General features: G+C 73.1%; 91 protein-coding genes and 2 pseudogenes (2 of these 93 running past the window's edge). 46 read left to right on the plus strand and 47 right to left on the minus strand.

Going from position 1 to position 115343, the window contains the following annotated elements; all coding sequences use genetic code 11:
- The 4 genes in view from Ade02nite_RS06865 to Ade02nite_RS06880 are tightly spaced (at most 37 nt apart) and all read right to left on the minus strand, a layout consistent with a single transcriptional unit that may run on beyond the window.
- Nucleotides 1-2743: the start of a type I polyketide synthase gene (locus Ade02nite_RS06865; RefSeq protein ID WP_203760672.1), read on the minus strand. The gene continues 2849 nt to the left of window position 1, outside the view; the window shows 2743 of its 5592 coding nt (coding positions 1-2743); the start codon lies at nt 2741-2743; its stop codon lies beyond the left edge, outside the window.
- A 24-nt stretch (nt 2744-2767) separates the two neighbouring features.
- Nucleotides 2768-3724, minus strand: a complete 957-nt coding sequence (locus Ade02nite_RS06870) for an enediyne biosynthesis protein UnbU (protein ID WP_203760673.1) — start codon at nt 3722-3724, stop codon at nt 2768-2770.
- A 37-nt stretch (nt 3725-3761) separates the two neighbouring features.
- On the minus strand, nt 3762-5654 hold the full coding sequence (locus Ade02nite_RS06875; protein WP_203760674.1) for a CRTAC1 family protein: 1893 nt from the start codon (nt 5652-5654) through the stop codon (nt 3762-3764).
- Nucleotides 5651-6622: a DUF1702 family protein gene (locus tag Ade02nite_RS06880; RefSeq protein WP_203760675.1), complete on the minus strand. Its 972-nt coding sequence runs from the start codon at nt 6620-6622 to the stop codon at nt 5651-5653. Before Ade02nite_RS06880 ends, Ade02nite_RS06875 begins: the two co-directional genes overlap by 4 nt.
- A 203-nt stretch (nt 6623-6825) precedes the next feature.
- On the opposite strand from Ade02nite_RS06880, the gene Ade02nite_RS06885 reads away from it, so the two are divergent.
- Nucleotides 6826-7542 (plus strand): MerR family transcriptional regulator, encoded by a 717-nt coding sequence (locus tag Ade02nite_RS06885; protein WP_203760676.1) that lies wholly within the window; start codon nt 6826-6828, stop codon nt 7540-7542.
- Here the strand turns inward: Ade02nite_RS06885 and Ade02nite_RS06890 are convergent.
- The 3 genes from Ade02nite_RS06890 to Ade02nite_RS06900 all read right to left on the minus strand — a co-directional run bounded on the left by Ade02nite_RS06890 (nt 7476) and on the right by Ade02nite_RS06900 (nt 10421).
- The gene (locus Ade02nite_RS06890) at nt 7476-8060 is read right to left on the minus strand and encodes a hypothetical protein (RefSeq protein WP_203760677.1); all 585 of its coding nucleotides are present in this window, start codon (nt 8058-8060) and stop codon (nt 7476-7478) included. The two genes, Ade02nite_RS06885 and Ade02nite_RS06890, sit on opposite strands and share 67 nt — an antisense overlap.
- A 136-nt stretch (nt 8061-8196) precedes the next feature.
- Nucleotides 8197-9723: an aminotransferase class I/II-fold pyridoxal phosphate-dependent enzyme gene (locus Ade02nite_RS06895; RefSeq protein WP_203760678.1), complete on the minus strand. Its 1527-nt coding sequence runs from the start codon at nt 9721-9723 to the stop codon at nt 8197-8199.
- Nucleotides 9720-10421, minus strand: coding sequence for a VOC family protein (locus tag Ade02nite_RS06900; RefSeq protein ID WP_203760679.1), 702 nt, complete (start codon nt 10419-10421; stop codon nt 9720-9722). The genes Ade02nite_RS06895 and Ade02nite_RS06900 overlap by 4 nt, the downstream gene beginning before the upstream one ends.
- A gap of 115 nt (nt 10422-10536) precedes the next feature.
- On the opposite strand from Ade02nite_RS06900, the gene Ade02nite_RS06905 reads away from it, so the two are divergent.
- The gene (locus Ade02nite_RS06905) at nt 10537-10899 is read left to right on the plus strand and encodes a VOC family protein (protein WP_203760680.1); all 363 of its coding nucleotides are present in this window, start codon (nt 10537-10539) and stop codon (nt 10897-10899) included.
- A 59-nt stretch (nt 10900-10958) separates the two neighbouring features.
- On the opposite strand, the gene Ade02nite_RS06910 is transcribed toward Ade02nite_RS06905, so the two are convergent.
- The 5 genes from Ade02nite_RS06910 to Ade02nite_RS06930 all read right to left on the minus strand — a co-directional run bounded on the left by Ade02nite_RS06910 (nt 10959) and on the right by Ade02nite_RS06930 (nt 15942).
- A complete protein-coding gene (locus Ade02nite_RS06910; RefSeq protein ID WP_203760681.1) occupies nt 10959-11408 on the minus strand; it encodes an ester cyclase in 450 nt (149 codons plus the stop codon).
- Nucleotides 11409-11458: 50 nt separating this feature from the next.
- On the minus strand, nt 11459-12421 hold the full coding sequence (locus Ade02nite_RS06915) for a TIGR03619 family F420-dependent LLM class oxidoreductase (protein WP_203760682.1): 963 nt from the start codon (nt 12419-12421) through the stop codon (nt 11459-11461).
- Nucleotides 12405-14003, minus strand: a complete 1599-nt coding sequence (locus Ade02nite_RS06920) for an aminotransferase class I/II-fold pyridoxal phosphate-dependent enzyme (RefSeq protein ID WP_203760683.1) — start codon at nt 14001-14003, stop codon at nt 12405-12407. The genes Ade02nite_RS06915 and Ade02nite_RS06920 overlap by 17 nt, the downstream gene beginning before the upstream one ends.
- 2 nt (nt 14004-14005) lie before the next feature.
- Nucleotides 14006-14863, minus strand: coding sequence for a VOC family protein (locus Ade02nite_RS06925; RefSeq protein ID WP_203760684.1), 858 nt, complete (start codon nt 14861-14863; stop codon nt 14006-14008).
- 62 nt (nt 14864-14925) lie between these two features.
- Complete coding sequence (locus Ade02nite_RS06930; RefSeq protein WP_203760685.1) at nt 14926-15942, minus strand: methyltransferase; 1017 nt, start codon at nt 15940-15942, stop codon at nt 14926-14928.
- Nucleotides 15943-16242: 300 nt separating this feature from the next.
- Here Ade02nite_RS06930 and Ade02nite_RS06935 point away from each other — a divergent pair, with 300 nt between their 5' ends.
- From Ade02nite_RS06935 to Ade02nite_RS06950, 4 genes are all read left to right on the plus strand, one after another.
- Entirely contained in the window at nt 16243-16434 is a 192-nt protein-coding gene (locus Ade02nite_RS06935) for a hypothetical protein (protein WP_203760792.1), read from the plus strand.
- Nucleotides 16431-17225: a hypothetical protein gene (locus Ade02nite_RS06940; RefSeq protein ID WP_203760686.1), complete on the plus strand. Its 795-nt coding sequence runs from the start codon at nt 16431-16433 to the stop codon at nt 17223-17225. Before Ade02nite_RS06935 ends, Ade02nite_RS06940 begins: the two co-directional genes overlap by 4 nt.
- A 94-nt stretch (nt 17226-17319) precedes the next feature.
- Entirely contained in the window at nt 17320-17508 is a 189-nt protein-coding gene (locus Ade02nite_RS49115; RefSeq protein WP_498370397.1) for a helix-turn-helix domain-containing protein, read from the plus strand.
- A gap of 23 nt (nt 17509-17531) precedes the next feature.
- The gene (locus Ade02nite_RS06950; RefSeq protein ID WP_203760687.1) at nt 17532-17714 is read left to right on the plus strand and encodes a hypothetical protein; all 183 of its coding nucleotides are present in this window, start codon (nt 17532-17534) and stop codon (nt 17712-17714) included.
- Nucleotides 17715-18550: 836 nt separating this feature from the next.
- Here Ade02nite_RS06950 and Ade02nite_RS06955 read toward each other — a convergent pair.
- Both Ade02nite_RS06955 and Ade02nite_RS06960 read right to left on the minus strand, forming a co-directional pair.
- Nucleotides 18551-19573, minus strand: a complete 1023-nt coding sequence (locus Ade02nite_RS06955) for a glycoside hydrolase family 11 protein (RefSeq protein WP_203760688.1) — start codon at nt 19571-19573, stop codon at nt 18551-18553.
- 333 nt (nt 19574-19906) lie between these two features.
- Entirely contained in the window at nt 19907-22414 is a 2508-nt protein-coding gene (locus Ade02nite_RS06960) for a X2-like carbohydrate binding domain-containing protein (RefSeq protein ID WP_239168588.1), read from the minus strand.
- A 115-nt stretch (nt 22415-22529) separates the two neighbouring features.
- On the opposite strand from Ade02nite_RS06960, the gene Ade02nite_RS06965 reads away from it, so the two are divergent.
- From Ade02nite_RS06965 to Ade02nite_RS07005, 9 genes are all read left to right on the plus strand, one after another.
- A complete protein-coding gene (locus Ade02nite_RS06965) occupies nt 22530-23489 on the plus strand; it encodes an ABC transporter permease (protein WP_203760689.1) in 960 nt (319 codons plus the stop codon).
- Nucleotides 23486-24430 carry a carbohydrate ABC transporter permease gene (locus tag Ade02nite_RS06970; RefSeq protein WP_203760690.1) on the plus strand — a complete coding sequence of 315 codons (945 nt, stop codon included), beginning with the start codon at nt 23486-23488 and terminating at the stop codon, nt 24428-24430. Before Ade02nite_RS06965 ends, Ade02nite_RS06970 begins: the two co-directional genes overlap by 4 nt.
- Nucleotides 24431-24442: 12 nt before the next feature.
- A complete protein-coding gene (locus Ade02nite_RS06975; protein WP_203760691.1) occupies nt 24443-26110 on the plus strand; it encodes a type 2 periplasmic-binding domain-containing protein in 1668 nt (555 codons plus the stop codon).
- Nucleotides 26111-26187: 77 nt separating this feature from the next.
- Nucleotides 26188-26562, plus strand: coding sequence for a YciI family protein (locus Ade02nite_RS06980; RefSeq protein ID WP_203760692.1), 375 nt, complete (start codon nt 26188-26190; stop codon nt 26560-26562).
- Nucleotides 26559-27803: an RNA polymerase sigma factor gene (locus Ade02nite_RS06985; RefSeq protein WP_203760693.1), complete on the plus strand. Its 1245-nt coding sequence runs from the start codon at nt 26559-26561 to the stop codon at nt 27801-27803. Before Ade02nite_RS06980 ends, Ade02nite_RS06985 begins: the two co-directional genes overlap by 4 nt.
- 112 nt (nt 27804-27915) lie before the next feature.
- Nucleotides 27916-28869, plus strand: coding sequence for an ABC transporter ATP-binding protein (locus Ade02nite_RS06990; RefSeq protein WP_203760694.1), 954 nt, complete (start codon nt 27916-27918; stop codon nt 28867-28869).
- The gene (locus Ade02nite_RS06995) at nt 28866-29618 is read left to right on the plus strand and encodes an ABC transporter permease (RefSeq protein ID WP_203760695.1); all 753 of its coding nucleotides are present in this window, start codon (nt 28866-28868) and stop codon (nt 29616-29618) included. The genes Ade02nite_RS06990 and Ade02nite_RS06995 overlap by 4 nt, the downstream gene beginning before the upstream one ends.
- Before the next feature lie 18 nt (nt 29619-29636).
- Nucleotides 29637-30929 (plus strand): sensor histidine kinase, encoded by a 1293-nt coding sequence (locus tag Ade02nite_RS07000; RefSeq protein WP_203760696.1) that lies wholly within the window; start codon nt 29637-29639, stop codon nt 30927-30929.
- A complete protein-coding gene (locus Ade02nite_RS07005) occupies nt 30926-31519 on the plus strand; it encodes a response regulator transcription factor (protein ID WP_203760697.1) in 594 nt (197 codons plus the stop codon). The genes Ade02nite_RS07000 and Ade02nite_RS07005 overlap by 4 nt, the downstream gene beginning before the upstream one ends.
- A 1070-nt stretch (nt 31520-32589) precedes the next feature.
- Here Ade02nite_RS07005 and Ade02nite_RS07010 read toward each other — a convergent pair.
- The 3 genes from Ade02nite_RS07010 to Ade02nite_RS07020 form a co-directional block, all read right to left on the minus strand.
- Nucleotides 32590-33864, minus strand: a complete 1275-nt coding sequence (locus Ade02nite_RS07010; RefSeq protein ID WP_203760698.1) for an HNH endonuclease signature motif containing protein — start codon at nt 33862-33864, stop codon at nt 32590-32592.
- A gap of 436 nt (nt 33865-34300) precedes the next feature.
- Nucleotides 34301-36610, minus strand: a complete 2310-nt coding sequence (locus Ade02nite_RS07015) for a glycoside hydrolase family 95 protein (protein WP_203760699.1) — start codon at nt 36608-36610, stop codon at nt 34301-34303.
- Nucleotides 36611-36621: 11 nt separating this feature from the next.
- Nucleotides 36622-37581: an acetylxylan esterase gene (locus Ade02nite_RS07020; protein WP_203760700.1), complete on the minus strand. Its 960-nt coding sequence runs from the start codon at nt 37579-37581 to the stop codon at nt 36622-36624.
- 96 nt (nt 37582-37677) lie between these two features.
- Here Ade02nite_RS07020 and Ade02nite_RS07025 point away from each other — a divergent pair, with 96 nt between their 5' ends.
- Nucleotides 37678-38832: an ROK family transcriptional regulator gene (locus Ade02nite_RS07025; RefSeq protein WP_203760701.1), complete on the plus strand. Its 1155-nt coding sequence runs from the start codon at nt 37678-37680 to the stop codon at nt 38830-38832.
- Nucleotides 38833-38859: 27 nt separating this feature from the next.
- Here the strand turns inward: Ade02nite_RS07025 and Ade02nite_RS07030 are convergent, their stop codons facing one another.
- Together Ade02nite_RS07030 and Ade02nite_RS07035 are read right to left on the minus strand one after the other, a co-directional pair.
- Nucleotides 38860-39366 (minus strand): cupin domain-containing protein, encoded by a 507-nt coding sequence (locus Ade02nite_RS07030; RefSeq protein WP_239168589.1) that lies wholly within the window; start codon nt 39364-39366, stop codon nt 38860-38862.
- 11 nt (nt 39367-39377) lie between these two features.
- On the minus strand, nt 39378-40313 hold the full coding sequence (locus Ade02nite_RS07035) for an NADP-dependent oxidoreductase (RefSeq protein ID WP_203760702.1): 936 nt from the start codon (nt 40311-40313) through the stop codon (nt 39378-39380).
- A gap of 201 nt (nt 40314-40514) precedes the next feature.
- Between Ade02nite_RS07035 and Ade02nite_RS07040 the strand changes: the two genes are divergently transcribed.
- From Ade02nite_RS07040 to Ade02nite_RS07080, 9 genes are all read left to right on the plus strand, one after another.
- Complete coding sequence (locus Ade02nite_RS07040; protein WP_239168598.1) at nt 40515-41513, plus strand: helix-turn-helix domain-containing protein; 999 nt, start codon at nt 40515-40517, stop codon at nt 41511-41513.
- A gap of 60 nt (nt 41514-41573) precedes the next feature.
- Nucleotides 41574-42833 (plus strand): RNA polymerase factor sigma-54, encoded by a 1260-nt coding sequence (locus Ade02nite_RS07045; RefSeq protein WP_203760704.1) that lies wholly within the window; start codon nt 41574-41576, stop codon nt 42831-42833.
- Between the two features lie 120 nt (nt 42834-42953).
- Nucleotides 42954-43628, plus strand: coding sequence for a hypothetical protein (locus Ade02nite_RS07050; protein WP_203760705.1), 675 nt, complete (start codon nt 42954-42956; stop codon nt 43626-43628).
- Between the two features lie 21 nt (nt 43629-43649).
- Nucleotides 43650-44456 carry a hypothetical protein gene (locus Ade02nite_RS07055; RefSeq protein WP_203760706.1) on the plus strand — a complete coding sequence of 269 codons (807 nt, stop codon included), beginning with the start codon at nt 43650-43652 and terminating at the stop codon, nt 44454-44456.
- Complete coding sequence (locus Ade02nite_RS07060) at nt 44449-45837, plus strand: hypothetical protein (RefSeq protein ID WP_203760707.1); 1389 nt, start codon at nt 44449-44451, stop codon at nt 45835-45837. Before Ade02nite_RS07055 ends, Ade02nite_RS07060 begins: the two co-directional genes overlap by 8 nt.
- A gap of 15 nt (nt 45838-45852) precedes the next feature.
- Nucleotides 45853-47481, plus strand: coding sequence for a hypothetical protein (locus tag Ade02nite_RS07065; RefSeq protein WP_203760708.1), 1629 nt, complete (start codon nt 45853-45855; stop codon nt 47479-47481).
- Nucleotides 47478-48545 (plus strand): PLP-dependent aminotransferase family protein, encoded by a 1068-nt coding sequence (locus Ade02nite_RS07070; RefSeq protein ID WP_203760709.1) that lies wholly within the window; start codon nt 47478-47480, stop codon nt 48543-48545. Before Ade02nite_RS07065 ends, Ade02nite_RS07070 begins: the two co-directional genes overlap by 4 nt.
- Complete coding sequence (locus tag Ade02nite_RS07075) at nt 48542-49351, plus strand: amidohydrolase family protein (RefSeq protein ID WP_203760710.1); 810 nt, start codon at nt 48542-48544, stop codon at nt 49349-49351. Before Ade02nite_RS07070 ends, Ade02nite_RS07075 begins: the two co-directional genes overlap by 4 nt.
- On the plus strand, nt 49348-50001 hold the full coding sequence (locus tag Ade02nite_RS07080; RefSeq protein ID WP_203760711.1) for a hypothetical protein: 654 nt from the start codon (nt 49348-49350) through the stop codon (nt 49999-50001). Before Ade02nite_RS07075 ends, Ade02nite_RS07080 begins: the two co-directional genes overlap by 4 nt.
- On the opposite strand, the gene Ade02nite_RS07085 is transcribed toward Ade02nite_RS07080, so the two are convergent.
- Complete coding sequence (locus Ade02nite_RS07085; protein ID WP_203760712.1) at nt 49949-51289, minus strand: sigma-54-dependent transcriptional regulator; 1341 nt, start codon at nt 51287-51289, stop codon at nt 49949-49951. The genes Ade02nite_RS07080 and Ade02nite_RS07085 overlap by 53 nt on opposite strands.
- A gap of 140 nt (nt 51290-51429) precedes the next feature.
- Here Ade02nite_RS07085 and Ade02nite_RS07090 point away from each other — a divergent pair, with 140 nt between their 5' ends.
- Complete coding sequence (locus Ade02nite_RS07090) at nt 51430-51765, plus strand: DUF1330 domain-containing protein (RefSeq protein ID WP_203760713.1); 336 nt, start codon at nt 51430-51432, stop codon at nt 51763-51765.
- 38 nt (nt 51766-51803) lie between these two features.
- On the opposite strand, the gene Ade02nite_RS07095 is transcribed toward Ade02nite_RS07090, so the two are convergent.
- The gene (locus Ade02nite_RS07095; protein ID WP_239168590.1) at nt 51804-53153 is read right to left on the minus strand and encodes an MFS transporter; all 1350 of its coding nucleotides are present in this window, start codon (nt 53151-53153) and stop codon (nt 51804-51806) included.
- Nucleotides 53154-53816: 663 nt separating this feature from the next.
- Between Ade02nite_RS07095 and Ade02nite_RS07100 the strand changes: the two genes are divergently transcribed.
- Nucleotides 53817-54482, plus strand: a complete 666-nt coding sequence (locus Ade02nite_RS07100; RefSeq protein ID WP_203760787.1) for a helix-turn-helix domain-containing protein — start codon at nt 53817-53819, stop codon at nt 54480-54482.
- Nucleotides 54483-54617: 135 nt separating this feature from the next.
- Here Ade02nite_RS07100 and Ade02nite_RS07105 read toward each other — a convergent pair whose 3' ends face one another.
- Nucleotides 54618-55013, minus strand: coding sequence for a VOC family protein (locus Ade02nite_RS07105; RefSeq protein WP_203760714.1), 396 nt, complete (start codon nt 55011-55013; stop codon nt 54618-54620).
- Nucleotides 55014-55115: 102 nt separating this feature from the next.
- Here Ade02nite_RS07105 and Ade02nite_RS07110 point away from each other — a divergent pair, with 102 nt between their 5' ends.
- The 8 genes from Ade02nite_RS07110 to Ade02nite_RS07145 all read left to right on the plus strand — a co-directional run bounded on the left by Ade02nite_RS07110 (nt 55116) and on the right by Ade02nite_RS07145 (nt 61707).
- On the plus strand, nt 55116-55397 hold the full coding sequence (locus tag Ade02nite_RS07110) for an SCO0607 family lipoprotein (RefSeq protein WP_203760715.1): 282 nt from the start codon (nt 55116-55118) through the stop codon (nt 55395-55397).
- 66 nt (nt 55398-55463) lie between these two features.
- Nucleotides 55464-56420, plus strand: a complete 957-nt coding sequence (locus Ade02nite_RS07115) for a hypothetical protein (protein WP_203760716.1) — start codon at nt 55464-55466, stop codon at nt 56418-56420.
- Between the two features lie 20 nt (nt 56421-56440).
- Complete coding sequence (locus Ade02nite_RS07120) at nt 56441-58054, plus strand: esterase/lipase family protein (protein ID WP_203760717.1); 1614 nt, start codon at nt 56441-56443, stop codon at nt 58052-58054.
- A gap of 131 nt (nt 58055-58185) precedes the next feature.
- Nucleotides 58186-59775, plus strand: a complete 1590-nt coding sequence (locus Ade02nite_RS07125; protein ID WP_203760718.1) for a Ycf46 family AAA ATPase — start codon at nt 58186-58188, stop codon at nt 59773-59775.
- Between the two features lie 2 nt (nt 59776-59777).
- Entirely contained in the window at nt 59778-60212 is a 435-nt protein-coding gene (locus Ade02nite_RS07130) for a hypothetical protein (protein ID WP_239168591.1), read from the plus strand.
- A complete protein-coding gene (locus Ade02nite_RS07135; protein WP_203760720.1) occupies nt 60209-60421 on the plus strand; it encodes a DUF2997 domain-containing protein in 213 nt (70 codons plus the stop codon). The genes Ade02nite_RS07130 and Ade02nite_RS07135 overlap by 4 nt, the downstream gene beginning before the upstream one ends.
- A complete protein-coding gene (locus tag Ade02nite_RS07140) occupies nt 60402-61100 on the plus strand; it encodes a ComEA family DNA-binding protein (protein WP_203760721.1) in 699 nt (232 codons plus the stop codon). The genes Ade02nite_RS07135 and Ade02nite_RS07140 overlap by 20 nt, the downstream gene beginning before the upstream one ends.
- On the plus strand, nt 61093-61707 hold the full coding sequence (locus tag Ade02nite_RS07145) for a 4Fe-4S cluster-binding domain-containing protein (RefSeq protein WP_203760722.1): 615 nt from the start codon (nt 61093-61095) through the stop codon (nt 61705-61707). Before Ade02nite_RS07140 ends, Ade02nite_RS07145 begins: the two co-directional genes overlap by 8 nt.
- Nucleotides 61708-61756: 49 nt before the next feature.
- Here the strand turns inward: Ade02nite_RS07145 and Ade02nite_RS07150 are convergent, their stop codons facing one another.
- Nucleotides 61757-63328 (minus strand): lysyl oxidase family protein, encoded by a 1572-nt coding sequence (locus Ade02nite_RS07150; protein ID WP_203760723.1) that lies wholly within the window; start codon nt 63326-63328, stop codon nt 61757-61759.
- Nucleotides 63329-63640: 312 nt separating this feature from the next.
- Nucleotides 63641-65437: a hypothetical protein gene (locus tag Ade02nite_RS07155; RefSeq protein ID WP_203760788.1), complete on the minus strand. Its 1797-nt coding sequence runs from the start codon at nt 65435-65437 to the stop codon at nt 63641-63643.
- A gap of 68 nt (nt 65438-65505) precedes the next feature.
- Between Ade02nite_RS07155 and Ade02nite_RS07160 the strand changes: the two genes are divergently transcribed.
- The gene (locus tag Ade02nite_RS07160) at nt 65506-66639 is read left to right on the plus strand and encodes a glutamate--cysteine ligase (RefSeq protein ID WP_203760724.1); all 1134 of its coding nucleotides are present in this window, start codon (nt 65506-65508) and stop codon (nt 66637-66639) included.
- A gap of 68 nt (nt 66640-66707) precedes the next feature.
- Here the strand turns inward: Ade02nite_RS07160 and Ade02nite_RS07165 are convergent, their stop codons facing one another.
- From Ade02nite_RS07165 to Ade02nite_RS07245, 17 genes are all read right to left on the minus strand, one after another.
- Nucleotides 66708-67622 (minus strand): S1C family serine protease, encoded by a 915-nt coding sequence (locus Ade02nite_RS07165; protein ID WP_203760725.1) that lies wholly within the window; start codon nt 67620-67622, stop codon nt 66708-66710.
- Nucleotides 67623-67767: 145 nt separating this feature from the next.
- The gene (locus tag Ade02nite_RS07170; RefSeq protein ID WP_203760726.1) at nt 67768-69510 is read right to left on the minus strand and encodes an ABC transporter ATP-binding protein; all 1743 of its coding nucleotides are present in this window, start codon (nt 69508-69510) and stop codon (nt 67768-67770) included.
- Nucleotides 69507-71192, minus strand: a complete 1686-nt coding sequence (locus tag Ade02nite_RS07175) for an ABC transporter transmembrane domain-containing protein (RefSeq protein WP_203760727.1) — start codon at nt 71190-71192, stop codon at nt 69507-69509. The genes Ade02nite_RS07170 and Ade02nite_RS07175 overlap by 4 nt, the downstream gene beginning before the upstream one ends.
- Before the next feature lie 118 nt (nt 71193-71310).
- The gene (locus Ade02nite_RS07180; protein WP_203760728.1) at nt 71311-71634 is read right to left on the minus strand and encodes a phospholipase; all 324 of its coding nucleotides are present in this window, start codon (nt 71632-71634) and stop codon (nt 71311-71313) included.
- Entirely contained in the window at nt 71631-73022 is a 1392-nt protein-coding gene (locus Ade02nite_RS07185) for a DUF4331 domain-containing protein (RefSeq protein WP_203760729.1), read from the minus strand. Before Ade02nite_RS07185 ends, Ade02nite_RS07180 begins: the two co-directional genes overlap by 4 nt.
- A 2-nt stretch (nt 73023-73024) precedes the next feature.
- Nucleotides 73025-73309, minus strand: coding sequence for a hypothetical protein (locus Ade02nite_RS07190; protein WP_203760730.1), 285 nt, complete (start codon nt 73307-73309; stop codon nt 73025-73027).
- Nucleotides 73310-73824: 515 nt separating this feature from the next.
- Complete coding sequence (locus tag Ade02nite_RS07195) at nt 73825-75348, minus strand: vWA domain-containing protein (protein WP_203760731.1); 1524 nt, start codon at nt 75346-75348, stop codon at nt 73825-73827.
- 22 nt (nt 75349-75370) lie between these two features.
- Complete coding sequence (locus tag Ade02nite_RS07200; protein WP_203760732.1) at nt 75371-77875, minus strand: hypothetical protein; 2505 nt, start codon at nt 77873-77875, stop codon at nt 75371-75373.
- 10 nt (nt 77876-77885) lie between these two features.
- Nucleotides 77886-79196: a hypothetical protein gene (locus Ade02nite_RS07205; protein WP_203760733.1), complete on the minus strand. Its 1311-nt coding sequence runs from the start codon at nt 79194-79196 to the stop codon at nt 77886-77888.
- 26 nt (nt 79197-79222) lie between these two features.
- The gene (locus tag Ade02nite_RS07210; protein WP_203760734.1) at nt 79223-80767 is read right to left on the minus strand and encodes a hypothetical protein; all 1545 of its coding nucleotides are present in this window, start codon (nt 80765-80767) and stop codon (nt 79223-79225) included.
- Complete coding sequence (locus Ade02nite_RS07215; protein WP_203760735.1) at nt 80764-82698, minus strand: AAA family ATPase; 1935 nt, start codon at nt 82696-82698, stop codon at nt 80764-80766. Before Ade02nite_RS07215 ends, Ade02nite_RS07210 begins: the two co-directional genes overlap by 4 nt.
- Nucleotides 82695-83948 (minus strand): hypothetical protein, encoded by a 1254-nt coding sequence (locus Ade02nite_RS07220; RefSeq protein ID WP_203760736.1) that lies wholly within the window; start codon nt 83946-83948, stop codon nt 82695-82697. The genes Ade02nite_RS07215 and Ade02nite_RS07220 overlap by 4 nt, the downstream gene beginning before the upstream one ends.
- Complete coding sequence (locus Ade02nite_RS07225; RefSeq protein ID WP_203760737.1) at nt 83945-84580, minus strand: 4Fe-4S single cluster domain-containing protein; 636 nt, start codon at nt 84578-84580, stop codon at nt 83945-83947. Before Ade02nite_RS07225 ends, Ade02nite_RS07220 begins: the two co-directional genes overlap by 4 nt.
- Nucleotides 84577-85599, minus strand: coding sequence for a protein kinase domain-containing protein (locus tag Ade02nite_RS07230; protein WP_203760738.1), 1023 nt, complete (start codon nt 85597-85599; stop codon nt 84577-84579). The genes Ade02nite_RS07225 and Ade02nite_RS07230 overlap by 4 nt, the downstream gene beginning before the upstream one ends.
- Nucleotides 85596-86366, minus strand: a complete 771-nt coding sequence (locus Ade02nite_RS07235) for a PP2C family serine/threonine-protein phosphatase (RefSeq protein ID WP_203760739.1) — start codon at nt 86364-86366, stop codon at nt 85596-85598. The genes Ade02nite_RS07230 and Ade02nite_RS07235 overlap by 4 nt, the downstream gene beginning before the upstream one ends.
- Complete coding sequence (locus Ade02nite_RS07240) at nt 86366-87121, minus strand: vWA domain-containing protein (RefSeq protein WP_203760740.1); 756 nt, start codon at nt 87119-87121, stop codon at nt 86366-86368. The genes Ade02nite_RS07235 and Ade02nite_RS07240 overlap by 1 nt, the downstream gene beginning before the upstream one ends.
- Nucleotides 87118-87582: a hypothetical protein gene (locus Ade02nite_RS07245; RefSeq protein ID WP_203760741.1), complete on the minus strand. Its 465-nt coding sequence runs from the start codon at nt 87580-87582 to the stop codon at nt 87118-87120. The genes Ade02nite_RS07240 and Ade02nite_RS07245 overlap by 4 nt, the downstream gene beginning before the upstream one ends.
- Before the next feature lie 211 nt (nt 87583-87793).
- Between Ade02nite_RS07245 and Ade02nite_RS07250 the strand changes: the two genes are divergently transcribed.
- The 4 genes from Ade02nite_RS07250 to Ade02nite_RS07265 all read left to right on the plus strand — a co-directional run bounded on the left by Ade02nite_RS07250 (nt 87794) and on the right by Ade02nite_RS07265 (nt 93300).
- Nucleotides 87794-88948, plus strand: coding sequence for a lipase family protein (locus Ade02nite_RS07250; RefSeq protein ID WP_203760742.1), 1155 nt, complete (start codon nt 87794-87796; stop codon nt 88946-88948).
- Complete coding sequence (locus Ade02nite_RS07255; protein ID WP_203760743.1) at nt 88945-90102, plus strand: caspase family protein; 1158 nt, start codon at nt 88945-88947, stop codon at nt 90100-90102. Before Ade02nite_RS07250 ends, Ade02nite_RS07255 begins: the two co-directional genes overlap by 4 nt.
- The gene (locus Ade02nite_RS07260; protein WP_203760744.1) at nt 90099-92510 is read left to right on the plus strand and encodes a hypothetical protein; all 2412 of its coding nucleotides are present in this window, start codon (nt 90099-90101) and stop codon (nt 92508-92510) included. Before Ade02nite_RS07255 ends, Ade02nite_RS07260 begins: the two co-directional genes overlap by 4 nt.
- Nucleotides 92511-92649: 139 nt before the next feature.
- Nucleotides 92650-93300 carry a response regulator transcription factor gene (locus Ade02nite_RS07265; RefSeq protein WP_203760789.1) on the plus strand — a complete coding sequence of 217 codons (651 nt, stop codon included), beginning with the start codon at nt 92650-92652 and terminating at the stop codon, nt 93298-93300.
- Between the two features lie 10 nt (nt 93301-93310).
- Here the strand turns inward: Ade02nite_RS07265 and Ade02nite_RS07270 are convergent, their stop codons facing one another.
- Both Ade02nite_RS07270 and Ade02nite_RS07275 read right to left on the minus strand, forming a co-directional pair.
- Nucleotides 93311-94564: a diaminopimelate decarboxylase family protein gene (locus Ade02nite_RS07270; RefSeq protein ID WP_239168592.1), complete on the minus strand. Its 1254-nt coding sequence runs from the start codon at nt 94562-94564 to the stop codon at nt 93311-93313.
- Between the two features lie 17 nt (nt 94565-94581).
- Nucleotides 94582-95553, minus strand: a pseudogene (locus tag Ade02nite_RS07275) (pyridoxal-phosphate dependent enzyme); the annotation flags it as partial.
- Nucleotides 95554-95790: 237 nt separating this feature from the next.
- On the opposite strand from Ade02nite_RS07275, the gene Ade02nite_RS07280 reads away from it, so the two are divergent.
- Complete coding sequence (locus Ade02nite_RS07280; protein ID WP_203760747.1) at nt 95791-102597, plus strand: non-ribosomal peptide synthetase/MFS transporter; 6807 nt, start codon at nt 95791-95793, stop codon at nt 102595-102597.
- Nucleotides 102598-102610: 13 nt separating this feature from the next.
- On the opposite strand, the gene Ade02nite_RS07285 is transcribed toward Ade02nite_RS07280, so the two are convergent.
- The 3 genes from Ade02nite_RS07285 to Ade02nite_RS07295 form a co-directional block, all read right to left on the minus strand.
- Entirely contained in the window at nt 102611-103438 is an 828-nt protein-coding gene (locus Ade02nite_RS07285) for an alpha/beta fold hydrolase (RefSeq protein WP_203760748.1), read from the minus strand.
- Nucleotides 103439-103597: 159 nt separating this feature from the next.
- Nucleotides 103598-104185 carry a DUF234 domain-containing protein gene (locus Ade02nite_RS07290; RefSeq protein ID WP_203760749.1) on the minus strand — a complete coding sequence of 196 codons (588 nt, stop codon included), beginning with the start codon at nt 104183-104185 and terminating at the stop codon, nt 103598-103600.
- 346 nt (nt 104186-104531) lie between these two features.
- On the minus strand, nt 104532-105365 hold the full coding sequence (locus Ade02nite_RS07295; protein ID WP_203760750.1) for a class I SAM-dependent methyltransferase: 834 nt from the start codon (nt 105363-105365) through the stop codon (nt 104532-104534).
- 818 nt (nt 105366-106183) lie between these two features.
- Between Ade02nite_RS07295 and Ade02nite_RS07300 the strand changes: the two genes are divergently transcribed.
- From Ade02nite_RS07300 to Ade02nite_RS07320, 5 genes and pseudogenes are all read left to right on the plus strand, one after another.
- Nucleotides 106184-107227, plus strand: coding sequence for a multicopper oxidase domain-containing protein (locus Ade02nite_RS07300; RefSeq protein WP_203760751.1), 1044 nt, complete (start codon nt 106184-106186; stop codon nt 107225-107227).
- Nucleotides 107224-111132 (plus strand): ThuA domain-containing protein, encoded by a 3909-nt coding sequence (locus tag Ade02nite_RS07305; RefSeq protein ID WP_203760752.1) that lies wholly within the window; start codon nt 107224-107226, stop codon nt 111130-111132. The genes Ade02nite_RS07300 and Ade02nite_RS07305 overlap by 4 nt, the downstream gene beginning before the upstream one ends.
- Nucleotides 111129-112394, plus strand: a pseudogene (locus tag Ade02nite_RS07310) (OmpL47-type beta-barrel domain-containing protein); the annotation flags it as partial. The gene Ade02nite_RS07305 and the pseudogene Ade02nite_RS07310, both read left to right, overlap by 4 nt.
- Before the next feature lie 227 nt (nt 112395-112621).
- The gene (locus Ade02nite_RS07315; protein ID WP_203760754.1) at nt 112622-113584 is read left to right on the plus strand and encodes a hypothetical protein; all 963 of its coding nucleotides are present in this window, start codon (nt 112622-112624) and stop codon (nt 113582-113584) included.
- A 258-nt stretch (nt 113585-113842) separates the two neighbouring features.
- Nucleotides 113843-114274 carry a winged helix-turn-helix domain-containing protein gene (locus tag Ade02nite_RS07320; RefSeq protein ID WP_203760755.1) on the plus strand — a complete coding sequence of 144 codons (432 nt, stop codon included), beginning with the start codon at nt 113843-113845 and terminating at the stop codon, nt 114272-114274.
- A 54-nt stretch (nt 114275-114328) separates the two neighbouring features.
- Here Ade02nite_RS07320 and Ade02nite_RS07325 read toward each other — a convergent pair whose 3' ends face one another.
- Nucleotides 114329-115343 carry the 3' end of a S8 family serine peptidase gene (locus Ade02nite_RS07325; RefSeq protein WP_203760756.1) on the minus strand. 3386 nt of this gene lie beyond the right edge of the window, so only the last 1015 of its 4401 coding nucleotides appear in the window; its start codon lies off the right edge, out of view; it ends in the stop codon at nt 114329-114331.

Consider the following 115343-nt stretch of genomic DNA (forward strand, 5'->3'; position numbering starts at 1 on the left):
GCTCGGCGGTCCCGGCCGGCGCGGCCGGGGCGGGTGCCTCCCGGCCGGCGGCCGGCGGGGCGGCCTCGCACGGGTTGCTCAGCAGCACCCGCTCGCGGCCGAGCGGGAAGGGCCGGGTGAAGCGGCCCGCGTACAGCGGCGCCAGGGTGCGGCACCGGCCGGCGGCGAACAGCGCGGCGGTGACCGACGCGACGCCCTCGGCGGACGGTGATCCGGCGTCCAGGCAGACCACCGCCGGCCCGGCCAGGCCGGCCATCACGTGGCCCGGCCCGACCTCGACGAACAGGCCGGCGGAGAGCCGGGCCAGCGCGGGCGCGAAGCGCACCGGCGCGGTCAGCTGCCGGACGAGCAGCTCCACGGGGTCGTTCGCGGCGGACAGCCAGCCGCCGGTGACGGTGGAGGCCACCCGGCGGCGGATCGGGCGCCAGGCCAGGGCGGCGGCCGCCGACTTCACCCGCGGCGCGGCCGCCGCCATGGCCGGCGAGTGGAAGGCGTGCGCGACCGGCAGCCAGGTGGCGTCGATGCCCCGGCGCGCCGCCTCGCCGATCACCCGGCCCACCGCCATACGGCCGCCGGAGATCACGGTGCGGCGCTCGCCGTTGTCGGCCGCGATCACCACGTCGGTGCCGCGCAGCAGGTCGGCGACCGTCTCGGGATCGGCCCGCAGGCTCGCCATGCCGCCGGGCGCGGGGTCGGCCTCGGCCATGGCCGCGCCGCGCGCGGTGGCCAGCGCGTACGCGTCCGCCTCCCGCAGCGCGCCGGCCCAGACCAGCGCGCCGATCTCGCCGAGGCTGTGCCCGGTCGCCATGGCCGCGTCCGCGCCGATCGCGGCCAGCCAGCGCAGTCCGGCGAGGATGCCGCGCATGATGGCCGGCTGCGCCACGTCGGTGCCGGCGACGCCGGCCGGGTCCGCGGGCAGCGCGAGGGGATCGTCGTATCCGGGCGGGAGCGCGCCGAGCAGCGCGCCGAGCGCGCCGGGCCCGGGATGGCACGGCGCCGCCTGCCCGGGAAACAACAGCGCGACGGACGGGCGTTCGGGCCCGCCGAGGAACACCCGGCGCACGGGGTCGATCAGCGTGGTGACGCCCCCGTCCAGCCGGTCGCACCCGTGCCGGGCGGCGGCCGCCAGCTCGTCCGGGGCGGCGACCGCGGCGGCGAACCGGTAGGGCGCGTCCACCGTCTCGCCGCCGGCCAGGGTCGCCGCCAGGTCACCCAGCTCGCCGCGGGACAGCGTGCCCGCCAGCTCGCCGGCCCGGGCCAGCTTCGCCGACAGCGCCTCCCGGCTCGCGGCGGCGCAGACCACGACCTCGTGGCTCGGCGGCGCGGCGCCGAGCCGGCGCTCGGCGGTGCTGAGCCGGCCGCGCCGCCGGGACGTGATCCCGCCGAGCACCGCGTGCACGTTGATGCCGCCGAAGCCCATCGCGCTGACCGAGGCGTAGCGCCGGCCCGCCGGCCACGGCCGGGCCTCGCCGAGGATCTCCAGGGCCGCGCCCGGCTCGGTGAGCAACGGGTGCGGTTCCGCGCATCCGGTGGTCGGCGGCAGCACCCCGTGGTGCACGGCCAGCACCGCCTTGAGCAGGCCGGCCACCCCGGCCGCCGCCTTGGTGTGGCCGAGGTTGGCCTTGATGCTGCCCAGCGCCGCCACGTGCTCGGCGCGGCGGCGCAGGGCGAGCAGGGCGCCGAGCTCGGCGCGGTCGCCGACCGCCGTCCCGGTCCCGTGCCCCTCGACCAGGCGCACCGCCCCGGGGTCGAGGCGGGCGTGCTGGTAGGCCCGGCGCAGGGCCAGCGCCTGACCGGCGGGCTCCGGCCGGGTCAGGCCCCCGCCGCCGTCCGACGACATCCCCCAGCCCAGCAGGTGGGCGTACGTGCGCAGTCCCCGCTCCCGGGCGAACGACTCGCGGCACAGCACCACGACGCCGCAGCCCTCGCCGGGCAGGAACCCGGTCGGGCGCCGGTCGTACACCCGCATCTCGCCGTGCGCCATCGCGCCGACCCGGGCGAAGCCGACCAGCTCGAACGGGTCGAGGCTGAGGTCGACCCCGCCGGCGAGCGCCACGTCGAGCCGGCCGTCGGCGAGCGCGCCCGCGGCCGTGGCGACGGCCAGCAACGACGAGGCGCAGGCGCCGTCCACCGTGTAGCCGAGACCGTGGAAGTCGAAGTGGTTGCACACCCGGCCGGCGATCGTGTTGGCCAGGGCGCCGGCGAGCGTCTCGTCGGACGGCTCCGGGAACGGCTCCTTGTACGCGCGCTCGATCGCCTCGACCAGGCGGGACTGCTCGGCGGCGGGCAGGCCGGCGCCGGCCAGCGCGCCCAGCACCGAGCGCCGGACGTACGGCCAGCGGGTCCGCATCGCGGCCGCCCGGGAGAACTCGCCGGTGAGCGTGTTGCCGAGCACCACGCCGGCGCGGCTGCGATCCAGCCCGTCGCCGTCCGGGAACCCGGCGTCCGCGAGCGCCGCCGAGCTCACGTCGAGAGCGAGCCAATGTGTCGTGTCGACGGCCCGGAACGTGGGGCCGGCGACCCCGAAGCGCTGCCGGTCGAACGTCCAGTCGCTGATCAGCCCGGCCCGGGTGACGTACGTCTGGTCCGGGCCGTCGCCGCCGTAGTCGGCCAGGGGGAGCCGCTGCGGCGGCAGCCGGCGGAAGGAGCGCCGCCGCGCCATGACGTTCTCCCACAACCGTTGTGGGCCGTCCGCCTCCGGGTAGCGGCACGCCATCCCGATGACGGCCACTCTCTCGGTCATCCGTCCGCCGGCCACCTGGTCCTCCTAGCCCCCGACGCGGGCAGCGGCCTCCGGCGCCTGCGCGGCAACCGCGGGCGGCCGGTCCGGCGTCGTGATCTCGGTCCGCTCGCGGCGGGCCTTGCGGGCGAGGGTGAACAGGAACCGGCCGGCGCACACGATGGTCAGCGCGTAGAACAGGCCGAAGGTGATGTGCGCGACGACCAGCAAGCCGTAGACGCCGGCCGTCGCCGCCCCGAACAGCACCTGGTCGCGCGGGCGGGAGGGCGAGGTCTGCGGGTCGGTGATCATGTAGTTGGTGAACAGGATGAAGGCGACGCCGGTCACCACCAGCAGGGTCGAGGCGAGCGTGTCGGGCAGGAACGCCGCCCGCAGGACGGCCTGCGCCAGGAAGCCGCCGACCCACCCGGCGATCAGTGGCATCCGTCCGGTGAGCTTCGCGTTGATCATGGTGCCGGCGACCAGGATGGCGGCCGGCAACGCCCAGTCGATCACCGAGCCGGTGTTCTCGGTGAACTGGTACGGCGGCGCGATCGACACCCAGGTGAAGCAGAGCAGCGTGGCGGCGATGCCCAGGTTGCTCGGGTTGAACAGGTGCCGCGGCACGCCGCCCACCCGCAGGCGCAGCACGTACTTGCTGCCGATCGCGACGGTCACCGCGAAGACCGTCGGCATGAGCCGCTCGTTGCCGTAGAGCAGCATCGCGCAGGCGAGCGCCGCGATGTGCGCGGGCAGCAGGAAGTTCACCATGGCCGTGGCCGAGCCGCGGTACCGGGCCGGGCGGCGCTGCGCCCACGCGTCCACGGTCTCCAGGACCAGGCTCAGGGGGTACGCCACCAGCAGCGCCACGATCGGCGTCAGGTACGCCTGCTCGAAGCCGAGGAACGCGTGCCCGGCGATGGTGAAGACGGTGATGGACGCGGCGAACCGGCGTAGCGCGGTGAGCCCCTTGGCGGACCGGCCGGGAACTTGAGAGGCGGTCATCGCGGTTCCTCCTGCGACGGATCGATGCCGGGCGGCGCTAGGCGCCGAGGGTCAGGTCGTGCCAGCCGGGCGCCAGCGTGCGGGTGGTGGTGTGCCGTCCGGCGGCGTCGCGCCAGGCGACCGACACGGTCGCCGGGCCGCTCGCCGCGCCCAGCCCGAAGAGCAGCTCGGGGGCGTTCACCCCGGTGTGGCCGTTCGCCGGGTAGAGCTGGCCGCGCAGCACCGTGCCGTCGGACCGGGTGACGGTGACCGCGGCGCCGACGGCCGGCCGCGGCCGGGCCCCGGGCCCGGTGCCCGGCAGCAGCAGCCGCAGGCCCAGATGCGCGCCGGCCGTGCCGGTGTTGTGCAGGAACTGCGAGCGGGCCCACTGGTTCGCGATCAGCAGGTCGGCGCGCCCGTCGTGGTCGACGTCGCCGACCGCGAGGCCCCGGCTCGGACCGTGGTTGACGATGCCGAGCCGCTGCCCGATGTCCACGTAGCGGCCGCCGGCGTCCCGGGCGAAGAACGGGTCCCGCTCCCGGCCGGAGATGTCGGTGTCCGCGTCGAAGTTGGGCCACGCCGCCGGGAAGCGCACCACGTCGTCGTTGGCCATCGCCAGCTCCTGGAGGTTCGCCCAGCGGTTCACCCGGCCGCGGACGAAGCCGACCGCCTGCACCAGCTCGTCGGTGCCGTCGCCGTCGAAGTCGGCGGCCTTGACGTCCCAGCCCCAGCCGGTGCGGGACAGCCCGAGCGGCTCGCTGTCGTCGCGGTACGGCGCGTGGCCGTCACCGAGCGGGCCGGTGCCGGTGCTGACGAACGCGAAGTTGCTCTCCTCGAGGCCGCGCTCGACGGTGATGTTGCTGACCACGATGTCCGGCCGGCCGTCGGTGTTCAGGTCGGTGAAGGTGACGCCCATGCTCTTGAACGAGTCGTCGGCCAGCCGCTTGGACTTGGGGGTGTTCGCGCCCCGGTCGCCGCGCAGCTCGGCGAACGCCACCCGGCCCGGCACCGACCGGTTGTGCAGCAGCTGGTCCGGCCCGAAGTCGTTGGCGACGTACAGCTCGGGCAGGCCGTCACCGTCCAGGTCCTGCGCGCCGGTGGCCAGCGTCCACGAGTCGGACGAGGCGCCGCGCAGCGCCGCCGAGGCGTCGTCGTAGCGGGGCACGCCCACGTCACCGGACCGCTCCACCCGGGCGAGCCGCAGGATCCGGTTGGTGCCGGCGTTCGTCGCCTTCGACATGGAGTCCTGCATGCGCATGTGCGGGTCGTCGCGGGCGGTCCCGTCGAGCACCCGGGCGCCGTCCGGGAAGTAGTTGCCGATGAACAGGTCGAGGTGGCCGTCGCCGTCGAAGTCCACCACGTTGGCGGTGGTGCTGTTCCAGATCTCCGTGGGGCGCGGCACGATGTCGGCGGCGCGGAAGGCGTCCGGCCGCAGCGGCACGCCGGGCCGGCGCAGGTAGGCGATCGGCGTCCGTCCCCAGAAGTGCACAAGGACGTCGGTCCAACCGTCCTCGTTGAGGTCGGCGGGCACGCAGCCCATCGGCGCGGTGGTCCGCGCGTCGTACGCCACGCCCGCCGGGGTCAGCGGGAACGCCGCGAAGCGATCGGCGCGGTCCGGCGTGGACCGGACGGTGACCGAGTCGTCGCGCGGGTCGACCAGGCAGGCCTCGCCGGGCAGCCCGTCGCCGTCGAGGTCGGCCAGGCCGGCGGCGGCGCCCACCGCGGAGATCCAGCCCTGGATGTGCTGGATGGCCGGCTGCACGACCCGGTGCGTGCGCGCTCCCGGCGGATCGCCGTTGACGTCCTGGACGGTGAAGCCGTATCGCCCGGCCAGCGCCGCGGTGTCGGCGGCCGGCGCGGCCGGCAGCCGGGTGAACCAGCCGGCGCCCACGCACAGCCCCGCGGCGAGCAGGCCGACCAGCGCGGTCCGCCCACCCCGCCGGGCGCTCACGCCGCGTCCTTCGCGCCGGCCGCGGCCGCCAGCCGCTGCACGCGCCGCCGCCATTCGCGGTAGGTGCTCGCGCCCGCCGACGGTCCGTCCAGCCCTTCCCGAGCGGTCCAGGTCCACGCCGCGGCCTCGCCGGCCTCCGCACCGGCCAGGGCGCGCACCGCGACATCGGTCTGCTCCGTCAGGTCGCCGCCGAGCCGGCGGGCCTCGGCGGCGAACGCCGCGCCCTGCGCGAGCGCCGCACGGTGGTCGTTCGCCCGCTCGGCCAGCAGCCCGTAGGCGCCGGCGTCCACGCCACCGGCGTATGCGGCGGCCAGCCCGGCGCCGCTCCACAGGTCGCCGTGATGGCGCGCCGGCATCGCCGTGATCAGGCCGGCGAGCCGGTCCGGGTCGCCGCACGCCCGGAACCAGAGGGAACGGCCCAGACCCTGATACTCGATCTCGCACACCGCCGAGCACGGGCCGGCGTGCCGCCGCCACCGGCCGAGCCGGGCCGGCCCGGCGAAGAACCCCTCGCAGAACCCCTTGCCGTCGTAGGCCAGCCAGCGCAGCAGCGGCGCCGGCGCGCCGATCCGGCCGAGCCGCCGGCGGTGCAGCTTGGCCATCGCCCAGCCGCTTCCGACGTGGAGCAGGTAGGCGTACCGGTCGCCGTACGCCGCGTGCAGTGCCTCGGTGCGCCGCGTCCCGGTGGGACGGGCGGCGTCCAGCAGGGCGGTGGCCATGGCCGCGCCCTCGGCGGCGAACCCGCGCCGTGGCGCCGGCGTCGCGGCCAGGTCGGGCGGGTCGTCCGGCCCGGTGGCGAGCTCGGCGTTGAAGCCGTCCAGAAACGCGCCGGCCGCCGCCTCCAGATGCGCTCGGGTGGCCGCCGGCTCGGTGGCGAACCCGCGCGACGCGAAATCGACCAGCGCCGGGCGCAGCACGAGCAGCCGTCGCCAGCCGAGCCGGTGCGGCGCCGTTCTCGCTCCTGTCATGTCGGCCTCCCGGTGAGCACAGGACCGCAGCCAAACACGAGCGGGTTGACCGACTCTGGAACGTTCTGGAGCCGACTGGACCGGCCCGGCTGCCCGGCCGTCCGGGGCGCTCGGGCGTCCGCCGGGAAGAAGTCCGGGCACCCGCGCACGCCGTAGGATGAGGCCGACACCCTGGCGCCGATGCGAGCGAGCAGGTGGGTGCGATGCGAATGGCACAGTTGGCCGAGCGGAGCGGCATCGCGATACCGACGATCAAGTACTACCTGCGGGCCGGGCTGGTGCCGCCCGGGCGGGTCACCGCCCGCAACCAGGCCGAGTACACCGAGGGGCACCTGCGCCGGCTGCGGCTCGTCGACACGCTGCTGACCGTCGGCGGCTTCCCGGTGACCGCGGCACGCGCGATCCTGGCCGCCGTCGACGACGTGCGCGTGCCGTCCCGCGAGCTGATCGAGACGGTCCAGGCGGCCGCGCGCGCCGGCCGCGCCCGGGTCGTCGGCGACGACCTCCGCGAGCGCGCGGAGGCGACCGTCAGCGCGTCCCTCGGCGCCGGCCCCGCGCCGCTGGACAGGCTGGTCGAGGCGTGCGCGGTCGCCGATCTGCTCGGCGCGCCCGGCCTCGGCGCCGCGCTCGAGCAGTACGCGGCCGCGGCCCGCACGAGCGCCGCCTGCGACGACGCCGTGCTGCGCGCCTACGTGGCACGCGCGCAGCGCACGCCGCCCGAGCGCGACCCGGCCGTCCGCGAGGCCGTCGTGGTCGTCCTGGTGCTCGGCGCCGTGGTGCGCTCGGCGCTGGTGAGCGCGGCGCAGCGCGAGCTGCTGACGCCCCGCCTGACCGGCGCGGCGACGGGCCCGGCTCAGTTCCAGGGCATGACCGGGAACCAGCCGTACCCGAAGAGCGAGGGCACCCGCAGGTCCCAGTAGACGACGAGGAAGGTGCCGAGCGCGATCAGGGCGAGCCCGGCCGCCCGCGCCACCCGCTCCGGCCGCCATGCCCGGCCGCCTCCGCGGCCGACCAGGGCGAGGACGCCGCCGAGCACGGCGACGACCAGCAGGTTGCCGGCCGACTGGAGGATGAACACGCCCGCGCCGTACAGGGGATTGCCGGTCTGCGCCGCATACTCGATCAGCTTGTCGAACAGCGGGTACGGGCGGCCGATCAGGAAGCCTCCGATCAGCGCGCCGAGCACCACGAGCCGCGCCCGGGGCCGGCGGGCGAAGGGGTCGGGCAGCACGCCGAGGGTGCTCAGGCCCAGCGCGACGAAGGCCACGCCGATCAGGCCGAAGACGACGTAGGACTGCACCAGGCGCACCGGCATGCCACCGGCCGTCACGCGCTCGGAGAGCTGTGGGAGCCGGTCCGCGAGCAGGACCGCGGCGAAGCCGTAGGCGGCCGAGACGGTGAGCATGCCGGCCGTCAGCCAGCCGAGGCCGGTTGCCACCGCCCGCACCCGGCCGGAGGAGCCTCCGGCCAGTTGCGGCAGCGCGCCGAAGACCGCGATGTTGCAGGCGGTGAAGGTGAGGGCGCGCGGCGGGTGTCGGCACCGGCGGGGGTGGCTCGGCGCCGCTGGGTCACGCTCATGCCGGGTCGTCCTGTCCCTCGAACAGCGTGTCGAAGAGCTCGATGCGCCGGCGGGACAGCGGCACGGTCAGGTGCAGCCGCCCGGGTGCCGGCGGCGCCGGGACCGGCGCCGGAGCGGGAAGCAGGCCACGAATCCCGCGCGCGGCGAGGGCTCGTCCCGCGGCGCCGTCCGGGTCGGCGACCGTCACCCACGGGATGTCGGGATGCCCTGATATGACGGCGAAGCCGCCGGCGGCGAGCTTCCGGGCGAAGGGCGGCTTCACCTCGCGGACGCGCCGGCGCAGCGCGGCCAGCGGGTCACCGGCGGCGAGCACTCCCAACGCGGCCCGCAGTGCCGGCTCGCCGATCAGCATGGGGGTGATCAGCTCGCGGACCCGGGGCGCGAGCTCCGGCGAGCAGATCGCGTAGCCGGCGCGCAGGCCGCCCCAGGAGTACGCCTTCGTGAACCCGCGCAGCACGACCAGGTTGCCGGTGTCCGCGGCCACTGTGGCGCAGCTGCCGGCCGGGCCGAGGTAGGCGGCCGCGCTCTCGTCCACCACGACCACCGCGCCGGTCTGCGCCGCCACCCCGGCCAGCCGCACGACGTCCGCGAGGGCGAGGACGCCGGCGTCGAAGCCGGGGCGGTCCAGCAGCACCAGCGCCGGCCGGCACTCGCGGATCCGAGCCGTCAGCGCCGCGGCCGTGGCCACGTGGACGTCGGAGCCCGCGAACGCGGCCCACGCCTGGAGGTCCGGATGGGTGTGCTCGGGCGCCACCACCGGCCCGCCGTCGGCGAGTCCGGCGAGGTCGCGCAGCAGCGAGGTGACCCCGGCGCCGAAGGACAACTGGCCGGGCGGCACGGGACGGCCGAAGAAGCGGCTGACCACCGGTGCGCCGCGCACCCCGCCGAACGGGTCGTCCACCGGGTAGTGGCCGGCCACCTGATCCGCCTCGGCGGCGACATCCGCCCAGATCTTGCCGGGCGCCGGGTCGAGCAGTTCCGTCTCGTCGTCCGCGTACCGCAGGTCGAGCCGGACCTCGCCGGCGTCGGCGCCCCAGCCCGTCACGGCCAGGGCCTCGGGCGGTGCGAGCAGCGCCCGGGCGGCGACCAGCACGCCCGGCGGCCCCGCACCCGGCGCGGCCCCGGTGAGCTCCACGTGCTCGGTGCGGAAACCCGCGGCACGGACCAGCCCGGCCAGCTCGGTGGGGTGGTAGTAGCGGACCGTGCCGCCTCGCCCGGTCAGCGGATCGACGTCGCCCCCCGCGGCGGCCTGGTCGAGGATCAAGGTCCCGCCCGGCCGCAGCCGGCGGCGCACCTCGGCCAGGAAGCGCCGGTGCTCCGCCTCGCCGCTCGTCCACCGCCACCCGGCGCAGACGGCGGCGTCCGCCCGCGGGTCACCGGGCGCCGGCGGCCAGGCGGTGACGGTCCGGCCCGGCCGGGCGAGCTCGCCGGCCGGCCGGGCGGCGTCCGGCCCGGCGACCAGGATGCGGTCGGCGGGCGGCCACCGGTCCAGCAGGCGGCCGACCGCCCCGGCGGAGGTCATCGGCCGATCAGGATCTGGCGGAGGGTGGCGCCGCTGCGGTCGCCGAGCGCCTCGTCCGACGGCTCGTAGAGGCAGAACCGGTGCCCGGACGGGTCGGTGAAGCGGATGGTGCGGCCGATCCGCTTCGACCCGACGCCGCGCCCGGTGAAGGTCAGCCCCGCGGCGGACAGCTCGGCCGCGGTGCGGTCGATGTCCGGGGTGTGGAAGACGAGCAGGTAGGTGTCGTGCCGGATGCGGCGGCCGTCCGCGGCGAGCGGCGCCGCGGTGAGGACGATCGGCACCGAGCCGGTGGCGAAGGCGGCCGTGCCCGGATCGGGTTGCCGCAGGCCGAGCACGTCGCGGTAGAAGGCGACGGACGCGGCCAGGTCGGTGACCCGCAGGCGCAGCTCGGCGACCACCGGGGGCCGATCGCCGAGGAGGAAGTGGTGCCCGTGCGGATCGGTCACCAGCCGCGACCCGCCGGCGCAGACGATGGTCAGGCCGTCGGAGCCGGAGAGGCGGAAGCGGGAGGCGGGGGAGAGGTTGAGGGACAGGATCACCGGTCCCGCGGCGTACTTGACGACGCCGTGCCGGTGGCCGGGATCGTCGTCGGTCTCGATGACCGGCAGGCCCACCCGCTGCTCCAGGTAGGCCCGTTCGGCGGCCAGGCCCTGCGCCTCCAGGAAGATGTACGGCAGTGGTCGATCTCGAAGGCTCACCGGCTTCTTCTCTCTTGCTTCGTTCGGGTGTGGCGGGTGTGCCGGCCACCGTCAGGTGCGAGGCTGGTCCGGACAACGCCGTTCACACCAAGCCATTCACCAGGTGGGGGTCGCCATGATCATCGGAAGTCATGCCACGATGTACAGCGCTCGTGCTGACGAGGACCGGGCCTTTCTGCGCGACACGCTGGGCCTGTCCGCTGTCGACGCGGGAGGCGGCTGGCTCGTCCTCGCGCTGCCGCCGGCCGAGCTGTCCGTGCATCCGGCTGAGGCCGTGCCGCGCGGGGACCTGGCCGACCTCGTCGAGCTGTACCTGTTGTGCGACGACCTCGACGCGACGATCGCCGAGCTGCGCGACAAGGGCGTCGACATGTCCGGCGAGATCACCGACGAGGGATGGGGGCTGGTCACGTCGATCCCGATGCCCGGCGGCGCGCGTCTCGGCCTGTACCAGCCACGGCATCCGACCGCGCACTGACGAGATCGCCGCGCCGGCCGGCGTTGCCGCGCCGGCCGGTGTCGCGGTGCGTGGCGGGCCTATTGCTCCTGCTCGTCCGCTTCCCGTTCGGCGGCGGCGAGCGCCTCCATCATGCCGCCCTTGGCGTCGAGCGACTCGTGCTCCACCATGATGCCGTTCTGGAACGTCACCACGTCCGTGCCGGTGAAGGTGGTCGCCCGGTTGGTGGCGGGCTGGCCGAGCCACTCGCCACGCTGGGTGCCGGACAGCCGCCAGCGGAAGGTGACCTTGTCGCCTTCGGACTTCATGTCCTCGATGGTGAACTCGCCGTCCGGGAACGCCGAGCGCAGATGCTGGATCTTCAGCTTGAGCCCGAGCCTGTCCTTCGTCGTTCCGGGGATCGGCGTCTTCTCGATGTTGCCCTTGCGCTTGACCAGGGCGTCGACCAGTTTCGTGTTCCCCGTGTTGAACGCCTCGGTCATCCGGCGAATGGCCTGTTCGTTGGCTCGCTGCCCTTCCGATTGCGTCATGTCAGCGCCTCCTGCGCTCGCCGATTCGCGTTCTCGTACGTTCTCCGAGCCTAGGGACGAACCGGCTCGGCGGGCTTCTCCCACCTTGCTCGCCCGGCCCCGGCGCGGTCCGCGGCCACCTTGATCCGGTCGAGCAGCCGGAGCTGCTCGTCCAGCGGCGGCATGCGCACGTTGGTGAAGAGCACGTGATCGACGCGCCACTCGTCGAGGCGCCGCAGGTCCTCGGCGACCTGGACGGGCGAGCCGCCGAGGAAGGGGCGCCGGCCGCCGAGGGAGGAAAGGGTCAGCGGCGTCGCGGCCCGCACCACGATGGACAGCCGGGCCGGGTCACGGCCGGCCCGCGCGGCGGCGGCCCGGAACCTGCCGATCGCCGCCGTGAGCCGCTCGAACGACATGGACGTCGGGTTGAACCCGTCGGCGATGCGGGCGGCCCGGTCGATGGCGGCCGGTGCGGCCGCGCCGACGAGCAGGGGCGGGCCGCCGTCCTGGTGCGGCTTGGGCCCGAAGTGGCCGGCCGGCATCCGGTAGAAGCGCCCCTCGTAGCTCACCGGGTCGGGCGCCCACGCCGCGCGCAGCGCGCCCACGAAGTCCTGGAGCCGGTCGCCCCGCTCGCCGAACGGGACGTTCTCCGCGTCGTACTCCGCCCGCATCCATCCCTGGCCGAGCCCGGCGACCAGGCGCCCGCGGCTCAGCCGGTCGAGCGTGGCCAGCCGGCGTGCCAGCAGGACCGGGCTGTGCAGTGGCGCGGTCAGCACGCTCGTGCCCAGCCGGACGCCGCTGGTGAGGGCCGCGACGAAGGCGAGCGTGTCGACCGGGTCGTAGGTCGTCCGGTAGTAGTCCGGCAACGGCCGTGGCGGGCCCGGCGGCTGCGCGACGTCGCCCGTGGGGCAGAGCTGCCGCTCGTGGGTCCACACGGCCGCGTACCCCAGTGCCTCCGCCTCCGCGGCCAGCCGGACGATCGTGTCCTCGGTGGCGTGCGGCCCCGAGGTCAGCAGGTCAACTCCGAGGTCCATGACCGGCGCACTCCGCGTCCGCCTCGGCGAGGGCCCGCGCTATCGCCGCGCAGTGCTGGGGCTCGAGCCGGGGATTGGTCTGCACGAAGGCGATCCGCCGGAGCAGCCGCATGCTCTCGTCGGCGAAACCGGGCGGATAGTCGCGGCCGGGCACCCGTGCCCAGGGATCGTTACGGGCGTCGATGCCGACGTGAGCGATCATGGCGCGGAACTCCGGCGCCCAGTGAGCACCCGTCGTGGGGAGGTAGCGGTCGGTGCTCATCGCCGGGTAGCAGTGCTCGATCTCGCCGCCGGCGAACAGCTCTCGCGACGTGGTGACGTGCCGGATGCCCCGGGTCCGGACGGCTCTGGCGAAGGTCTGGCAGGCGCTCTCGTCCGGGAACAGCAGCGGCGTCATCCAGCCCGAGTCGCCCCGCGGGTCGTGGCCGGGCACCCGGCGGTAGGTGCGCGCCGGCCCGGTGAGGTCGAAGATGAGGTCGCGCGCCTCGCGCAGGCGGCCGAGCAGATCGTCGAGGCGCTCGGCCTGCGCCAGCGCCACGGCCCCGGTCAGCTCGTTCATCCGCAGCCCGGTCGCCGGCATGACGCGGTCCTCGACGGCCAGCGCCCGCTTGCGTGCCGGGAACGTGCGGCCACCGGTGTAGAGGACCGCGAACTGGTAGAGCGCGTCCGAGTTCGTCGCCAGGAAGCCCCCGTCGCCGGCGGCCACGAACTTCATGAACTTGGTGCTGAAGATCGCCGCGTCACCGATGGAGCCCACCCGGCGGCCGTGGTGGCTCACGCCGGCCGCCTGGGCGTTGTCCTCGATCAGGGCGATGCCGTGCCGGTCCGCCAGCGCCCGCAGCCCGGTCAGGTCGCAGGAGGCGCCGAAGAGGCTGACGGCCATCACGGCCCGGGTGCGGCCGGTGACGAGGCGCTCCACGTCGGCGACGGAGAGCCCCAGCGTCTCGTCGACCTGGGCGATGACCGGGACCGCGCCGCACAGGATCACCGCGTCGGCGCACCCCACCCAGGTCACGGCGGGCACGATGACCTCGTCGCCCGGGCCCACGCCCAGGCCGAGCAGCGCCGCGGTGAGCGCCGCGGATCCGGACACCGTCGCGTGCACGTGCTTGACGCCCAGCAGCGACTCCATGGTCTCCTCGAAGCGCCCGACGAAGGAGCGGGCCGCGGGCACCTCGTAGCGCCAGAGCCGCTTGCCGCGCAGCACCTCCAGGACGTAGCGCTCCTCCGCCTCGCCGGTCATCTCCGCGCCGGTCGAGGTGTAGGGGACGTCCACATAGTTCGCGAGTCCCGCGAGCCGCAGCGCCGCGTCGTGGCGCTCGCCGCCCACCGCGTCCCGGATCAGCGACAGCACGACCGAGACCGCGGGTGGCGACGCGGTACGGGCGAGATGCCGCATCACCTCGGCGATCTCGCAGTCGTCCTTCGTGACGAACGCCTTGCGGAACTCCTCGTGCGCCTCGTCGCCGGAGATCGCCGCGTAGGCGGCGCCCTGGAGGTCCTTGACCGCCTTGCGGGACTCGTCCGGGCTCCCGCCGGTGGCGAGGGCCGTCAGCGCGCTGCGCAGATCCTTGAAGTCCATGGTCAGAGGTCCGCGCCGAGGATGCGCCGGATCGCCTCGCCGGCCGGCGACGACATGGCCCGCGCGGACGGCTCGCAGAGGAAGAACCGGTAGCCGCCGGGATCGGTGAACGCGGCGGCGCGCCCGATCCCGGGCACCGTCTGGTCGCCGTCGAGGGAGAGCCCTCGCGCGGAGAGCTCGGCGGCCGCCGCGTCCAGGCCGGGAGTGTGGAAGCCGAGGGCGACGCCGGGCGTGCCCCCGGCGGTGACCCGGTGCAGGGCCGCGTGGTCGCCGTCGCCGACGTGGTGCGTGGTCAGCAGGGCGCCACCGGCGTCGTACTTCACCACACCGTCCGGCACGGCGGTGAGGCCGCGGTGGCACGTGGTGGTCTCCACCGGAGTCAGGCCGAGCCCACCCTGGTAGAACTTCTCGGTCGCGTGCAGGTCTCGCACGTAGAGGAAGAGATAGAGCAGCTCCGTGCCCGCGCCGCCCTGCCGCAGCGCCCTGACCTTGCGCGCGCTCGGCCAGGTCAGCGCGTCGGCGGACGGCTGATAGAGCGAGAACCAGTGCCCGTCCGGATCGTAGAGGTCCGCCATCACGCCGGCCCGGGAGGTCTGCGCGGGTTTCACCGTGGCGCCGTTCCGCCCCATCGCCGCCCGGGTCTTCTCCACGTCGTCCACCAGCAGCGTCAACGTGACGGAGCGGTCGCGCCCGTCCGGGACGTCCGCGCGGTGCAGCACCAGGATGACGTGGCCGAGCGGATAGCTCACCGTGGCCGCGTCCGGGCCGAGCGGGCGAAGGCCCAGCACTCCCTCGTAGAACCGCCGGGACTCCCCGACATCTCGCACGGCGAGGGTGACGAACATCAGGCGCGGATTCATGCTGCGACCGTAGGCAGCCACCGGGCGGCCGGTCTTCTCTCCCGTTGCTCAACCACGCCGGGTCAGGCGGCGCGGCACTCGATGACGCGGTAGCCGTGCTTGGCCGCCGTGATCCCGGCGAGCCGCAGGCCCGCCGCCGCGGCGAGCTCCGCGAACTCCGCCGCCGTGCGTTCCCGGCCGTGGCAGCCGACGAGCATGAGCAGATCCATCAGCAGCGCCGGGCTCGGCTCGCCGCCGGGCGGCAGCACGAACTCGACGACGAGCACCACGCCGCCGGGGCGCATCGCGCGCCGGCAGGCACCGAGCACCCGCGCCGCCTCGTCGTCGGGCAGCCCGTGCAGCACGCTCTTCAGCAGGTACGCGTCGCCGGCCGGCAGCGCCCCCGCGATGTCGCCGGCCACCGCGGTGCAGCGATCGGCGACCCCGGCGCGCGCGAACACCCGCCGGGCCGCGTCGAGCACGCGAGCCTGATCCACGAGCACGCCCCGCATCGCCGGGCGCTCGGCGAGGACCGCGGCGATCAGCTCACCGCGGCCGCCGCCGACGTCCACGACCACGCCCGCCTCGGCGAACCCGTGTCCGGCGATCGCCGCGGCGACCGGGGCGGTGTGCCGCGACATCATCTCGTCGAAGACCGCACCGGACTCCGGATGCTCGGCGAGGTAGGCGAAGAACTCCTGGCCGAACAGCGTCTCGAAGGCCGGCTCGCCGGTGCGCACACTCTGCTCCAGGGCGCCGAACGCCTGGTAGCTCACGCCGCCGGACCAGAGGGCGAACGGCAGCACCGACCGCGGGTCGTCCGATCGCAGCAGCTCGCCCATCGCGGTGAGCCGGAAGCGGCCCGCGCCGTCGTCCGCGACGATGTGGTGGCCGGCGAGCACACGAAGCAGCCGGCCCAGCGCGCCGGGATGCGCCCCGGTCAGCTCGGCGAGCTCGGCGGCGTCGCGCGGGCCGTCCCGCAGCCGGTCGGCGATGCCGAGCCGCGCCGCCACGTGGACGGCCTGCTGCACCTGGTTGCCGACGAGCAGCTGGGCGAGGGCCTGCGCGGCGGACATCGCCGGTGCCGTTGGGCTGGTCATCGTGGCCCCCTCCCGCTGCGCGACGCCGGATGCCGCGAGCGTAGGGCGGCGATCCGGCGCGGCGCTTCTTCCCGCTTGCGCGACGGGCACGCTTGTCTCGATCGCGGCACCGCCGTTAGGGTCCGAATCTATAGATGGTCGTTGTGTTCGATTATCGAACGACCGCCTCCTCGGCCGATCTGGGCGTCAAGGGCACCGCGCCGCCCGCCGTGAGCGCATCGCCGCCCAGCCGCTGATCGACCGGCGCTGGGGCCGCCGCACGGCCGGCATCACCGTCCCGTCACCGTCTGAGGAGGTCCCATGGCGTACTACCGGCAGGTGGGCAGCGTCGCGCCGAGGCCGTGCGACGAGCTCGCGGTCATGGTGGGCAGCGTCGCGCCGAGGCCGTGCGACGAGCTCGCGGTCATGGTGGGCACGTTCCGGCCGCTGGGCCTCGGCGAGGCGGGCACCGCGGCGAACAGCGGCCGCTACGCGTGGACGTGGTCGGCATGATGTTCGAGCGGCTCTTCGACGACGCGGCGCTCTTCCCGCCCGGTGACGCGCCGATGGACGTGGCCGTCGCGGCGCACCGGGCACGCGGATCCGCCTTGGTGGGGCCGTTCGTGGTGACCGCGCGACATCTCGACGCGGTGGCCGTACAGCTGGAGAAGGAAGGACCACCCCTGGAGCTGGCGCTGATCGCCGCCGCGGACGACCTGCCGGCGGCGGCCGGCAAGGTCGGCAAGACCGAGGGCCTGCGGTTGGCCGCGGTGGAGACACCGGTCGCGGCCGGCGCGGCGCAGGCCCTTGCGGCGGTACGAGTGGCGCGCGACGTGCTGCCGCCGGACGTGCCCGTGGCGGTGGAGATCCCGCGTACGGACGCCCGCGACGACGTGCTCGACGCGCTCGCCGGCACCGGCTGCCGGGCGAAGCTGCGCACCGGCGGGATCCGCGCCGACCTGTTCCCACCCGCGCAGGAACTGGCCGCGACGATCCGCGCCTGCGCCGACCGGGGCATCGCGTTCAAGTGCACGGCCGGGCTGCACCACGCGATCCGGCACACCGACCCGGCCACCGGCTTCCACCACCACGGCTTCCTCAACGTGCTGCTCGCCGCCGCCCACCCCACCGACGCCGAGGCCCACCTGCGGCGCACCGACACCGAGGCCATCGTCGCCGACGTGCGCGGCTGCGAGACGGCGCGGCGCAGCTTCACCTCGTTCGGCACGTGCAGCGTCGCCGAGCCGGTGGACGACCTCATCGGCCTCGGGCTCCTGCCCGCCCACGAGCGGATCACGGCGTGAACGGCCTGCCATATGGCATCCGGATCAGCCACGGCGAGGTCACCGGAACCGTCGAACACCATGCTGGGGGCTCTCTCGACACCTCGCCGCCGGCATCCCCGAGCCGATCACGGAGATCTGCCGCGAGCTGAACGTGCACCGGTCCATCGCCTACCGGCTGCTGCGCACCCTAAAGGACCACCAGCTCGTCGAACGCGACTCGCTCGGCCGCAACGGCCTCGGCGTCTCCGGCCTGGCCGAGCCGTCCGCAGCGACCTTCAGTCGGCCGCCACGCCCCGCCTGACGGCGCTCGCCGCCGAGCTGGGCATGACAGCGTTCCTGGTGGTGCGCGCCGGCGACGAGGCCGTCACGGTCGTCAGCATCCCACCCCACGACACCGCGGCGCGCGGCGCGGGCAGCCTTGGCCGTCGTCCACGTCAACGCCGACACCGAGGCATCGGCCGAGCGGTCACCGAGGCGGCGGCGAAGGTTGCCGCCGCTTTGGGCTGAGAAGCTCGGCTGCCTCCGCGCGGGGTGGTGGTGACCGCGTCCCGCAGGTGCGGGCCGGCCGGAGTGCCGGGGGTCCCTATGGATGCTGTCAGGCGGCGCGCGCCAGCTTTTCTACCGGTTTGTGCTGGTAGGGCGTCGCGGCGTAGGAGGCCGTGAAGACTGTCGGCGAGTCGAGGGAAGGATCGTCTCCGCAGCGATGAAACCCGGGACCACGACGGTCTGGGCGTCCAGAGCGGTGACGCCCGCGGCGCGGGCGACCGCGACCGGCAGGGCGCCGCGCGATGTCCCGTCATGGGCTCGGCCGCCGTGTCTGAGCGTCGGACTGCCGGCAGCCACGTTACGAAGAGACCTACCCCGAACGGTGGCCGGGTCCCTGTCAGCGGTCTCGCCGACGCCACCCGGCCGGCGACAACACCCCCCGGATCATGGGTGCGACAGGAGCAGCAAGACGGACCGAGCGACTGAGTCCCCCGGGCTGGGGACGATCAAAGTTAACGGGTGACGAGCAGAGCTGGGATGCCGACCGCGCGGGCTCCGGCCACGTCCGCCCTCGAACAGTCACGGACTGATGGCGCCAGTCCGCCGGGTGGTGGGGACCTGGGCGGCGCTTCGTGGGGTGAGCGCAGGACCGCGACGTGGGCGTCGGCAGCGCCCTCTGGTCCCTTGACGATCCCGGCCCGGAGCGGCCGCGGCAGGTGGGGCCGCCCGCGCGGATCCGGCGGCCAGGTCAAGGGTAGGCGGTCGGAGTCCTGCGCGGATCTGGATGGCCGGCTTCGGTGTCAGGGCATTGAAGCGGCGCGGCGGTGGGGACCGCCGCGCCGCTGTGGAGGGGTGGGTCAGCTTGTTCGGCAGGTGATGGTGGGCCAGGTCCAGTTGCCGTTGGCCATGATGGTGACGCCGAAGTTGTTGCCGCTGCCGTTCGGGCGGGCGGTCACGGTTCCGGTGGTGCCGGAGACCGAGGCGTTCCAGCTGTTCTGGATGCTCTGGCCGCCGTTCAGGCCCAGGGAGACGATCCAGGAGTTGGTGCCGCTGACGGCGATGTTGAGGTTGAAGCGGTCGCCGAACTGCTGGCCGGCGGAGATGGTCGCGGTGCAGTTGCCGCCGCCCGGGTTCGGGGTGGTCGGGGTGGTGGGGGTGGTGCCGCCGCCCTCGCGGACGGTGATGTCGGAGCTGCCGCTGCTCTGGTAGCCCTCGGTGGCCATGATCTGGTAGGCCCAGCTGCTGCCGAGGTTCAGGCCGGCGCGGGCCCACGCGTCGAAGTGGTTGGCCGTGGTGATGGTGCCGGAGCTGCGCTTCTGCTGGCGGACGCTCCAGTACTGGTAGAACGTGGCGGTGCCGTCGATCGACGGCTGGTTGACCCGCTGGCTGCGCAGGATGTCGTACGTGCCGCCGTCGGTGGTGACCGTGCCGAGCCGCTGGGCGCCGCTGCTCGGGTTGTAGCTGCCGAAGTTCTCGACGATGTAGTACTCGATGAGCGGGTTGCGCGTCCAGCCGTACAGGGCGAGATAGGTGTTGTTGTTGCCCGGGTTGTAGGTGCCCGAGTAGGTGACCGTCCGGCGGGTGCCGGTGGCCCAGCCCTTGCCGCCCACCCAGTTGTTGGTGCTGCGGTCCCAGCTGCTGGTGTACCGGCCATCGGCGCGCAGGGTCATGCTCGCGTTGCCGCTGTCCTTCCAGAACGAGAAGTAGTAGCCGTTGTGCGTGCCGGTGGCGTTCGAGCTGACGGTCCGGTCGGCCTCGGCGTGGGCGGCGCCGGCCAGCGTCACGCCGGAGACCGCCACCACGACGGCGCACGCGGCGCTGACTAGCAGGCGGAGACGGCCGCGCCCGCGGCGCGGGGAAGGGGCGAGATCTGCGGTCATGGTGCGTCCTCCTCGTGGAGGGGCTGACGGGGGACAAGACGGACATTGAAGTCCGTCGTTGCGAGAGATGGTGGCCCCCGGGACGCGAGCTTGTCAACAACTTCCGGAAACATCGCGGAAATACCGAACACGATCATCGGCTCGTTTGGCCAGCACGGCGACGGGAAGACCAGGGGAGCTGGCGTTCGGTGTGCGACGATCGGGGAGCTTAATTCGGAACCGAAACTTACGAATAGTTTCGCTCTGTTGACGGCGGTCTGACGTGGCAAAACGACGTCGGGCGCCGGCGGATGGACCGCCGGCGCCCGACTCGGGGTGGTGCTGGGTGGAAGGTCAGCGTGTGGTGTAGCGGATGACGTCGCTGCGCATCACGTTGCCGGTGACCTTGACTGCCTTGAACGTGTGTTGCTTGTTCTTGAGACCCGACGTGCTGAAGAGGGTCTGCTGGGTGGCGCGGGTGGCGCCGTGGGCGTCGACGCGCTTGACCCGCACGCCGTCGATGTAGATGTCGACCAGGCCCTGGTCGGGGGCGGTCGCGGTGATCCAGTCGACGCCGGTTCCGGTGAAGGTGTAGGAAACCGCGTCGCCGTTGGCCGTGGTCGCGTGGACGTCGTCGAGGTGGTCGCCGCGGAAGGCGAAGTCCAGCTGGGCCTTGCCGGCCGGGAGGGTGGACAGGTACGGCGCGCGCAGCGTCACGGTCGAGCCCGACAGGGTGTAGTCGGTTCCCCGTACCAGTGCCTTGCCGTTGTGGGTGACGCCGGTGAACTCGGTGCCGTCGCGCAGCAGCTCGACCCGGACGTCCGCCGGGGCCTTGCGGTCGAACGAGGCGGTCGGCGGGTCGAGCAGGCTCGGCTGCATCACGTCGATCCGGTCGAGCAGCATGAACGAGCCCGACTTCTTCACGGCCATCAGCGTGTGGCTGCCGTTCGGCAGGTCGTTCACGGTGAACACGGCCTGCTGCGCGAGGCGGGGCTGGCCCTGTTCACGGCCGGTGTTCACGGTCTTGATGAACTGGCCGTCGAGGTAGACGTCGACCTCGCCCTGCGAGCTGTCCATCTCGGTCACGTACGAGACGCCGGTGCCCGTGAACGTGTACTGGAACGAGTCGCCGTTGCGCTCGGTGTAGTGCACGTTGTCGTTGTAGTCGCCGAGGCCACGGCCGGTGCTCTGCGACCACGTGCCCGCGTACGCGATGCCGGTGTCGGTGTTGTCGTGGACGATCGTGCGGACCGGGCCGCTCGTCGACGGCGGGGCGGGGGTGCCGGTGTCGGTGACCGTCAGCTCCAGCGGCTGCGCGGTGGCGGCGACCTCCTTGCCGCCGTTGCGCGCCCAGTCACCCTGGTAGCCGACGCGCAGGGCGTCGTCGTTCACGGCGACCTTGGCGCCCGCCTGCGGCGTGATCTTGAGCAGGCGTACGCCGTGGATCGGCACCGTCGCGGCGGTGAAGCCGGTGGGGAAGCGGCCGAGGTCCTTGCGGGCCCACAGGTCGCGGACCGAGGCGGCGCCGGTCAGGCCGATGTCCGACCAGTTCACCGTGATGTCCTTGTCGGTGCGGCCCAGGTTGAACAGCGCGACGGTGTAGCTGCCGTCGGCGTTCAGCGCGTACCAGGTCGGCTGCTGCGACGTCGCGTTGACCGGGCGCGCCGGGGTGCCGGCCTGGTCGACCGCGATCACCTCGGGGTTGGTGAGCAGGCTCAGCCCGTACGAGTCGAGCTTGGTCAGGTCGTTGCCGAGATAGAGGGGAGCCGCGGAGATCGCCCACAGGGTCATCGCCGTGCGCCGCTCGTCCTGGGTCAGGCCGTCCATGGAGCCGTTGCCGACGTTGAGCGAGTCGAGGTCGTTCCAGCCGCCGTTGCCGCCGTGGCGCCACCAGGTGGCCAGGTCGGGGAAGAGGCGGGCGATGTTCTGCCACTGGGTGAGTGCCTCGCCGGCGCAGTAGCACTCGACGTCCCAGTCGATGCGCCAGCCGTTCGCCTTGGACCGCCAGAAGCCGGCGTACTGGGGGTCGAGCGCCCAGGAGAGCTCGAACCAGATCTTGTGCTTCTTCAGCGCGGACGACCAGGCGGCCACGTCGTCGCGAGCGTCGAGCGACAGGTCGCTGATGCCGGAGCCGGGCGTGACGCTGTCGAACTTGACGAAGTTGACGCCCCACTCGGCGAAGAGGCCGACGATCGAGTTGATGTACTTCTGCGAGCAAGGGTTCGAGAAGTCGATGCGGTAGCCGATCTTCCAGTAGTCGGCCTGCTGGATCGGCTGCTTGACGATGTCGTGCGTGGTGCAGCCGGGCGCGCCGGCGATCGGCAGGCTCGCCTCGTACACGGCGGGGGAGATGCCCGGGATCATGTAGAGCCCGAACTTCTGGCCGTTCGCGTGGACGTGGTCGATGACCTTCTGCAGGCCCTGCGGGTAGAGGGTGGTGCTGGGCTTCGGGCGGCCGTTGGCGTCGACGCCGTCGTTCCAGCCGGCGTCCACGTTGATGTAGTTGTAGCCGTACCGCTGGAGCTTGGCCTTCATCGCGTCCGACTGCTTGATGAGCTGGTCGGCGGTGATCCACTTACCGTTGCCCGAGTAGACCTGCATGCTGTAGCTGCTCCAGCCCATGTAGGGCTTGACGGCCCAGGGGTCGGGAGCCGAGGCGGACGGCGCCTCGGCCGCCGCGACGGCCGGAGCGGGCCGGGCGGCGGCGCCGGGCGGCGGGCTCGGTTTGGGGCCGGTGGCGGCCTGCGCCGCGGAGGCGCTCGCGGTCGAAGCGCTCGCGGTCGAAGCGCTCGCGGTCGAAGCGCTCGCGGTCAAAGCCAAGAGCATCGTCGCGCCGAGGACGGCGGCGGAACGGGAACTCACAGAGAAACCCCCTGGTCAGGGCAGGAAGGCGGGCAGAGAGTGCGACGAGCGTAGGACCGCCGACTCACATAAATCAATACTTGACGAAGGAAATTATTGAGCTTAGGTTTCGGCCATGTTTCCCGAGATCGGCCATCAGCCGACGACCGTGCGCCGGCGCAGCCGCTGGTCGGAGGCGCAGCGGTCCTGGCGGCTGCACTGGCAGCTGTACCTGCTGGCGATCGTGCCGATCGCCTACTTCGTGATCTTCAAGTACGTCCCGATGGCCTTCAACGTCATCGCGTTCAAGGACTACAGCCCCGTGCTGGGGCCATGGGGCAGTGAATGGGTGGGGCTGCGGAACTTCCAGCAGCTGTTCGACAACCCGGTCTTCACCGAGCTGCTGAAGAACACCGTCTTCCTGGCGTTCTACCTGGTCCTGGCGAGCTTCCCGATCCCGATCCTGCTGGCGATCGCGCTCAACGAGATCCGCAACGGGTGGTTCAAGCGCACCGTCCAGATGGTCACCTACGCGCCCTACTTCATCTCCACCGTGGTGGTCGTGTCGATGACGATCCTGGTGCTGTCGCCCCGGGCCGGCGTCGTCAACGAGGGGCTCGGCTGGTTCGGCATCGACCCGATCAACTTCCTCGGCGAGCCGGGCTACTTCCGGCACATCTACGTGTGGACGGACGTCTGGCAGACGGCGGGCTACTCGGCCGTCATCTACATGGCCGCGCTCGCCGGCATCGACCCGGCGCTGCACGAGTCGGCCAAGGTCGACGGGGCCAGCCGCCTCCAGCGCATCCGGCACATCGATCTGCCCGGCATCATGCCGACCGCGGTGATCATCCTGATCCTCGGCGTGGGCAACACGATGGCGATCGGCTTCGAGAAGGCCTACCTGCTCCAGAACGACCTCAACCTGGCGGTGTCGGAGATCATCCCGACGTACGTCTACAAGACCGGCCTGATCAACGCGGACTTCAGCATGGCCACCGCCGTTGGCCTGTTCAACTCGGTGGTCAATCTCTTCCTGCTGCTGGCGGTCAACTTCGCCGCCAAGCGCATCACGGGGAACGGACTCTGGCGATGAGCGCGATATCCACTTCGGCGTTGACCCGGCTGCGGCGGCGCGAGCGCCCGGCCACGACGAAGGTCCGCGAGCCGTTGCGCGACCGCATGTTCATGGTCGTCATCACGATCATGCTGGTGGTGGCGCTGCTGCTGGTGCTGGCACCGCTGGTGTTCATCGTCGCCAGCTCGTTCAGCAGCGCGGAGGCGGTGAACGCGGGCCGGGTGACCTTCTGGCCGGTCGACTTCTCGCTGCACGCGTACCAGGTCGCGCTGAGCAACTCGCAGGTCCTGCAGGGCTACTACAACTCGCTGATCTACGCGGTGTTCGGCACCCTGATCAGCGTCACGCTGACCGTGGCCATCGCGTACCCACTGTCGCGCAAGACGTTCTTCGGGCGCAACGTCATCATGACGCTGCTGATCTTCACGATGCTCTTCTCGGGCGGCCTGATCCCGACGTACATGGTGGTCCAGGACCTCGGCATGCTCGACACTCGCTGGGCCCTGCTGATCCCCAACGCGATCGGCGTCTGGCAGGTGATCATCGCGCGCACGTTCTTCGCCAACTCGATCCCGGACGAGCTGTACGAGGCGTCCATGCTGGACGGCGCCGGCGGGCTCAGAACGCTGTGGTCGGTGGTGCTGCCGCTGTCCAAGCCGCTGCTGGCCGTCCTCGCGCTGATGTACGCGATCTTCCAGTGGAACACCTACTTCGACGCCCTGGTGTACCTCAAGGACCCCGGTCTGTATCCGCTGCAGATCGTGCTGCGCAACCTGCTGATCCTCAACGAGACCCGCTCGGGCGCGCAGGACCTGGCCCAGCAGATGGAGCAGCAGCAGCTGGCCGCCGTCCTCCGCTACGCGCTCATCGTCGTCTCAAGCCTGCCCGTCCTGCTCCTCTACCCGTTCATCGCCCGCCACTTCACCAAGGGCGTCATGGTCGGCGCCGTCAAGGGATAAGGAAACTCACCCATGAAATCGCATGCCCCCGGAAGAACACTCGTCGCCGTCTCGGCCGCCATGGCGCTCGCGGCGGCCGGCTGCTCCTCGAGCGCGAAGGACGACGCTCCCAAGGCCAAGATGGCCGGCGACAAGGTGATCATCTCGGTGATGTCGCCCGCCGACGCCGACACCAAGCTCGACACCAACACCGCCACCAAGGCGCTCAGCGACAAGTTCAAAATCCAGTTCCAGTTCCAGAGCACCAACCAGGACGGCGGCGCGGCCAAGGAGAAGCGGCAGATCTCCCTGGCCAGCAACGACTACCCCGACCTGTTCCTGCTGGTGCCGTGGGTCGACGCGTTCACCAAGGTCGAGGTGCAGAAGCTCGGCCGGCAGGGCGTCGCGGTCCCGCTGGAAGACCTGATCAAGGAGAACGCGCCGAACATCCAGAAGGCGCTCGACTCCAACGCCACGCTCAAGGCGATGTCGGTCTCGCCGGACGGGCACATCTACGCGCTGCCGCAGTGGTCCGACTGCTACCACTGCGCGTACCCGGACAAGCTCTGGATCAACTCGTCCTGGCTGAAGAAGCTCAACCTGCAGATGCCGAAGACGCCCGAGGAGCTGCGCACGGTCCTCAAGGCGTTCAAGACCCAGGACCCGAACGGCAACGGCAAGGCCGACGAGATCCCGATGACCACCTCCGTCGGCGACAGCAGCCTCATCGGCTATCTCATGGGTGCCTTCGCCTACAACCCGGTCGGCGCCAACAACGGCATCCGGTCGCTGCTGGAGCTCAACGGCGACAAGGTGGAGACGCCGGTCGACAAGGCGAACTTCAAGGCCGGCCTCAAGTACATCAATTCGCTCTACAAGGACGGGCTGATCGACCCCGCCTCGTTCACCCAGAACGCCGAGGCGCTCCAGGCCATCGGCAACAACCCCAAGGCCGTGCAGATCGGCTCCGCCCCCGTGCTGTGGCCCGGCATCTTCGTCCAGCTCGGCCAGAAGGACGGCCGCGACAAGCAGTACGACGCCGTGCCGCCGCTGACCGGCCCGGACGGCACCAGCTACACCGGGTACACCCCGACGACCTCCACCGGCTACACCTTCATGCTGACCAACAAGTCCAGCAAGGAGGCCCGCGTCGCCGCGATCAAGATGCTCGACTACCTCTACACCGAGGAGGGCCTGCTCAACACGATGGTGGGCCCCGAGAACGTCGCCTGGGTCAAGCCGGGCCCCGGTGACATCGCGCTCGACGAGAAGGCCAAGCCGATCTACAAGGCGCTGAACTCCGCCGAGGTGCCGAAGAACGTCGGCTGGAACGCGCTGGCGCAGTACAACGTCACCCTCGCCTTCCGTAACGGCCTGGTCGTGCCCAAGGACATCTACTCCGAGCAGGGGCTCGAGCGGCGGCTGTTCGAGGCGACCAAGCAGTACGAGCCCCACGCCGACAAGTCGCTGGTCTTCCCCGAGGTTTCGATCTGGGTCAGCGACAGCGAGGCGTCCGAGCTGGCCACCCTGAAGACCAACCTCGACAGCTACGTCAGCCAGGGGCAGCTGGCCTTCATCACCGGGTCGAAGAACATCGACACCGAGTGGGACACCTGGGTCAAGGGCCTCGACGGGGTCGGCATGAAGCGGTACCTGGAGATCAACCAGAAGGCCTACGATCAATACAAGTCGAGCAAGTAGCGGCGCGTCCTGTCGTATCCCGGCGCGGCTGTTCGTGGACCCGGTGTGCTCTGCCGGACACGAGGAGAGGTAACGCCATGACCGAGTACCTGATCACCTTCAACGACGAGTGGGTGCCCGCACACACACCGGAGGAGCTGGCCCAGAAGGCCAAGTCGGGGCTGGCCGTGATCGACGAGATGCGGGCCGAGGGGGTCCTGATCTTCACGAACGGCGGGCTCGACCGCTCCACCGCGGTGTGCAGCGCCGAGGCGGTCGACGGCAAGGCGGTGATCACCGACGGGCCGTACGCCGAGACCAAGGAACACCTCGGCGGCTTCGCGGTCGTCGACGTGCCCGACGACGAGGCGGCGCGCTACTGGGCCGGCCGGCTCGCGGTCGCGCTCGACTGGCCACAGGAGGTGCACCGGTTCCGGGGCCCCGGGCAGAGGGCCGGCGCACGGGAGCCGTGACCCACTCCGACGCCGAGCAGGCGATCACCCGCGCTCACCACGAGGAGTGGGCACGGGTGATCGCCGGCCTCGCACGCCGCTTCGGCAGCCTCGACGTGGCCGAGGAGGCGGCGGCCGAGGCGTTCGCGGCCGCCGCGGAGAGGTGGCCGCGCGAGGGCGTACCGCCCCACCCCGGCGGCTGGCTGTCCACCACGGCCACCCGCAAGGCGATCGACTGGCTCCGTCGCGAGTCGCAGCGCGACGCCAAGCACAAGGCGGCCATGATCGTGCACGACGACACCCCCGCCGAGCCGACCGGCCCCGTCGGCGACGACCGGCTCCGGCTGGTCTTCACCTGCTGCCATCCCGCGCTCGCGATGGAGGCGCGGGTGGCGCTCACCCTGCGCCTGCTCGGCGGGCTCACCGTCGCCGAGATCGCCCGCGCCTTCCTGGTGCAGGAGACGGCGATGGCGCGGCGGATCACCCGGGCCAAGGCGAAGATCAAGGCGGCGCGCATCCCGTACCGCGTGCCCTCGGCCGGCGACATCCGCGAGCGGCTGGCGGGCGTGCTCGCGGTGATCTACCTGGTCTTCAACGAGGGCTACCTCGCCGGCGAGGGCGACGACCCGGTGCGCGCGGACCTGACGGACGAGGCGATCCGGCTGGGCCGCCTGCTGCGCACCCTGCTCCCGGACAACGGCGAGGTGGCCGGGCTGCTCGCCCTGATGCTGCTCACCGACGCCCGGCGGCGGGCCCGCGTCTCGGCCACCGGCGAACTGGTCACCCTCGGCGAGCAGGACCGCGGCGCCTGGGACCGGGAGCTGATCGCCGAGGGCAGTGCCCTGGTCCGGGAACGGGTCGAGGCGGTGGCACGGGGCACGGACCTGCCGGGGCGCTACCAACTGCTGGCCGCGATCAACGCGGTGCACACGACTGCCCGCACCGCCGCGGAGACCGACTGGGCGGCGATCGTGGCGCTCTACGGTCAACTGGCGCGGGTGGACCCCTCGCCGATCGTGCGGCTCAACCGGGCGGTCGCGGTCGCCGAGGTGGACGGGCCGGGCGCCGGGCTCGCGGAGACCGACGGTCTCGCCCCGGCTCTCGACGGCTACCACGCCTTCCACGCGGCGCGCGCCGACCTGCTGCGCCGGCTCGGGCGCACGGGCGAGGCGCTCACGGCGTACGACCGGGCCATCGACCTCGCCGGCAACCCGGCCGAGCGCGCCTATCTCACCCGGCGCCGCGATCAGCTCGCGGCTTAGGCTTTCGCCGTGGCCGGGCCGGCCGGGCGCCGGTGGGAGATGACATCTGTCATGGGTGGGCGCTGACTCCGGCGACTGCCGGAACGCCGCGTGCTCGCGAACCATGGACGGCATGAGCACGCAGACCCTGACCCGCACCGGAACGGCCATCGAGGTGTCCGGCCTGCATCAGCGGTACGGCGCCTTCGAGGCCGTCCGCGGAGTCGACTTCACCGTGCCGGGCGGCCGGTTGTTCGCCCTGCTCGGCACGAACGGCGCGGGCAAGACGACCACCATGGAAGTCCTGGAGGGCTTCCGGCCCGCCTCGTCCGGCACGGTCCGGCTGCTCGGCGCCGACCCGTACCGCGACCGCCGGGCGCTGCGGCCCCGGGTGGGGATCATGCTGCAGGAGAGCGGCCTGATCGGCGACCTCACCGCCGCCGAGACCGTCGACCTGTGGCGCGACCTGGCGAGGAACCCGCTCGGCCGGGACGAGGCCCTGGACCTGGTCGGCCTCGGCGACAAGGCCGGCGTCGCGGTGCGGCAGCTGTCCGGCGGGCAGAAGCGCCGCCTCGACCTGGCCCTCGCGGTCGTGGGCCGCCCCGAGGTCCTCTTCCTCGACGAGCCGACCACCGGCATGGACCCGGAGGCGCGCCTGGCCACCTGGCGGCTGATCCAGGACCAGGTCGCGGCCGGCACGACGGTGCTGCTCACCACGCACTACCTGGAGGAGGCGGAGCGGCTCGCCGACCGGATCGCGATCATGCACCGGGGAACGGTCCGGATCGACGGAACCGTGCCCGAGGTGGTCGCCGGCCACGGCGACCGGATCGCCTTCCGCGTCCCGGCGCACACGCCGATCGACGCGCTGCCGGCGCTCGACGGGATCCTCCCGGAGATCGCCGTGACCGACGGGCACCCCACCGCCCGCTACACGGTCACCGGCGGCGACCCGGACGGCCGCGCCCACCGGGCGGTCGCCTCCCTGCTGGCCTGGGCCGGCGAGCAGCGGGTCACCCTCGACCGGCTCGCGGTCCGCCCGGCCTCGCTCGAAGACGTGTTCCTGACCATCGTGGAGAACCAGTGAAGACCGATCTCGCGCACGTCTACCGGCTGGCCCGGCTCGACCTGACCCTGATCTTCCGCAACCGGTCGGCGCTCACCAACGCCGTCCTGATGCCGCTGCTCGTCACCGGATTCCTGATCTTCACGGCGAAGCGGCAGGCCGGCGACGAGCAGCTGCGGTTCCTGCTCACCGGGCAGGTCGCCGCCCTCGTGCTGTTCGCCCCGCTGGTCAACCTGGCCGGCTTCTACACCAGCCGGCGCGAGGAACTGGTGCTCAAGCGGCTGCTCGGCGGCCCCGCGTCGGCGACCGCGATCCTCGGCGGCAGCGCGGCCGGCGCCGCCGCTGTTTACCTGCTCCAGGTCCTCGTGCTGTGCGTGGCCGCGGTGCCGCTCGGCGTCGGGTTGCCGGACAACCCGCCCCTCCTGCTGGCCGGTGCGCTGGCCGGCGCGGCCCTGTTCAGCCTGCTCTCGATGGTCATCTCGGGGCTCAGCTCCAGCGGCGAGCTGGCCCAGATCGCCACCGTGCCGGTCATGCTGCTCTGCCTCTTCCTGTCGCCCGTGGTGGCCCCGCCGGACGCGCTGCCGGAGGCGCTGCGGGCCGTGGCCGGCTACCTGCCGATGACGCCGATGGCCGAGATCGTCCGCGCCGGCTTCCTCGGCGGCACGCGCTGGACGGAGACGATGCAGTCGGCCGGCGTGCTGGCCGTGTGGGTGGCGGTGGCCGCGATACTGGCCCGGCGGTATTTTCGCTGGGATCCGCGGCGAGGCTGAAAAGTTAGGGTGGCGTGCATGAGTGGCGCTGTGCACCGGGCTCGCCGGATCACCATGTGGAGCCTCCTGTGCGGCCTGATCCCGGGCTGGGTCGGCGCGCTCGGCGGGGCCGGCGCGCAGATCGCGGAAGACCGGGTCGATCCGCTGCGTCTCGCCGTCGCCGGCATCGGGCTGCTGGTCTTCACATGGTCCGGCGCGCGGCTGGTCCGGGCGGTGTCGGTGGGCTGGCCCGAGCAGGCGGCCCGCAGCCGGCGCGAGTCGGTGATCTCCGGCGTCGCCGTCCTGGTCGTCCTCGTCGTGCAGGACGCCGGCCCGCTCGGCTGGGGCCTGCTGGCGGTGGCATGGATCAGCCTGGTCACCGTCCGGACGAGTGCCAGGGCGACGGTGCTGCTGGCGCTCGGCACGGCGTTCACGGCCGGCGGCCTCTACTGGCTCGATCCGAGCTACGGCGACTTCCCGGTCTCGGCGGCCCTGATCGTCTACTCGGCGTTGTGCGTCTCCCTCCCGTACGCGAACAAGCTCTGGATCTGGATCCTCAACCTCACCGAGCAGGCGCACGCCAGCAAGGACGCGGAGGCCCGCCTGGCGGTCACCGAGGAGCGCCTGCGGTTCGCCCGGGACCTGCACGACCTGGTCGGCCACAGCCTGTCGGTGATCGCGGTGAAGAGCGAGTTGGCCGGCAAGCTCGCCGCCCTCGACACCAACCGGGCGGCGGCCGAGATGGCCGAGGTGCGCGGCCTGGCCCAGGACAGCCTGCGGCAGATCCGCGAGGCGGTCCGCGGCTACCGGGTCCTCGACCTGGCGTCCGAAGTGGCCAGTGTGCGGGCCATCCTGGAAGCCGACGGGGTGCGCTGTGAAGTGGACGTCCCACCGGGCGTCGTGGAGCCGTCGGCGGCGGGGCCGTTCGCCTGGGTGGTGCGGGAGAGCGCCACCAACATCCTGCGGCACAGTTCGGCGTCGTGGTGCCGGATGACGCTGCGGGCGGCGGACGGCTCGGCCGTCCTCGAGGTGGTCAACGACGGTGCGCCGCCGCCGGCCCAGGGCGGCACGGGGCTGGCGGGGCTGGCCGAGCGCCTGGCCGCGGTCGGCGGCTCGCTGACGGCCGAGCCCACCGGTGACGGTCGATTCCTGGTACGCGCCATCGCGCCGTCCGGGGTGGCCGTTGGGTCTGGATCCGGCGGGCTGTCGGGAATCGCTGGGCCGTCCGGACCCGGTGCGGTGTCGGGAATCGCTGGGCCGTCCGGATCTGCTGCGGTGTCGGGAACCGCTGGGCCGTCTGGGACCGCCGCGCCGTCCGGAGCTGCCGCATGATCCGCGTTCTGCTCGCCGACGACCAGCATCTGATTCGCGAGGCCCTCGCCATGATGCTGGACTTCGAGGACGACCTGACGGTGGTCGCCCAGTGCGGCCGCGGCGACGAGGTGGTCCCCGCGGTGACGGCCCACGACCCCGACGTGATCGTGCTCGACATCGAGATGCCCGGCCTCGACGGCCTCACGGTCGCCGAACAGCTTCCCGGCCGCGCCATGCTGATCCTGAGCACCTTCGCCCGTCCCGGCTACCTGCGCCGCGCCATCGCCGCGGGCGTCCGAGGCTTCATCCCCAAGGACTCCTCCAGTGCCGAACTGGCCGCCGCCATCCGCAAGATTCACGCCGGCGGCCGGTACCTCGACCCCGAACTGGCCGCCTCCGCCATGATGGCCGGCGAGAGCCCGCTCACCGACCGGGAACGCGACACCCTGTCCCTCGCCGCCTCCGGCGCGCCGGTCGCGGACATCGCCGCCCGGCTGCACCTCAGCGAGGGCACGGTCCGTAACTACCTGAGCAACGCCATCACCAAGCTCGGCGCGCCGAACCGGCTCACCGCGATCCGTCAGGCCCAGAGCATGGGGTGGATCTGACACCGTCCGGGTGACGGGGTCGTCCGACCTGACGTGGTGGCCGCGGAATCCGCCTGTACGGGGCCGCAAGAGGAGCGGCTCCGGCGGTGAGCCACGTATCTGATCAGAAGTTTGTTGCCGCGACAGGGTGCAGCCGCACATTCGCCGGCTCAGGAACTTGGCCTTGGTGTGGCGGCTTCGATCGGCCCCTTGTTGTAGGGCAAGGTCAGGCGGGTCACGACGGTGGGCGGGTTTATGCGGGTTTATGCCCAGCCCGTGGACGAATCCGTGCAGGGCGGACAGGGCTCGGTGTTCACGGTGCAGGGTCCAGGCGTCGAGGTCTTGTCCGCGTCGACCGGTGAGCAGATCGGCGGACCGTGGATCGTTCGGTGAAGGCGCCGAGGCGCCGCGGAGTTCGCTGATCTCGGCCACCAGCCGTGTGAGGGCCGCGCGGGGGTCTTCGGCTCGTCGTCGACGCAGGTGATTACGGACCGAAGTGACCGAGATCAGCGCCGCGATTGGCCGAGGGACAGCCCGCCATGCCACCGACCGCCATCAACGTCAAGGCCGGTCTTGTCGCCAACCGGGTCGTCTACGCAGCGCTTGCCGTCACGGCCGGGACGGGTGCGAACTCCTCGGATTTGGGGTCGGTGAGGTCGGCAAAGGCGCGAGGTTTCTGACTGGCGTGTGAACCCGACAGAAGGACTGCCGCATCGAGGACGTGTTGATGGTCGTCTGCGACACCTGGCGGGCCAGCCGCGCGTTGCCGGCTAGGCGCAGGGAATATGCCCAATCTTCGGCCGGTGCTTCATCGACGATATTCCAGGTCGATAAAGACTCCGGGCCAGCGCCTGGGGAGAGTCTGTGCCGTTCCTGGATGCGTAGCCCGAATCTGCACGGCCGATCGACGCCATCGATAGCGTTGACGTCCGCATCCCACCGCGGCCGGTTCGCGGGCATCTTGCAACGCGCGGCCAGCCTGAATGCGGCTCCCTCGGCCGCCGGCTTCAGGGTCGGCTTCAGAGGGTCAGCGGCGCGGATGGTCAGCGGCGCGGGCGGTCAGGAACGCGGGTGGTCACGGGCGCGGGTGGTCACGGACGCGGGTGGTAGAGGTTCCGGCGCGGCCGTTGCTGCTGGTCGATCGTCGGTGGCGGGATGAAGTCGGGCCGCCCGTCGGTGCCGTGGCGGATCTGCCAGCCGGTGCGGGGATGGTGGACGGCGCGGTGGTGGTGACGGCAGAGCAGCACCAGGTTGTCGAGCGACGTGGTGCCGCCGGCCGTCCAGGCGATGATGTGGTGCGCGTCGGTCCAGCGGGGTGGCCGGTCGCAGTCGGGGAAGGCGCAGCCGCCGTCGCGGATGTGCAGGGCTCGGCGTAGCGGGCCGGTGGCCAGGCGGCGGGCGCGGCCGACGTCGAGGACCTGGCCGGCGCCGCCCAGCACGACCGGGAGGATGCGGGCGTCGCAGGCGAGCCGCCGCGCGGTCTCGGCGGACACGCGCTCGCCGGTGTCGGTGGTCGCGGCCGGGCCCAGGGCGGTGGCCAGCGAGTCGAACGGGATGGTGACGGCGACCTGGGCCGGTTCGCCGCCGTCCTCGGGCAGCTGCCCGGTGCGCAACGCCAGCCGGCACACGTCGACCAGGGCGTCGGCGCGGCGCTGGGCGGCCGTCCGGTCGTCGTCGGGGGTGGGTGCGCACAGCGGATGCAGGGCGGCCTGCACGGTGGCGGCGTCCTCGGCGCCGAGAACCCCGGAGATGCGCACCATGCCCTCGACGGGCAGGGACAGGGTCAGGCCGCGGCGCCGGTGGGCGCGCGCCTCCTGCCGGGCGAGGGCGGCCGCGTCGGCGCGGTCGGCCAGGTGCGGGGCGATGTGGGCGAGGATGCGCTCGCCGACGCGGCGCAGCTGGTAGGCGGGGAGTCGGCCGGCCATGTCGGTCATCGTGGCCTGGGCCTGCTCGGTGAGGGCGGCGGCCTCGGCGAGGGGCAGGTCGGCGAGCTCGGTGGGCAGGTCGGTGACGGTCGCCGAGATCACCGCGGCTTGGCGCAGGTCGACCTGCCCGTCGAGGACCGCCTCCTCGAGCTCGGGGTGGCCGCCCATCGCGGCGGCGCCCTCGGTGAGCTCGCGAGCCGGCTGGGGGTCGATCCGCAGCAGGCTGCGCAGCCAGCCGGTGGTGCTGCGATGGCCTTGCTTGGCGGGCAGCCGCCGGGTCTCGGCCTGGTGCACCAGGCGCGCCTGGAGGGCCGCGGCGGTCTGTTGCAGCTGGTGGGCCGCCTCGAGGACATCGATCAGCTCGTCGTCGGCGAGGGACCACACCGGGGCAGCGGCGAGCTTCGCCGCTTCCTCACCCAACTGCCGAACGTCTGCCAACATGCGGACCATAATCGAACAGACGTACGACAACTTTGAGCGCCCCAGAGGCGCAAACGAGATCGACATCCACCATCTGCAAGCAACCGCAAAAGCCCTCCGATGCTGGCTCGAGATCGCTCGAAGTGACTTGCGCGTGGTGCCAGTGTGATCAATCGCTCGAGGGTGGTCATGGGGCGTCCGGCGGCCGATCGGCGCCAACAAGCCCTCCTGCGGGACCCGGCATGGGCACCGTCACCGTGCTGGACGTGATCGCCGCCCGTGGCGAGTCGCGCGAGCGGGTGGCCGAACTCGCCGCCCGAGCTGGTCGAGCCTGGCCACCCGTCAGGCCCCCGACCAAGGCCCCCGGGCCAAGGCCCCCGGGCCAAGGCCCCCGGCCAGGCCTCGGCCAAGGCCCCGGCCAAGGTCCCGGCCAAGGCCCTCGAACACGAAGTGACCGTCACCCGGCAGGTATCGACCCCCGAGCGGACACGGCCGAGAAGTGCTCGGGACCGATGACCAGCTCCTCGTCCGGCCGCCAGGTGTGATCGACGGTGGTTTCCCGGAGGCGGACCCGCATCGCGGCCGCCCGGTCCGAGCGGATCCGGCCCTCGCGCAGCCGGCCGCCGCGCCAGGACAGGTCGACGGTGAAGCCGCCTCGGGCGCGCAGCCCACGGACCGAGCCGTCGCGCCACGCGGTGGGCAGGGCGGGCAGCAGCTCGATCTCCTCGCCGGTGGACTGGAGGAGCATCTCCGCTATGGCTGCCGTGCCGGCGGTGTTGCCGTCGAAGGAGTAGATGTTCTGGGTGGCTCCGGCCACGCCGCCGGTGGAGTAGCTCAGCAGGTTGGCCTCGCTGGCGTCGGTGATGAGGCTGGTGATGTGGGCCAGGGCCCGGTCGCCGTCGAGCAGGCGGGCGTAGAAGGCGGCGAAGTTGCCCTCCACCCATTCGGTCTGCTCCCAGCCGGGCGCCTGGCGGCGGCGTTCGAGGGTCACGGAAGCGGCCCGGGCCAGGTCGGGGGTGTGGCGGGGGCTGATCTGCCGTTCGGGGAACAGGGCGCACAGGTGGGAGGTGTGCCGGTGCGCGGGGTCCGCCTCGTCGAAGTCGTCGAGCCACTCCTGGAGCTGGCCGTGGCGGCCGATCCGGAACGGGGACAGCCGGGCGCGCGCCGCCGTGGCTCGGTCGCGCAGGTCCGGGTCGACGCCGAGGATGGTGGCGGCCTGGGCGCAGATCCGCAGGACGGCGTCGGCGAAGACGCGGTCGGCGGTGGAGCCCATCGAGACGGAGCAGGGCGTGCCGTCCGGGGCCAGATACCAGTTCTCGGGTGACTCGGACGGCCCGGCCACGAGCCAGCCGTGTGACGGCGAGGGCACCAGATAGGACAGCAGGAACAGCGCGGCGCCGCGCAGGACGGGGTACGCCTGCTCGCGGAGGAAACGCTCGTCGGGGTCGTACTCGTAGTGCTCCCACAGGTGCAGGGCGAGCCACGCGCCGCCGGTGACGTGCATGCCCCAGCCGATGCCGCTGCCGGGCGCGGTGTAGCCCCACGCGTTGGTGACCGTGTGCGCCGTCCAGCCTTCGGCCCCGTACATCTGCCGTGCCGTGCTCTTCCCCGCCTCGGCGAGGCGCTGGAGGAACCGGAAGAGCGGGGCGTGACACTCGGCGAGGTTGGCCGGCTCGGCGGCCCAGTAGTTCTGCTGGGTGTTGATGTCCAGGTGGAAGTCGTCGGTCCAGCCGGAGCTGCTGGCCAGCCCGTCGTTCCAGACGCCCTGCAGCGCCAGGGGCAGCGGCGAGTCTTCGCGCGAGCCCGCGACGGTGAGGTAGCGGCCGTACTGGAAGTAGAGGGCGATCAGGTCGTCGTCGCGCTCACCCCGGGCGAGGCGCTCCCGGCGTACGTCAGTGGGAAGCGCGACCGGATCGCCGAGATCGAGCGACACCCGCCGCATCAGGCGCTGGTGGTCCTCGAGGTGCGCGGTGCGCAGGTCCTCGTAGCCGGGAGTGCCGGCGATCAGCTTCTCCGCCCGGGCGGCCGCGTCCTCGCCGCCCCAGTCGGTGCCGACGGCGACCAGCACGACGACCGCGTCCGCGCCGGTGACCTCGATCGTGTCGTCGCCGTGCCGCAGGGTTCCGCCCTCGAGCCGGAACTCGGTGCGGATCTCGACCGTGGCGCCGTCCGTGCCGTTGCTGTGCAGCGACTCGACGGCACGGCCGCTGAACGCGACGCCGGCCTCGGTGGCTGTCGTCGTGCCGGGCAGCAGGGTGTCGTCCAGGGTGGCCGTGAAGCTGACGGCGCCGGGCCGGTCCGCGGTGAGCCGCAGCGCGATGACGCCATGCGGATGGGAGGCGAGCACCTCGCGTACGACATGGGTCTCGTCCTGGTCGAACTCGGCGCGCACGAGGCCGGTGTCGAGGTCGAGGGTGCGCCGGTAGCCGCTCGCCGGGCCGCCGGTGAAGTCGAGGCGCAGGCGGGGGAGCGGCAGGTTCGTGCCGAACGACGAGGGGCGTCCGGTCAGGTGCTGCTCCGCCAGCCGTTGGGCCTCGGCGTGCTTCCCCTCGAACAGCAGCTGCCGTACGGTGTGCAGCTCCCGAAGGGCCGTCGGGCTCACGTCGTCGTCCGAGGGCGCCCCGGACCACGCGGTCGACTCGGATAGCCGCACGATCTCGGTGCGCACACCCCCGTACACCATGCCGCCGAGACGTCCGTTGCCGATCGGGAGCGCCTCGAACCAGCGCTCCGCCGGACGGTCGTAGGCGAGGACGGTGGAAGGCATCGGCAATCCCCTCAGGCCAGCTGGTCGCGGAGCCACGGCAGCTGGATCGGCGCCTGGTAGGAGCCGCCGCCCTCGTGCCGGTTGTAGGGCCAGACCTGCATCTGCTTCGGGCCCGCGTAGTGGTTGTAGGCGGCGTACACGGTGGACGGCGGGCACACGTCGTCCATGAGGCCGACGGAGTAGAGCGCGGGAGCCGTGGCACGGGCGGCGAAGTGGACGCCGTCGAAGTAGCCGAGGGTGTCGAAGACCTGCTCGGTCCGCTCCCGGTTGGCCGCGCAGAAGGCGGACAGCTCGCTGTACGGGTGCGAGTCGGTGATCTCGCTGGCGCGCCGGAAGTGGGTCAGGAACGGCACGTCGATCAGCGCGGCCCGGACCTGGGGGTGCAGCCCGGCCACGGCCTGCGCGATGCCGCCGCCCTGGCTGGCGCCGGCCACCACGATGCGGGTGGGGTCGACGTCCGGCAGGGAGGCCGCGAGGTCCACGGCCCGCACCGCGTCGGTGAACAGGCGGCGGTAGTAGTACTGCTCGGGGTCGAGCACGCCGCGGGTGAGCAGGCCGTTGTGGTGGGGCGTGCCGTCGCCGGGCAGGTCGGGGGTGTCGCCGTCGCCCTGGCCGCGGGAGTCGACCACGAGCACGGAGTATCCGGCGGCCGGCCACAGCAGCCACTCGTGCGGGCGGCCGCGCCCGCCGCCGTACCCGATGAACTGCACGACGCACGGAAGGGGCCGGTCGCCGGCGTCGGCGGGCCGCAGGAGCCAGGCGGCGACCCGCTGCCCGTCGTAGCCGCTGAACCGCACGTCGAACACGCGCACCGCGGGCAGCAGCGCGTCGTACGGCACGAGCTCGGCCGCGAGGTCGTGCTCGCGGGCGGCGGTGAGCGTGCGCTGCCAGAAGGCGTCGAAGTCGTCCGGCTCGGGGAGGGCCGGGCGGTAGTCGCGCAGCTCGGCGAGGGGCAGGTCGAACAGGGCCATGGTGCCAGCCTTTCGGGAGAGTGCGGCGAGCGTAGGTTCACGTATGCGGCCAAATCAATACTTGACGAAGGAAATTATTGAGCCTAGATTTCGGGCATGTTTCCCGAGGCTGGGGTCCTGGCACCCGCAGTGACGGCCGTGTTCACCGCCGTGTTGACCGAGGGGCCGATCAGCCGCGTGGCGCTCGCTCGCCGTCTCGGGCTGTCCTCCGGGGCGGTCACCAAGGCGGCGCGGCCGCTCATCGAGATGGGCTACCTCGAGGAACTGGCCGCCACGGAGCGTACCGGCCCGGGCGCGGGGCGGCCCGCAAGCCCGCTGGCCATCCGGGCGGACCGCGAGCTCTTCGTGGGCGTGAAGATCACCGGCGACGAGCTGATCGGCGTGGTCTGCGACCTGCGCGCCCAGGTGCGCACCTCGGCGCACCGGCGGCTGCCCGTGCCCGACCCCGATCAGGTGCTCACCCAGCTCGGCGAGCTGGTCGACGACCTGCTCGACAGCCACGCCGACTATCGCCCGCGCACCCGCCGTCTCGGGCTGGCCGTCTCCGGCGACGTCGACCGCACCACCGGCCTGGTGCGCTATTCGCCGTTCCTGCGGTGGCGCGACGTGCCGCTGCGCGAGCGGGCCGAGAAGATCACCGGCCTCACCGTCACGGTGGAGAACGACGTGAAGGCGTTGACCACGGCCGAGCACTGGTTCGGCGAGGGCGTGGGCGCCGAGTCGTTCGCGCTGGTGACCGTCGGCGCGGGCATCGGCTGCGGCCTGGTGGTGGGCGGCCGGCTGGTCTCCGGCTCGCACGGGGTGGCCGGCGAGATCGGCCACGTCGGCTGCGACCCGAACGGCCCCGCGTGCCACTGCGGGAGCCGCGGCTGCGTGGAGGCGATCGCCGGCACCGGCGCCATCGTCCGCCAGGCCCGCGAGGCCACCGGCCGCCCGGAGCTCACGCTCGCGGACGCGGTGGCCCTGGCCCGCGCGGGCGACCCGCCGGCGCGCGCGGTCTTCGCCCGCGCCGGCGACGCGATCGGCTCCGGCATCGCCGCTGTCGCCAACCTGGTCGGCCCGGCCCGGATCGTCGTCTCCGGCGAGGGCCTGTCCGCCTACGACCTGTTCGAGCCGCACATCCGGGCCGGCTTCCAGCGCCAGGCCTTCGGCGCCGCCGCGGATTGTCCACTGTCGATCCGGCCGCTGCCGTTCGAGGAGTGGGCGCGCGGCGCGGCGACGGTGAGCATCAAGGCGCTGGTCGACGCCTGAGCGCGCACGGCGTGACCCTGCCCCGGGTCAGAGGAACTCGCTGCGGTACGCCGGGGCCAGCTCGGCGGCGCGGCGGCGGCGCTCGGCGAGCTCGTCGGCGGAGAGCCGCGGGGCGGGGGCGTCCGGGCCGGCCACCACGTCGCCGATCCGCATGAAGTACTCGTCCTGGCCGGCGGGGGTGCACATGCAGAGCATGCGGGCCGGGGCGCCGGAGACGTTGCGGAAGTTGTGCGGCGCGTTGGCCGGGATGTTGACCGTGGAGCCGGCCCGGGCGACGTGCTTCTCGCCGCGGAAGGTGAACTCGATCTCGCCCTCGAGGATGGTGAACATCTCCTCGAAGTCGTGCCGGTGCGGGGGCGGGCCGCCGCCGTCCGGGACGCGCATGTCGATCAGGCAGTACCGGCCGTTCGTCTGCTCGCCGGTGATCAGCATGGTGTAGGTGTTGCCGACCAGCGAGATGTGGGTCGTGCCGGGGGCGTCCGGGCTCGCCACGGTCAGCGAGCGGGACGGGTCGTCATCGGGAATCATCGTCATCTCCGGGAGGCTCAGGCGGTGGGAGCGAGGACGACGACCTTGCCGCTGGGCAGGGTGCCCGCGGCGGCGGAGGCGTGCAGGGCCGGCAGCTCGGCCAGCGGCACGCGCTCGGCGACCTCGACGCGCAGCTCGCCGTCGTCGACCAGGGCCGCCAGCCGGGCCAGCTGCTCGGCGTCGCTGCGGACGTACATGTTGACGCCGCGCACGCCGCGCTTCTCGTCGGCGGGCGCGGGCATCCAGACGGTGGTGTTGACCAGGACGCCGCCGTCGCGGATCAGCGGGACCAGGGCGGCCAGCTGCTCCGGCGCGACCGGGGCGAGGTTGAGCACGGCGTCGACCGGCTCGGTCACCACGGTGGTGTCGTGGCCGATCACCTCGTCGGCGCCGGCCGCCCGGACGCGCTCGGCGCTGCGCGGGCCTGCGGTGGCGATCACGTGGGCGCCGGCGCGCTTGGCCAGCTGTACGGCGTAGCCGCCGACCGCCCCGCCGGCGCCGTTGATCAGCACCCGCTGCCCGGCCGTCAGCGCGGCGTGCTCGAAGAGCGCCTGCCAGGCGGTGAGCCCGACGATCGGCAGCGCCGCCGCGTCGGCCAGGGGGATGCTCTTCGGCGCGGGCGCCAGCACCTCGGCGGGCGCGATCGCGTACTCGGCGGCGGCGCCGGGCCCGGTCATCGGCAGGAACCCGATCACCTGGTCGCCGGCCTGGACGCCGGTGACGCCGTCGCCCAGCGCGTCGACCGTGCCGGCGACGTCGATGCCGGGGGTGTGCGGCAGGGTCACCGGGATCGGGCCCTGCATGAAGCCGCCGCGGATGTTGGCGTCGACCCCGTTGAACGAGGTCGCGGCGACCCGGACCCGCACCTGCCCGGCGCCGGGCGTGGGCTGCTCGACGTCCTCGTACCGCAGGACGCTCGGCTCGCCGTACTCGTGGAAACGCACTGCCTTCATGGGACTGCTCGCTTTCGCGTGATGTTTTGCTTCGAACTCGAAGCAACCTGAGACCAAAGATAGGCTTGCTGCGAATTCGAAGCAAGAGGCGTGGCTGTGGGGACGGCCACAGATCGACTCTAGGAACGGCCGCGTGCCGGAGGCTTGTACGGTCGCGACGCCGGATGGCATTCCGGCGACACCGTCAGGGAAAGGCACGTGATGAGCAGGCCCCGCTTCCTCGGACCGGGCGGCCGGGTGGGCACGTTCACCGTCGACGCCGAGTCCACCGGCGCCGGCCGCGGCACCTGGGAGCCGTTCGTCGACACCTGGAACGACCGGATGGGCGACCTCTACCCGCTGCCGGAGTTCAGCGCCGCCACGGTTGACGGCTTCCGCGGCACGATGCGCTCGGTGGCCCTCCAGGACACCGCCATCAACGAGATGTGGGCGTCCTCGCCGATCAGCACCCGCGCGGTCGGCACCCACGAGCACGACGAGATCCGGCTGTACGTCGGCCTCCGCGGCGCCGTGACGCTGCGAGACCCGCACGACCGGGCCGGCGACACGGACGTCCCGGCCGGCACCTACTTCGCCCACCACGTGGTGACGGAGAACCACTTCCACACCACGCCCGGCATCGCCACCCGCATCTTCATCTTCCCCGGCGACGCCCTGCGGTCCCTGGTCAGCGGCAGACCGCGCAGCGGCCCGGTCACCTCGCCCGCGGCGCAGATCCTGATGGCGCACGCCGGCATGGTCCAGCGCACCGTGGGCGGCCTCGGCGCGGCCGGCGCGCGAGCGTCCCGGGACGCCCTGATCGAGTTGGCCAAGGGACTGATCCTCGACCACTTCGACGACCATGAGCCCACCTTCGTCCCGGCGCTGGCGGAGGCGGCCAAGGAGCTCGCCGACGCGCGGCTCACCGATGCCGGCCTGTCGCCCGCCACCGTGGCCGCGCACCTGCACGTCTCGGTCCGCACCCTGCAACGGTCCTTCGCGGGCCTCGACGAGTCGTTCGCCGCGTACATCCGCCGCCGGCGCCTGGAGGAGGCGGCCCGCGCGCTCGCCGCGCCCGGGTCACGGCTCAGCGTGTCGCAGGCCGCGGCGATCTGGCAGTTCACCGACAGCAGCCACTTCATCCGTTCCTTCAAGAAGTGGTACGACGTGACGCCGGCCCAGTTCGCCCGGCTGCACGGCGCGGGCCGGGACGGCTCCTAGCTGTCCTCGATCCGGCGGAGCCGGCGGCGCGCGGGGGGAGACGATGCGCGAGTGCCGACGATGCCGGGTCTGACGCAGGTCGCCGAGGTGCGCCTCGGCGCCGAGCTGCGGACGCTGCCCGCCGTCCTGCACTCGCTCGGGATGCTGCCGCTCGCCCAGCCCGCGCTGGCCCGCGAGGTGGATCGGGCGCTCGCCGGCAATCCGGTGCTGTGCCGCCGTTCCGGCGGGCCCTGCCCCGGCTGCGGGTGCCATCGGCCGCCCGGTGCGCCGTGCGTGCGGTGCACGGCGTCGGCGCGGCCCGTGGCGGAGCCCGCCGTGCGGCCGTTCGAGACGCTGGAGGCCCTGGCCGGGTGGGAGATCCGGTCGGACTGCCGTGCGGCGCTGCCGGTGGTTGTCGGGCATCTGACCGCGCGCGGGCTGCTCGACGACGAGCCGGAGAGCATCGCGGCGGCGAGCGGGCTGCCGGTGGCGGCGATCGAGGAGGCGATCCGGGCGGTGCGCGCGGCTGGGCCGCCGGGCATCGCCGAGCGCTCGGTCGCCGCCATGCTCGCGGCCCAGGCACAGTCCCTCGTGGACGGTGCGGAGGCGCCGGCCTGGCTGCCCGCGCTGGTGCGCGACCATCTGGCGGCGGTGGCGGACGGCGACCACGCGGGCATCGCGCGGGCCCTCGGCGTCTCGCCCGCGGCGGCCCGGGCGGCGATCGCGCTGATCCGGGCCCGGCTGCGGCCCTTCGCCCTGGCCGGCGGGGGCGCCGAGGCCGCCGGGCCGCCGCCCGACGCGTACGTCTCGCGGGGTGCCGGCGGTCAGTGGCGCGTCGAGGTGCCGGACAGCGCCTGGTTCGGGCTGCGGGTGGCCTCCGTGCCGCCCGCCGTGCGTGCCGATCCCGAGGCCGCCGCATGGCTTTCCCGGTACGAGCGCAGCGCCCGCGACCTCCTCCAGCAGCTCGACGTGCGGGCCGGCGTGCTGCGCCGGGTCACCGCCTGCGCGGTGCGCCACCAGGCCGGCTACTTCGATCGCGGGCCGGCCGGGCACGTGCCGCTGACCCGCACCGAGGTCGCCGACGAGCTCGGGCTGCACCCCTCCACGGTGAGCCGCTGCGTGGCCGGCAAGACCGTGCGCGGGCCGGACGGCCGGCTGCTGCCGCTCGCCGCCCTCTTCGGCGGGGCGGTGGCGGCCAAGACCCGGGTCGCCGCGCTGCTGGCCGCGGACCCGCTGAGCGACGCGCAGGTGAGCCGCGCGCTCGCCGCGGAGGGTTTCACGGTGGCCCGGCGCACGGTCGCGAAGTATCGCGCCGAGCTCGGCATCGCGGCGCGAACCTGACTTCGCCCCTCCCGTACCCAGGACCCTCCCCGGCGCGAAGCGCGCTTCGCTCTCGGCCCGCCCGGCGGCCTGGCACGGATTGTGCGGTACCGGGGCGAGGAGACCAGAGGGGAGCAAGGCATGCACGACATCGACCGAGCACTGTTCGAAGCCGAGGGCGAGTTCGAGTCCGAGTTCGAGGACGAGTTCGAGTCCTTCGGCGAGGCGGAGGGCGAGGACCGGGAGACCGCACTCGCCACCGAGCTGCTGGAGATCAGCTCGGAGGAGGAGCTGGACCGGTTCATCGGCAGCCTGCTGAACGGCGCGGTGTCCGCGGCGCGCAACTTCGCCCGCTCCAGCGCCGGGAAAGCCGTCGGCGGCATGGTGAAGCAGGCGGCCCGCCAGGTGCTGCCCCGCATCGGCCAGGCGCTGGGCGACGCGGTCGGCGGCAAGACCGGCGGGGCCATGGGACAGCGGGCCGGCAAGTGGCTGAGCCGGCAGTTCGAGGGCGAGCAGTACGAGGGCGAGTTCGGCGTCCAGACGGAGGGTCTGTCCGCCGAGGACCGCGAGTTCGAGCTCGCGCGCACGTTCGTCCGGTTCGCCGACGAGGCCGCGCGGCGTGCGGCGAGCGCGGGACCCGGCGTGCAGCCGCAACAGGCCGCCCAGCAGGCGGCGATCGCGGCCGCCCGCACCCACCTTCCCGGGCTGCTGCGGCCCGGGCCGGCACAGGCCGGCCCGCGCGGCAACGGCGGGCAGCAGCGCAGCGAGGGCCGCTGGGTCCGGCGCGGCAGCCGCATCGTGATTCTCGACGTGTGACCAGGAACGGAGGACCTTCCGATGTACGAGACGACTTTCGAGATCCCCGGTGAGAGCTTCGAGTCCTACGAGAACGAGGGCGAGTCCTACGAGAGCGAGTCCTACGAGAGCCAGGGCGAGGGCGAGTCGTTCGAGGGCGAGGCCGAGCTGGTCCAGGAGCTCATGGAGATCAGCTCCGAGGCCGAGATGGACCGCTTCCTCGGCAAGCTGGCCGGCAGCATCGTCCGCGGCGCCGGCAAGTTCATCAAGTCCCCGGTCGGCAAGGCGCTCGGCGGGGTGCTCAAGAACGTCGCCAAGCGGGCGCTGCCCGTGGTCGGCGGCGCGCTCGGCTCGATGGTGATGCCCGGCGCGGGCACGGCGATCGGCGCCAAGCTCGGCGGCCTGGCCGGTGGCCTGCTGGAGGCCGAGGAGGCCGAGTCGATGGGCGAGGTCGAGGCCGAGTACGAGGCGGCGACCCGCTACGTGCGGTTCGCGCGGGCGGCGTACGGGAACGCGGCCCGCGCGCCCCGGAACCTGCCGCCGCGGGCGATCGTGCGCGCGGCCAGCATCAGCGCGGCCCGCCGGTACGCGCCGTCGCTGCTGCACGGCGACCAGCGCCGGGGGCAGTGGCGCGGGCGCCGTCGCGGCTATCCGATGTGGGCGGCCTACGAGCCGCAGCCCTGGTACGGCGGCAACGGTTACGACCCGGGCGACGGCGACGACGGATACGACGACGGGTACGAGGGTGAGGGCGCCGGCGGCCGGTCGAGCGGCGGCGGCAACGGCAACCGCGCCGCCGAGGGCCGGTGGGTCCGCCGCAAGGGACGCATCGTCGTCCTCGGTGCCTGAGCGGTCCCCGATGCCGGACAACCCGATGCTGGATACCCCGATGCCGGACGCCCCGATGCCGGACGCCGCGGCCTTCGCCACGCGCCTGCTGCGCGACGAGGCGCGCGGGCTGCTCACCCGGCTCGACCAGGTGCGGCCGTTCGCCCTGCACGAGACCATGGTGCTGGCCGCCGCCCTGCCGTACGGCGCGCACGTGACCATCGAGCGGTTCCTGCACGCCGCCCGCGGCCATCTGCGTGCTCGCGTGTACGCGTACCTGCACTGGCTCGACGGCATCGGCAGCCGGGCCACCGCCGCCGAGCAGCAGCGCCGGTTCGTGCTGATCCGGCTCGAGTTCAACGCCGTGCTGTCGCAGTTCGACCTGTTCACCGAGGTGATCACGCAGCGCAGCGAGCACGGCACCGGCGTGTGGCTGTCCGGCCTGGACGTGCTGGCCGCCGACGCGCTGCGGGTCGACGTGGCGGGGTACGAGCCGCCGCCGGTGGTCTGCTACCTGGCCCGGGGGCCGGGCGCGGCGATCCGCCGGGCGCGCACCCGGCTGCCCGGCGGCCGGCCCAACCCGGTGGCGATCATCCGGGTGCCGCGGGAGCGGATGGTCGGCGGTTCGGTGGCGTCCAGCCTGATCCACGAGGTGGGCCACGAGTGCTCGGCCCAGCTCGGCCTGGTCGAGTCGATGCGGCGCGACATCGCCGCGGCGGCTCGGCGCCATCCGGGCGGCCGAGGGCAGGGCGGCAGCTGGCCGGCGTGGCACGCGTGGATCGGCGAGATCCTCGCGGACTGCTTCGCGGTCGGCCGGCTCGGCATCGCCGGCACGGTGGGGCTGCTCGCGGTGGTCAGCCTGCCGGCGTACTTCGTCTTCCGGCCCTCCGGCGACGACCCGCACCCGGTGCCGTACCTGCGGGTCCTGATCAGCGCGGGGATCGGGGAGGCGCTGTATCCGCATCCGCAGTGGGCGGCGCTGCGCCGGGCGTGGAAGGACCTCTACCCGCTCGGCGAGCTGCCGGCCGAACGGGTGGCGCAGCTGCGCCGGATCGAGGCGGACATCCCCGAGCTGGTCGATCTGCTGCTGAGCCACAGCCCGGCGGCGCTCGGCGGCCGGCGCCTGGGCGACATGTTCGACGCGGGCAGGCGTACGCCGCAACGGCTCCTGCATTTGCACCGGCAATGGGCCGGCGACGTGGGCGTGCTGGCCCGGCGGTCGCCGTCGCTGGTCTTCGCCGTTCTCGGCCAGGCCAAGGCGGCCGACCTGATCTCGCCCGAGCGGGAGAGCCGGATGCTGTCCACCCTGCTCGCCGCGTGGGCGGTGCGCAGCAGCCTCGATGTCGTGCAGAACACCAGCAGAACCCGGGCGCCGGCTCTGCAGCCGACCGGGTGGTCATGAGAAAGGACGAGCGACGTGCGCATTTCATGGAATCCGGAAGTGATCCGGGTCGGCCAGGTGGCCAACCTCGTGGTGCTGCTGGACAAGACCGACGAGGAAGGCGACTACACGTTCCGGTTCGCCGACCCCAACGACGACCCGTTCGAGGGCGGCTTCGAGGTGCCGCTGAAGTTCGGCCAGTTGCAGGACTTCGAACCCGAGATCCAGTTCACCACGCCCGGGACGAAGGAGCTCCAGGTCACCAAGGGCAGCCGGGCGAGCACCGAGGGCACCGAGCCGTGGCAGCGAGTCCCGATCCCGGTGGTGGCGGCGTCGTCGGCCGGCGCGCCACCGCAGAGCGTGGCGCTGGTGGCCGGCGATCCGCCGCAGAGCGACGACGAGGTGCTGTGGAGCTTCATCCGGCTGCTCACCCGCCAGCTGCGGTTCGAGGAGTTCCACCAGTTCGTCGAGGCGCAGATGACCAACCTGCCCGAGCGGGACTGGTTCGGCCGGCAGTCGCACCAGACGCTGGTGCGGGCGGCCGAGCGCTTCGTGGAGGCCGCCGCCGATCCGATCCGGGCCGTGGAGAAGAGCCAGCTGCTCAAGCACGAGCTGCGCCCGGCCACTGTGCTCGGCGCGCTGGAGCGCTCGTACGTCAGCAGCGAGAGCGACGCCCTCGCCCAGCCCTTCCTGGACGAGGAGCGCAACGGCGGCAACGGCGACAACGGGAAGCGGCCGTCGACTGCGCTCGCCCGCTACCGCCGCTCCAAGGAGGCCGGTGCCCAGTTCCCGCTGCCGAACATCCCGTTCGTCGAGCTGATCTGGTCGTACTGGATGGAGGAGGGCGCCCTGGTGCAGACGATGAACCACATCATGGCCCGCTTCCAGAACCGGCGGATGGCGCGCGACCCGCTGGCCCGCTTCGACCTCAACCCGCTGCTGCCGCTGCGCAGCCTGCTCTGGGGCTACACCGAGGCGGAGCGGCGGCGGCTGACCATCCGGCGGCGGGCGGCCGAGTACATGGTCCAGTACGGGCTGCCGCTGGTCGGCCGGGCGGTGCCGCCGCCGGACACGCTGACGGACCACCGCACGCAGTTCCTGGAGGGCTTCCACGCGCTGCTGCACGACGCCTACCGCTTCTACAAGGAACGCGACGACAAGACCGTCGACGCGGACGCCTTCCCGCTGCTGAGCAGCCTGCGCGAGGTGCATCTGGTGCTGGCGCACGGCGCGCACAACCAGTTCGCGGACCTGCCGCTGGTGGCCCGCGCCGAGATGCTCGAGATGCAGTGGATCCTGGCGCAGCCGGAGATGCGGGAGTTCCTCGGCGGGCCGACCATGGTGCCGTACGAAGAGGACTGGATGGACCGGGTCGAGACCATGAAGACCCTGATGGGCTGGCCGGCCGCGAGCATCACGCACTTCTTCGAGCTGGCGGTGACCGGCGAGCAGATCGTGCTGTCCATCCGGCACGGGCGGTGGAACGAGTCGGACCGCACCCGCGACCACGCGGCGAACTGGGCGCTGACCTGGCGCAACGAGATCCAGCGCTACATTCACGCCTACCGGGCGGTGACCGGCGTGGACCTGGCCACCAGCACCGACGCGACGCCGCCGGCGCTGCTGCTGACCCGGCGCGTCCCGCAGCGGGGACGGCGCGGGTGACCGGATCCGGCGGCGACTTCACCTCGTCGCTCTTCCTGGGCCTGCGGCACGGCAGCGCCGGCCTGCCCGAGTGGGCGGCGCTGACCACCGGCGTGCCCGCCGCGCTGGCCGAGCGCGAGCCGGCCCGCCGGGTCGCCGCGGCCGTCGCGGCGTCACAGAGGGCGCAGGCGGGGGTGGCCGCCCGGTCGGCGTTGCACGCCCTGATGGACGTGCTCGGGACGCTGCCGCGGCGCGGCGACGTGGTGGCGATCGACGCGGCCGCGTACCCGATCACGGAATGGGCGGCGCTGCGGGCCGCCGCCCGCGGTGCGGTGGTGCGGCGCTATCCGCACCACCGGCCGGAGCTGCTGCGGCCGCCGCGCGGCAGGCGGCTGGTCGTGGTCGCCGACGGCTGGTGTGCGGGCTGCGGGCGCCCGGCTCCGCTGCCGCGGCTGCGCTCGCTCGCCCACGCCGGTGACGGGGTGCTGGTGGTGGACGACTCGCTGGCCTTCGGCGTGCTCGGGCGCCGCGACGGCCCGGGCTTCGGCGACGGCACGGGCACGCCGCGCTGGTGGGGCCTCGGCCACGAGGGCGTGGTCTGGGTGGCGTCGCTGGCCAAGGCGTACGGGGCGCCGATGGCCGTGACGACCGGGCCCCGCGACCTGGTGGCCCGGCTCGCGGCCGGCGGCGGCAACCGCACGCACAGCAGCCCGCCGACCGCCGCGGACGTCGCGGCCGCCACCCGGGCACTGGACGACCCGGACCGCAACGCCGCCCGGCGGGCCCGGCTGCTGCGGCACACCAGGGTCATCGGCGACGTCCTGGGCCTCCGCGGCCCGCCGTTTCCGATGGTCAGCATCCGCTCGGCCGGGCCGGACGAGGCCCGGCGGTGGTGGCGCGCGTTGCGGCGGCAGGGGATCGCCACGGTGCCGCAACGGTCCCGGTGCCGCGACGACATCCGGCTCACCGCGCTGCTGCGCGCCGACCACAGCGAGCGCGACGTCGCCCGGCTCGCGGCCGCGCTGCGACAGGCCGCGCTGCGACAGCTGCCGCCGCGCGACGAACTCCGGCGGGCCGCCGCGTGAACGGCCGGCCGGTCATCCTGGAGGGCCGCCGCGTGAACGGGTGGCCGGTGATCGACGCGCATTGTCACGCCGGGCAGGGTGACGGGCTCACCGGCCCGTGGGACACGGAGGCCCCGCTCGACCGGTACGCGGCCCGGGCCCGCGAGGCCGGCATCGACCGCACCGTGCTGTTCGCGCCGCTCACCTCCGACTACCGGCCCGCCAACCGGGCGGTCGGCGCGATCGTGCGGGCCGAGCCGCGCCGCTATCTCGGGTTCGCCTTCGTCAACCCGGTCGCCGACCGGGGCCGCGTCGGCGAGCTGGTGCACGAGGCCCGCGCGTGGGGCGCCTGCGGGATCAAGGTGCACTGGCGCGACGGCCGGATCACCCGGGAGATCGCCGAGGTGGCCGGGCGGGCCGGGTTGCCGGTGCTCTACGACCCGGGCGGCGACCTGGCGGCGGTCGAGATGGCCGCGCGGGCGTACCCGCGGGTGGCCTGGATCGTGCCGCACCTGTCCTCGTTCGGCGACGACTGGAAGGCGCAGGTGGCCTTCGCCGATCAGCTCGTCAGGCTGCCGAACCTGTTCACCGACACCTCGGGTGTCCGCTACTTCGACCTGCTCGCCGACGCCGTCCGCCGGGCCGGCCCGGACAAGGTCCTGTTCGGATCGGACGGACCGTTCCTGCATCCAGGCGTCGAGATCAGCAAGATCCACGCGCTGCACCTGCCGGCCGCGGACGCCGCGCTGGTCCTCGGCGGCAACCTGCTGCGCCTCACCCGGGCGGCCCGCGGCCGCCACCGAGCCCTTCTCCGGAGGTCATCATGAGCACCCACGCCGTCGAGCTCGAGACGCCGCGCTGGTCCGCGGCGCCGGCCCGGCTCCACACCAGCAAGCCGCCGCCGAAGATCACGCTGGCGGCGAAGGGATTCCTCGAGATCAAACCGCACACGGTCAACGGCATCGCCAAGGGCATCGCCCAGATCCGGCGCAGGCTGAACGCCGGCGAGGGCACCGTCGGCGTGCTGGTCACCTACCTGGCCGTCGACGCGCGGGACAACGTGATCACCTCCGGCCGGGCCGCCCACGTGCACCTGTTCATGGCCACCGTGCGCAAGGCCGGTGACGCGGTCAGCACGTACCGGACGTCGGGTCCCTGGACCCACATCGGGCGGGTGCCGGTCCCCGCGACGCTGCCGCATCCCCAGGTCGACCAGATGTCGCAGTTCGGCCAAGCGATCGAGCCGGCCGTGCAGGGAAAGGTACGGCAGGTCATCCGCCGCTGGTACGCGGGCGTCAAGTTCGCCGCGGGCACCGGCGGCCACCGCACCGGCGCCGACATGCGGTGGACCTCGCTGGCCGAGCTCTACGCCGAGCTCGGCAACGAGCTGCGCGACCCGTTCTGGCAGGACCTGGCCGTCAGCCTCACGGGCGCTCGCGGCTCTGCTGCCGGCGCAGGTGCAGGGCGCGGTCGGTGACCCCCAGGCGGGCGGCCGCCGCGCGCACGTTGCCGCCCGACTCCTCCAGCGCCGCCGCCACCGCCAGGTCCGCCACGTGCTCGCGCAGCTGCTTCAGCGTGTGGCCGGCGCGCAGGTGCTCGCGGACCGACTCGGCCAGCGCGCCCGCGGACTCGGCCGGCTCGCCCGGCGGCGGACCGTCGAGCGTCACGGGCGGCCGGTCCTCGGGCGGCAGGTCGCCGGGCGTGACCGGCCCCGGCCCGACGTGCCGCGCCGCCACCCGGCAGGCCAGCTGCCGCAGGTCGCGCAGGTTGCCCGGGAACGACCGGGCGCGCAGCGCGCTGCGCACCGCCGGCCCCACGGTGACCGGCCCGCCGAGCGCCTCGAGGAGGAACTCCTCGAACAGCGGGATGACGTCGGCGCTGCGGTCGCGCAGCGGAGGCAGCCGGATCTGGTACGCGGCGATCCGGTAGTAGAGGTCCGCCCGGAACCGCCCGGCCGCCACCTCGTCCTCCAGCACCCGGTTGGTGGCGCACACCAGCCGGAAGCGGGCGCGCTGCCAGGTGTCCGCGCCGACCCGCTTGTAGGTGCCCTCCTGCACCACCCGCAGCAGCTCCGGTTGCAGCTCCAGCGGCAGCTCACCGACCTCGTCGAGCATCAGCGTGCCGCCGTCGGCCGCCGCGCAGGCGCCCGTGCGCACCCCGACCGCCCCGGTGAACGCGCCCCGCTCGTGGCCGAACAGCTCGCTGCCGGCCAGCCCCGGCACGATCGTCGTGCAGTCGACGACCACGAGGTGCCCGGTGCGCGCCGCCGGGCTGACCGCGTGCACCACGCGCGCCGCGAGCTCCTTGCCCGTACCCGTCTCGCCGGTGATGAGAATCGGGCCGGTGCCGAAGCAGGCCGCCGTGACCAGGTCGCGCAGCGCCTCCCGCAGCGCCGGGCTGCGGCCCTTGAGCACGCCCGCCACGGCCGGCGAGTCCACGATCCGGTCGACGGCGGCGAGCCGCCGCAGCTTCTCCGTCACCAGCCGCGGATCCCCGTCCCACACCGCCACGTCGCACGCGCCGAGCGCCAGCAACCGCCACGGCTCCGCGACCCCCGGCGCCTCGGTCACCACGATGACCTGGGCCCCGGCCGCCGCGCGCAGCGCCTCGGCGAGCACCGTCGCGTCCTCGTCGCAGACGATGACCCCGATCTGATCGCGCGGGTCCGGCGCCCGCACGCACCGTAGCGTCGGCTCCGCGTCTCGCAGCGCCGCGGCAATGGCCGCCGTGCCGGGGCGCGCGCCGATGTCGAGCATCCACGCCATTCGTCCCCCAAGGGAGGCCCCCGTGCCGTCCCATCGACGACGTTAAACCCCGTCGATTTCCCCCGAAATCAGATCACCGACTCGCGGTATTACCTCAGGGGTAATGGGCACCGCCCCGCGCCACCCGCATGCTTGACGGCATGACGACCTACGCCGTGGCCCACCTGCGCACCCCGACGACGAACGACGACGTCATCCGCTACATCGAGCGCATCCAGGACACGCTGGACCCGTACGGCGGCCGTTTCCTGGTCCACGGCAAGCAGGTGGAGGTCATCGAGGGCAGCTGGCCGGGGACGATCGTCATCATCGCGTTCCCGGACTCGGCGGCCGCGCACGCCTGGTACGCCTCCGACGCGTACCAGGAGATCCTGCCCCTGCGCACCGACCACATCGAGGGCAGCGCGATCTTCGTGGACGGGGTGGGCCCCGACTACGACCCTCGGGTCACGGCGGCGGCGCTGCGGGCCGGCTGACCTGTGCGCGGTGCCGCTGCCCGGGTTGCCGGCCGTGTCTACTGTGCCCGGGCGAGCGTCGCCGTGCGCAGGGCGGGGGAGCGCAACCCCAACGCCGCCGCCAGGAGGAGGCAGGTGGCGCAGGCGGTCAGGGCCGCGTCGACGGTGAGCAGGTCGTTGAGGGCGCCCAGGGCGTTGTTGGTGAGCAGCAACGGAAGGCTCTGGGCCAGCACCAGCACGGACTGCACCCGGGCCAGGTGGGTGGACGGGGTGCCGCCGAGGACCAGCGGGCCCACGTGGGTGGTGAAGAGGCCCGAGCCGAGGCCCACCGAGACGGCCGCGGCGATCGCGGCGGCGGTGGTGTGGGCCAGCGACAGGGCGAGGACCGCGGTCGCCGCGAGGGTCAGCCCGCCGACGGCCGCGAGGCCGGGACGGGGAAGGGCCCCGGCGGCGGTGATGACGACGGCCACGGCGACGATGCCCAGGGCGATGGCGCCGGCCAGGATGCCGCCCGTGCCGGCGTTCCAGTGGCGTTCGGTGGCCAGCAAGGGGATGAGCAGGCCCGAGACGGGCAGCAGGAAGCCGGCGGTGGCGGCGATGAGGCCCAGCGCGGGGCGCAGCAGCGGGTCCTTCCAGGCGACCCGCAGGCCGTCGGCGGAGCGGCGCAGGCCGGAACCGGCGGCGGGCGGTGCGGGGGTGCCGGCGGCAGGCGGTGCGGTGGCGGTGGTGGCCGGCGATGCGGTGGCGGTGGTGGCGGGCGATGCGGTGGCGGTGGTGACGGGCGATGCGGTGGCGGCGGCTGGTGCGGGGGCGGCCGCGGCGGGCGGTGCGGCGACGGTGGTGGCGGGAGCGGATCGCGGGCGCAGGCCGACGAGGATGGCGGCCATGACCGCGAAGGTGCCCGCGTTGAGCAGAGCGGCGGCGGCCGGCCCGGCGGTTGCCACGATCAGGCCGCCGGCGGACGGCCCGGCGAAGGCGGCCAGCTGACCGGCCGCCTGGCGGGCCGACACGGCGCGGGCCAGCGGCTCGCCGGTGACCAGGCGCCTCGGCATGGAGCCGGAGCTGGGCAGCGAGAAGGCGTCCACGGTCCCGATGAGCAGCGCGGTGGCCAGCAGCAGATAAGGCTGGACGCCCAGAACGAGCACGGCCACACCCAGCACGACCATGGCAACGGCCATCGCGACGTCCGACGTGATCATCACCCGCCAGGCGCCGACCCGGTCGGCCAGGGCACCGCCGAAGAGCAACAGGGCGACCCGCGGCAGGTTGACGGCGGTGAGCACGGTGCCGGCGAAGGCGCCGCCCCAGGCCGCGGCCGCCCAGGTCATGCCGAAGGCCATCATCTGCGAGCCGAGCAGGGAGAACGTCACCCCACCCAGCCAGATCCAGTAGCGCGACGGCAGCGACACGACTCTCCAGACCGATCGGTGACAGGCTCGGGCCAGCCTCAGCCCTCGATCAGGTCGAAGGTCAAGCCGTCGCCGTCGCGACCGTCCTCATGGGGTGAGATGCGCGGGGTCCTCGATGACGGGCAGGTCGCGCTGGGGCGCCAGGCGGCCCAGCGCCGTCAGGGCGTCGGAGTCGGGGTCGGCCGGCAGGTAGTGGGTGATGCCCTCGGCGCGGCACCGGGCATCGACCTCCGTCAGGGCGCGGGCGCCGGCCGTGACCGTCGTCGAGGGGGTGCGCCTGGAGCGCCAGCGTGCCGGCGGCGCGCAACGCCTCCCGGGCGAGGATGTCCTCGACGAGGTGCGGCTCGTCGGCGGCCAGGGCGAGCGTCGTACGGCGGCTGGCTCGCATCTCGGCGTCGATCAGGCCCTGTTGCATGCGCCGCCGGCTCGTTCACGCTGCCGAAGGTGGGCAGAACGCCGTCGAGGCCGGCGATGCGCACGACCCGCTCGGTCAGGCTGCCGGGGCACGACGAGCCGTACGCCCACCGCGTCGCGGGCGCACCAGTCGGCGATCTCGGCGAGCAGGCGCAGGCCGTCGGCGGCGAAGAACTCCGCCTCGGTCAGGTCCGCGTGGCCGATCCGTGCCGCGCGAAACTTGTCGTACCCCCGTGGCAGGGTCGAAGCATGTACGAGGAATGGCCGTCGGCTCTGCCGCACGTCGTCGCGTGGCGCAGTGTCGCGCCGCCGGGCGGTGGGGACAGACGCATCCTGCCGGACGGCTGTCTCGACCTGATCTGGCACGAGGGCAGCGTCTTCGTCGCCGGGCCGGACACGACGGCGCAGGTCGGTGCCCCGCCCGCGGGCAGCCGGCACGCGGCGTTGCGGTTCGGCGCCGGTACGGGGCCTGGCGTGCTCGGTGTGCCCGCCTGCGAGCTGGTCGACCGCCGGGTGCCGCTCGACGCGTTGTGGCCGGCGGCAGCGGTGCGGGCGATCGCGGAGGCGGCCGATCCGCTGGGGGCGCTGGCGGCGGCCGCGCGCTCGCGCTGGCGGGGGCCCGACCGCGTGATGGTGGCCGTGGCGGGGGCGGCTCGGGCCGGGCTGCCGGTCGAGGTGGTCGCCGAGCGGTGCGGGCTGAGCGCGCGTCAGCTGCAGCGGCGCAGCAACGCGGCTTACGGCTACGGGCCTAAGGTGTTGCACCGGATCTTCCGGATGCGGCGGGCGGTCGCGATGGCCCGGGCCGGCCGGCCGTTCGCGGCGGTGGCGGCCGACGCGGGCTACGCCGACCAGGCTCATCTCGCGAGGGAGGTGCGAGCCATGGCCGGCGTGCCGCTCACCGCCCTGCTGCGCTGACCGGTCCAGCGCGCCGGGGGCAGAGCCCGGGCGGGTGGGGCGCGGCTGCCGGGCCGGGGCGGTTGGGCGGGGCGGTTGGGCGCGGCGCGGCTGCCGGGTCGGGACGGTTGGGCGGGGCGGTTGGGCGGGGCGCGGCTACTGCGGGGAGCCGGTCCAGGCGAAGAGGTCGACGACGTTGCCGTCCGGATCGCGCAGCTGGGCGTAGCGCTGGCCCCACGGCGCGTCCCACGGCTCCTTGACCGACGGGTGCCCGGCGGCGACCAGGGCGGCGTGGACGCTGTCGACCTCGGCCGGGTCGGCGCAGAGGAAGGCCCAGCCGCCGCCGGGCTCGCCGGGGCGGTGGTCCGGGTCGAAGGAGCTCAGCGAGGCGTGGGTGTCCCACATGAGACGGATGCCGCCGGCGACCGTCGTCTCGGCGTGCGGCTGCTGCTCGGCACCGGGCGGAAACTCCAGGCCCAGGCGGCGGTAGAAGGCGAGGGATGCTGCCATGTCGGCCACGGCGAGGCCGATCGCGTTGAAGGTGGGTGCCATGCGCCGACGATACGAGGGGGTGCGACGCCCGGTCTTGAAGAAATCGGACGTTGAGTACGCGTACCCATGCCCCGGCGGGTGAAGCCGACAAGACTGCTCCGCATGACCAAGTTGAGCCGTACGCCGTTCCTGATCGTCACCGCCCTCCTCGCCGGCGGCCTCGCCGCCGGGTGCTCGTTGCAGGACGCGATCTGCGGTGGCGGCGAATACCCGGTCGCCGCGGTGGACAGCCTCAGCGGCCGCGCGTGCGTGCCCGACGGTGAGGAGCCGCCGGCCGGCTATGTGCGCTTCCCGGAGGGCAAGGAACCGAAGCACGTCGACGACAAGTGGGACCGCTACTGGGACGAGCACAAGCTGGACGAGCGAGGCGTCGAAGTGCCCTGAATGATCCGATAAAGGCGATATTCTGCCCCTGGCATGCGGCGAGTTCGGCGATGACTAGGGTGCGAGATGAGCGACGTCTACCAGCGCCTGTGGGAGGCCGGGAACGTCCATCGGCATCTGCGGCGGGCCGGGCTGGACACGGCCGTGTTGACCCTGGTGGGCTTCGCGGCCGGGTGTGGCATCGCGAGGGTGGGCTCGGGCGCCACGGCGAGCAGCCGTGACTTCGCGGCGAGCGCCGAGTTCGCCATCTGGAGCGCCATGGTGGGCTTCGAGGTCGCGTTGCGCGTGAACGTCTTCGGTGCCCTCTGGAGCATCCGCACCGAGGTCCGCAGACGTGCCGGAGTGGGGTTCGTGTGGCCGGCCCTGGTGGCGCTGGTGATCGTCGCCGTGATCTTCCACATCACGGAGCGCATCTATCCGCTGCCCGACAGCGGGCTGGAGGCGGAGGATCGGCGCCGGTTCGTCCTTCAGCTGATGATGCTCGTGACGATCGCCCCCGGGCTGGTGACCTTCTGGCGGATACGGTCGTGGATCGCGCGTGCCGGCTCCCAGTGCGCCCTGCGGCAGCCGCACTCCCCGCCCGCGGGACAGCTCATCTGCGACGTCCTCTACATCAGCCGGATCGTGCAGAAGGTCGTCGTGATGATCAGCGCGGTCATCGTCGTGTCGATCCTCGAGTTCGCTGCCTTCCGGACGGCCTTCATGGCGCAGGCACCATCGAGCACGAACTTCCCGGTCGGCCTGGTGATCCTGTACGGCGTCCTGCTGACGGTGGTCCTGTCGTTCCTCTACTTCCCGGTCTATTCCGGCTTCAACGACTACAAGCGGCAGCTGCGCGACGCCCTGTGCCCGGTCCCGGCCGTCGACGTGCCGGACGAGCGGTGGCACGCGGCCCGGGACCGCACCGAGAGGCTGCTGCAGCTGCCGAGGGGCCCGTGGGAGTCGGTCCGCTCCAACTACGCGATCCTCGCGCCGCTCTTCGCCAGCGTGTTCTCCCTGTTCCTGCCCGGAGTCAAGTTCTAGAAGCACGGAAAGAGTGACGGATGACGCGGCAAGACGATCTCCGGCCCTTGATTCTCATCCGCGGCTTCGGCGGCCCGGACGTCAGCGAGGAGCAGGCGAGCGGATATCAGGGCTTCAACGACGGCACGGTCTATCCCGGCCGCCGCGGCGAGAACTACATCTACGAGGGCTTCGTCCTGCGCGCCATGAAGGCGGAGCGCTACCGCTACCGGGACGCCACGAACGTCGTGGGCTACTACGCCGACGAGGTCGCCGCGGTCCCGCCGGGCGCCCTCGGCATCGACGCCTCGCTGTGCGGGGGCACCGTGGCGGTCGATCCGTCGGTCGCCGAGCGGGTGCTGGGGTGCGGCGTCGGCGGCACGATGTGGGTGTACCGCTACTACGACCTGCGGCCGCGGACGATGCGGCACTTCGGCGCTGGGCTGGCCCGCCTCGTCGGCATCATCGCCGAGTGCGCGGCGCGGCGCGGCGAGCCCTTCGACGGAGTGGACATCGTGGCGCACAGCATGGGCGGCCTCGTGGTCAACGCCGCGCTCAGGGAGATGACGGAGGCCGGCAACGACCCGCGCCGCCTGGTGCATCGGATCGTCACGCTCGGCACCCCGCACCGGGGCATCGCCTTCAACGCGCTGCCCCGGTGGCTGGGCGAGCTCATCCCCGGCGTACGCGAGGCCTCCGACGAGCTGGCGTCGTTCGACCCGCGCGGCACGGCGTTCCTCGACGTCGCCTCGTGGTTCGACCCGCGCCGGATCCTCACCGTCGTCGGCACGGATCACCGCGGGTACGGCGTACGGGCGGCGACCCTGGCCAATCGCGTGGCGAGCCTGTTCGACGAGGGCGCCCTCGTGCACAACCGCAGCGACGGCCTGGTCAAGCACGCGTCGGCCCAGCTGCCGGGTTCGCCGCGGACCTTCGTGCACAAGTGCCACGGCGGGCACGACTCGCTGGTGACCGCGCGCGAGGCGTACGAGATCGCCATGCGCTTCTTCCACGGCACCCATCGGGTGTGCCTCTGGCTGGATGACGCGGACGTGCGCGAGGGCGGCGACCACTTCGGCCGCAGCGAGTTCTATCTCGGGGTGTCGATCAAGCCGCGGTACGTGGACTTCGAGCTGTTCCACCAGAGCGCCGCGGCCGAGAACTGCTACGGGCCGTTCCACGAGCGGACGCTGGACGATCCGCTGCCCGACCTGGAGACCGAGCTGCGCCGGCCGCTCGCGGAGTGCGGCGACCGGACGAACGGGTGGGCGGGCCCGGACCGGCTGGTCTGGGAGGGGTGGCTGGACGCGCGCCTGACCACGGCGTGCGACCCGGTCTTCCGCGTCGACATCTACGTCGGGGAGCGCGACGCGTACGGCATCGGCTTCTCCGACAACGTGGTGTTCCGCAAGCAGTACTACGTGCAGGCCGTCCTCGGCCCGGGCCCGGTCGCGCTGTACGTGCACAGCGGCGAACGGTTCCTGGGCCCGCGCGGCCAGGCGGACGGCGCCGACCTCGACCGGGTCGCCGAGACGTCCGCGACCGCGCCGGTCCAGCGGGCGCAGCCGACCGGCCGCCCGGACGAGTGGACGTTCCGCACCGAGGGCGCCGCCTTCGCCGCCACCTGGCGGATCGCCATGACCGCCGAGCCGTAGGCCGCGCAAGATCATCCTTTCGGCCATCGCGGCGCGGCCGTCCGGTTCGGACGTGGGCCGGCGGCTTTCCCGGCGGGCGATCTCCAGAGATGATCTTGCCGTAGTCGGGCGGGGAAGCGGGGAGACGCCGGGTGGGTAGGTCCTTCGCGGACACGTTCTCGCAGCTGCTCAAGGCCCGCTTCCCGGTGCTGTACATCGAGACGTTCGAGGAGCGGCGGGCTCTTCACCAGGTCGCGGCGGTCGCGGGGGACGCCGAGCTGGTCCGGGTGCCGCGGCCCGTCTGGTCGTGGTCGGTCACGGGTGGGCTCGTGCAGCCCGACGGGCAGTTGCGCGCGGGGGCCGAGCGGGCTGCCGACGCGCTGAGGGCCGTGCAGCGCATCGACGAGCCGGGCATCTTCGTCTTCCGCGACCTGCATCCGCTGCACCAGGACGGGCAGTACCCGCAGAACATGGACGTCGTCCGGCTGCTGCGCGACGTCGCGCACTCCTTCCGTACGGGCAGAAGCCCTCGATGCCTGGTGCTGATCTCGCCGGTGCTGCACCTGCCGGCCGAGCTGGCCAAGGACGTCACGATCGTCGACTTCCCGCTGCCGGGCGAGGCCGAGCTGCGCCGGCTGCTGGACGCCATGATCCAGTCGAACGCCGCCACGGGCCGGCTGCGGGTTGCGCTCGACGAGGCGGGACGGCAGCGGTTCGTGACCGCGGCCGCGGGCCTGACCATGCAGGAGGCGGAGAACGCGTACGCCCGGGCCATGGTCAACGATCCCGTGCTGGACATGGACGACCTGAGCATCGTCCACGACGAGAAAAGGCAGACCGTCCGCAAGTCCGGCGTCCTCGAGTTCGTCTCCACCGGCACGGTGCTCGACGACGTCGGCGGCCTGGAGAACCTCAAGGGCTGGCTGGTCAAGCGCAACGGCTCGTGGCTCGCCGAGGCCGCCGACTACGGCCTGCCGGCGCCGCGCGGGGTGCTGGTCACCGGCGTGCCCGGATGCGGCAAGTCGCTGACGGCCAAGGCGATGGCCACGGCGTGGAACCTTCCGCTGCTGCGCTTCGACATCGGGCGGGTCTTCGCGGGCCTGGTCGGGTCGAGCGAGCACAACATGCGCACCGCGCTGCGCACGGCCGAGGCGGTCGCCCCGTGCGTGCTGTGGGTCGACGAGATCGAGAAAGGCTTCGCGGGCGGTACGGGCGGCGACTCGGGCACCGGCGCGCGGGTGTTCGGCACGTTCCTCACCTGGATGCAGGAGAAACGGCACCCGGTGTTCGTGATCGCGACCGCCAACGACTTCGACGGTCTGCCCCCGGAGCTGCTGCGCAAGGGCCGCTTCGACGAGACCTTCTTCGTGGACCTGCCCAGCCGCGCCGAGCGGATCGCCGTCTGGCGGGTGCACCTGACCCGGGCGCTGCGTCACCGGCGCGCCGCGGGCGGCCTGCTGGTCACCGCCGAGCTGCTGGCCGAGCTCGCCGGCCTCACCGAGGGGCACTCCGGCGCGGAGATCGAGCAGGCGATCACGTCCGGCCTGTTCGAGGCGTTCTCGGAGCGCCGGCCGCTGCACCGCGACGACCTCGTCCGGGCGGTGATGAGCATGGTCCCGCTCAGCGTCACCCAGGCCGAGCGCATCGAGGCCCTGCGCGGCTGGGCACGCAACCGGGCGGTGTCGGCGACGGCCACCGAGGACTGGGACTTCGGTCGAACACACAACGGGGAGCCCATGTGAGCGTGTCTTTGATATTGGTGCCGTTGGCGCTGGCCGGCGCCGCCGCGGCGCAGGCGGTGGCCGAACGGCGGGCGGACGGCCGGTCGGTGCGGGTGCAGACCCGGATGCGGGACGTGACGCTGCTCGCCGGGGCGCTGCGTGACCTGGGGGCCGCGGTCACCGACGGCGCCGGCACGGTCGTGGCGAGCTGGGACGGGTCCACCGCGACGTTCAGCCGCGGCGCCGACGGCATCTGGGCGGCGCACGTGGCCGGCGTCGACGAGCGGGCCGCGATCGACCTGGTGACCGCCGTCGACGGCGCCTACGGCCGGCGCGTGCAGCACGCGGTCCTCGAACGCCTGCGGGCCCAGGCACCGGCCGCGGGGCTGCGGCTGCAGTCCGAGTCGGTGACGGCGGACGCCGGTGTGCGCCTGGTCTTCGAGGTGGAACGGGCATGACGGGCCATCCGCGCATCGTCGTCACGGTGACCGGCGACGGCCAGGTGACAGCGGAGACGCTGGACATCCTCGGCGACCGCTGCCTCGACTACATCGCCGTCCTCGAACAACTCATCGGCGCTCAGGTGCGGGCGAGCGCCTACACCGCCGACTACACGCGCGAGCCCGCGCGGGAACAGCAGGTGAACCGTGACGTCGATCCCGCCTAGCCCGGGACCCGCCCGGCTGTCGTGGCGGCTGGGCCACAGCGCCTGGGTGCTCGCCCCGATCCTGAGCTTCGGCTGCCTGGCAGGGGCCGGTTTCCTGTACGTCGGCCTGCGCGCCCGCCGGGCGTCGTGGTGGATCCCGGGCATCGTCTACAGCGTCGTCGCGTTCGCCTTCTTCGCCATCGGTGGCGAGGCGGAGAAGGACTCGGCGCTGCAGAACGTGGCGTACGCGGTGCTGATCGCCGCGTGGGCCGCCAGTGTGGTGCACGCGCTGGTCATCAACGTGTCCTGGCTGCGCTGGCGGGCGACCTACAAGCCGTGGTACGCCCAGCAGCCTTCTCCGCCGCCGCCACCTTCCTTCGCGCCGCCGGCGGTCCCGCTGCCGCCTCAGGTGCAGCCGCTGGTGCCGCCGCAGCAGCAGTTCTACGCGGCTCCGCTCGACGTCAACACCGCCACGGAGCAGCAGCTCGCGACGCTGCCCGGCTTCGGGCCGGACCGGGCCGCCCACGTGGTGGCGGTGCGCCGCACACGCGGTGGCTTCGCGGACGTGAACGACTTCGCCGCCGCGGCCGGGCTCGCCCCGCACGAGTTCGTCGCCGTGCGCGACCGGCTCACCTGGACGCCGCCGCGGCCGCCCACCGCCGGCGAGCAGAACCCGTACGGCCGCATCGTCGATGTCTGAGCCGCCGCCCGTGCGGGTGGCCCGGTTCGTCGAGCGGACCACCGCCGAGGGGCCCGGGGAGCGTACGGCCGTCTGGGTCCAGGGATGCACCATCCGCTGCCCCGGCTGCTTCAACCCGCACCTGTTCACCACCCGCGGCGGCACGCCGGCCCCGCCCGCCGAGCTGGCCGCCCGGGTGCTGGCCGCGGGCACGGACGGGCTGACCCTGCTCGGCGGCGAGCCGTTCGAGCAGGCCGCCGGCCTGGCCGCGGTCGCCGCCGCGGTGCGCGACGCCGGCCGCACGGTGATGACCTTCACCGGCTACGACCACGAGGACCTGCTCCACCTCGCCGGGCAGGGCCGCGACGACGTCGCCGCCCTGCTCGCCGCCACCGACCTGCTCGCCGCCGGGCCGTTCCGGCGCGACCTGCTCGACCACGACCGTCCCTGGGTGGGCTCGACCAACCAGCGGCTCGTCGCGCTCACCGACCGCATCGAGGCCGTGCCCACGGTCCGTGACCGCCTCGAGGTGACCGTGGACGCCTCCGGCGCTGTCGCCCTCAACGGCTGGGCCGGCACGGACGCGCTCGACGCCCTCCTCGCCGGCCTGCCCGCCAAGCGGGGATGACGAAACGCCCCGGCCCCCGAACCGGGAACCGGGGCGCGTCTCGCGATCGTCAGCCGGCGATGCCGTGCACCGGCGGGACGGTCAGGGTCCGCTTCTCGGGCGTGCCGCCGAGGATGATCTGGCGCAGCGCCGAGTTGTTCGTCGTGTCCAGCTCGGCGAGCTTCTTCTCCGGGTTGGCGAGCACCTGGATGTAGTACGTGCCGTTCGGCAGGTCGGTAATCTCGAACGACTGGCCCGGACGGTACTGGCTGTATGTGTCGCCGTTGCCGATGTCGAGCACCTCACGCACCGCCACGACGGTGTCGGCGCCGCACGAGGTGGACAGGTCGGTGTTCTCCGGGCGCCACTTCGCCCCCGCGATGGTGAAGTCGACGGCGTCCGTGTTGGCCAGGCAGAACGCCTCCTTGCCGCTGCGCACCGCGAGCTTCTGGGTGGAGTCGAGCAGGTTGTACTGGGCGAAGTCGGTGAAGTGCCAGTGCTTGTGGCCCTCGCGCGCGTCCCACTCCATGGTGCCGGCGGGACGGCTGCCGACCTGGTTGCCCTTGGCGTCGAAGAAGTACTGGTAGGCGTCCATCAGCTCGGTGCCGGTGCGGCGGAAGCCGTCGACGAGCAGCGGCGAGGTGCCGGCGTTCCACACGGTCGCGCCGAAGTTGACGTACGTCTTGCCGTCCTCCTCGGACAGCGCGATCTCCCACGCCGGCAGCGAGCGCAGGTCCGGCCGCGGGCCGCCGGTCGGGGTGGCCTTGAGCGGGGTGGGCCGCCTCGCCGGCGCGCGCAGCTCCGGCACGTACGAGGAGACCTGCCGTTTCGCGTCCCCCTCGGCGGTGTGTATCGAGTGCTCGTCGGCCTTCTCGACGGGGCCGGCGTCCGCGGCCTTCACCCGGGCCAGGCCCGCCCTGTCGATCTCGGCGTCCACCACGGTGACGTCGACCTTGGCGCTGGCCTGGTCCTGCGGGATGCCGAGCAGCTCCCGGTAGACCGGGTTCACGGTCGCGGTGGCCGTGTACTCGCCGTTCGGCAGGTCGAAGGACCCGTTCTGCGGCTGGTCGAGCACCGCGGCGTCCCAGCCGGCCTGCACGCCCCAGACCGCGCCGAGCGTGAACGGGTTGTAGCCGCCGCAGCTGGTCGGGTACGGGTTGGTGGCCGGGGCGTCCGGCCGGGTCCGCGCCGACGACCAGGTGTTGCCGCAGAACGGGGTCTTGTACTCGGTGACCACGGCGCCGGCCCGGTCCGTGATGGTGATCGTGGTGAAGTCCTTGAGGCCGGTGAAGTCGGTGACCATCCCGGCCGGGAGCGCCACCTTCTTCTTCTTGCCGTTCTGCACCACGGTCCGCTCGGCCACGATCGGCTTGTCGTAGCCGGTGCGGCGGGCCCAGATCTCCAGCGGATCCTTGCCGGCGATCACGTGCAGCCCCAGGTCGAACGAGAGGTAGATCTCGCCGTCGTAGTCGTACCGCTCGGCGGTCACATGCCCGGTGGCGGCGACGAACGACAGCGCGGGCGGCGTGGCCGCGGCCTGCGCCACACCCACACCGGTGGCGGTCAGCGCCAGCGTCGCGGCCACGGCCCCGTACGTCATCAGGCGCGAGCGCCGGCGGCGGTGCTTCAGCGGATCGGTCATGAGGTCCTTCCGGTCGTGCGGCCACGGATCGTGCGGCCGCTGCGCGACCATCCAAAACGGACAGTTGTGAGAAACCTGTGAGGTCGGCCCCCGTTGGCACGAATCCGCGAGGATCTATGCCTTCCGGCCGAACGCCGCCCTCGGCCGAAAGGCAGATGCGCCGGCCGCCGAGCGCTGCTAAGCGTCGGCGCCGCGCTGGACCGGGCATACGGACGACAGGCTTCACCCGCCCGCCTTGAGCGAGGCCGGTGATCGCCTGGCCAGAGGTACGTCGCCGGCGCGCGCCTCGCCGAGGCTTGCCCGCGAGCGCCGTCAGAGGCAGGGGCCGCCCTCGCAGACGTCGATGACCTTGCCGGTCAGCAGGAAGGTGGCCTTCTGGAGTTGGGCCGACGGCTGGGCTCTGGGGAACTCGTGCGGGTCCTCGCCGTACTGGGGGCCGATCGGGGCGAGGTTCGTGGGTGGGGGTGCGGTGGCCCGGCCGCTGTTCCAGACCACGAGGGCCGAGCCTCGGTAGGGGTGGTCCGGCAGCGGCTTGATGCCCCAGAACGGGATGGTCTCGTCGGACCAGCCGGGGGCCAGGGCGGGGCGGTGGATGCGGGCGCCGATCGTTCGCGCCTGCACCTGGGCGGCGGCGGGGGAGACCTGGTGGTCGCCGAAGGCCACGTGCATCAGGACCTGGTGGGCGGGGGTGCGGGGCAGCGGGTTCGCGGTCAGGTGCTGGGCGTAGCCGTTGGCCTCGGCGCGGTCCCAGAGCATCTGGATGAGCGCGAAGATGAGCTGCTGGTCGGCCTTGCCGGGGTAGGAGCGGTCGAGGAGCTGCTGGAACGGGGTGAAGTCCACACTGCGCTGCAGCAGGGTGCTGTAGTTCATGGCGGGCACGCCGAGCACGGAGCGGGTCCAGTCCTGGGCGATGGCGGTGAGCGCGCCGCCGTTGATGCCGCCCTGGCTGTTGCCGTCGTAGTGCAGGCCGCCGGCGCGGTCGAGCAGGCTGCGGCCCTGGGCGTCCTGGAAGGCGGGGTGCCCGGCGAAGCCGCCGGCGGCGATCATGGCGCGGCCGAGGAAGAGGAAGTTGAGCAAGCTCTGCTGGAGGCGGTCGGGGACGGCCGGGAAGGCGCTCAGGTCGTTCCACACCTGGGTCACGTACGGGATGTCGGCGTTGGCCATGCCGATCCAGCTGGTGGCGCAGAACATGAAGCCGTACGTCTGGCTCATCTGCTTCACGTTGCCGGCGTTGACCTCGGTGGGCGCGCCGAGCAGGCCGTGCCCGTAGAGCGACAGGTGTGCGGGCCGGGCGGCCGTCGCGGAGCGGGGGAGATTGCAGACGAAGTCGGCGTCGAGCGTGCCGTCGGCGGTGGGGCGCAGGCGGGAGCCGGGGCCGCCGTCGCCGGTGAGGTATCGGGGCACGGCGACGGTGCCGCGCACCTGGCGGGCGATGCGCGGGTCCTGCTCGGCGGGATAGTCGGTGACCTGGCTGACGGTGAACGCGGGCGACCGGCGGCCGAGGGCGGCGAACGCGTCGTCGCGCAGGTGCAGGACCCGGCCGGTGAGACTCTGCGCGCTGGCGACGGTGAAGGTCCACGGTCGCGGGGCGCGGATCGGGGCTCCGGTACGGTCGCGCAGGTGGCGCAGCACGACCGTGTATCGCGTGGCCTCGCGCAAGGCCACGGCCGGGCGGATGATGAGCAGCGGCCGGTCGGCCGCGTGCGCGTCGAGCTCGGCCCAGTGCGGCGTGCGCTGCCCCGTACGCGTGTTGATCAAAAGGATCGGCGCGTCGGGGGCGAGCGAGCGGCCGATGTCGGTGACCGGCGCGATGCCGCTCGCCGCGGGGTCGAGGCCGGGCACGTCGGCGAGGATCGGCGTGCCGGGGCTGAAGCCGTCCTGGCGGTTCCACTCGGCCGGGTCGATGTGCTTGCCGGCGATGTTGGCGGGCAGCGCGTCCGGGGCGAAGTGCACGCGGCGGCCGGTCGGGCTGCCCGGGTCGGCGACCGTGAACCGGTCGCTGGGGAACGGGAGCAGGCCGCTCACTGGTGGGGCGGCGGAGGCCACGGCGGCGCCGGACGGCGCCACGACGGCCAGCACGGCGACGGCGAGGCTCAGCAGACGACGCATCACCGTCTATGTCTACGCCGCGCGCGCATACCGGGGCAACCACACCCGCGGCTTCGTAGAGTGGGGCCATGGGAGTCGACTTCGCCCGATCGGACAGGTCGCGTCTGGGGATCGAGTGGGAGATCGCATGCGTCGACCGGCGCAGCGGTGAGCTCGCCGCCGCCGCGCCGGAGCTGCTGGCGAAGGTCGGCACCGCGCCCGGCTTCCCGCACGTGACCAGCGAGTTGCTCACCAACACCGTCGAGATCGTCAGCGCGCCGTACGAGCGGGTGAGCGACGCGGTCGCGGACCTGACCCGGCTCGCCGAGCGGGTGAGCGACCTGGCCGAGCCGATGGGCGTCGCGCTCATGTCGTCGGGCACCCACCCGTTCAGCCAGTGGTTCCAGCAGCAGGTGACGCCGGACAAGCCGCGGTACGCCACCCTGATCGACCGCACCCGCTGGTGGGGACGGCAGATGATGATCTGGGGCGTGCACGTGCACGTCGGCGTGGAGGACCGGCGCAAGGTGCTGCCGATCATCGACGGACTGCTCACCTACCTGCCGCACTTCCAGGCGCTCAGCGCGTCGAGCCCGTTCTGGGCGGGCGAGAACACGGGGTACGCCTCCAACCGGGCGCTGATGTTCCAGCAGCTGCCGACGGCCGGGCTGCCACCGCAGTTCACCCAGTGGTCCGAGTACGAGGGGCTGGTGGCCGATCTGCGCCACACCGGCGTGATCGAGGAGCTGACCGAGCTGCGCTGGGACATCCGGCCGTCGCCGCAGCGGGGCACGATCGAGGTGCGGACGTTCGACGGGCTCTCCACCGTGTGGGAGATCGGCGCGGTCGCGGCCCTGACCCAGTGCCTGGTCGAGCATTTCTCGCGGGAGCTGGACGCGGGGCGCGAGGTGCCGAAGATGCAGCCCTGGTTCGTGCGGGAGAACAAGTGGCGCACGGCCCGCTACGGCATGGACGCCATCATCATCCAGAACGCGGCCGGGGACGAGCGGCTCGTCGGCGAGGACCTCGACGAGCTCGTGCCGTCGCTCGCCCCGATCGCCGAGGCGCTCGGCTGCTCGGCGGAGCTGGACCGGCTGCGGGACCTCGCCGGCCGCGGGGCGAGCTACCAGCGGCAGCTGCGCGTGGCCGCGGCCAACGACGGGAGCCTCAAGGCGGTGGTCTCCGCGCTGGTGCGCGAGCTGCGCGAGGGCCGCCCCGGCTGAGCCGGCGGCCGAAATGAGCCGGCCGGGCCGGGGTCAGCCGGCCGGGCCCGGTCGGCCCGGCGCGCGGGTCAGCCGACCGGGCCGGTGGCGAGGGTGACGGTCGCGGTGTGCGCCTGGCCGGCGACGTCGGCCCAGGTCACCTTGACCTTGTCGCCGGGGTGGTATCGGTCGAGCAGGCCGGTCAGGGCGGTGGCGGAGCCGACCGTGGAGCCGGCCACCGAGGTGATGACGTCGCCGCGGGCCAGGCCGGCGGACGCGGCCGGGGAGCCGGAGACCACGCCGAGGACCGCGGGGCCGGTCGTGGCCGCGTACCGGCTGCTGTCGGTCGTCTCGATGCCGAGGTAGGCCGTGGCGCCGAGGTGCACCGTGGAGGACGACCGGCCGGCGCGGATCCGGTCGGCGAGCGTGGTGGCGGTGGCGATCGGGATGGCGTAGCCGTCGCCGCCGGACGCCTGGTACTGGAAGCCGGCGGACGCGGCGGTGTCGACGCCGATCACCTGGCCGGAGGTGGTCAGCAGCGGGCCGCCCGAATCGCCGGCCTCGATGTCGGCGTTCACCTCGATGAGGCCGGTGAGCTGCTCGGCGGAGCCGCTGGACTCGTCCGAGGCGGTGATGGACCTGCCGGCACCGGTGACGGCGCCGCCGACCGCGCTGGGGGTGCCGCCGGTGCCGCCCGCGTTGCCGATGGCGACGACCGGGTCGCCGGTCTTGACGGTCGTGCCGGTGGCGAGGGTCGCCGTGGCGAGGCCGGTGGCGCCGGAGAGCTTGAGCACGGCGATGTCCGCGCCGCGGTCGTAGCCGACGACGGCGGCCTCGGCGTTCTGGGCGCCCAGCACCGTGGTGATGTCGACCAGCGCCGGATCGACCTTGGCGGCGACCGCGGCCACCTGGGCGGCGGTGGCGCCGCCCGCCGCCGTGGCGGTGACGGCTGCGGATACTGGTAGTACTGCGGGTACTGCTGCCAGCCGCCGGACGGGGCCCATCCGGTCTGGTGCGGCGCGTGCGCGTGGTGCTCGGGAACGGTCACCGGAGTCTCCCTCGTCCGGCGGCGGAAAGCCGCATTCGCCTCCCGGTGTAGTGCGGAAGCCTATGGGTCCGCTGTGCGTCTGCTGGACGAACGTTGGCGGGTCAGGCTCCTGTGGCGCGCGCCGACCAGGCCGCCCACAGTTGCGCGTAGCGGCCGCCCGCGGCGACCAGCTCGGCGTGCGGGCCGTCCTCGACGATCTTGCCGTGTTCCATCACGACGACGCGGTCGGCGGAGGCCGCCTGGGTGAGGCGGTGGGCGACCAGCAGCGCGGTGCGGCCCTCCAGGGCGGCGGCCGCCGCCTGCTCCAGGTCGCGGGCGCCCTCGCTGCCCGCCTCGGCGGTCGCCTCGTCCAGCACCACGACCGGCGGGTCCTGGAGCACCACCCGGGCCAGCGCCAGCTGCTGCGCCTGCGCGGCCGTCAGCTGGTGGCCGCCGTCGCCGACCACCGTGTCCAGGCCGTCGGGCAGATCCCGCGCCCAGGCCAGCGCGCCGACCCGGTCCAGCGCCGCGGCCACCTCGTCGTCCGACGCGCCGGGGCGGGCCAGGCGCAGGTCCTCGGCGAGCGGGCCGGCGAAGACGTGGGTCTCCTGGCTCACGATGGCGATGGTCTGCGCGGGCAGCCGGCCGACGGGAACGCCACCGACCGTGGCCTGTCCCTCGTCGGGGCGCAGGATGCCGGCGGCGAGCGACGCGGCGGTGGTCTTGCCGGCGCCGGTCGAGCCGACCAGGGCGACGCGCTCGCCCGCCGCGATCCGCAGACAGACACCGCTCAGGACCGGGGAGGCGCCGTCGTAGCCGAAGGTCACGTCGTCGAGCGCGAGGTCCCAGCCGGCCGGCGGCTCGGTCACCGTGCGGCGCTCGGTCGGCATGCCGAGCACGCCGACCAGCCGGGCGAGGCTCGCGCCCGCGTCCTGGGCCCGGTCGAACGTGGCCATCAGCAGCGTGATCGGGCCGAAGAGGCGGTGGAACAGCAGCGCGGCCGCGGACACCTCGCCGACCGTGACGAAGCTTCCCCGTACGAGCAGGAAGCCCGCCACCAGCACCGCGCCCAGCCCGATCAGCTCGGCGCGGTTGATGCGCCCGACGAAGCGGGTGTAGAAGACGAACACGCCGACCGAGATGTCGCGGGCCCGGCCGGAGGCGCCCTCGATGCCGGCGAGGTGCCGGTCCTCGAGGCGGTAGGCGTGCACGGTGGGCAGGCCCTGCATGCCCTCGACGAAGAGCTGGGAGCGCTCGGCGATGGCGACCCGCTCGGCGGCGTAGGACGGCGCGGCGCGGGGGAGGTACCAGCGCAGCCCGAGCACGTAGAACGGGACGGCGACCGCGCCGGCCAGGCCGAGGCGCCAGTCGATGCCGGCCATGGCGATCAGGCTCAGCACGCCGAGCAGCAGCGCCGAGATCATGCCGGGCAGGACCTCCTTGACGGCCCGGTCGATCGCGGCGATGTCCGCGCTGACCCGCGACAGCAGATCGCCGCGGCCGGAGCGGTCGAGCGTCGTGGCGGGCAGCCGCAGCGCCGTGGCGACGGTGTCCTCGCGCAGGTCGGCGAGCATCCGCGAGCCCAGCCGGCCGAGCAGGAAGCCCGCGACGCCGGTCGCCACGCCGCCCACCACGGCGGCGGCCACGATGACCACGGCGACCGGGACGACCGCGCCGGCGTCGCCGCCCGCGCGGATGCGGTCGACGAGCAGGCCGAGGGCGTACGCGGGAGCGATCGAGGCGGCCGCCGCGAGGACGCCGGCGAGCAGGGCGAGCGCGGTCTCGGCCCGGCGGCCCCACAGCTCGGCGCCCAGCCAGGCCCGGCTCTCGCGCGGCGTGGCCACGGGCAGGATCGTGCTGGTCATCGCAGCACCGCCTGCCGGTAGGTCTCGTCGTGGACGCTGAGCTCGGCGTGCCGCCCCTCGGCGGTGACCGCGCCGTCGCCGATGACAACCACCCGGTCGGCGGCGGCGAGCAGGGCCGGGCTGCTGGTGATCACGACCGTGCCGTACCCGGAGCCCGGGCCGTGCCGCATCGCCCGGATGCCGTCGGCGATGCTTTGCTCGGTCACGGCGTCGACGGCGGTCGTCGGGTGGTGCAGGACCAGCAGCGGCGGCCGGGCCAGCAGCGCGCGGGCCAGGGCCAGGCGCTGCCGCTGGCCGCCGGAGAGGTTCGTGCCGCGCTCGGTGATCTCGGCGTCGAGGCCGTCCTCGTGGAAGTCGACGGCGGCGGCGTGCAGGGCCTCGGTGAGCGGGTCGCCGTCCTCGCCGCGCAGGGCGATGTTGGCGGCCAGCGTGCCGGTGAACAGATCCGTCTGGTGCGGCTCGACGTGCAGCAGGCGGCGTGCCTCGTCCCGCTCGACGGTCTCCAGCCGCTCCCCGCCGAGCGTGATGGTCCCCTCGTACGCCTCCGGCACCGCCAGCAGGCGCACGAGCGCCTCCGCGTCGGCGGGCCGGTGGGCGACCACCCCGACGAGCTCGCCCGGCCGCACGTGCAGGTCGAGCCCGGCGAGCGGACCGTGCGCGACCCCCTCGAGGCGCAGTGCTGCCTGCGTACCGGAAAGAGTCTTGTCGCCCTCGGGGAGGACCAGCCCCGCCTGGACGACCGAGGCGACCCGGCCGGCGGAGGCGCGTGCCGCGGCGACCCAGCTCGGCACGACGGCGAGCACGCCGAACGGCTCGATCAGGAACTGCGCGGAGCCGATCACCGTGATGAACTCGCCGATCGTGATCCGGCCGGTCAGCGCGAACCAGCCGGCCGTGATCGCGATGCCGCCGGCCAGCAGCATGCTCAGCATCGAGGAGGCGCCCTGGTAGGCGTTCTGGGTGCGCGCGGCGCGCAGCGTGGCGGCCAGCGACCGGCGGCTGACCACCCGGTAGCGCTCGGCGGCGGCGTCCTGTGCCTCGATGCCGCGCAGCGGGCGCAGGCCGGTGACCAGGTCCGTGGCGAGCGACGTGGCCTTGCCCGCCTGGCTCTGCTGGTCGGCGACGCGCCGCGCGATGAGCGGGGCGGTGAGGTTGAGCGTGGCCAGCACGATCGGCGTCGCGATCAGCACGATCAGCCCGAGCGGCAGCGAGATCAGCAGCAGGGTGACGGCGCTGACCGAGGCGGCGATCAGGGCGCTGCTGATCCGCGGGATGTGATCGAGGAAGTACGACGTGTACTCGGCGTCCGTGGTGGAGATCGTCAGCAGGTCGCCGGAGCGCTGGTCGGTGCGCAGCCCGCGCGGGTGCAGGATCTTGGCGGCGACCTCGACCCGGAGCCGGTGGCTCTCCTCGGCGATCGCCCGCATCAGCTGCCGCGCGCCGAACCGGTAGGAGACGGTCAGCACGAGGTAGACCAGGGCGAGCACGGCGATCCAGGCCAGCAGCGCGGTGACGTCGCCGCTGGAGACCGCCCGGTCGACGATCACGCCGATGAGGACCGGCACGAGGGCGGCGCAGAACTGGTACAGACCGGCCAGCGCGGTGCCCGTCCAGAGGCGCCTGCCGTTGCGGGCGACCGCCCTGCGCAGGATCGCGGTGCCCGGTTGAGCGGTTCTCGACACCGCGTGCTCCTCACTCAAAGATCAAGTAAGGCTAGCCTAATGACCGGCGGACCAGGAACTCGCGGCGAAGGCGCGCTGCCCGAGGACCGCGTCCCCGAGCAGCGCGCCCCGCGGGCGCCTACGTTGCCGGCGGGCGCGGCACCGCGTACTCGGTGACCTCGCCACCCCGCACCAGCACCCGGGTCATGGGGGTCGAGGCGTCGCGCCAGATGACGTAGCGGCCCTCGGGCAGGGCGTCGATGACCGCGCAATACAGGATGTCGCCGCCGACGTGACGCGCGCGGACCGCCGCGTGCGTCCGGGCCTCGGGGGTCGCCTCGAGGCTCACCTCGATCTCGCGGCCGTGCCACCCGGGAGCGGTGTGGATCAGGAGAGCGCCCACGCCCGCGCCCAGGGTGAGCATCACGGTGCCCTCGCTGGAGGGTGCCAGGGTGTGGCTCATGACGGCACTGAGAAGCCGTCGAAGGGCGTGCCCAGGTACGGGAACCTGGCGAGCGGCTTGGCGCTGGACCTCTTGATGCTCAGGCCCTGCTCGACGAGGCCGGCCGCGGCGTCCGGCTCGAAGTCCGGGTCGACCAGCGGCACGGTGGCCCCGGCGATCGCGCGCAGCGAGATGGAGACCACGTCGTCGGCGATGCGGCGGCCGTTGGGGAAGCCGGCCACGTCGCCGCCGAGCACGCCGAACTTGTTCTCCGTCTTGGCCGGCGGGATCGCGGTGTTCAGGCGCAGCATGTCGGCCTGGAGCTCGCCGGTGTTGTTCTGGAAGCCCTCGATCAGCCCGTCCGGGATGCCGGTGAGCAGGATCGCCAGCAGGTCCGCCCGCGGCTTGCCGGCCTTGTTGAGGGCGGCCAGGTTGTCGAACAGGCCCGGGTAGAGCACGGGCAGCAGCGCGCCCAGCTCCGGCGTGGCCACGAACTCGGCGAAGCGCTTGTCCTCGCTCGGCGGCAGGCTGTTCCACGTGTCCTTCTGGGCCATCGGCACGATGACCTCGTTGAACAGTGGGTTGCCCAGCCGGGACACCTGCACCTGCGGGCCGACCTCCACGTCACCCGACGCGTCGCCGTTGCGCACCTGCACCTGCCGGCGGCTCGCCGAGGTCCACACGCCGATGACGGCGCCGGCGTCGCGGCCGCGGACCTTCTTCTTGCCGTCGCGGCGGACCATGTGCACGGGGATCTGCAGGGCGATGCTGTGCACGTTCGTCTTGTCGGTGGCGTTGACCGCCTTGCCGGCGTAGTTGAACAGGTTCTGCCCGACCAGGTGCTTGTCCTGGAACGGGCGCAGCGTGCCCAGGTCGAAGATGGCGCCCAGGTCGACGAAGAACGCGTCGGCGCGCTGCCCGGCGAAGACCTTCTCGCCGGTCTTGAGCTTGTGCACGGCGTCCGCGGCGAGCGCGTCGTAGTCGGAGATCGAGATCTTGCCGACGTTGCAGGGCGGGCACGGCAGCTTGGACGCGAGCACGGTGCTCTTGCCGCCCCGCTCGACCTTGGTGACCGAGTAGAACTGGCGGCGGTTCCAGTTCTCGCTGTCCAGCGACTCGATCGGGCCGGTGTTGTAGAGGAAGGTCTTGTCGTTGCGCAGCTCGGTGCGGAACCGGAACTGGTACGTGATGTCGGGCCGGGCGTCGCCGTCCGCGTCGATGTGGATCTCGTACACGACGTCGGCGCCGAACTCGAAGAAGTTGGGCCCGCTCGCCGGCAGCTGCAACGGCACGTAGTTGGCGATCAGCGTGACGGTGTCGGGATCGTCCGGGCTGACGAAGGCGTACAGGTCGGAGCTGTCGGCCACCGGATCCTTGCTGATCTCGGGCGCCTCGCGGTGTGAGGACATGGTCAGGCCCTCCCGGCGGCTTTGATCAGGCTCGCGGCGAGCTTCCGGTCGGTGATCGTCTTCAGCTTGTCGCCGGAGAAGACGTCGATCGTGCCCTTCTTCGCGTCCCGGATCGACACGACCAGCGGGGAACCGTCGCCGGTGTCGCCGGCGTCGCCGTTCTCACCGGCCAGGCTCAGCCCCGCGACCGAGACCGCCGAGGCTCCCACGCCGGTCGCGGCGAGGGCGAGAACCTTCCGGCGGGACAGCCACGTTCGTCCCGGGGCGCGGTAGCGGGTGCGACTCATGCTCGACCTTTCGTCGTCCTACGAGGAGTGGTGCGAGATCCGGACCGGGCGCTGCTTGTCGACGCCGGTCAGTACGAGATCTGTCCCCGCATGGTTCAAAAGATCCTTGGAGCGCTCCCATCGGGTGAGGCCATCGCGTCCTCAGACAGTGCGCCGCACTGCCACCCAGTTCGAGATGATCTCCGTGCCTTCGGGCAGGGTGGGGCGGTGGTGGGCGACGGCCCGCTGCCACGCGCTGTAGGCCTGCGGCGTCACTCGGTCACGTCTCTGAGCAGGGCGAGAACCGCGACGGCGACGCCCACCACCGCGAGAACCACTGCCACGACATCGAGCTTCTTCGACGAGGGCCCACCGCGAGCCTTCTGCTCGCTTCGGGGCTCGGAGCTGGAGGCGGCGTGCCTTGCCGGCCGCGCGCGCCGCCTCCTGTTCTCGCCGGGAGGTCGGTGACACCTGACGCGCCTGCCCACTCGGGCGCGAGAGGGCTTGGAACGGGCAGGCGATCCGGTGAGCGGGTGTCAGCGGCGGGCGGGGATGGGCTCGGGCGGCGGCTGATGCTCGAAGGCCATGCCGCCCAGCAGGACGGAGCCGCGGGATGGCAGGGTGGTGGTGTCGGTGCGGTCGAGGCGGCGGAAGGTGATCTCGTATTCGACGCCGTCGGTGTTGGTGTCCTGGCGGGGGACCCTGCGGGCCACCACGGTGCCCTCGCCGGTCAGCGGCGGGCCGCCGAAGCGGGTCAGGCGGCCGCGCAGCGGGAAGCGAGCCACTTCCTGGCCGGTCATCGGCGAGACGGCCACCAGGGTGCCGGACTGCGGGGCGCGTTTGCGCAGGTAGAGGATCAGAGCCAGGAGCATGAGCACGAGTGCGGCCGCCGCGGCGGCGATCGCCTGGGCCGTCCAGGTGCCGACCGTGGACGTGACGGTGACCGTTCGCGGGTCGCCGGCCACGGTGGCGCGGGTCCTCAGGTCGATGTCGGGGGACAGCGCCTTGGCCCAGGGGGCGGTGACCTGGCCGATCAGCGCGAGCGGGCCGTTCGAGGTGTCGCTGTCGCGGAAGGGGATCGGCAGCGGGTCGCGGTCCCAGCGCAGGGCGAGCGGGAACGTGCGGGCCTCGCCGGGCGCCAGGTCGACGCGGTCCGGCAGGTCGCCGGTGACCTGGGGGCCGTCGGCGATGGAGGCACTCAGGCCGGTCACGGTCAGCGGGGTGTGCGTGGTGTCCGATCGCAAGGTCAGGGTCACCGGCGCGTCCCGGCCGGTGAGGTCGGCGGTGGCCGGGGCCTCCCAGGTCGCCGTGACGCCCTTGCCCTGGTCGGCGGCGAGCAGGACCTTGGCCTTGCCGAGGCGGGCGCCGGTCTTGCTGCGGTCGAGGTAGGCGCCGAGCTGGGCGACGGCGGACGGGTCGAGCACCGTCGTGCCGCGGACCACCGAGCCGAGCAGGGAGGCGCCGCTCTCGCCGCTGAGCGGCAGCGCGTACCCCTTGACCGATGTTGCCTTGAGCTTGGCCGCCCGCGCCTTGAGCGTGCTCCAGGCCGGGCCGGTCGACTGTGGATAGTCGGAGGACGAGGCGGGCGAGTGCGCGCCGTCGGTGATGAGCACGACCGAGGCCACGGCCGCGGCGCCGGGGCGTTCCAGCTCGCCGACCGCCTGCTCGATCGCCCGGCCGATGTCGGTGCTGCTGCCGGTCGCGGTGGCGGGCAGCTCGGCGAGCATCCGCGAGGTGTTGCCGGCCGGGCCGATATAGCGGGGGACGGCGTCCTCGTCGAAGGTGAACAGGGCGACGTGGTCGGAGGGGGAGAGGCCGCCGAGGAACGAGCCGAGCGTCGCGCGGACGCCGCCGTACAGGTTGCTGGTCGCCATCGAGCTCGAGGTGTCCACCAGCACCACGTAGTCGGCGGGCACCTGGTCGGCCTGGAGCCGGCGGAAGATGTCCTCGCGGCTGTCGTCGGCGGACGCCGGTGCGGACAGCGGGACGGCCAGGGCCAGCGCCGCGAGGCCCGCGACCGCGACGCCCCTGGCGAGCCGGCGTACCGGATGATGCGTCATTGTTGCTCCTTTGATTGCCGGCCTACCAGCGGAGGAACTTCCACGACCGGCCCCGTTGATCGGGGCGCTGGCGGCCCACTTGCCGCTCGGTCTTCTTCAGGTGGTCCAGTTCGCTGCGGGAGGCGTCCGCCATCGCCCGGACCCAGTTCGCGTAGGGCTCGCTGCCGCTGAACACGCCCTGCACGATCGCGACCATCAGGTGGCGCGCGAAGTCCTCGATCCGGTCGTCCTCCACGGCGTGCGCGAGGAGGATCCGGCGGACCAGGAACGTGTCGTACTCCCGGTCGGGCACGATCCACTGCTGGAGGGTGGCGAGCAGCCGCTGCGCGGGCACATGCGGCACAAGGACGAGCAGGTCGTCGGCGATCTGCTCGCCCCGCGCGGACCCGCGGCAATGATCGGCGAACGTCTTGTAGCGCAGGATCGAGCTGTCCAGGCGGGCGCGCCACTGCGGGCCCAGATGGAGCGAGCCGATCTCGTCCGGGTGCGTGAGGCAGTACTCGTTCACGTATCGCTCCACGCGGTCGAGCAGGTCCGTCGCCGCCTCGTTCACCACCGACACGATCCGGCGCACGCCGTCGGCCGTCGTGGCGTCGGTGGTCAGGACGGCGAGGAGGCTGTCCATGACGGCCCGCCGGCGCTGCTCCACCACGGGCAGGCGGATGTTGCCGAGCGCGGCGAGATAGGCCTCCTGCGGCCGCCCAGCGGACCGGTGCAGGTAGGGCGCCCGCCCCTCGCCGATCAGCAGCAGCGCGTCGACGAAGCCCTGCGAGGCCGGGGAGAGCGGCGCCCGTGACTCCAGCAGGCGGTGCAGGGTCGCGAGGACGCTCGCCTCGTGGTCCGGCGACTGCACCATCGCCGCGGCGAGCGCCGGGAACATCGGCACGATCACGGTCTCGAAGTGACCGGTGGCCACGGCGACGTCGAGCACGTAGGGCACCCCGCCCGGCCAGTGGTCGCGCAGGGTCTCGACGAGCGGCGCCGAGATGTGCTGCGACCGGCCCTTCACCGCCGCGATCACCGGGCTCACCCACGACGGCTGGCTCTTCATCGTGGTGAGCCAGAGGTCGCAGAGCCCGTCGAGCGCGGCCATCCCCTCCGCGTCGAACGGATAGGTGCTCAGCAGGGTCGCCGCGGCTCCGTAGCGGGCGATGAACTGCCGGTGGATCTCCGCGTCGGTGATGTCGGTGCCGGCCGGCGGGTCCGCGAGGAGCCTCAGCCAGCCCTGCACCGTCAGGGGCGTCGGATGCTCGACGACCATCCGGGTCACGCTGATCAACATCGCCTGCGGCCACCGGGGCCCGTGGCGCTGGGCGAGGGCGAACCAGACCCGGACCGGGTCGACCCGGCCGGCGCCGATGTCGGCGTGCACCCGCGCGTGCACCTCGGCCATCACCGGATCGGCGGACCAGTGCGTGGCGAGCACGGTCTGCGCCTCGGCGTCGCCGCCGGCCGCGGCGCCGGCCAGGAAGGCGGCGACCACCCGCTGCCGGTCGGGCGTCTCGAAACCCTCCCAGCCGAACGTGTCGAGCACGTGCGCGACGCGCACCGCCGACCCGAACCCGTTGACGATCTCGCGGTACACCGACGAGGAGAGGTCCATGGCCGCCAGCAGGTCGACCGCGTCCGACGCCTCCCGGCAGCGTGCCGGGTCGCCCTGCTGGGCCAGGTGCGCGACGATCTGGCGCCAGGTGAGGCCCTTGGCGAGCAGGGCGCGCAGGATCCGCAGGTACTCGCCCGCCTCGGGGGACTGCGGCTCGGCCGGCTGCCGGTCGGGCAACACCTCGATCTGCCCGGCCACGCCGCGCTCGGCGACGGAGAGCCGGATGGTGTGCTTGACCCGGTAACTGGCCCACGTGGCGGCGCTGAGGCGGGCCCGGTACGCGTACGGCAGCAGCCCGAACACGGCGTCCAGGTAGCGCAGCCGCCGGCCCAGCGACACCGCGGCGCGGTCGATCGCGATCACCACCTGCCGCCCCTCGAGCAGCAGGGCCGCCACCCCGGCCGCCCACTCCGGGCCGACCTGGTCGAGGGCGGCCCCGGACACCTCGGCGTGGTCGGGCTGCAGTGGCAGCGCCACGCCCTCGCGGTCGGCCAGGTGCGGCGTGCCGTTGACCTCCTCCCAGATCAGCTGCATGGCGCGGGCCTGATCGGTGAAGGTCGTGCGGGTCCGCGCCGCCTCGTCCCACGGGATCAGGAGCAGCCGGGTCGGCGTGACGACCTGGCCGGTGCCGTCGCGCCGGTCGCTCCAGTCGACCCGCATGACGCAGCACGCCGCGGCCGGGTCGCCGGCGGTGCCGACGAAGCTCAGCCACGGCAGCGCCTCGGGCCGGCCCACGGCCTCGTCGTCCGCGTGCGCGGTCAGCCCCAGCCGGATGTACTGCTCGGCCATGACCGGGCCGACGCTGCCGTCCAGGATCGTGTAGTCCATCGTCTGACCGGCGTGCTTGCCGAACAGCGCCCACCCGGCCCGCACCGGGGTGGCCGCCGCCGCGGCCGGGTCGCCGGCCGCCGTGCTGGGGTGCATGCCGGGTTCCCTACCGCCGAGCGGCGCGGATGCGCCGCTCGAGGAAGATCAGCGGCTCGAGCACGTTGATCGGCCGGGGCATGCCGCGCAGTCCGGTGTCGCCGTCGATCTGCTCGGTGTTGCGGAAGTCGCGGAAGTCGAAGATGTTGTTGCTGTTGAGCCGGAAGCCGATGGCGGACGTGGCGAAGTAGGCGATCCGGTCCTCGTGGAAGTGGGTGCTCAGCGCCGAGCGCACCAGCTCGGTGTTGCCGCCGAGCAGCCGCTCGCACACCCAGGAGAAGTACGCCGCCGAGCGGTCCTGCGAGACGCGCGGCAGGCGCTGGCCGTCGGGGTCCTGGCGGACGAAGTCGGTGTTGCCGACGACGTGGCGGAACAGGTGCTCGTCGTCGAACTTGGTCACGCAGACCGCGACGTAGTGCGGCAGCTTGCCGCGGTCCATCTGGCCCGAGGCGGACATGCGCGTGGTCAGCAGCTGGAGCGCGCTGAAGAACGCCTCGAAGTTGAGCTGCATCTCGCCACGGTTGAGCACCGGGTTCATCAGATAGATCAGGCCGTTGGCGTTGGCGAGGTGGTTGATCGCCTCGTCGCTGATGCGGCCGCTCTCGTAGAACGCTCCCGGCGGGTCGTGCAGCTCCAGCCGGAAGTCGACCGAGTCCGGCACCCCGCGGCGCTTCGAGAGCCACTTCTGGCCCCAGCCCGCCGGGGGCGGGGTGCCGTGGAACGTCCAGCTGATCGGCTCGATGACCCGGTTGGGGCGGGGGAAGCGGCGCTGCACGACCAGCCGGTTGACGCTCTGGTTGAGGTAGTCGGCGGCGAGGTCGTCGGTGCCCGCCACCACCCACGAGCCGTGGCCGCCCTGCATGGCGGCGATCGGCAGCGCGGCCAGGAAGGTGCTCTTGCCGGAGCGGGTCGAGCCCCAGAGGCCGATCCGCACCGTCGAGTCCTGCACCTGCCCGGGGCGCATGCCGCCCGGGATGGGCAGCGGCGCCGGCTCGGTCATGGTGCGGTTGCTCGCCGGCGGCGGGCTCGCCGGGGGGTCCATCGGCATGGCCGGCATGGTGATGCCGAGCGGCGACGGCGCGGGGTCGGCCGGCGGGTTGTCCGCCGGGGCCGGCTGGGGGCGGCGCGGGGGCGCCACGGTGTCGTCGAACATCGCGAACGGGTTGGCCGGTGCGGCCGGCCGGGTGCCCTGGTCCGGGCGGGTGCCCTGGTCCGGCTGGCGTGGCGGGCGGTTGTTCGTGGCGGGCGGCATGGGGTCGTCGACGAGGCCGTCGTCCGCGTCGTCGGCGTGGTTGTTGTTGCCCGAGGTCCAGATGGTCATGTCGGCTCCTTGTCGTGTCGTCCTTCTCAGGCGCCGATGCTCGCCCGAAGCGCGGTGGTGGCCAGCTCCACGCCGATCCGCTCGGCCACGCCGAGCACCCAGCGGCCGACCCCGGCGAGGTGGCCCCGGGCGGTGCTCTCGTCGCCCGCCCGCGCGGCCTCCTCGGCCTGGCGCACCTGGTCGATCGACTCCTGCTCGACCGTCGTGCGGGGACCGGCCTCGAGCACCGCGCGCAGCTGCGCCAGCTGGTCCGCCAGCCGGCGCAGCTCGGCGGTGCCCCCGGCGTCCTGCGCGGCCTGGTGGACGGTGGACTGGTTGCCGGTGCCGCCCATGTTCCCGTTGCTCTGCACCGGCGCGTTGAAGACGAATGAGTCGCCCATGGTGGTTGCTCCTTGCCGCGCCTCGGCGCTGTTGTAGACGTTGATGTTGCTGAGCTGGGCGCGATGCAGGGACGCGCGCAGCTCGTGGATGTCCTCGCGGAGGCGGCGCTCCCGCTCGGCGCGCCGGTCGACGCCGGCGAGCATGAACTCCAGGGTGGAGATGTCCGGGCGCTGGGCGGTGAGGCCGACCTCCTGGTTGCGCACGCCCAGCCGGTTGATCTCCATGAGGTGCCGCCGGGCCTTGCGCACGAACTCGCCGGCCCGGTCCCACTTGCCGTCGTCGACGGCGATCTCGGCCTCGGCGTAGTTGACCCAGAACGAGATCGTGCCCATCTCGAGGCGGCGCAGCGCGAGCACGTGCCGCCCGGCGGCCGACGCGCTCGCCGCGTTCAGCGAGATCTGGTACGACTCCAGGGCCACGGTGCCCGTCGCGATCATGTCGCGGAAGCGGCCCGCGTGCCCCGCCATCATCATCTCGACCACGCCCTGCAGCGCCGTGATGTCGACCAGCGTGCCGTTGAGGTCGCGGATCAGCTCGGCGAGCACCGAGCGCAGCGCCGGCAGCCCCTCGGTGTCCACCTCGGCGATCTCGGCGAGCAGCTCGTCGAAGTTGACCCGGACGCTGTCGAGCAGGTCGTGCGCGCTGCGGTAGTTGCCGATGCGGGAGTGGCCGATCGACTCGTACAGCTGGGCGGTGGAGACCGCGATCCGCTTGCGGATCTCGCCGACCGGGGCCTGCGGATGGTCGCTCTCGGACAGCTCGTCGAAGTTCTCGTAGCCCTCGCGGATGTGCTCGGTCGCGGTGTCCAGGTCGCCGAGGATGCGGTGCTGCTCGGCGATCGTCATGTGCCGCTGGCCCTCGACCATCAGCAGCAGCCCGTCGGCGGCGGAGCGCCACCAGCCGTAGTACTCGGCGTCCTCCGGCGTGCGCCCGTCGCGCCCGGCCTCCCGGTCGGCGATGCGGCGCAGGGTCTGGTTGAGCTCGGTGACCATGGCCAGCACCTGCACCGAGCGGTCGTGCTCGACGGCGAGCAGCAGCCGGGTGGCCTCGGCGAGCAGACCCTGCTCGAGGGTGGACTCGGCCTCGACGTACCGCTCGAACTGCTCGCGGGTGAGCTCCTCGAGCGTCTCGAAGGCGGTGACCTCCTCCAGCAGGTCGTCGAGCGAGGCGGGCGCGGCGTCGGTGCTCATCCGGCCTCACCGCCGTCCTCCGGATAGGTCATCACGCCGAACGGCGGCGACGACGCGGTGCGGTGGATCAGGATCCGGGTGCCCGGCGGCGGCTGGTTCGCCATGATCCAGCGGTTCAGCGGTACGCGGATCCACTGCTCCAGCAGCGGGTCGCGGATCGGCCGGGCGCCCAGGTCGGCGCCGGTCACCATCACCTGCTCGACCACGGCCCGGTCGATTGCCTCGCGGTCGAGGATCAGCTCGAAGCCGCGCGCCCGGGCGGAGACGATGATCTGCTCCAGGAACTTGCCGGCGATGCTGCGGATCACCTGCTCGCGCAGGATGTCGAAGACCACGACCCCGCTGCCGAGCCGGCCGAGCAGCTCGGGGCGGCCCAGGTCCTGGGTGAAGAACGTGCCGACCTCGTCGGTGAAGTGGCGCCGGATGAACTCGTATCCGGGCGGGGCGCCGGGGTGGGCCGGCTGGAGCGTGGAGGCGCCGACGTTCGACGTGAAGATGACGATCGAGTGCGAGAAGTACGCGGTGCGGCCCTGCCCGTCGGTGAGCCGGCCGTCGTCGATGATCTGGAGGAACTTGTCGAAGATCTTCGGGTGCGCCTTCTCGATCTCGTCGAAGAGGATGACGCTGAACGGGCGCTCCAGCATCCAGTTGGTGAGCACGCCGCCCTGCTCGTGGCCGATGAAGCCGGGCGGCGCGCCGGTGAGCCGCTCGCTGGTGTGCTCCTGGCTGAACTCGCTCATGTCGAAGCGGCGCAGCGCGGTCTCGTCCTCGAAGACCAGCTCGGCGACGGCCTTGGCGAGCTCGGTCTTGCCGACGCCGGTCGGGCCGACGAAGAAGAACACGCCCTTGGGCCGGCTGCCCACGTCGGCGTCGCCGGCCACGAAGTCGATGCCGACCCGCGCGTTGATCAGAGCGTCGGAGACGGCCCGTACGGCGGTGGGCTGGCCCATCACCCGCGCGTTGAGGGCGCGCTCCGCGTCGCGGACCCGCTCCATGTCGAGGTGCTCCCACGGGTCGTCGCGGACGCCGAACCGGTGCCGCGCCACGAGCTTGCGCGGCGAGTTGGGCCCGATCTCGGTGATCCGGGAAGTGACCTGGAGCGCCTGGATGTCGCGGACGCCCATGCCGTCGGTGAGGCTCACCAGCGTGGTGACCGCCTGCCGCAGCGAGTCCGGCCCGGCGCCGGCCGCGCCGTGGAAATCGCCGATCTGCCGCTGGAGCAGGTCCTCGCGCTCCTGCGCGCTGGGCAGCTCGGCGAGCACGGTGGCGACGTCGGGGCTCTCCCGCAGCCACTCCGGCAGGGACCCGATCTCGCGGCAGACGAAGACCAGCGTGTTGCGCAGCGGCCGGCCGCCGGCGAGCACGTCGGTGCGCACCGCGTCGCCGAGCATCCGGCGCACGTGGGCGATGTTGACCGGGCGCCGCTCGTCCGGCTGGGCCTCGTCGCCGACCACGAGGTCCGCGGCGTCGACGATCACCGCGCTCGGGGTGCGGCGCTGGGTCATCAGCCGCCGGACGGCGATCAGCGCCTCGGTGGTGTTGCGCGGCCGGGCCGGCGGGGCCGCGTTGAGCGCGTCGCGGGTGCCGGCCTCGGCCTGTGCCAGCCGGCCCGACCGGGTGCTCGCGCCGTTGGCCTGCGCGGCGGCCTGCTGGGCGGGTAGGCCGGAGGGCGCGGTGCGGCCGGCCCGCTCGGCGAGCGCGCGGGCGTTGTCGTCGTGGTAGGTGAGCCCGTCCACCAGGCTGTGCCGGCCCACGATCTCGAACCCGGCCCCGGCCAGGAACTCGGCGAGCACCTCGGCCAGCGGCAGGTACTCGTGATCCCACCGGACCAGCTCGTCGACGTGGCCGTGCACCACCAGGTGCCGCCCGCGCTGAAGCTCGTGGTAGGCCCGCACCAGCCAGGCGGCCACCCGGGGCGTCTCGCTGTTCATCGGGTCGTGCCCCGCGGGGTGGCCGGGCGGGCGTTGGGCACCGAGTGGGCGGGCGGCGGCTGGTCGTCGTCATCGTCGTCCCAGCGCACCGTTCCCGGCTCGAACCCCTGCCGCCGGGTCTGCTCGCCGATCCGGTCGATGACCGACAGCAGCGAGCCGCACTCGCCGGCCTTGCCGTCGCCGGTGACGGCCGCCTCCTGCATCGTGTCGGTGGTGTAGAGCACCTCGGTGGCGTTGTCGGCGCCGTCGCGCAGCAGCACCGCGAACTGCTGCCCGTCCGCGCTGCCCGCGCGCAGCGCCATCGCGCCGTCCTCGCGCTGGGTGAAGCTCTCGCGGTCGACGGTGAACCCGGCCTCGGGCAGCGCGCTGATGATCGAGTTGAGCAGCTCGCGCCGCTCGATCACCCGGTCGATGTGCCCGTCGAGCGCCGCCTCCGCCCGGTCGACCAGGCGGGTCAGCTCGGGCAGCGCGCCCAGCACCCGGGCGGCGTCGCCCTGCTGGACGGCCGTGACGACGTCCCGGAGCCGGGCGTTGATGCCGTCCTCGTCGGGCAGCGGCACCCGGGCCTGCTCGGCGTCGGCGCGCAGCTCGGCGAAGCGGTGGTAGACCTCCTCCGCCGCCTCCCGCGCCGCCGTCGTGCGGGCCACGTCCTCGGCGCGGCGGGCGAGGACCCGGTCGAGGTGCTCGCGCACGGCCTGCGCGGCCGTCTCGACGCGGACGTCCGACTTCGCGGGCGCCTTGCCGGCGTAGCGGCGGGCCGTGGCGATCAGCTCGTCGCACTCCTCGGCGCCGCCGCGGTCGTACCGCTCGCGGACGCCGGCGGGCAGCTCGGCGAGCTGGGCCGCCACCGCCTCGACCCGTGCCTGGGCCTGTTCCCGCTGGTGGGCGTCGATGCGCTGGCGCAGGTCCACGAGGGAGCGCTCGACCTGTTCGGCGACCGTCGCCGCCGCGCCGACCGCGGCCCGGTCGGCGGCCGAGCGGATCTCCTCGCGGGCGCGCTCGAGCCGGTTCTCCGCGACGTGGTCGCCGGCCAGCCCGGCCCGGCTCGCCTCCTGCCGCACCGCGGCCACCCGCCGGGCGACCTCGTCGGCGCGGGCCAGCGCCGCCTCGCGGGCGCGTTCCAGCGCGGCGGCCTGCCGCTGCCGCTCCTTCTCGCGGCGCTGCTCCTCGCGGCGCCGCCGGGCCTCCTCGGCCTGTCGCCGGCGGATCTCGCCGCTGGAGACCGTGTGGTATTTCGGGGATCCGCTCATCGGTTCTGCTCCCGCTGGAAGGTGTCGGACGGAACGAGGCCGAGGCGGTCCTCGATCCACTGCCGGAACCCCGCGACCGCCGGGACGCCGAGCCAGCGCACGGTCTCGTCGGCAGCCACCTCGATCTGGAGGCCGGCGCTGTGGTCCGGGGCGTCGCGCAGGCCGGCGTGCCGGCCGGTGAGGAAGTGCAGGCGCTGGTTGGCCGAGCCGCGCCAGCGCAGCGCCGCCTGCCGGTGCGCCAGATAGGGGCCGTCCACCAGCAGATCGAGGGAGCCGAGCAGCCGGTGCTGGCCGGGCGACCCGTGCGCCCGCAGGTGCTCGAGGGTGTAGCCGGTGTAGCTCATCACCGACAGGTCGCGCCGCTCGCGCACCGCGGCGATCAGCGCCGCGACCGCGTCGGCCTGGGCGAACGGCTCGCCACCGCTGATCGTGAGGCCGTCGGCGGCCCGGCCGGCGATGTCGTCGGCGAGCCCGGCGACGTCGCGCGCCCGGGAGTGGTCGACCGGGATCCACTGCGGGCTCACGCAGCCCGCGCAGCCGATGCCGCAGCCCTGCACCCACACCACGTAGCGGCTGCCCGGGCCGAGGACCGTGCAGGCCGGGTGGGTCTCGGCGACGTCCAGCAGGGTCACGGCCGCCACCTGCTCACCGGGAAGTGGTCCGCTATGCCCGCGTCGTAGCGGGCGCACCACGGGCACGCTCCGAGCCCGGACGGATAGAAATGGTTGGCGTTGCGCGGGCAGCCGAGCAGGTCGTTGAGCACGCCGCGCAGCGCACGCTCCCACTCGGCGGCGCTCGGCCGCACCGCCGGCTCGCTGTGCCCCTGCGCCAGCGCGCGGAAGGCGAGGTGCCGGACCACGCCGGGCAGCACCCGCGTGTCGAGCCGGCCGGCCACCGGGACCAGCCGCTCCGGGGTGAACAGGGCGTTGTTGCCGAGCCGGATGTTGCCCTCGACGCCGCGGTCCGGCCCGGCCGCCGGGCGCCCCTCGAACGGGTGGTCGCCGTCCATCAGCAGCTGGCAGAGCAGGATCGCCAGGCCGAAGAGGTCGTGCGACGGTTCCAGGCGCCGCAGCGGGCTGCGCAGCGCCTCAGGCGAGCAGTACTCGCGGGTGGCGACGTCGGACGGGAACACCTCGCGGGACCACTCGTCGACGAACTGCACGCTGTCGCAGTCGATCAGCGCGATCCGGCCGGCCCGGTCGACGATGAGGTTGTTCGGGCTCACGTCGCCGATCACCACGTTGACCCGGTGCAGCTGCCGGTAGACGGAGCAGACCCGGATGGCCGCCTGCAGGCAGGTGGCCCAGGTGGGCCGGTCGAGGAACTCGAGGCGCTGGTCGGCGTCGAACAGCGCGTAGAGCGAGGCGCCGTCGAAGCGGGGGAGGACCACCATGCGGATCCGGCCGGTCTCGTCGCGCAGCGGCCACTTCGGCCAGGCGATGACCTGCTCGCCACCGTCCGGCCACTCGGTGGGGCGCTGCTTGAGCAGGCCGTTCACCCGGCGGTCCAGGTCCTCGGACGGGTCGAGGAAGAACTTGAAGCAGACCCCCGGCTCGTCGGGCAGGCCCAGCACCACGCCCTGAGCGCCCTCGCCGAGCGGGACGAGCGGGCCGAGGGTGATGGGGCGGCCGGGTTCGATGTAGAGGGTCATGCCCGCACCGCCAGCACCATCGTCTTGTCGTCGCCCGAGCTGGCGGTGAAGTCGGGTGACTGGAGCCGGTCGGACAGGGCCGCCGGGCGGGCCGCGCGGTCGGCGAACATGTGCAGGTAGGCGGTGAAGTCGGCCGGGGCCAGCAGGGACGGGCCGCCGCCGGCGTCGCGGCCGGCGGCGAGCACCGCGTCGAGCACCCCGTCGCTGCACAGCGCCAGGCCGGTGATCTCCGGGTCCTCGATCAGGCCGCAGCGCACCGCGGCGTCGCGTCCCGCCGAGGTGAGGAACACCGTGCTGCCGCGGGAGGCGCCGTTGTCGGGTGGCACGAGCAGGTGCGGCCCGGCGCCGCGGTGCTCGACCACCAGGAAGCTGTCGCCGACCGCGAGGAAGACGTACGCGGGCGGCCGCGCCACCACGGCCAGCAGGGTCGTCGCGTAGTCGCCGCGCTCGCCACCGGTCTCGTCGATCAGCCGGTCGAGGCGGCGGTCGAAGAGGCCGAGCACCCGGCCCGCGTACCGTCGCGCCCCCGCCGACCGCCCGGACCGGCCCGGGTCCGGCCCGTCCAGCAGGGACGCGGCGTCGCAGGCGGCCTCGACCGCGAGGCGCGCGCCGGTCGCCGAGCGCGCCGCCGAGCCGGCGCCGTCGGCCACCGCCAGCACCGTCAGGTCGCCGAGCCGGAGGTGGGCGAACGCGTCCTGGTTCTCGGTGCCCTGCCGCAGGTGCTCCGGCCCGGTGACCGACACCGGCACCACCCGCCACCCGCCCATCACGCCTCCCCGCGGGCGTGGTCGGTGATCCAGTCCATGGCCGACCTGCGCTTCTTGAGGCGGCTGGCCATCTCGTCGGTGCGCACGCCCTCGGTGCTGCGCACGACCCGGTCGATGCTCTGCCGCACGGCGCCCAGCACCGAGGCGAAGTCCGTGCCCTCGGCCTGGTAGTGCTTGTCGGGCGCGAGCGCCTCGAGGACCTTGGCGTCCGCCCCGCGCACCCCGAAGGCGAAGAACATCAGGCCCTGCTCCGCCTCCTGGCGGCGCAGCTCCGGGGCGAGGCTGCGCCACAGGTCGCAGGGCTTGCCCTGATCGTCGGAGGGCGCGCCGTCGGTGAGCAGGAAGACCAGCGGGGTGTACGCCATCTGGACGCCCTCGCGGGCGAGTGCCTGCCGGCGCTCGTCCATGATCCGCAGGCCGTCCTTGATGCCCTTGACCATCGGCGAGTAGCCGCCCGCCCGCAGCGTCGGCGGCTGGAACCGGGTGATCGGCGCGTACGGCTCGCCGGCCCGCTCGTGCCCGGTCGGGTCGACGACGCGCACCCCGCCCGCCCCGAACGTGACGACGGCGATCTCGGTGATGTGCCGCAGGTGGTTGTCGGCGTGCAGGTCCTCGCGCCAGGTGCGCAGCGCGGTGTTGAGCTGCCCGATGGCGTCGTCGCGGGCCATCGACGAGGACGTGTCGACGACGAGCGTGACGAGCAGGCGGCTCTTGCTGCTCTGCACGGGCGGGAAGCCGACGGCCGGGGTGGTCATGCGGCCGTCCCGTCCGCGGCGACGGTGAGGACCGCGCGCTCGCCGTCGGCGGCCTCGACGTGGCAGAGGGCGCCGGGGCGCAGAGCGTCGCCGTCGGTGCCCGGCGCGGGCTCGGCCCAGACCAGCAGGCCGTCGTGCTCGACATAGCCGCCGCACGGTCCGAAGTGGGCGCGCACCCGCACGGTCGCGCCCGGCGCGGGGAGCGAGCCGCCGAACGCGGCGACGTCCGGGTCCCGCGGCTCGCCGGCCGGCTCGGCCGTGGCGTGCAGGGCAAGCAGGACGGCGGCGCCGGTGGCGAGGACGACGCCGCTGACGAGGCCGGCCACGGCGTTGAAGTCGCGGCCGCCGGCCAGCGCCGTCCCGGCCGCGATCGCCCCGGCCACCGGCAGCAGGGTGCCGGCCAGCAACGCGCCCGCGGCGCGCGCCCGCGACAGCGGCGCAGGCGCGGAGACGGTGAGCATGAACCTGCCCTCCAGGGTCGGACTGCGTGTCGTCCAAGTACTGACGGACAGCGGAGCCGCGCCGGCGGGGGCCCGTCACTCGATCGTGTTCACCGGCGGGCAGCAGGGGCCCGCCTCCCGAGGATCCGACCCGAAGGGTGGCTACCCACCGGCTGCCGATCCGGGTATGAAGCCACTGAGGACATCGGCGATCGTGGAAGGTGGTCCCCGGGTGGGTCTTGTCTTCGTGCACGGGATCGGCAACCGCAGTACGTCGGCGTACTCCCGCAAGGTGGCTCTCCGCGATGCGCTCTTCCGCCGTTTCCTGATCGCCCGGGCGGTGCCGGAACTGATCGATGTGCCGATCCGCAACCCGATGTGGGGCGACCTAGGCGCCCGGCTGAGCTGGCAGCACGCCTCCTTGCCGGCCGGGCGGCCCGGCGAACGGCTCGGTGGCGGCGACGTGTGGCTGTCCGACCTTCTGACGGCGGTCGGTGCCGGGCCCTCGGGCCAGCCCTTGTCGAAGACGGCGGGCGCCGATCCGCGTGACGCGGTCGACCTTCTCTACTCCACGATCGACCTGCGCGGACGTGACGACGCCGAGATCGAGGAGGTGGCGGACCTGGCCGTCGCGCTGGTCGAGTGGTGTCAGCCGGGCCTTCGGTCGTTCGCCGGCCTCGACGACGATCGGGAACTGGTCGAGGTTCTGCTCCGCGAGGCCGTCCCAGCGCCGGTGCCCGGAGCGGGTTCGGAGAAGCTGGGCGGCGGGCGGGGAACCGGGGCGGTCCGCACCATTCTGCTCGCGGCGGTGGACCGCTTCCGACGGCAGAACGTGGGGCCGCCGGTCCGCTCGGCGGCGGCCGCCCTGCGCAGGCTGGCCGGACGGCCGGTCTCACTGCTCATCGGGGACGTCCTCGCCTATCTCTCCGGCCGAGGCTCCGCCGGTGCGCCGGGTGACATCGTGTCGCTGGTCAGTGGCGACCTTGACCTGGCGGCTCGCGAGGGCCCGCTGGTCATCGTGGCGCACAGCATGGGCGGGAACATCGCGTACGACGTCCTCAGTCATTTTCGCCCCGATCTGCGGGTGGACACCCTGGTGACGGTCGGCACCCAGATCGGGCTCTTCGAGGAGCTGAAGCTCTTCGCGGCCAGCGATCATGACCTGCCGACTCCGGCGGTGCCCCGTCTGCCGGCGCTGCCCAACGTGCGCCGGTGGATCAACATCGTCGACCGGGGCGACGTCCTTGCGTACCGGGCGGCCCCCATCTTCGACGGCGTCGACGACTTCGAGTACCCGTCCGACGCCCCCTGGGCGCACGGCGCCTACTTCCGGCAGCCGAATTTCCATGATCGGCTCGCCAGGCGGGTCGAGAAGGCCCGATCATGACCGCGATCGTCGTCGACGACGGCCCGGGTGCGCGAGTGCACGCCTTTGTCGTCGGAGTCGGCAACTACCCGTACTGCGACGACCCGCCGAGGACCGGAACGGCCAGCCGGATCCTCGGCGACCTGGGCTCGGTCACCAGCCCGCCGCCGTCGGCAGCGGCTGTCGCCGGCTGGCTGGCCGGGATGCCCCGCGGTGACGGGGACATCCCGGTCGGTACCGTGGAGGTCCTGATCTCGTCGCCCACGGTGGCCTCCGTGCAGCGAGACGACGGCGAGTGGGTGCCCGTGTCACCCGCGACCTTCGCGAATTTCCGGGACGCGTTCAGCCGGTGGCTGGACCGCTGTGACTCCGACCCGGGCAACATCGCCTTGTTCTACTTCTGCGGGCACGGCTGGCACCGCGACGGCCAGCTTCTGCTGCTGGAGGACCTCGGCAAACAGAGGCGCAGGTTGCTGGAGAGCTGCGTCGAGCTGAGCGAGATCAGGACGGTGATGCAGCATTGCCGGGCCCGGACGCAGCTGTACTTCGTGGATGCCTGCCGACAGGTTCCGCCGGAGCTGCTCGACCTGCGCTCGGGTGTGGCGCCGCTCGTCGACAGCTGCGGGCCGGTTCCCCTGCCTCTGGCCCCGCTCGACGCGCCGGTCTACTTCTCCGCCGCACGAGGTTTCGAGGCGCACGCCGACCAGGACGCCGTCACGCCGTTCACGGCCGCGTTGCTCCGTACGCTCGACGGCCTGGGCGCCAATCGGGAAGGCAGCCGGTGGGCCGTGACGACCGAATACCTCGGCCCTCACCTGCGCGAGGTCATCGCCTGGGAGAACCCGGACGTCGACCGGAACTCGTGCCTGTCGGTGGAGGGTGAGCAGTGCGGCCCCAGCCTGATTCGCACACTGGACGGACCGCCGCTGGTGCCGTTCCGGCTGACCTGCGATCCCGACCACGCGCTGGCCGCGGCTGACGTCTCGATCCATCAGCTGCCCGCTGACCAGGACCCGCCGGTTGCCTTCCCCGCCGGCGGCCAGGGCGAGATCGCGGCAGGCGTCTATCACCTGGAGCTCGCGTTCCCCGACGGCGCCGAGTTCCGTAAGGCTTCCCTCTTCGACGAGGTGCGACCGCCCAACAAGGCGTGGCACGCGGCGGTGGAACGAGCATGACCGCGGGCAGCATCGTCGTCTCCGGCCGTGATCCGTCGTCGGCGCGGGGTGACGTCATCGGCGTCTTCGAAGTCGTCGACCTCCAACTGCGGGTGGTGGCAGCGAAGCCGCTGGTGAACGGCGGGCGGACGCGTATCGGATCGCTCGACGCCGGAGGCTATTTCACCCGCGCCACGTTCCTCACCAACCGGCGGCTCTCGGTGCCGGTGGAGGTGCCGGCCGGCGGAGGCGAGCCGGTCGCCGTGGTGCTGGAGGACAGCACGGCCGCGGCCGGTCTCGGTACGCCCTCCGGCGACGGCTGGGTGGCGGGCTGGATCTTCGACCGTGCGGCCCGGTCCTGGACGCCGGCCGGAGCGGGCAGCGTGCGGCGGCGCAGCGGTACGACGATCGTGATGACCGCGGATGCCCCGAGCGCGAACGTGCTCCTGCAGTGGGCCGTGGGTCCGCAGCCCGCGATGTTCACGGTGGTGCGGGCCGACGCGCCGGTGCGGGTCGTCTCGGACGCCTCCTTGGCCGTGCTTGACCTGGCCTCCGGCCCCGCCCGTGCGCTGTTCACCTTCTTGCACGCCGGAGACCTCCCGGCGGCGGGCGCGCTCGCCATGGAGGCGCTGTCGCAGTCCACTGGCCCCGATCCCGCAGCCGCCGTCGCGGTCGGCTACTACCTGCTCCGGCGCGGCGACGACCGGCTCGGTTCCTGGGCGGCGGAGCTGACCCGTCTCCAGCCCGGATCGTTCGACGCACACCTGCTGTACGGACTCGCGCTGATGCGTGACAAGACGAGGTGGCCGGGCAGCCGAGGGCAGCGGCTGACGGCCACGCGGCTCGGACTGCCCATGTTCTCGCACGGCCTGCGGCTGCTCGACGACGCGCTGCGCCTGTTGCTGCACGGCACCACCGACGAGGAGTTGACGGCGGCACGGCTCCACTACGTGCCCTATCTCCGGGCGTGTCTCAACCGGCCGCTGACCACGTTCTGGGGCGGACGGCCGAGCGAGCCGGCGCTGATGCCCGCCAGGACGCCGGAGCCGGTCCAGGCACGACCGTTGCGCTTGGAGGGGTTGACCCCGACGCTGCCGGCCGCGCCGACCAGGAAGAGCACCGGCAAGACAAAGCCACTTTCGAAGATGACGCTGGTTCCGGAGAAACACCGGCGTATCACGTTCGGACCGTACTCGGTACCGCTCACGCCGGCGACCCGGACCAGCGCCACGCTGGCCCTCCCGGCCGAGCTGGCGGAAGCGCTCGACACACCGTTGCGAGGTGCGGCGGAGCGCACCGGCCAGGAACTCATGGTGATCATCGGCAATGTGGCGTCCGGGGCTGACGACGTGGACATCGAGGCGAGCGTATGGCTCGAGAACGCCGGTCAGCCGGTGGTCATGGAACGCCGGGGGTCGGCGATGCTGGCGGCACTGCCGTACTCCGGCTCCGTCCTGCCGGCCGTCCTGCACCTGCGCGGCTCCTATCTGATCCGGTCCGCCACGACCGTCCCACGTCCCGAACCCGCCACGGTCGTGACTGCCTCCGGTTCACCCCAGGCCGCAGCGTTGGCCCGGGAAGCCGAGCGCTTGGTCGAGGTGGGCCTCGGCTGGGAGGACGCGCAGGCCCGCCTGACCGAGATCGCTCAGGAGTGGCCGCCGGCCGCCCCGGGCGAGGCGGCGACCGACCGGGCGTTGTGGCGGCGGTTCGTCGCCGCCCGTGAGGAGTTCCAGCGCCGCCACCGGCCGGCCGTGGTCATCGAGGCGAAGCCCCGCACCCGGCCCCGAGGCGGCTCGTCCGCGGACGGAGGGCCGGCAACCTTCGCCACCGTACGAGGCGCCGAGTTGCACCTTCGTGATCTGCTCACCGAAGTCGAGTTTCGCGGGCCGACGTGGCACGTGGTGTCCACGGCGGCGTCGGCGTACTGCGTCGCCACGGTCGTGGCGTGGCTGCGTGCGGGGCACGTACCCCGCCCTTGTCACCTCGACCGCCCGGCCCTGGCGCGGCTCGAGGGCCGGTGGTACCCGAGTCACGCGCGCCGGGTGGCCGAGGAAGTGGCGAAGAGCGCCATCGCGTACTTCCGCGATCGACGGCTCGCGTGGGGTCTGTGGCGCGTTGAGGCGGGCACGACTCTGGTGACCGAGTTGCTCGACGGATGCGTGCTGGCCCTTCCGCCGGCGCTTCGTTCGGCCGCCGCCAGGTCGCAGTACCAGCCGACCCGCCGGGAGGAGGCATGGCCCGCGGTCGAGGCGGACGGCACTGATCCGATCTCGCGGTCGGCCGCGGTCCTGCGCGGCGCCGGGTACACCCGCGCGGAGGTTGCGGAGGTTCTCGGTCTCGCCGGCGCCGCGGCCGTCACGCGCGCGGTTGCCCGGCACCGCCGGCAGAAGGAGCGAAGCCGTTCGGACGGGGGCGCCGCCGATGTATGACAGTCACGCCGCCAGGCTGGTCGAGCAGACGTCTCTCGGCCGGCTCGGCGCTCGTCAGCTGCGAGAGCGAGCGGCGAGAGAGAGCGCCGACACAGTCGATCGCGCGGTGCGGAAGGCGGAGGAGGTACTACCCAACGCGTTGCCCGGCCGCACCAAGGTCCTGCTCGTCGACGACCACGATCTGATCCGCAAGGGACTGCGGCACGGATTCGAGCGCGACCGGCAGTTCGAAGTGGTCGGCGAGGCCGCGACGGCGGCGGAGTCGGTCCGGCAGGCGGGCGCCCTCCAGCCCGATGTCGTCATCATGGATCTCCGGCTGCCGGACGGCAGCGGACTGGAAGCCACGCGAGCCCTTCGCAAGAACAACACGAACATGGGCATCGTGGTGCTGACCATGTACGCCGGCGACGACCAGTTGTTCGGGGCGCTGGAGGCGGGGGCCAGCGCGTTCGTGCCCAAGACGGCGCCGCCCGACGAGGTCGTCGCCGCTGCCCGGCACGCGGCGTCGGCACCCTCCGCGTTCACCGCCGCCGATCTCGCCCACGCCATGCAACGCCGCCTGGCGCCCGCGGGCCCACAGCTGTCGCCGCGCGAGGGCCAGGTGCTGCGGCTCCTCGCCGACGGCATGAGCGTGGCCGGCATCGCCGAGCAGCTGTTCACGTCGGAGTCGACGGCGAGGACCCACATCAGCACGCTCTACGAGAAGCTCGGGGCGGCGAACCGGGCGCAGGCGTTGATGACCGCCCTTCGGCTCGGTCTTCTGGAGGCGCCCGACGCACCCAAGTTCTGATCCGGTGGGGTCACCGCGTCGAGGTGGCTGCCATGCGGAGGATCCGGGGCTCGAAATCGAGCGTGGCGAAGTAGTCGTCCACCGTCTCGGCGCGGCGGATCAGCTCCACCGAGCCGTCCGCGTGCAGCAGCAGCTCCTGCGGGCGCAGCCGTCCGTTGTAGACGGACGCCATGGCGTGGGCGTGCGCGCCGGTGTCGTGCACGACCAGCAGGTCGCCCTCGCCGACGGGTGGCAGGTCGCGCTGCGCGGCCAGGCGGTCGATGTCGGTGCAGAGCGAGCCGACGACGTCCACCGTCTCGGCCGGGGCGTCCCCGGCGAACGGGGCGGTGACCTGGTGGTGGACGCCGGGGTAGACGACCGAGCGCAGCAGCGCGTTCACGGTGGTGTCGACGCCGACGACCTCGCGGTACTTCGACATGCGGTTGATCACTCGGGTCACCAGCACGCCGTGCGGGCCGGTCATGTAGCGGCCGTTCTCGAAGCAGATGCGCGGCCGGAAGCCGGTGGGCCAGGCGGCGACCCGGGCGCGGATCGCGGCGGCCAGCGCCGTCAGGTCGAGGGGTTCCTCGCCCGGCCGGTACGGGATGCCCATGCCGCCGCCGACGTTGAGCAGCGTGACCTCCACGCCGAGCCGCTGCGCCTGCTCCGCGAGCAGGTCGAGGGCGAAGAGCGTGGGTTCGGCGGTACGGAAGTTGGCCGCGATCATCATGTGCAGCCCGGCGGAGCGCACGCCGTGACGCGCGGCCCTGGCGCAGACGGCGCTCAGCCGCTCGACGGGGATGCCGAACTTCGCGGTGTGCGGGTGGCCGAAGAGCTTGGCGTCGAAGTCCGGCGCGAGCCGGCCGGGGTTGACCCGGAAGCCCAGCGTGGCCGGCACCGCGTCCGCGGCGATCAGCTTGTCCAGCGCCGCCTCGTCGTCGATCGTGACGAACGCGCCCGCGCTCAGGGCGGCGAGCAACTCCGCCGTCGTGGTGTTGTTGGACGTGAAGAACAGGTCCCGCGAGAACGGCCGGGCCAGCTCGATCTCCGGCAGCGAGGAGCAGTCGAAGCCGAAGCCGTGCGCGGCGAGCCGGCGCAGGATCGCGGGGTTGGGCAGCGCCTTGACGGCGAAGTACTCGCGGCAGTCCAGCCCGGCGAAGGCGGCGGTGAACGCGGTCGCCGTCGCGTCGATGCCGGCCGCGTCGTAGAGGTAGAACGGTGTCCCGAACCGCTCGGCCACGTGCGGCAGCACGGCGCGCAGGCGGCTGTCGAAATCGTCACTCATCGGCATGGTGTCTCCTAGACCGTGGCTTCGGCGTGCTCGTGGCCGGCGAACCCGTGGACGGTCATCCAGTCGTCGTTGAAAATCTTGGACAGGTAGCCGCGCCCGCCGTCGGGCAGCAGCACGACCACGACGTCCGCCGGGCCGAGCCGCTCGGCGACCCGCAGCGCGCCGGCCATCGCGGCGCCGCTCGACCCGCCGACCAGCAGGCCCTCGTCGCGGGCGAGCCGCCGGGTCATCGCGAACGCCTCGGCGTCGGTCACCGTGACGATCTCGTCGGGCACCGATGGGTCGTGGGTGACCGGGAGGAAGTCCTGGCCGATGCCCTCCACCAGGTAGCCCTGGCCGTCGCCGCCGGCGTAGACGGAGCCCTCGGGGGCCACCCCCACGACGCGCACGGCGCCCATCCGCTTGAGGTAGCGGCCGGTGCCGTTGAGCGAGCCGCCGGTGCCCAGCCCGGCGACGAAGTGGGTCACCCGCCCGTCGGTGTCGCGCCAGATCTCCGGCCCGGTGGTCGCGGCGTGGCTGGCCGGGCCGTCCGGGTTGGTGTACTGGTCGGGCTTCCACGCGCCGTCGATCTCGGCGGCCAGGCGGTCGCTGACCGAGTGGTACGAGTCCGGGTGGTCCCGCGGCACCGTCGACGGGCAGACCACGACCTCGGCACCGTACGCCCGCAGGACGTCCCGCTTGTCCTGGCTGACCCGGTCGGGGCAGACGAAGACGCAGCGGTACCCCTTGCCGTGCGCGGCGAGCGCCAGGCCGGCGCCGGTGTTGCCGGAGGTCGGCTCGACGATGGTGCCGCCGGGCCGCAGGCGGCCGTCCCGCTCCGCCGCCTCGATCATCCGGATCGCGACCCGGTCCTTCACCGACCCGCCCGGGTTCAGGTATTCGACCTTGGCCAGCACGGTGGGGGAGACGTGCGCCGCGACCCGCCGCACCTGGACGAGGGGGGTGTTGCCGATGAGCTCGACGATGGACCTGGCAAAACGCATGCGTGGCATCGTCACACGCCTTTTCGCCGGCGATCCAGAACCATATCGATACTTCGTCACGCATAAATTAGTTGTTCACTAATGGCATTAGCCGGCCTGCCAATCCGATAGGTTTTCCGGAGGCGCTGGGCAGCCATTCCGGCCGAGCCTGCGGAGACCATCCCAGGTCGCGCGAATTCAGCATCCGATCATGCGCCGTTCGTGCGTCCGTCCACTGTGTTGTCCAGGGTCTCGGCCATGGATCCTCTGGTGCTCATCGCCGAGCAGTCCCGGACGCGCCCCGGCGCCCCGGCTCTCGCCGACGGCGACGGTTCTCTCGGCTACGGCGACCTGGTGGCGTGGGCGGGCGGCGTGACCTCCGCACTGCGCGAGGCCGGCGTCCGCGAGGGCGATCTGGTCGGCCTGCTGATGCCGCGCGGTCGCGAGGCGATCGTCGCCATGCTCGGCATCCTCGGCGCCGGGGCGGGCTACGTGCCGCTGGATCCGGCCTATCCGGCGGCCCGGCTGGCCGCGATGGTGCAGGACGCCGGCCCGCGGCTGATCCTGACCGGCGCCGATGGTGCCGCGCCGGCGGTGCCGGGCGGCGTGCCGGCCCTGCCGATGCCCACGTGCCGCGCGAGCCTGCCGGCCGGGGAGCCGGCGCCGGAGCTGCCCGCGTACGCCGTCTTCACGTCCGGCTCGACCGGCCGTCCCAAGGCGGTGCTCGTCCCCCGGCGGGCGCTGGCGGCCTTCCGCGCCGGTGCCGCCGAGCGCTACGCGGTGACCGCCGAGGACCGGTGGCTGCACTTCGCGCCGATCAGCTTCGACGCCAGCGTCGAGGAGATCTTCGTGCCGCTCGCCGCGGGCGCGACCGTGGTGATCCGCGACGACGAGATGATCAGCCGGCCGGACCTGTTCCTGAGGCGGTGCGCGCAGCTCGGCGTGACGGTGCTCGACCTGCCGACCTCGTACTGGCTCGAAGTGCTCCGGGCCCTGGACCGCGGCGAGGCGGAGCTGCCGGGCTCGGTGCGCCTGGTGATCATCGGCGGCGAGGCGGTCACCGCCGCGGCGGTGCGCGACTGGCAGCGGGTCGCCGGCCCCTCGGTGACGCTGCTCAACACGTACGGCCCGACCGAGACCACCGTCGTGGTGACCGTGGCCGACCTGACCACCTGGACCGGGGACGGGCCGGTGCCGATCGGGCGGCCGCTGGCCGGCGTGGCCTACCGCGTGCTCGACGACGGCGAGCTGGTCATCGGCGGGCCGACCGTGGCCACCGGCTATCTGCACCGGCCCGAGCTGACCGCGGAGCGCTTCGCGGGCGGCGAGTACCGCACCGGCGACCGGGTGCGCCGGGGCGGCGACGGGCAGCTGGAGTACCTGGGCCGGATCGACCGGCAGCTCAAGGTTCGCGGCTTCCGCGTGGAGCCGGGCGAGGTGGAGGCCGCCCTCTGCCGGCTGCCGGGGGTGAGCGACGCGGTGGTGCTCGGCGATGGGGACCGGCTCGTGGCCCACCTGCTGACGAGCGAGGACGTCTCCCCCGTACGGGCGGCACTGTCCGCGGAGTTGCCGGCGCACCTGGTTCCGGCGGCGTTCGTCGCGCACGAGTCGTTTCCCCGGACGCCGCAGGGCAAGAACGACCGGGCCGCGCTCGCCGCCGCCAACCCGCCGCGCCCCGCGCAGGCCGGCACCGGTATCGCTGGGCTGTGGCGGCGGCTGCTGCCCGGGGACGGTGACGACTTCTTCGCCGCGGGCGGGGACTCGCTCGTCGCCGTGCGCCTGCTGAGCGCGCTGCGCGGCGAGTTCGGCGTGTCCATGACGCTGGGCGAGCTCTACGCCGACCCGACCCTGGCCGCCGTCGAGGCGGCGGAGCGCGCCGGGGCGGCCGGCGGCTGGGCGCACCACGACGAGACGAGGCCGCTGCCGCTCACCCCGTTGCAGCGCGAGTTCTGGATCGCCGAGCAGATCAGCGCGGACCGCCCCGTGCACACGCTGCGCCTGCGCTACCGCTTCTCGCAGCCGCCGGAGCCCGCTCGGCTGCGCCGCGCCCTCGACGAGATGAGCCGCCGCCATCCGATGCTGCGGGCGCGGGTGACGACCATCGGCGACGAGCCGCATTTCGTCTTCGCGGACGGCGTCACCATCCCGCTGACCGAGCACGACGAGCCGTTCGACCTGGCGACCGCTCCGCTGGCGCGGGCCCGGCTGTGCGGCGAGGAGCTGCTGCTGACCGTGCACCACCTGGTCTTCGACGGCTGGTCGGCCGGCCTGTTCGGCGCCGAGCTGGCCGAGCTCTACCGCGGCGGCGCCCCGGAGCCGGCCGCGGCGCCCCTGCCGATCCGGCCCCGGCGGCGCGACGACGACGGCTATTGGCGCGACCGGCTCTCCGACGTGGACCTGGACGCCGAGCTGCCGGCCGACCGGCCGCGCCCGCAGGCGCCCGTCCACACCGCCGCCCGGCTCTCCCGCGACCTCGACCCGGCCGAGGTGTCGCGGTGGCAGGACTTCGCGCGGGCCCGGCGGTCGAGCCTGTTCACGCTCCTGTTGACCGGGCTGCAGACGTTGCTGCACCGCTACACCGGCAAGCGCGACGTGACGGTGCTGGCGACCGTGGCCGGCCGGACCGGCCCGGCGCTGGAGCACCACATCGGCATGGCGATCAACGTGCTTCCCGTGCGAGGCACCGTGTCCGGCGACCTGAGCTTCGGCGACCAGCTCGCCCGTACGACCCGGGACGTCACCGCCGACCTCGAGCACCAGGACGTCGCCTTCCCCGACATCCTCGCCGCCGCCGGGCGGCGCAACCTCAACGGCGGCACCGGGCTGGGCCCCGTGGTGCTGATCGTGCACAACACCCCGGCGGGCGACTCGGCGGAGCTGCGGTACGACGGCGACATCGGCCCCACCACGACGATGGACCACCTCACCATCGGGCTCGACCTGACGGCCCGCGGCGCCACGCTGAACGTCGACTACGCCACCGACCTCTACGACCGTGAACGCGTCGAGGCGCTGACCCGGCACCTGCTCGCCCTGGTCGCCGCCGGCACGGCCGAGCCGAGCACGCCGGTGGCCGAGCTGCCGATGCTCGACGAGGCCGAGCACGACCTGATCGTGCGGCAGTGGAACGACACCGCGTTCGAGCTCACCGGCGAGGTCGCCGTGCAGCAGTTCCTCGAACGGATCGCGGCCGCCACCCCGGACGCGCCGGCGCTGAGCCACCTCGGCGAGACGATCGGCTACGGCGAGCTGAACGCCCGCGCCAACCGCGTCGCCTGGGCGCTGCGGGAGCGCGGCGTCGCGCCCGGCGACCGGGTGGCGATCTGCCTCGACCGCGGGATCGAGCTGTTCGTGGCGATGTGGGGCGTGCTCAAGGCGGGCGCCGCCTACGTGCCGCTCGACCCGGCCTATCCGCCGGAGCGGCTCGACTACATGCGCGCCGACAGCCGGTCGCGGGTTCTGATCCGGCACGGCGAGGGCGAGGGCGTGCTCGACCCGCGCACCACCGGATCCTGCCCGGACACCGATCCGCCGCTGGTCACCGGCGCCGGCGATCCCGCGTACGTCATGTACACCTCAGGCTCGACCGGGCGCGCCAAAGGCGTCGTGGTCAGCCACGGCAACCTCGTGCACGCCGTACGGATGTGGCAGCGGGCCTACGACCTGAGCCCGGAGTGGACCTACCAGCAGCAGGCCAGCTTCTCGTTCGACATGTTCGTGTGCGAGACGTTCCGGGCGCTGTGCACCGGCGGGCGGCTCGTCGTCGTGCCCCGCGAGACGCTGCTCGACCCGGCCGGGTTCTACGGCCTGATGCGCGACGAGCGGGTGCAGTGCACCGAGCTCGTGCCGGCGGTGCTGCGGATGCTGCTGGAGCACGTGGAGGAGACCGGTGGCGACCTGAGCTTCGTCCGGCTGCTGGTCTGCGGTGGCGAGAAGTGGCACGTCGGCGAGTTCCGGCGGGCGCGGGCGCTGGTCGGCGGGCGGGTCGTCAACGCGTACGGCGTCACCGAGGCGACGGCGGACAGCACCTACTTCGACGGCTCCGTCGACCACCTGCCCGCGGAGGCCCCGCTGCCGATCGGCAGGCCGTTCCCCAACTGCCGGGCGTACGTGCTCGACGAGCACCGCCGGCCGGTGCCGCCGGGCGTGGTGGGCGAGCTCTACCTCGGCGGGCTCGCCGTCGCGACCGGCTACTTCGACCGGCCCGAGCTGACCGCCGAGCGGTTCGTCCCCGACCCGTTCGCCGGCGGCGACGCGCGCATGTACAAATCGGGCGACGCGGCCCGCTACCACCGCGACGGCCTGATCGACTTCCTCGGCCGGCTCGACGACCAGGTGAAGATCAACGGCTATCGGGTCGAGCTGGGCGAGGTGGAGGCGGCGCTCGGCGCGCTGCCCGGGGTCGCGGCCTGCGCGGCCGCGGTGCACACCGGCGCCTCCGGCCTCACCCAGCTGATCGGCTACGTCGTCGCGCGGGCCTCCGCCTCGGCCTCCGCCCCGGCCTCCGCCCCGGCCTCCGCCTCGGCCTCCGCCCCGGCCTCCGCCTCGGCCGAGCAGGAGCTGCGGGACGCGCTCGCCAAGGTGCTGCCCACCCACATGGTGCCGGCCCGCATCGTCTTGCTGGACGCGCTGCCGCTGAGCCCGAACGGCAAGATCGACCGGCGCGGGCTTGCGGCGCCGGCGCCCTCGGCGGCCCCGCCCGCGCCGCCGCGGACGCCGACCGAGAAGCGCCTCGCGGCGGCCTGGCGCGAGACGCTCGGCCTGGACCAGCTCGGCATCGACGACAACTTCTTCGCCGTCGGCGGTGACTCCTTCGCCGCGGTCAAGCTCGTCCGCCGGCTCGACCCCGCGCCGGCCCTCGTCGACCTCTACCAACATCCCACGGTACGAGGGCTGGCCGCGTTCCTCGACGCGTCCGCTCCGCAGGGCCGGCCCATGCTCTATCGGCTGTCGCCGTCCGAGGGTGCCCGGACGGTCGTGGCGGTGCCCTACTCGGGCGGCAGCGCCATCGCGTACCAGCCGCTGGCCGACGCGCTGCCCGCCGGCTGGGCGCTGCACGCCGTCGAGCTGCCGGGCCACGACCGCAACCGGCCGTTCGAGCCGCTCGAACCCGCGGCCCGGGTGGCCGAGCGGGTCGTGGCCGAGATGAGGGACCTGCCCGGCCCGATCGTCCTCTACGGACACTGCCTCAGCGTCGCCATCACCGTCGAGATCGCGCGCCAGGCCGAGGCGTCCGGCATCGAGCTGGCCGGCGTCGGCCTCGGCGCGGGCCTGCCGACCGCGCGGCTCACCGGGCCGGTCCTCGACTGGTTCACCCGGCTCCAGCGGATGGGCTCGAAGCGCGAGTACATCGAATACCTGCGCGGGCGCGGCGGCTTCACCGACGTCGACGACCCGGAGGAGCAGGCGTTCGTCGTCCGCAACGTCAAGCACGACGAGCGCGACGCCGAGGAGTACTTCACGGCGGCGTACCGCGGCGATCCCGGCCCGAAGCTGACGGCGCCGGTGGTGAGCGTCATCGGCCAGCGCGACCGGGTCACCGACCACTACCAGGAGCGGTACAGGGAGTGGGAGCACTTCGCGGCCGACGTCTCGCTGACCGTGCTGCCCGGCGCGGGCCACTTCTTCATCAAGTCGCACGCCGCCCAGCTCGCCGCCGTCCTCACCGAGCTGAAGCCGTCCCGGTCACCGGCACCCCCGCCGGCTCCGGTTCTCGAGCCGAGCGTCCGCCGCTTCGGCATCGTCGCGCTCGGCCAGTTCGTCTCCATGGTGGGCAGCGGCCTGAGCTCGCTCGTCCTGAGCATCTGGGTCTACCAGCGCACCGGATCGCTCACCCAGTTCGCCGTGCTCAGCGCCATCGGCCTGCTCCCCGGCATCCTTGCCGGTCCGCTCGCCGGGGCGGTGGCCGACCGCTGGGACCGCCGCCGCGTCATGCTGGCGAGCGACCTGACGGCGGCGATCGCGATGGCCGCGGTGGTCGCCGTGATGCTCGCCGGCACCGTGCAGCAATGGCACCTCTATCTGGCCGTCACCGTCACCTCGCTGGCCGGGGCCTTCCAGCGGCCCGCCTACCTGGCCGCCGTCGCGCAGCTCGTCCCCAAGCGCTACCTCGGCCACGCGGTCGGCATCACCCAGCTGGGCGTGGCCGCCGGCACCACCTTCGCCCCGATGATCGGCGCGGCGCTCTTCGGCGTGGTCGGCCTGACCGGCGTCCTGCTGCTCGACGTCGCCTCGTTCCTCACCGGGGTGCTCACCCTGCTGTGGGTGCGCTTCCCCGACCGCCTCTGGCGCCGCCGCGAGGAGCCGTTCCGCACCGAGGTGGCGGCCGGCTGGCGCTACCTGAGCAAGCGCCCGGCGCTGCGCGCGGTGCTGCGCTACTTCGTCGTCGACCACGTGCTCTACACGCTCGGCTTCGCCGTCATCACCCCGCTGCTGCTGATCGAGCACTCGCCGCTGGCCCTCGGCGCGGTGCTCAGCGCGGGCGGCGTCGGCGGCCTGGCCGGCGCCCTGCTGATGACCCTCTGGGGCGGCACCGCCCGCCGTGCCTCGGGACTCATCGTCTTCATGGGCGTGTCCAGCCTCGGCATGACGGTCATCGGCGCGGGCACCAGCGTCACCACGGCCGTCGCCGGCATGTTCCTGCTCACCTTCGGCGAGGTGCTGGCCGAGTCGCACTGGATCGCGGTGGTGCAGAACAAGGTCGGCTTCGACCTCCAGGGCCGCGTCCTCGCGGTCTTCCTCACCCTGATGATGCTCACCATGCCGGTCGGCTACCTGGTGGTCGGCCCGCTGGCCGAACGGTACGTCGAGCCGCTGCTCGCACCGGGCGGCGCGCTCGCCGGCACGGTCGGCCCGATCTTCGGCACGGGGGAGGGGCGCAGCCTGGCCCTGCTGGTCGCGGTCAGCGGCCTGCTCCAGATCGCGTGGTGCGTGCGAGGCTGGTACGACCGGCGCGTCCACTTCGTCGAGGACGCGCTGCCCGACGCCCTGCCCCCGGCCGAGGTCGGCGACCGCGACACGCTGCAGCGCCAGGCCGACGACCTGCTGGAGGCCGGCCGGCGCTGACAGCGGTGCGGGCTCAGCCCTGCTTGATCCAGTCGAGGATGTCCTGGTCGAGCCGCTCCTGGTAGTCGCCCTGGATGCCGTGCGGCGCGCCCTCGTACACCTTGAGCGTGCCGTCCTTGACGAGCGTGATGGACTTCAGGGCGGCGTCGCCGATCGGCACGATCTGGTCGTCGTCGCCCTGCGCGATCAGGATCGGCACGGTGAGCGCCCTGAGGTCCTCGGTGAAGTCGGTCTCCGAGAACGCCTTCACGCAGTCGTACGCGGCGGCGAGGTTGACCAGCATGCCCTGGCGCCAGAAGTCGTCCTTGTCGCCCTGCGAGACGGCGCGGCCGTGGTTGGCCCCGAAGAAGCTCTCCGACAGGTCCTTCCAGAACTGCGACCGGTCCTTGAGCACGTTCGCCCGGATGCCGTCGAACACCTCGATCGGCAGCCCCTCCGGGTTCGCGTCGGTCTTGACCATGAGCGGGGGCACGGCGCCGGCGGTGACGATCCGGGCGACCCGGCCCTGTGCCTGGCCGTACTGCGCGGCGTACCGGACGACCTCGCCGCCGCCGGTCGAGTGCCCGACGAGGATGACATCGCGCAGATCCAGCGCCTCGATGACGGCGGCGAGATCCCGGGCGTACGTGTCCATGTCGTTGCCGGTGTACGTCTTCTGCGACCGGCCGTGCCCACGGCGGTCGTGCGCGATGGCCCGGTAGCCGGCGTCGGCGAACTTCTTGAGCTCGACCTGCCACGCGTCGGAGCTGAGCGGCCATCCGTGGCTGAGCACGATGGGCTGCCCGGTGCCCTGCTCGGTGTAGTAGATCTCGACTCCGTCGGGGGTGGTGATGAACGGCATCGGGGCTTCCTCCTGCGTGTAGCGATCGTGCTGACGGCGCGGTTGTTGCCCGCCGAAGCACCTACCCGAACCGGTTCTTGCCACTGCTCACACTTTCTCAGAATCGCGTTTCGCCTGGTCAGAGTTGGGGTCTTCCCCCAGTGGCGATGGAGGCCAGCCCTACCTCTCCCAGGCCGCGACCACGTCCTGCGGACCCCGGACGAGATCTGCCGCGCCGTCTGGCAGGTCCACGCCGGACCGGCTGACCACGGCCAGCCCGCCGCTCGCGGCGTCGAAACCGGGAACCTGGCGGGCGCCTTCGCGCAGCCGGTGCAGATCGTGCCCGTCGAACGGCGATCCCAGCCATTTCACCGACCCGCAGAAGAAGACCCGCTCCGCGACGGGCGCGCCGTCGGCGCCGACCAGGTCGATCTCCGGGTCGAACCGCCTGTTCCACCAGCCGCCCACGACCCGCGCCTCCGGCCACGGCAGCGCCTCGATGACCGCCGCCTCCTCCAGCGAGGCGCGGACCAGCGGCTCGACGGCCCGGCCACGCCAGCTGCTCCACCGCTTCTGGAAGAGGGCGTACGCGGCGTCGGGTCGTCCGCGCCGGGCCAGGTCTGGCACGTGCGCAACACGTGCCAGATAGAGGCGCAGATTGCTGTCGGCGACCCGGTACAGGACAGGTTTGCCGCCGTCGGCCGACAGCGGCGCGTCGGCGGCCAGGGCCTGCTTGGCGTCGGTGAGCTGCCGCAGCAGGGGAGACAACGTTCCGGACCTGATCGGGCCACCCCGCCCGCCCGCCGCGTTGCGATGTTCGCGTAGGCGCGGGCGTCCCCGCCGACCGCCTCGAAGACGCGGCGGGCCACGTCCGGATTGGGGAACTCCGACGTCAGCGACTGCTCCGGCACCGTGAAGATCGGCGAAGCCGGATCGGCGCACTCGTCACGGAGGTGGTCGTCGGCGCCCGTGCCGGCCGGCCAGCGCACCAGGATGCCCGGCAGACCGCCGGTGATCAGGTGCGCGTCGATCGCGTCCGAGCCCGCCAGGCCGGCCGCGGCGGCGGTCTCCGCGAGACTCAGGGGCCCGAGGACGAGCGTGTCCCACACCTACCTTACCGCTTGGCGTGAGCCAGCATGGACAGGCGGCTCGGGTGAAGGGCGTCGCCGCGGCGCCACAGCTGTGGGGGCAGGGCCTGGGTCTGGTCGAGGTGGTGGATGTCGTGGAAGCCGTGGGTGGCGAGCAGCGCGGTCATCTCGGCGGGCGTGAAGTAGCTCAGCCACGGCTCGCCCTGGGCGGCGGAGAAGGAGGCGACCGCGTCGGCGTACGCCTGGCCGGGCTGGTCGCGCAGCGCCGGCGGCAGGAGGTAGTCGAGGACCAGGCGGCTGCCGGGGGCGAGTGTGGCGAGGGCGGCGACGGTGGGGGCGGTCGCGTCCGGCGTGAGGTACATGGTGACGCCCAGCCAGCTCACCAGGGCGGGGCGGGCGGGGTCGAGTCCGGCGGCGAGCAGGGCGGGGAGGAAGCTCTCCTTCTCCAGGTCGACCGGGACGTGGATGAGCGGGCCGAGCGGCGACAGGCCGGCGGTGGCGAGGCGTTCCCGCTTGTCGGCCTGAGTGGCGGGGTGGTCGACCTCGAAGACGTGGATGCCGGCGGCCAGCGGGGAGCGGTAGGCGAACGAGTCGAGGCCGGCGCCGAGGATCACGTACTGGCCGAAGCCGGTCAGCAGGGTCTCGGTCAGGCGGGAGCGGATGGTCGCCTGGGTGCGGGCGCCGGCGAGCACCGGGTGGGCGCCGTGCCGGCGGTGGTGGTCGATGAGCTCGGCGGAGCGGCTGCCGAGCAAGGGCGCGGCCAGCGTGTCGGCGAAGATGTGCGGCTCGGCGTCGACGAGGAGGTGGGCGGCGCGGGCCGCCGCCGCGCTCAGCGCGGTGGCGCTTGCTGAATTCTGCATGGCGCCCGAGCCTAGACAAAAGCGTTCCTCATCATAGCGCAGAACATTTCTTTGTTCTAGATCCACATGGTTCATTCCGCTGGCCCGATTGGTTGACAACGGTGCGTAGGCACGCAATGAAATGGGCGGCTGCGCGAGACAGAACGTTCCTTCCGCCCCAGGTGCGGCGTTGGTAGGCCGGCCGTGGCTTTGGGCCGTCCCCGGTCTGCTTCCGGAGCGCACCGCATCCACTCGCGTGAGATGGAACGGTCATTCTGCCGCTCGATGCGGAGCCAGAGGCTTGGGCTCACGAGATCCCGCACTCGCGGGGAGACACAACGTTCGTTCTGTCGATGGGTACGGAGTCGGGGCGGGGGCTCGCGCGGTCCCTCGGTCTCCGCGAGACAGAACGTTCGTTCTGGTGTGGATCGGGTGCGCGATGGGCGTTCGTCGAGGCGAAGTCCCCTGGCCGCCACGTTCCGGCGGCGGCGTGGGGCCGGCGGGGTCGGACGTGATTCAGGCCGACGGAACGTTCTGGCGAAAGATCAGTGGGCTGGGAGCGGCCCCCGCGGCGTGGGGCCCACCGCCGTGTCGGTCCCGCGACCGCGCGGGCACTTTCCGCTACGAGACCTTTACTTCCGTCGATATGAGTCATAGGTTGCTCGCAACGGACCGAAGTTTTTACTTCTCTGAGAAAAGTCCGAAACACGCGCACCGCGGTCGATCGACGGCCCGGCGCGGGCGGGTGCCGTGGCGACGACGGTACTCGCGCACCCCTGCACGCACACCTCTCTCGAACGAGGGCAACCCGGCGCAGCCGGGGACGACGGAGGACGCGTATGGACGACAACGTTGTCAACGCTGACGATGACAAGCAGGAACACCAGCAGTTACGCCGCCGGTCGCTGCTCGCGGCGGCCGGGGTTCTCGGCCTGACCGGCGGGGCGGTCGCGGTGGCGACCACGACGCGCGGCGAGCCTGCCCGGGCGGCGGCGGGCGTGACCCGGAAAATCACCATCTACGCGGAGGCGCTGCCCAACAACCAGTTCGGCTACGGCCTGACGCCGGGCGGCGCGACCATCCCGGGGCCCGTCCTCGAGATGTACGAGGGCGACACCCTCGAGATCACCTTGGTCAACACCACCAGCCAGCGGCTCTCCATCCACCCGCACGGTGTCGACTACAGCACCGACTCCGACGGCGCGCCGTTCAACGGCTCCTTCAACGCGCCGGGCGAGACGCGGACGTACGTCTGGCGGTCGCACGAGATGACCGCGGCCGCGGGGCGGCGGTTCATGCCGGGCAGCGCCGGCTACTGGCACTACCACGATCACGCGATGGGCACCGACCACGGCACGGCCGGGCTGGTGCGAGGGCTCTACGGGGCGCTCATCGTGCGGCGGCGCGGCGACATCCTGCCCGACAAGCAGTTCACTGTCGTGTTCAACGACATGCTGATCAACAACAAGGCGGCGCCGGACACGCCGATGTTCGAGGCGAACCTCGGGCAGCGGGTCGAGTGGATCGCGATCGGGCACGGCAGCCTGTTCCACACGTTCCACCTGCACGCGCACCGGTGGGCGGACAACCGCACCGGCATGCTCGAGAGCCTCACCGACCCGAGCCAGGTGATCGACAACAAGGACCTCAACCCGGGCAGCTCGTTCGGGTTCCAGGTGCTGGCCGGTGAGGCCGTCGGGCCGGGCGCGTGGATGTACCACTGCCACGTCCAGTCGCATTCGGACACCGGCATGGCCGGGATCTTCCTGGTCCGCAACGCCGACGGCAGCATGCCGCCCGGCGCCCAGGAGGCGATCGACCGGTTCAAGGGCCACCAGCACAAGGCGGCGGCCACCCACGTTCATGAAGGGAGCGGCTCATGAGGCAGGCCGTAGCGGTGGCGATGGCCGCGCTACTGACGATCGGGGGAGCCCCGCCTCAAGAGGCGACGGCGGCGGCCGCCGAACCGGCGAAACCCAAGGTTCTCGTCTTCTCCGGCGCGGCCGACGCGCAGCAGGATCCGGTGGTCAAGGCGACCGCGACCATCAAGGAGCTCGGCGCACAGCAGGGGCTCGAGGTCACGGCGAGCACCGACACGGCGGACTTCAACGCGGGCGACCTGGCGGCGTACCGCGCGGTGGTCTTCCTGTCGGCCGACGGCGCGGCCTTGAACGCCGGGCAGGAGGCCGCCCTGAAGGGCTTCGTCAACGCCGGGGGCGGCTTCCTCGCCATCGGCGACGCGGCCCGGGCGCAGCTCGACTCGTCCTGGTTCACCGGCCTGATCGGCACCCGGCCGGCCGGCTCGATCCCGGTGGCCCACCCGGTCGCCAAGGTGACCGCGAGCGGGGAGAACCCGCCCAACGAGATCAGCTCCAAGCTCATCGACGGTGACGCCAACACCAAGTGGCTGACCCGCACCGCGACCGGCTGGGTGACCTACGAGCTGGCGAGCCCGGCGAAGATCACCGGGTACGCGCTCACCTCGGCGAACGACTTCGACGGCCGCGACCCCAAGGACTGGACGCTGCAGGGCTCGGCCGACGGCCAGGCCTGGACCGACCTGGATCGCCGCACGGGGCAGACCTTCCCGGAGCGCTTCCAGACGCGTCGCTTCTCGGTGGCGAACCCGGCCGACTTCACGTTCTACCGGCTGAACATCACCGCCAACAGCGGCGAACCGCTGATCCAGCTGGCCGACCTGCGGCTGTTCACCGGCACCACCGAGACGCCGGCGCCGCCGGCCGTGAACCGGGCCGTGGTCGACATCGTCGACCGGCAGCACCCGGCCACGAAGGACCTCGGGCTGACCGTCACGCGCGAGGACCGGTGGAACAACTGGGATCCCAACCCGATCGGCACGGTGCACACGCTCGCGCAGGTCGAGGAGCGGCACTACAGCCCGGGTCTGGGCGCGAACGGCCCGTTCCACCCGATCTCCTGGTGCCGTGACTACGACGGCGGGCGCTCCTTCTACACCGGCATGGGCCACACCGAGGGCAGCTACGGCGAGGACCCGTTCCGCCGGCACCTGACCGGCGCGCTCGCCTGGACCAGCGGCATCACCCGCGCCGACTGCCAGGCCACGATCGCGAGCAACTACAAGGTGGAACGGCTCACCGCGGCCAACAAGACCGGCGAGCTCGACCAGATCGGCGAGCCCCACGGGCTGACGATCGCGCCGGACGGCACCGTGTTCTACGTCGGCAAGGCGGCCTGCCCGAGCGGGCCGATCGTCAGCTGGGACAACCCGGACGTCGGCCTGGGCTGCGGCACCATCCACTCGTGGAGCCCGTCCACCAAGCAGGTCAAGCTGCTGACCACCCTGCCGGTGATGGGCAACCGGGGCAGCGGCGACGAGCTGGTCAAGAACGAGGAGGGCCTGCTCGGCATCGTGCCCGACCCGAAGTTCGCCGAGAACGGCTGGCTCTACGTCTACTGGATGCCGCACGAGTCGATCGACCGGCAGAAGCGCATCGGCCAGCGGACGATCTCCCGATTCACGTATGACCGCACGGCGCAGACGATCGACCAGGGCACCCGCAAGGACCTGTTGCAGTGGCCGGTGCAGATCCACAGCTGCTGCCACGCGGGCGGCGGCATGGCGTTCGACGCCCAGGGCAACCTGTACGTCGGCTCGGGCGACAGCAACTCGTCGGGCGGCTCGAACGGCTACTCGGGCAACAACTGGACCCAGGCCTACGAGGGCGTGTCGTTCCAGGACGCGCGCCGCACGGCGGGCAACACCAACGACCTCAACGGCAAGATCATCCGCATCCACCCGGAGGCGGACGGCACCTACACGATCCCGCGGGGCAACCTCTTCCCACCCGGTACGGAGAAGACCCGGCCGGAGATCTACGTGATGGGCGTGCGCAACATCTCGCGGCTCCAGATCGACCCGAAGACGCAGTGGCTCACCGCCGGCTGGGTCGGCCCGGACGCGTCGGCGCCGAGCCCGGAGCTGGGGCCGGCCAAGTACGAGACCGCCACGATCATCACCGAGGCGGGCAACCACGGCTGGCCGTACTGCATGGGCAACCGGCAGCCGTACCGTGACCGCAGCAACACCGACGCCACGGTGCTGACCGGCTGGTACGACTGCGACCACCCGAAGAACGAGTCGCCGCGCAACACCGGCCTCGTCGACCTGCCGCCGATCAAGGACAACATGATCTGGTACTCGCCGGACGGTGGCGGCCCGGTCTTCCCGAAGCGCGACGACGGCAGCGGCATCCCGACGTACAAGGCGGCCGACGCCACGTACACCCAGCCCTATCTGCGCGGCGGGGGCCAGGCCGTGATGTCGGGCCCGACCTATCACCGGGACCTGGTCGACCCGAAGTCGACGGTGGCCTGGCCGTCGTACTGGAACGACAAGTGGTTCATCGGCGACCAGGCGAACTCGGCCAACCGGGTCGCGGTCACTGTCGATCCGGCCGGGGTGCCTCAGCAGGCCCCGCCGGCGTTCGCCGAGTCGCTGCGCGCCATCATCCCGGCGGGCGGCGGTGGCACCCAGCTCCAGTCGTGGATGGACGCCAAGTTCGGCCCGGACGGCGCGCTCTACCTGCTCGACTACGGCGGCGGCTTCTTCACCCTGCACGCCAACCAGAAGCTGATCCGGGTGACCTATCAGGGCGGGGCGCCGACCCCGGCGCCGACGGCGACAGCGGTGGCCGTGCAGGACAAGCCGCTGACGATCGCCTTCGCCGGATCACGGTCGGGCGGCCTGTCGTACAAGTGGACCTTCGGCGACGGCGGCACGTCGACCGAGGCGAATCCCCGGCACACGTACGCCCGGGTCGGCACCTACCAGGCGACGCTGACCATCACGTACGCCGGCGGGCAGACCGAGACCGTGCGGACGGCGGTCACGGTGGGGTGCGCGGTGGCGGATCCGGCCACGACCGTACGGCTGGACGCTGTCGACTCCGGTGTGCCGAACCGGGTCGTGGGCCAGGGATGCACCGTGGACGACCTGATCGACGACGAGAGCACGTGGGCCACCCACGACGCCTTCGTCCGGCACGTCACCGAGGTCACCTCGCGCCTGGCCGACGACAAGGTCCTCAGCGCCCGGGAGGTGGGCGCGCTGACCAAGGCGGCCGCGTCGTCGCCGATCGGCCGGGAAGGGCACACCGGCTACACCTCGCTCTACAACGGCACGCCGGAGTCGCTGACCGACTGGGCGCAGGCGCCCACCGGGCAGTTCACGATCCAGCCGGACGGGTCGCTGCGGCCCAGCGGCGGGCTCGGAATGCTCTACTACACCAAGCCCTTCAAGGACTTCTCGCTGACGCTGCAGTTCCGTGACGTCGCACCCGGCGACGCGCGCGGCAACAGCGGCGTCTTCACGCGGTTCCCCGACCCGCGGATCCCGCTCGACCAAAGACCCGCCGGCAGCTGCGGCACGGTCGGGTCGGCCCGCACGTCGCAGGCCTGGGTGGCGATCTACTGCGGCCACGAGATCCAGATCTACGACGGCGAGACGGGCGAGCCGCAGAAGACGGGCTCGATCTACAACTTCGACCCGAACCCGCTGAGCGCGGCCGGCGCCACCGCGAAGAACGTGTGGAACCGTTACGAGATCCGGGTCGTCGGCCAGCACTACACGATCATCCGCAACGGCAAGGTCATCAACGAGTTCGACAACACCCCCGGCAAGCAGTCGTCGCGCGCCGGTGACCCGCCGACCGACCTGCGGCAGTTCGCCGAGGGCCTGATCGGCCTGCAGAACCACAGCGACACCGACCTGGTCGACTTCCGCGACATCCGGGTGCGTGCCCTATGAAACGGTTCCTTCTCCTCCTCGCCGCGCTGATGCTCCTGTCACCGGCAGCCCCGGCCACGGCGGCGCAGACGCTGACCTGGACCGCGGACGGCGACGTGACCCGCTACAAGTCGGCGCCGGCCTCGGCCGTCGCCGGCGCCACCACCATCGTGTTCGAGAACAGCGAGGCCACCGGCAACACGGTCGGGATGCCGCACACGCTGACCTTCGACACGACGACGGCGGGCTACAACCACGACGTCACCCTCAACATCCTGGCCAACCCGTTCGACGCGAACAACGGCCGGCACGAGGCGACGGTGACCCTCACCCCGGGCAAGTACCGGTACTTCTGCTCGATCCCGGGGCACGGCACCATGGTCGGCGAGCTGGTGGTCACCCAGGGCGGCGGCGAACCCGACACGACGCCGCCCACGGTGAGCGCCCAGGCCGCCGGAAACCGGGACGGCGACGGCAACTACATCGGGTCGGCGACCGTCACGGTCACCGCGACCGACAGCGGGTCCGGTGTGGACACCGTGGAGTACTCGCTCGACGGGGGCGCGTTCCAGGCGTACACCGCGCCCGTGGCGGTGACCGCGGCCGGCGCCCACACGGTTCGGTACAGGGCGACCGACAAGTCGGGCAACGCCTCCGCCGAGGGCTCGCTGGCGTTCACCGTCGTGGCGCCGGAACCCGAGGAGGACACGACGCCGCCGACGGTCACCGCGCAGCTCGCCGGCGACCGCGACGGCGAGGGCAACTACGTGGGCACGGCCACCGCCACGCTCACCGCCACCGACGCCGGCTCGGGGGTGGCCCGCATCGAGTACTCGCTGGACGGCGCGGCCTTCACCGCGTACACCGGCGCGGTCGTCGTCGGCACGCCCGGCATGCACATGCTGCACTACCGGGCGACCGACAACGCGGGCAACACCTCGGCCGAGCAGATGGCGCACTTCACGGTCGTGGAACGGGACGACACGCCTCCCACGGTCACGGTCGAGGTCGCCGGCGAGCAGGACGACACCGGCGCCTATGTCGGCGGTGCCACGGTCACGGTGAGCGCTTCGGAAGCCGGCACGATCCAGTACTCGCTGGACACCGGCGCCTGGACGGCCTACACCGCGCCGCTGACGGTCACCGGGCTCGGCGCGCACACCGTGCGGGCCCGCGCCACGGACGCGGCCGGGAACACCTCGGCCGACGAGGCGGTGACCTTCACGGTCGTCAGCGACGGCGAGGACGGCTGCCCGGTCTCGGACACCCGGCCGACCGTCGTCATCGACGGCGAAGACACCGGTGTCCCCAACAAGGACACCGGAAACGGCTGCACCATCAACGATCTGGTCGCCGAGCACGGCGACTATCCCGATCACGCCGCCTTCGTCCGGCACGTCGAGACCGTCACCGCCGCGCTCGTCACCGGCGGCACCCTCACCAAACGGCAACAGGGCGCGATCGTCCGCGCGGCCGCCCGTTCGGACATCGGATCATGAAGGGAAACTCCGTGAAACGCTATCTGGCTGCTCTCACCGCCGGCCTGACACTCTCTCTGGTCGCCGCCGCTCCGGCCGACGCCGCGCTGGTCACCTACTGCATCGGCACCGGCGGCGCGGTGACCGTGCCGAACGACCTCTACGTGCCCGCGAACGAGTCGTGCTCGCTCACCGGCACCATCGTCACCGGCAACATCAGCGTCGCGGCCGGCGCCAACCTGGTCGTCACGGGCGGCCAGTTCGCCGGCGAGGTGCGGGTGGCCGGCAACGGCTACTTCGACGCCTCGGACACCACTGTCGCCGGGCCGGTCGTGCTCGCGGCCGGCGGGTACGGCGTGTTCCTCAAGGACACGGCGAGTGGCTCGGTCACCGTACGGCCGAAGGGCACCACCACTGTCGACAGCTTCCTGTTCGCCGAGGGCAGCACGGTGACCGGCAGCGTCAACGTGCAGGCGGGCGAGGTCCGGCTCGACAAGGGCTCGGAGGTCACCGGCAGCGTCAGCAGCACCGGCACCTACTACACCGATCTGCACGACTCGTTCGTGGACGGCACCCTCTCGGTGCTCAACAGCGCCACCGGCAGCGTCGTCTGCGGCAGCTCGGTGCGGGGCAAGGCCACGTTCGCCGGCAACCTGGGCGGCGTGCAGCTCGGCCCGAACGGCGCGCTCGACTCCTGCGCGTCGGGCGGCTACTTCGGCAAGGACGTCAGCGTCACCAGCACCACGGGCGGCGTCACCGTCGACGACAACATCATCGACGGCGTGCTGACCGCGACCGGCAACACGCCGGTGGCCCAGATCGCCGCGAACAACCGCATCCGCCGGGGCGTCGTCACCGATCCGGCCCCGGCCGCGGCCGCCGCCCGGTCCGCGGCCCGTTCGGCGCCGGCGCGGGACGACGACACCGCCAAGGCCGTCGAGCGGCGCACCGGCGCCGTCCAGGAGGCCACCGCGGCGGGCCCCGCCGACCTCTGACACCCCGCGGCACACCGGCCGGCCCCGGACCCTCTCGGTCCGGGGCCGGTTCGCGTCCGCGCCGCGGTGGCGTAGATACGACATGACGCAAGATCGCCACGGCGCCCCCGGCCAGCGCACATAGCCTTATCTCGATGCCTTGTCGCGGCAACCGGGACGGCGGTTGACGGGACCGTAACAAAGCGGATTTATCGTCACCCATCGATGACGGCAGCACTGTCGGGAGGCGGGGGAATGACGGAGAGTGCGGTGCCAGCGATGGCCATCGGCATCGCGTCCTCGGCGGACGGCCGCAAGAGGCTCGCGCAGTTGCTCGGCGGCGCCGAGACGTTCGTCGTGGTGTCCACCGTGGACCAGGCGCGGCAGTTCCTCGACGTGGTGGCGCCACCGCCGGCCGAACAGGAGCCGCGCGGGCTGCGCATCGACTCCGACCGGCGGGTGCTCTGCTGGCTCGACCGGGAGGTGGCGCTCACCCCGCTCGAGCACGACTTCCTGCGCTGCCTGGTGGGCGCGCCGGGCCGGGTCTGGACGTACCAGAGACTGCACCTCGAAGTCTGGGGCAACGAGCACGTCGGCCGCGGCTCCGACATCCATTCGACGGTGCGCCGGGTGCGCGCCAAGCTCGCCCGCATCGGCGCCGGCGCGACGATCCACGCCATCCGGGGAGTCGGCATCCGCTTCGCCCTGTGAGAAACCGGCCCGCCCGCGGATCACCACAGGCGGGCCGGTCATCTCAGGGGGTGGTCAGCAGCGAACGGGCAGGAGCGCGAAGTCCTCCACCTTCGGCGCCGCGGGGTTGACCTTCGAGGTGCGGGCCTGCGGCTTCCAGCCGTCCTTGGCCGCGATCAGGGTGAGCGGGTTGTTGCGCTTGTCGAGCCAGTACGCGTACGCGCCCTGGGCGTCCGTGGCGAAGGTGAGCGACGTCGCCCACGAGTCCACCTGGACCGTGGCGCCCGCGAGCGGGGTGCCGGCGCCGCCGCCACAGGAGGCGCCGGTGACCGTACCCATCAGCTTGGCCCAGGTCTTGGGCGGCGACGCGTTCAGCGTGACACCGACCGGGGGCACCGTGTACGGGGTGTTCTCCTTGACGGTGACCAGGCCGGTGTACGTGCCCGGCTGGTCCACGGCGGCGGTGACGGTGACGGTGACCGTGGCCTTCGTGCCGGGCGCCAGCGTGAGCGACGGCTTGTCGATCGTCATCCAGCTGACGTCGCCGCCCTCGGCGCACTCCTCCAGACCGGGCAGCGCCTCGCCGCTGGTCGTGGCGGTGAACCCGCCCGAGGAGCCGCCGACCTTGTAGAAGCCGCAGGCCGCCGCGCCCCGGTAGCGGGCCGTGTTGGCGTTGGGCAGAGCGGCCCACGAGTTGGCCGCCGGGTCGTACGCGAAGCCCACGTTGGTGATCGCGTTGGCCTGCGAGCCGCCCACGACGAGCAGCTTGCCGTTCGCCACCGCGTACGACGCGGCCCAGTGGTCGGACGGCGCGTCGGCGATCGGGCTCCACGTGCCGGCGGACGGGTCGAAGGCGTAGCCGGCCTTCTGCGACGCGGAGCCGTCGTTACCGCCGGAGCAGTAGACGACGCCCTCCACGGCGCCGCAGGACGCGAACGCCAGCGACTTCGGGTAGTCCGGCAGCGTCGCCCAGCTGTCGGCCTGCGGGTCGTAGCTGACCACGTCGTTCGCCATCGGCAGGCAGGCCGCCGTGGTGCAGCCGCCGACCGCGTACAGCTTGCCGTCGGCCACCGCCTGGCCGGCGGCGGAA

This window comes from Paractinoplanes deccanensis, assembly GCF_016862115.1.
GTDB lineage: Bacteria > Actinomycetota > Actinomycetes > Mycobacteriales > Micromonosporaceae > Actinoplanes > Actinoplanes deccanensis.

What these genes read in the sequence shown, in the direction of transcription:
- Ade02nite_RS06870 (WP_203760673.1), bottom strand. Translation starts at nt 3,724, where the DNA reads ATGACCGCCTCTCAAGTTCCCGGCCGGTCCGCCAAGGGGCTCACCGCG.
- Ade02nite_RS06880 (WP_203760675.1), bottom strand. Translation starts at nt 6,622, where the DNA reads ATGACAGGAGCGAGAACGGCGCCGCACCGGCTCGGCTGGCGACGGCTG.
- Ade02nite_RS06885 (WP_203760676.1), top strand. Translation starts at nt 6,826, where the DNA reads ATGCGAATGGCACAGTTGGCCGAGCGGAGCGGCATCGCGATACCGACG.
- Ade02nite_RS06895 (WP_203760678.1), bottom strand. Translation starts at nt 9,723, where the DNA reads ATGACCTCCGCCGGGGCGGTCGGCCGCCTGCTGGACCGGTGGCCGCCC.
- Ade02nite_RS06905 (WP_203760680.1), top strand. Translation starts at nt 10,537, where the DNA reads ATGATCATCGGAAGTCATGCCACGATGTACAGCGCTCGTGCTGACGAG.
- Ade02nite_RS06910 (WP_203760681.1), bottom strand. Translation starts at nt 11,408, where the DNA reads ATGACGCAATCGGAAGGGCAGCGAGCCAACGAACAGGCCATTCGCCGG.
- Ade02nite_RS06915 (WP_203760682.1), bottom strand. Translation starts at nt 12,421, where the DNA reads ATGGACCTCGGAGTTGACCTGCTGACCTCGGGGCCGCACGCCACCGAG.
- Ade02nite_RS06920 (WP_203760683.1), bottom strand. Translation starts at nt 14,003, where the DNA reads ATGGACTTCAAGGATCTGCGCAGCGCGCTGACGGCCCTCGCCACCGGC.
- Ade02nite_RS06925 (WP_203760684.1), bottom strand. Translation starts at nt 14,863, where the DNA reads ATGAATCCGCGCCTGATGTTCGTCACCCTCGCCGTGCGAGATGTCGGG.
- Ade02nite_RS06930 (WP_203760685.1), bottom strand. Translation starts at nt 15,942, where the DNA reads ATGACCAGCCCAACGGCACCGGCGATGTCCGCCGCGCAGGCCCTCGCC.
- Ade02nite_RS06935 (WP_203760792.1), top strand. Translation starts at nt 16,243, where the DNA reads ATGGCGTACTACCGGCAGGTGGGCAGCGTCGCGCCGAGGCCGTGCGAC.
- Ade02nite_RS06940 (WP_203760686.1), top strand. Translation starts at nt 16,431, where the DNA reads ATGATGTTCGAGCGGCTCTTCGACGACGCGGCGCTCTTCCCGCCCGGT.
- Ade02nite_RS06950 (WP_203760687.1), top strand. Translation starts at nt 17,532, where the DNA reads ATGACAGCGTTCCTGGTGGTGCGCGCCGGCGACGAGGCCGTCACGGTC.
- Ade02nite_RS06955 (WP_203760688.1), bottom strand. Translation starts at nt 19,573, where the DNA reads ATGACCGCAGATCTCGCCCCTTCCCCGCGCCGCGGGCGCGGCCGTCTC.
- Ade02nite_RS06965 (WP_203760689.1), top strand. Translation starts at nt 22,530, where the DNA reads ATGTTTCCCGAGATCGGCCATCAGCCGACGACCGTGCGCCGGCGCAGC.
- Ade02nite_RS06970 (WP_203760690.1), top strand. Translation starts at nt 23,486, where the DNA reads ATGAGCGCGATATCCACTTCGGCGTTGACCCGGCTGCGGCGGCGCGAG.
- Ade02nite_RS06975 (WP_203760691.1), top strand. Translation starts at nt 24,443, where the DNA reads ATGAAATCGCATGCCCCCGGAAGAACACTCGTCGCCGTCTCGGCCGCC.
- Ade02nite_RS06980 (WP_203760692.1), top strand. Translation starts at nt 26,188, where the DNA reads ATGACCGAGTACCTGATCACCTTCAACGACGAGTGGGTGCCCGCACAC.
- Ade02nite_RS06990 (WP_203760694.1), top strand. Translation starts at nt 27,916, where the DNA reads ATGAGCACGCAGACCCTGACCCGCACCGGAACGGCCATCGAGGTGTCC.
- Ade02nite_RS07000 (WP_203760696.1), top strand. Translation starts at nt 29,637, where the DNA reads ATGAGTGGCGCTGTGCACCGGGCTCGCCGGATCACCATGTGGAGCCTC.
- Ade02nite_RS07005 (WP_203760697.1), top strand. Translation starts at nt 30,926, where the DNA reads ATGATCCGCGTTCTGCTCGCCGACGACCAGCATCTGATTCGCGAGGCC.
- Ade02nite_RS07010 (WP_203760698.1), bottom strand. Translation starts at nt 33,864, where the DNA reads ATGTTGGCAGACGTTCGGCAGTTGGGTGAGGAAGCGGCGAAGCTCGCC.
- Ade02nite_RS07015 (WP_203760699.1), bottom strand. Translation starts at nt 36,610, where the DNA reads ATGCCTTCCACCGTCCTCGCCTACGACCGTCCGGCGGAGCGCTGGTTC.
- Ade02nite_RS07020 (WP_203760700.1), bottom strand. Translation starts at nt 37,581, where the DNA reads ATGGCCCTGTTCGACCTGCCCCTCGCCGAGCTGCGCGACTACCGCCCG.
- Ade02nite_RS07025 (WP_203760701.1), top strand. Translation starts at nt 37,678, where the DNA reads ATGTTTCCCGAGGCTGGGGTCCTGGCACCCGCAGTGACGGCCGTGTTC.
- Ade02nite_RS07030 (WP_239168589.1), bottom strand. Translation starts at nt 39,366, where the DNA reads ATGACGATGATTCCCGATGACGACCCGTCCCGCTCGCTGACCGTGGCG.
- Ade02nite_RS07035 (WP_203760702.1), bottom strand. Translation starts at nt 40,313, where the DNA reads ATGAAGGCAGTGCGTTTCCACGAGTACGGCGAGCCGAGCGTCCTGCGG.
- Ade02nite_RS07040 (WP_239168598.1), top strand. Translation starts at nt 40,515, where the DNA reads ATGAGCAGGCCCCGCTTCCTCGGACCGGGCGGCCGGGTGGGCACGTTC.
- Ade02nite_RS07045 (WP_203760704.1), top strand. Translation starts at nt 41,574, where the DNA reads ATGCCGGGTCTGACGCAGGTCGCCGAGGTGCGCCTCGGCGCCGAGCTG.
- Ade02nite_RS07050 (WP_203760705.1), top strand. Translation starts at nt 42,954, where the DNA reads ATGCACGACATCGACCGAGCACTGTTCGAAGCCGAGGGCGAGTTCGAG.
- Ade02nite_RS07055 (WP_203760706.1), top strand. Translation starts at nt 43,650, where the DNA reads ATGTACGAGACGACTTTCGAGATCCCCGGTGAGAGCTTCGAGTCCTAC.
- Ade02nite_RS07080 (WP_203760711.1), top strand. Translation starts at nt 49,348, where the DNA reads ATGAGCACCCACGCCGTCGAGCTCGAGACGCCGCGCTGGTCCGCGGCG.
- Ade02nite_RS07085 (WP_203760712.1), bottom strand. Translation starts at nt 51,289, where the DNA reads ATGGCGTGGATGCTCGACATCGGCGCGCGCCCCGGCACGGCGGCCATT.
- Ade02nite_RS07090 (WP_203760713.1), top strand. Translation starts at nt 51,430, where the DNA reads ATGACGACCTACGCCGTGGCCCACCTGCGCACCCCGACGACGAACGAC.
- Ade02nite_RS07100 (WP_203760787.1), top strand. Translation starts at nt 53,817, where the DNA reads ATGTACGAGGAATGGCCGTCGGCTCTGCCGCACGTCGTCGCGTGGCGC.
- Ade02nite_RS07105 (WP_203760714.1), bottom strand. Translation starts at nt 55,013, where the DNA reads ATGGCACCCACCTTCAACGCGATCGGCCTCGCCGTGGCCGACATGGCA.
- Ade02nite_RS07110 (WP_203760715.1), top strand. Translation starts at nt 55,116, where the DNA reads ATGACCAAGTTGAGCCGTACGCCGTTCCTGATCGTCACCGCCCTCCTC.
- Ade02nite_RS07115 (WP_203760716.1), top strand. Translation starts at nt 55,464, where the DNA reads ATGAGCGACGTCTACCAGCGCCTGTGGGAGGCCGGGAACGTCCATCGG.
- Ade02nite_RS07120 (WP_203760717.1), top strand. Translation starts at nt 56,441, where the DNA reads ATGACGCGGCAAGACGATCTCCGGCCCTTGATTCTCATCCGCGGCTTC.
- Ade02nite_RS07135 (WP_203760720.1), top strand. Translation starts at nt 60,209, where the DNA reads ATGACGGGCCATCCGCGCATCGTCGTCACGGTGACCGGCGACGGCCAG.
- Ade02nite_RS07145 (WP_203760722.1), top strand. Translation starts at nt 61,093, where the DNA reads ATGTCTGAGCCGCCGCCCGTGCGGGTGGCCCGGTTCGTCGAGCGGACC.
- Ade02nite_RS07150 (WP_203760723.1), bottom strand. Translation starts at nt 63,328, where the DNA reads ATGACCGATCCGCTGAAGCACCGCCGCCGGCGCTCGCGCCTGATGACG.
- Ade02nite_RS07155 (WP_203760788.1), bottom strand. Translation starts at nt 65,437, where the DNA reads ATGCGTCGTCTGCTGAGCCTCGCCGTCGCCGTGCTGGCCGTCGTGGCG.
- Ade02nite_RS07160 (WP_203760724.1), top strand. Translation starts at nt 65,506, where the DNA reads ATGGGAGTCGACTTCGCCCGATCGGACAGGTCGCGTCTGGGGATCGAG.
- Ade02nite_RS07165 (WP_203760725.1), bottom strand. Translation starts at nt 67,622, where the DNA reads ATGGGCCCCGTCCGGCGGCTGGCAGCAGTACCCGCAGTACTACCAGTA.
- Ade02nite_RS07170 (WP_203760726.1), bottom strand. Translation starts at nt 69,510, where the DNA reads ATGACCAGCACGATCCTGCCCGTGGCCACGCCGCGCGAGAGCCGGGCC.
- Ade02nite_RS07180 (WP_203760728.1), bottom strand. Translation starts at nt 71,634, where the DNA reads ATGAGCCACACCCTGGCACCCTCCAGCGAGGGCACCGTGATGCTCACC.
- Ade02nite_RS07185 (WP_203760729.1), bottom strand. Translation starts at nt 73,022, where the DNA reads ATGTCCTCACACCGCGAGGCGCCCGAGATCAGCAAGGATCCGGTGGCC.
- Ade02nite_RS07190 (WP_203760730.1), bottom strand. Translation starts at nt 73,309, where the DNA reads ATGAGTCGCACCCGCTACCGCGCCCCGGGACGAACGTGGCTGTCCCGC.
- Ade02nite_RS07195 (WP_203760731.1), bottom strand. Translation starts at nt 75,348, where the DNA reads ATGACGCATCATCCGGTACGCCGGCTCGCCAGGGGCGTCGCGGTCGCG.
- Ade02nite_RS07200 (WP_203760732.1), bottom strand. Translation starts at nt 77,875, where the DNA reads ATGCACCCCAGCACGGCGGCCGGCGACCCGGCCGCGGCGGCGGCCACC.
- Ade02nite_RS07205 (WP_203760733.1), bottom strand. Translation starts at nt 79,196, where the DNA reads ATGACCATCTGGACCTCGGGCAACAACAACCACGCCGACGACGCGGAC.
- Ade02nite_RS07210 (WP_203760734.1), bottom strand. Translation starts at nt 80,767, where the DNA reads ATGAGCACCGACGCCGCGCCCGCCTCGCTCGACGACCTGCTGGAGGAG.
- Ade02nite_RS07215 (WP_203760735.1), bottom strand. Translation starts at nt 82,698, where the DNA reads ATGAACAGCGAGACGCCCCGGGTGGCCGCCTGGCTGGTGCGGGCCTAC.
- Ade02nite_RS07220 (WP_203760736.1), bottom strand. Translation starts at nt 83,948, where the DNA reads ATGAGCGGATCCCCGAAATACCACACGGTCTCCAGCGGCGAGATCCGC.
- Ade02nite_RS07230 (WP_203760738.1), bottom strand. Translation starts at nt 85,599, where the DNA reads ATGACCCTCTACATCGAACCCGGCCGCCCCATCACCCTCGGCCCGCTC.
- Ade02nite_RS07235 (WP_203760739.1), bottom strand. Translation starts at nt 86,366, where the DNA reads ATGGGCGGGTGGCGGGTGGTGCCGGTGTCGGTCACCGGGCCGGAGCAC.
- Ade02nite_RS07240 (WP_203760740.1), bottom strand. Translation starts at nt 87,121, where the DNA reads ATGACCACCCCGGCCGTCGGCTTCCCGCCCGTGCAGAGCAGCAAGAGC.
- Ade02nite_RS07245 (WP_203760741.1), bottom strand. Translation starts at nt 87,582, where the DNA reads ATGCTCACCGTCTCCGCGCCTGCGCCGCTGTCGCGGGCGCGCGCCGCG.
- Ade02nite_RS07255 (WP_203760743.1), top strand. Translation starts at nt 88,945, where the DNA reads ATGACCGCGATCGTCGTCGACGACGGCCCGGGTGCGCGAGTGCACGCC.
- Ade02nite_RS07260 (WP_203760744.1), top strand. Translation starts at nt 90,099, where the DNA reads ATGACCGCGGGCAGCATCGTCGTCTCCGGCCGTGATCCGTCGTCGGCG.
- Ade02nite_RS07270 (WP_239168592.1), bottom strand. Translation starts at nt 94,564, where the DNA reads ATGAGTGACGATTTCGACAGCCGCCTGCGCGCCGTGCTGCCGCACGTG.
- Ade02nite_RS07280 (WP_203760747.1), top strand. Translation starts at nt 95,791, where the DNA reads ATGGATCCTCTGGTGCTCATCGCCGAGCAGTCCCGGACGCGCCCCGGC.
- Ade02nite_RS07285 (WP_203760748.1), bottom strand. Translation starts at nt 103,438, where the DNA reads ATGCCGTTCATCACCACCCCCGACGGAGTCGAGATCTACTACACCGAG.
- Ade02nite_RS07295 (WP_203760750.1), bottom strand. Translation starts at nt 105,365, where the DNA reads ATGCAGAATTCAGCAAGCGCCACCGCGCTGAGCGCGGCGGCGGCCCGC.
- Ade02nite_RS07300 (WP_203760751.1), top strand. Translation starts at nt 106,184, where the DNA reads ATGGACGACAACGTTGTCAACGCTGACGATGACAAGCAGGAACACCAG.
- Ade02nite_RS07305 (WP_203760752.1), top strand. Translation starts at nt 107,224, where the DNA reads ATGAGGCAGGCCGTAGCGGTGGCGATGGCCGCGCTACTGACGATCGGG.
- Ade02nite_RS07320 (WP_203760755.1), top strand. Translation starts at nt 113,843, where the DNA reads ATGGCCATCGGCATCGCGTCCTCGGCGGACGGCCGCAAGAGGCTCGCG.